Source organism: Rheinheimera maricola, assembly GCF_016918075.2.
In the GTDB taxonomy this organism is placed as follows: Bacteria; Pseudomonadota; Gammaproteobacteria; order Enterobacterales; family Alteromonadaceae; genus Alishewanella; species Alishewanella maricola_A.
This window is the reverse complement of record NZ_JAERPS020000004.1, coordinates 1-115,343: the sequence shown is the minus strand read 5'-3', so window position 1 is coordinate 115,343 and position 115,343 is coordinate 1. Positions and strand designations below refer to the sequence as shown.

The 115,343-nt window shown below is 48.5% G+C and carries 107 protein-coding genes (1 of these 107 running past the window's edge); 57 read left to right on the top strand and 50 right to left on the bottom strand.

Annotated features, from left to right (window positions below):
• The 3 genes from I4W93_RS11855 to I4W93_RS11845 all read right to left on the bottom strand — a co-directional run.
• On the bottom strand, window positions 1-967 hold the 5' portion of the coding sequence (locus I4W93_RS11855) for a serine hydrolase domain-containing protein (RefSeq protein ID WP_224673404.1). It extends 284 nt beyond the left edge of the window; 967 of the gene's 1,251 nt are visible here — the first part of the coding sequence; it begins with the start codon at window positions 965-967; its stop codon lies beyond the left edge, outside the window.
• Between the two features lie 47 nt (window positions 968-1,014).
• The gene (locus I4W93_RS11850) at window positions 1,015-1,845 is read right to left on the bottom strand and encodes a DNA ligase (protein WP_205311577.1); all 831 of its coding nucleotides are present in this window, start codon (window positions 1,843-1,845) and stop codon (window positions 1,015-1,017) included.
• Window positions 1,846-1,918: 73 nt separating this feature from the next.
• Window positions 1,919-3,385 carry a serine hydrolase domain-containing protein gene (locus tag I4W93_RS11845; protein ID WP_205311578.1) on the bottom strand — a complete coding sequence of 489 codons (1,467 nt, stop codon included), beginning with the start codon at window positions 3,383-3,385 and terminating at the stop codon, window positions 1,919-1,921.
• A 245-nt stretch (window positions 3,386-3,630) separates the two neighbouring features.
• On the opposite strand from I4W93_RS11845, the gene I4W93_RS11840 reads away from it, so the two are divergent.
• On the top strand, window positions 3,631-5,751 hold the full coding sequence (locus I4W93_RS11840) for a winged helix-turn-helix domain-containing protein (RefSeq protein WP_205311579.1): 2,121 nt from the start codon (window positions 3,631-3,633) through the stop codon (window positions 5,749-5,751).
• 135 nt (window positions 5,752-5,886) lie between these two features.
• Here I4W93_RS11840 and mtgA read toward each other — a convergent pair whose 3' ends face one another.
• The gene (mtgA, locus tag I4W93_RS11835; protein WP_205311580.1) at window positions 5,887-6,576 is read right to left on the bottom strand and encodes a monofunctional biosynthetic peptidoglycan transglycosylase; all 690 of its coding nucleotides are present in this window, start codon (window positions 6,574-6,576) and stop codon (window positions 5,887-5,889) included.
• Between the two features lie 178 nt (window positions 6,577-6,754).
• Here mtgA and I4W93_RS11830 point away from each other — a divergent pair, with 178 nt between their 5' ends.
• Window positions 6,755-7,678: a peptidylprolyl isomerase gene (locus tag I4W93_RS11830; protein ID WP_205311581.1), complete on the top strand. Its 924-nt coding sequence runs from the start codon at window positions 6,755-6,757 to the stop codon at window positions 7,676-7,678.
• Window positions 7,679-7,729: 51 nt separating this feature from the next.
• Here the strand turns inward: I4W93_RS11830 and I4W93_RS11825 are convergent, their stop codons facing one another.
• From I4W93_RS11825 to I4W93_RS11800, 6 genes are all read right to left on the bottom strand, one after another.
• Window positions 7,730-8,461, bottom strand: coding sequence for a hypothetical protein (locus I4W93_RS11825; RefSeq protein WP_205311582.1), 732 nt, complete (start codon window positions 8,459-8,461; stop codon window positions 7,730-7,732).
• 102 nt (window positions 8,462-8,563) lie between these two features.
• Complete coding sequence (locus tag I4W93_RS11820; protein ID WP_205311583.1) at window positions 8,564-9,214, bottom strand: hypothetical protein; 651 nt, start codon at window positions 9,212-9,214, stop codon at window positions 8,564-8,566.
• Window positions 9,215-9,366: 152 nt separating this feature from the next.
• A complete protein-coding gene (brnA, locus tag I4W93_RS11815) occupies window positions 9,367-9,624 on the bottom strand; it encodes a type II toxin-antitoxin system BrnA family antitoxin (RefSeq protein WP_205311584.1) in 258 nt (85 codons plus the stop codon).
• 102 nt (window positions 9,625-9,726) lie between these two features.
• Window positions 9,727-10,380: a thiopurine S-methyltransferase gene (gene tmpT / locus I4W93_RS11810; RefSeq protein ID WP_205311585.1), complete on the bottom strand. Its 654-nt coding sequence runs from the start codon at window positions 10,378-10,380 to the stop codon at window positions 9,727-9,729.
• Between the two features lie 30 nt (window positions 10,381-10,410).
• Window positions 10,411-12,627, bottom strand: coding sequence for an exonuclease domain-containing protein (locus tag I4W93_RS11805; protein WP_205311586.1), 2,217 nt, complete (start codon window positions 12,625-12,627; stop codon window positions 10,411-10,413).
• A gap of 17 nt (window positions 12,628-12,644) precedes the next feature.
• On the bottom strand, window positions 12,645-13,616 hold the full coding sequence (locus tag I4W93_RS11800) for a calcium/sodium antiporter (protein ID WP_205311587.1): 972 nt from the start codon (window positions 13,614-13,616) through the stop codon (window positions 12,645-12,647).
• Between the two features lie 136 nt (window positions 13,617-13,752).
• Between I4W93_RS11800 and I4W93_RS11795 the strand changes: the two genes are divergently transcribed.
• Window positions 13,753-13,935 carry a hypothetical protein gene (locus I4W93_RS11795; RefSeq protein ID WP_205311588.1) on the top strand — a complete coding sequence of 61 codons (183 nt, stop codon included), beginning with the start codon at window positions 13,753-13,755 and terminating at the stop codon, window positions 13,933-13,935.
• Here the strand turns inward: I4W93_RS11795 and I4W93_RS11790 are convergent.
• Window positions 13,932-14,753, bottom strand: coding sequence for a M90 family metallopeptidase (locus I4W93_RS11790; RefSeq protein ID WP_224673403.1), 822 nt, complete (start codon window positions 14,751-14,753; stop codon window positions 13,932-13,934). The two genes, I4W93_RS11795 and I4W93_RS11790, sit on opposite strands and share 4 nt — an antisense overlap.
• A gap of 163 nt (window positions 14,754-14,916) precedes the next feature.
• On the opposite strand from I4W93_RS11790, the gene I4W93_RS11785 reads away from it, so the two are divergent.
• A complete protein-coding gene (locus I4W93_RS11785) occupies window positions 14,917-15,378 on the top strand; it encodes a tellurite resistance TerB family protein (RefSeq protein ID WP_205311589.1) in 462 nt (153 codons plus the stop codon).
• 37 nt (window positions 15,379-15,415) lie between these two features.
• On the opposite strand, the gene I4W93_RS11780 is transcribed toward I4W93_RS11785, so the two are convergent.
• From I4W93_RS11780 to I4W93_RS11770, 3 genes are all read right to left on the bottom strand, one after another.
• Window positions 15,416-15,721: a hypothetical protein gene (locus I4W93_RS11780; protein ID WP_205311590.1), complete on the bottom strand. Its 306-nt coding sequence runs from the start codon at window positions 15,719-15,721 to the stop codon at window positions 15,416-15,418.
• Between the two features lie 183 nt (window positions 15,722-15,904).
• Entirely contained in the window at window positions 15,905-17,083 is a 1,179-nt protein-coding gene (locus I4W93_RS11775; protein ID WP_205311591.1) for an ABC transporter permease, read from the bottom strand.
• Window positions 17,080-18,009, bottom strand: a complete 930-nt coding sequence (locus I4W93_RS11770; protein ID WP_205311592.1) for an ABC transporter ATP-binding protein — start codon at window positions 18,007-18,009, stop codon at window positions 17,080-17,082. Before I4W93_RS11770 ends, I4W93_RS11775 begins: the two co-directional genes overlap by 4 nt.
• 183 nt (window positions 18,010-18,192) lie before the next feature.
• Here I4W93_RS11770 and I4W93_RS11765 point away from each other — a divergent pair, with 183 nt between their 5' ends.
• From I4W93_RS11765 to I4W93_RS11750, 4 genes are read left to right on the top strand one after another with little or no spacing between them, the layout of a single operon-like run.
• Entirely contained in the window at window positions 18,193-18,864 is a 672-nt protein-coding gene (locus I4W93_RS11765; RefSeq protein WP_224673402.1) for a methylamine utilization protein, read from the top strand.
• A 3-nt stretch (window positions 18,865-18,867) separates the two neighbouring features.
• Entirely contained in the window at window positions 18,868-21,201 is a 2,334-nt protein-coding gene (locus tag I4W93_RS11760; protein ID WP_205311593.1) for a bifunctional diguanylate cyclase/phosphodiesterase, read from the top strand.
• Between the two features lie 41 nt (window positions 21,202-21,242).
• On the top strand, window positions 21,243-22,031 hold the full coding sequence (locus I4W93_RS11755; RefSeq protein ID WP_224673401.1) for a DUF3034 family protein: 789 nt from the start codon (window positions 21,243-21,245) through the stop codon (window positions 22,029-22,031).
• The gene (locus I4W93_RS11750; protein ID WP_205311595.1) at window positions 22,031-22,459 is read left to right on the top strand and encodes a group I truncated hemoglobin; all 429 of its coding nucleotides are present in this window, start codon (window positions 22,031-22,033) and stop codon (window positions 22,457-22,459) included. The genes I4W93_RS11755 and I4W93_RS11750 overlap by 1 nt, the downstream gene beginning before the upstream one ends.
• 15 nt (window positions 22,460-22,474) lie before the next feature.
• Here I4W93_RS11750 and I4W93_RS11745 read toward each other — a convergent pair whose 3' ends face one another.
• A complete protein-coding gene (locus tag I4W93_RS11745; protein ID WP_205311596.1) occupies window positions 22,475-22,702 on the bottom strand; it encodes a DUF2798 domain-containing protein in 228 nt (75 codons plus the stop codon).
• Between the two features lie 138 nt (window positions 22,703-22,840).
• On the opposite strand from I4W93_RS11745, the gene I4W93_RS11740 reads away from it, so the two are divergent.
• Window positions 22,841-23,803 carry a D-2-hydroxyacid dehydrogenase gene (locus I4W93_RS11740; protein WP_205311597.1) on the top strand — a complete coding sequence of 321 codons (963 nt, stop codon included), beginning with the start codon at window positions 22,841-22,843 and terminating at the stop codon, window positions 23,801-23,803.
• Between the two features lie 40 nt (window positions 23,804-23,843).
• Complete coding sequence (locus I4W93_RS11735) at window positions 23,844-25,880, top strand: tetratricopeptide repeat protein (protein WP_205311598.1); 2,037 nt, start codon at window positions 23,844-23,846, stop codon at window positions 25,878-25,880.
• Here the strand turns inward: I4W93_RS11735 and I4W93_RS11730 are convergent, their stop codons facing one another.
• Window positions 25,881-26,714, bottom strand: coding sequence for an RluA family pseudouridine synthase (locus tag I4W93_RS11730; protein ID WP_205311599.1), 834 nt, complete (start codon window positions 26,712-26,714; stop codon window positions 25,881-25,883).
• Window positions 26,715-26,799: 85 nt separating this feature from the next.
• Here I4W93_RS11730 and I4W93_RS11725 point away from each other — a divergent pair, with 85 nt between their 5' ends.
• Both I4W93_RS11725 and I4W93_RS11720 read left to right on the top strand, forming a co-directional pair.
• Window positions 26,800-27,447 carry a choice-of-anchor H family protein gene (locus I4W93_RS11725; protein WP_205311600.1) on the top strand — a complete coding sequence of 216 codons (648 nt, stop codon included), beginning with the start codon at window positions 26,800-26,802 and terminating at the stop codon, window positions 27,445-27,447.
• Window positions 27,444-28,367 carry a transglutaminase domain-containing protein gene (locus I4W93_RS11720; RefSeq protein ID WP_205311601.1) on the top strand — a complete coding sequence of 308 codons (924 nt, stop codon included), beginning with the start codon at window positions 27,444-27,446 and terminating at the stop codon, window positions 28,365-28,367. The genes I4W93_RS11725 and I4W93_RS11720 overlap by 4 nt, the downstream gene beginning before the upstream one ends.
• Here the strand turns inward: I4W93_RS11720 and I4W93_RS11715 are convergent.
• Both I4W93_RS11715 and I4W93_RS11710 read right to left on the bottom strand, forming a co-directional pair.
• Window positions 28,359-29,414 carry a hypothetical protein gene (locus I4W93_RS11715; protein ID WP_205311602.1) on the bottom strand — a complete coding sequence of 352 codons (1,056 nt, stop codon included), beginning with the start codon at window positions 29,412-29,414 and terminating at the stop codon, window positions 28,359-28,361. The two genes, I4W93_RS11720 and I4W93_RS11715, sit on opposite strands and share 9 nt — an antisense overlap.
• A 108-nt stretch (window positions 29,415-29,522) precedes the next feature.
• Window positions 29,523-30,914 (bottom strand): PhoH family protein, encoded by a 1,392-nt coding sequence (locus tag I4W93_RS11710; RefSeq protein WP_205311603.1) that lies wholly within the window; start codon window positions 30,912-30,914, stop codon window positions 29,523-29,525.
• Window positions 30,915-31,155: 241 nt separating this feature from the next.
• On the opposite strand from I4W93_RS11710, the gene rapA reads away from it, so the two are divergent.
• From rapA to I4W93_RS11685, 5 genes are all read left to right on the top strand, one after another.
• Window positions 31,156-34,056 carry an RNA polymerase-associated protein RapA gene (gene rapA, locus I4W93_RS11705; protein ID WP_205311604.1) on the top strand — a complete coding sequence of 967 codons (2,901 nt, stop codon included), beginning with the start codon at window positions 31,156-31,158 and terminating at the stop codon, window positions 34,054-34,056.
• Entirely contained in the window at window positions 34,056-34,712 is a 657-nt protein-coding gene (locus tag I4W93_RS11700) for a pseudouridine synthase (protein WP_205311605.1), read from the top strand. Before rapA ends, I4W93_RS11700 begins: the two co-directional genes overlap by 1 nt.
• A 165-nt stretch (window positions 34,713-34,877) precedes the next feature.
• Entirely contained in the window at window positions 34,878-35,960 is a 1,083-nt protein-coding gene (locus tag I4W93_RS11695) for an OmpA family protein (protein WP_205311606.1), read from the top strand.
• A gap of 211 nt (window positions 35,961-36,171) precedes the next feature.
• Window positions 36,172-36,534 carry a hypothetical protein gene (locus I4W93_RS11690; protein ID WP_205311607.1) on the top strand — a complete coding sequence of 121 codons (363 nt, stop codon included), beginning with the start codon at window positions 36,172-36,174 and terminating at the stop codon, window positions 36,532-36,534.
• A 52-nt stretch (window positions 36,535-36,586) separates the two neighbouring features.
• Window positions 36,587-37,369 carry a DUF3530 family protein gene (locus tag I4W93_RS11685; RefSeq protein WP_205311608.1) on the top strand — a complete coding sequence of 261 codons (783 nt, stop codon included), beginning with the start codon at window positions 36,587-36,589 and terminating at the stop codon, window positions 37,367-37,369.
• On the opposite strand, the gene djlA is transcribed toward I4W93_RS11685, so the two are convergent.
• Window positions 37,364-38,170, bottom strand: a complete 807-nt coding sequence (gene djlA / locus I4W93_RS11680; RefSeq protein WP_205311609.1) for a co-chaperone DjlA — start codon at window positions 38,168-38,170, stop codon at window positions 37,364-37,366. The two genes, I4W93_RS11685 and djlA, sit on opposite strands and share 6 nt — an antisense overlap.
• A gap of 142 nt (window positions 38,171-38,312) precedes the next feature.
• Here djlA and I4W93_RS11675 point away from each other — a divergent pair, with 142 nt between their 5' ends.
• From I4W93_RS11675 to I4W93_RS11645, 7 genes are all read left to right on the top strand, one after another.
• A complete protein-coding gene (locus tag I4W93_RS11675; RefSeq protein WP_205311610.1) occupies window positions 38,313-40,574 on the top strand; it encodes an LPS-assembly protein LptD in 2,262 nt (753 codons plus the stop codon).
• A gap of 11 nt (window positions 40,575-40,585) precedes the next feature.
• Window positions 40,586-41,875, top strand: coding sequence for a peptidylprolyl isomerase SurA (gene surA / locus I4W93_RS11670; protein ID WP_205311611.1), 1,290 nt, complete (start codon window positions 40,586-40,588; stop codon window positions 41,873-41,875).
• Between the two features lie 4 nt (window positions 41,876-41,879).
• Window positions 41,880-42,878: a 4-hydroxythreonine-4-phosphate dehydrogenase PdxA gene (gene pdxA, locus I4W93_RS11665; protein WP_205311612.1), complete on the top strand. Its 999-nt coding sequence runs from the start codon at window positions 41,880-41,882 to the stop codon at window positions 42,876-42,878.
• Window positions 42,868-43,680, top strand: coding sequence for a 16S rRNA (adenine(1518)-N(6)/adenine(1519)-N(6))-dimethyltransferase RsmA (gene rsmA, locus I4W93_RS11660; protein WP_205311613.1), 813 nt, complete (start codon window positions 42,868-42,870; stop codon window positions 43,678-43,680). Before pdxA ends, rsmA begins: the two co-directional genes overlap by 11 nt.
• Complete coding sequence (gene apaG / locus I4W93_RS11655) at window positions 43,677-44,054, top strand: Co2+/Mg2+ efflux facilitator ApaG/CorD (protein WP_205311614.1); 378 nt, start codon at window positions 43,677-43,679, stop codon at window positions 44,052-44,054. The genes rsmA and apaG overlap by 4 nt, the downstream gene beginning before the upstream one ends.
• A complete protein-coding gene (locus I4W93_RS11650; RefSeq protein ID WP_205311615.1) occupies window positions 44,054-44,872 on the top strand; it encodes a symmetrical bis(5'-nucleosyl)-tetraphosphatase in 819 nt (272 codons plus the stop codon). The genes apaG and I4W93_RS11650 overlap by 1 nt, the downstream gene beginning before the upstream one ends.
• Before the next feature lie 71 nt (window positions 44,873-44,943).
• Window positions 44,944-46,956, top strand: a complete 2,013-nt coding sequence (locus I4W93_RS11645) for a HAMP domain-containing methyl-accepting chemotaxis protein (protein WP_205311616.1) — start codon at window positions 44,944-44,946, stop codon at window positions 46,954-46,956.
• Between the two features lie 56 nt (window positions 46,957-47,012).
• Here I4W93_RS11645 and I4W93_RS11640 read toward each other — a convergent pair whose 3' ends face one another.
• The 5 genes from I4W93_RS11640 to rplU form a co-directional block, all read right to left on the bottom strand.
• Entirely contained in the window at window positions 47,013-47,393 is a 381-nt protein-coding gene (locus tag I4W93_RS11640; protein WP_205311617.1) for a DUF3718 domain-containing protein, read from the bottom strand.
• A gap of 73 nt (window positions 47,394-47,466) precedes the next feature.
• Complete coding sequence (gene folA, locus I4W93_RS11635) at window positions 47,467-47,958, bottom strand: type 3 dihydrofolate reductase (protein ID WP_205311618.1); 492 nt, start codon at window positions 47,956-47,958, stop codon at window positions 47,467-47,469.
• 9 nt (window positions 47,959-47,967) lie between these two features.
• Entirely contained in the window at window positions 47,968-49,125 is a 1,158-nt protein-coding gene (gene cgtA / locus I4W93_RS11630; RefSeq protein WP_205311619.1) for an Obg family GTPase CgtA, read from the bottom strand.
• 164 nt (window positions 49,126-49,289) lie between these two features.
• Window positions 49,290-49,547: a 50S ribosomal protein L27 gene (gene rpmA, locus I4W93_RS11625; protein ID WP_008220951.1), complete on the bottom strand. Its 258-nt coding sequence runs from the start codon at window positions 49,545-49,547 to the stop codon at window positions 49,290-49,292.
• Window positions 49,548-49,562: 15 nt separating this feature from the next.
• Window positions 49,563-49,871 carry a 50S ribosomal protein L21 gene (rplU, locus tag I4W93_RS11620; protein ID WP_134052668.1) on the bottom strand — a complete coding sequence of 103 codons (309 nt, stop codon included), beginning with the start codon at window positions 49,869-49,871 and terminating at the stop codon, window positions 49,563-49,565.
• A gap of 211 nt (window positions 49,872-50,082) precedes the next feature.
• Here rplU and ispB point away from each other — a divergent pair, with 211 nt between their 5' ends.
• Window positions 50,083-51,054 carry an octaprenyl diphosphate synthase gene (gene ispB, locus I4W93_RS11615; protein ID WP_205311620.1) on the top strand — a complete coding sequence of 324 codons (972 nt, stop codon included), beginning with the start codon at window positions 50,083-50,085 and terminating at the stop codon, window positions 51,052-51,054.
• 59 nt (window positions 51,055-51,113) lie between these two features.
• Here ispB and mdh read toward each other — a convergent pair whose 3' ends face one another.
• Window positions 51,114-52,052 carry a malate dehydrogenase gene (gene mdh, locus I4W93_RS11610; RefSeq protein ID WP_205311621.1) on the bottom strand — a complete coding sequence of 313 codons (939 nt, stop codon included), beginning with the start codon at window positions 52,050-52,052 and terminating at the stop codon, window positions 51,114-51,116.
• A 187-nt stretch (window positions 52,053-52,239) separates the two neighbouring features.
• Between mdh and argR the strand changes: the two genes are divergently transcribed.
• Window positions 52,240-52,713 carry a transcriptional regulator ArgR gene (gene argR / locus I4W93_RS11605; RefSeq protein WP_205311622.1) on the top strand — a complete coding sequence of 158 codons (474 nt, stop codon included), beginning with the start codon at window positions 52,240-52,242 and terminating at the stop codon, window positions 52,711-52,713.
• On the opposite strand, the gene I4W93_RS11600 is transcribed toward argR, so the two are convergent.
• Entirely contained in the window at window positions 52,690-53,637 is a 948-nt protein-coding gene (locus tag I4W93_RS11600; protein ID WP_205311623.1) for a Dyp-type peroxidase, read from the bottom strand. The two genes, argR and I4W93_RS11600, sit on opposite strands and share 24 nt — an antisense overlap.
• Before the next feature lie 680 nt (window positions 53,638-54,317).
• Between I4W93_RS11600 and prsT the strand changes: the two genes are divergently transcribed.
• A complete protein-coding gene (prsT, locus tag I4W93_RS11595) occupies window positions 54,318-57,137 on the top strand; it encodes an XrtA/PEP-CTERM system TPR-repeat protein PrsT (RefSeq protein ID WP_205311624.1) in 2,820 nt (939 codons plus the stop codon).
• Here the strand turns inward: prsT and I4W93_RS11590 are convergent, their stop codons facing one another.
• Both I4W93_RS11590 and ilvC read right to left on the bottom strand, forming a co-directional pair.
• Window positions 57,138-57,569: a methylglyoxal synthase gene (locus tag I4W93_RS11590; RefSeq protein WP_205311625.1), complete on the bottom strand. Its 432-nt coding sequence runs from the start codon at window positions 57,567-57,569 to the stop codon at window positions 57,138-57,140.
• A gap of 157 nt (window positions 57,570-57,726) precedes the next feature.
• The gene (gene ilvC, locus I4W93_RS11585) at window positions 57,727-59,205 is read right to left on the bottom strand and encodes a ketol-acid reductoisomerase (protein ID WP_205311626.1); all 1,479 of its coding nucleotides are present in this window, start codon (window positions 59,203-59,205) and stop codon (window positions 57,727-57,729) included.
• A 162-nt stretch (window positions 59,206-59,367) separates the two neighbouring features.
• Here ilvC and ilvY point away from each other — a divergent pair, with 162 nt between their 5' ends.
• Window positions 59,368-60,264 (top strand): HTH-type transcriptional activator IlvY, encoded by an 897-nt coding sequence (gene ilvY, locus I4W93_RS11580; protein WP_205311627.1) that lies wholly within the window; start codon window positions 59,368-59,370, stop codon window positions 60,262-60,264.
• 5 nt (window positions 60,265-60,269) lie between these two features.
• Here ilvY and I4W93_RS11575 read toward each other — a convergent pair whose 3' ends face one another.
• The 8 genes from I4W93_RS11575 to zapE form a co-directional block, all read right to left on the bottom strand.
• Window positions 60,270-60,683, bottom strand: a complete 414-nt coding sequence (locus I4W93_RS11575) for a ClpXP protease specificity-enhancing factor (RefSeq protein ID WP_205311693.1) — start codon at window positions 60,681-60,683, stop codon at window positions 60,270-60,272.
• Window positions 60,684-60,688: 5 nt separating this feature from the next.
• Window positions 60,689-61,327, bottom strand: a complete 639-nt coding sequence (gene sspA, locus I4W93_RS11570) for a stringent starvation protein SspA (RefSeq protein ID WP_205311628.1) — start codon at window positions 61,325-61,327, stop codon at window positions 60,689-60,691.
• 75 nt (window positions 61,328-61,402) lie between these two features.
• Window positions 61,403-62,140: a cytochrome c1 gene (locus I4W93_RS11565; RefSeq protein WP_205311629.1), complete on the bottom strand. Its 738-nt coding sequence runs from the start codon at window positions 62,138-62,140 to the stop codon at window positions 61,403-61,405.
• On the bottom strand, window positions 62,140-63,414 hold the full coding sequence (locus I4W93_RS11560; RefSeq protein WP_205311630.1) for a cytochrome b: 1,275 nt from the start codon (window positions 63,412-63,414) through the stop codon (window positions 62,140-62,142). The genes I4W93_RS11565 and I4W93_RS11560 overlap by 1 nt, the downstream gene beginning before the upstream one ends.
• On the bottom strand, window positions 63,414-64,004 hold the full coding sequence (gene petA, locus I4W93_RS11555; protein WP_205311631.1) for a ubiquinol-cytochrome c reductase iron-sulfur subunit: 591 nt from the start codon (window positions 64,002-64,004) through the stop codon (window positions 63,414-63,416). Before petA ends, I4W93_RS11560 begins: the two co-directional genes overlap by 1 nt.
• A 257-nt stretch (window positions 64,005-64,261) precedes the next feature.
• Entirely contained in the window at window positions 64,262-64,654 is a 393-nt protein-coding gene (rpsI, locus tag I4W93_RS11550; RefSeq protein ID WP_068233894.1) for a 30S ribosomal protein S9, read from the bottom strand.
• A 12-nt stretch (window positions 64,655-64,666) separates the two neighbouring features.
• The gene (gene rplM, locus I4W93_RS11545) at window positions 64,667-65,095 is read right to left on the bottom strand and encodes a 50S ribosomal protein L13 (RefSeq protein ID WP_205311632.1); all 429 of its coding nucleotides are present in this window, start codon (window positions 65,093-65,095) and stop codon (window positions 64,667-64,669) included.
• Between the two features lie 203 nt (window positions 65,096-65,298).
• The gene (zapE, locus tag I4W93_RS11540) at window positions 65,299-66,390 is read right to left on the bottom strand and encodes a cell division protein ZapE (protein ID WP_205311633.1); all 1,092 of its coding nucleotides are present in this window, start codon (window positions 66,388-66,390) and stop codon (window positions 65,299-65,301) included.
• 125 nt (window positions 66,391-66,515) lie between these two features.
• Here zapE and I4W93_RS11535 point away from each other — a divergent pair, with 125 nt between their 5' ends.
• The 3 genes from I4W93_RS11535 to I4W93_RS11525 all read left to right on the top strand — a co-directional run bounded on the left by I4W93_RS11535 (window position 66,516) and on the right by I4W93_RS11525 (window position 69,582).
• A complete protein-coding gene (locus tag I4W93_RS11535) occupies window positions 66,516-66,965 on the top strand; it encodes a Z-ring associated ZapG family protein (RefSeq protein ID WP_205311634.1) in 450 nt (149 codons plus the stop codon).
• Window positions 66,966-67,053: 88 nt separating this feature from the next.
• Window positions 67,054-68,406, top strand: a complete 1,353-nt coding sequence (locus I4W93_RS11530) for a Do family serine endopeptidase (protein ID WP_205311635.1) — start codon at window positions 67,054-67,056, stop codon at window positions 68,404-68,406.
• A gap of 93 nt (window positions 68,407-68,499) precedes the next feature.
• Complete coding sequence (locus I4W93_RS11525; protein WP_224673399.1) at window positions 68,500-69,582, top strand: trypsin-like peptidase domain-containing protein; 1,083 nt, start codon at window positions 68,500-68,502, stop codon at window positions 69,580-69,582.
• Between the two features lie 11 nt (window positions 69,583-69,593).
• Here I4W93_RS11525 and murA read toward each other — a convergent pair whose 3' ends face one another.
• Genes murA through I4W93_RS11490 form a run of 7 tightly spaced genes read right to left on the bottom strand, consistent with a single transcriptional unit; the run spans window position 69,594 to window position 74,118 of the window.
• Window positions 69,594-70,853: a UDP-N-acetylglucosamine 1-carboxyvinyltransferase gene (gene murA / locus I4W93_RS11520; RefSeq protein ID WP_205311637.1), complete on the bottom strand. Its 1,260-nt coding sequence runs from the start codon at window positions 70,851-70,853 to the stop codon at window positions 69,594-69,596.
• Window positions 70,854-70,859: 6 nt separating this feature from the next.
• Complete coding sequence (locus I4W93_RS11515; protein WP_205311638.1) at window positions 70,860-71,117, bottom strand: BolA family protein; 258 nt, start codon at window positions 71,115-71,117, stop codon at window positions 70,860-70,862.
• A gap of 3 nt (window positions 71,118-71,120) precedes the next feature.
• A complete protein-coding gene (locus tag I4W93_RS11510; protein ID WP_205311639.1) occupies window positions 71,121-71,420 on the bottom strand; it encodes an STAS domain-containing protein in 300 nt (99 codons plus the stop codon).
• A complete protein-coding gene (locus I4W93_RS11505; protein WP_205311640.1) occupies window positions 71,417-72,079 on the bottom strand; it encodes an MlaC/ttg2D family ABC transporter substrate-binding protein in 663 nt (220 codons plus the stop codon). Before I4W93_RS11505 ends, I4W93_RS11510 begins: the two co-directional genes overlap by 4 nt.
• A 2-nt stretch (window positions 72,080-72,081) precedes the next feature.
• Window positions 72,082-72,546, bottom strand: coding sequence for an outer membrane lipid asymmetry maintenance protein MlaD (gene mlaD, locus I4W93_RS11500; RefSeq protein ID WP_205311641.1), 465 nt, complete (start codon window positions 72,544-72,546; stop codon window positions 72,082-72,084).
• A 1-nt stretch (window position 72,547) separates the two neighbouring features.
• Window positions 72,548-73,330 (bottom strand): lipid asymmetry maintenance ABC transporter permease subunit MlaE, encoded by a 783-nt coding sequence (gene mlaE / locus I4W93_RS11495; RefSeq protein ID WP_205311642.1) that lies wholly within the window; start codon window positions 73,328-73,330, stop codon window positions 72,548-72,550.
• Complete coding sequence (locus I4W93_RS11490) at window positions 73,327-74,118, bottom strand: ATP-binding cassette domain-containing protein (RefSeq protein ID WP_439653225.1); 792 nt, start codon at window positions 74,116-74,118, stop codon at window positions 73,327-73,329. Before I4W93_RS11490 ends, mlaE begins: the two co-directional genes overlap by 4 nt.
• A 268-nt stretch (window positions 74,119-74,386) precedes the next feature.
• Here I4W93_RS11490 and I4W93_RS11485 point away from each other — a divergent pair, with 268 nt between their 5' ends.
• Genes I4W93_RS11485 through I4W93_RS11435 form a run of 11 tightly spaced genes read left to right on the top strand, consistent with a single transcriptional unit; the run spans window position 74,387 to window position 82,108 of the window.
• Window positions 74,387-75,361, top strand: a complete 975-nt coding sequence (locus tag I4W93_RS11485; RefSeq protein ID WP_205311644.1) for a calcium/sodium antiporter — start codon at window positions 74,387-74,389, stop codon at window positions 75,359-75,361.
• Window positions 75,362-75,371: 10 nt separating this feature from the next.
• Window positions 75,372-76,343, top strand: a complete 972-nt coding sequence (locus I4W93_RS11480; protein WP_205311645.1) for a KpsF/GutQ family sugar-phosphate isomerase — start codon at window positions 75,372-75,374, stop codon at window positions 76,341-76,343.
• A gap of 1 nt (window position 76,344) precedes the next feature.
• Window positions 76,345-76,899: a 3-deoxy-manno-octulosonate-8-phosphatase KdsC gene (kdsC, locus tag I4W93_RS11475; RefSeq protein WP_205311646.1), complete on the top strand. Its 555-nt coding sequence runs from the start codon at window positions 76,345-76,347 to the stop codon at window positions 76,897-76,899.
• On the top strand, window positions 76,896-77,450 hold the full coding sequence (lptC, locus tag I4W93_RS11470; RefSeq protein WP_205311647.1) for an LPS export ABC transporter periplasmic protein LptC: 555 nt from the start codon (window positions 76,896-76,898) through the stop codon (window positions 77,448-77,450). The genes kdsC and lptC overlap by 4 nt, the downstream gene beginning before the upstream one ends.
• Complete coding sequence (gene lptA, locus I4W93_RS11465; RefSeq protein WP_205311648.1) at window positions 77,440-77,931, top strand: lipopolysaccharide transport periplasmic protein LptA; 492 nt, start codon at window positions 77,440-77,442, stop codon at window positions 77,929-77,931. Before lptC ends, lptA begins: the two co-directional genes overlap by 11 nt.
• The gene (lptB, locus tag I4W93_RS11460) at window positions 77,928-78,650 is read left to right on the top strand and encodes an LPS export ABC transporter ATP-binding protein (RefSeq protein ID WP_205311649.1); all 723 of its coding nucleotides are present in this window, start codon (window positions 77,928-77,930) and stop codon (window positions 78,648-78,650) included. The genes lptA and lptB overlap by 4 nt, the downstream gene beginning before the upstream one ends.
• Window positions 78,651-78,698: 48 nt before the next feature.
• Window positions 78,699-80,183, top strand: a complete 1,485-nt coding sequence (locus tag I4W93_RS11455) for an RNA polymerase factor sigma-54 (RefSeq protein WP_205311650.1) — start codon at window positions 78,699-78,701, stop codon at window positions 80,181-80,183.
• A gap of 25 nt (window positions 80,184-80,208) precedes the next feature.
• Window positions 80,209-80,496: a ribosome hibernation promoting factor gene (gene hpf, locus I4W93_RS11450; RefSeq protein WP_205311651.1), complete on the top strand. Its 288-nt coding sequence runs from the start codon at window positions 80,209-80,211 to the stop codon at window positions 80,494-80,496.
• A gap of 6 nt (window positions 80,497-80,502) precedes the next feature.
• The gene (gene ptsN / locus I4W93_RS11445) at window positions 80,503-80,976 is read left to right on the top strand and encodes a PTS IIA-like nitrogen regulatory protein PtsN (RefSeq protein WP_205311652.1); all 474 of its coding nucleotides are present in this window, start codon (window positions 80,503-80,505) and stop codon (window positions 80,974-80,976) included.
• Window positions 80,973-81,833, top strand: coding sequence for an RNase adapter RapZ (rapZ, locus tag I4W93_RS11440; protein WP_205311653.1), 861 nt, complete (start codon window positions 80,973-80,975; stop codon window positions 81,831-81,833). The genes ptsN and rapZ overlap by 4 nt, the downstream gene beginning before the upstream one ends.
• Before the next feature lie 5 nt (window positions 81,834-81,838).
• Window positions 81,839-82,108 (top strand): HPr family phosphocarrier protein, encoded by a 270-nt coding sequence (locus I4W93_RS11435; protein ID WP_205311654.1) that lies wholly within the window; start codon window positions 81,839-81,841, stop codon window positions 82,106-82,108.
• 16 nt (window positions 82,109-82,124) lie between these two features.
• Here the strand turns inward: I4W93_RS11435 and I4W93_RS11430 are convergent, their stop codons facing one another.
• The 6 genes from I4W93_RS11430 to I4W93_RS11405 are packed head-to-tail and all read right to left on the bottom strand — an operon-like array spanning window position 82,125 to window position 87,967.
• Window positions 82,125-82,493: a Na+/H+ antiporter subunit G gene (locus I4W93_RS11430; RefSeq protein WP_205311655.1), complete on the bottom strand. Its 369-nt coding sequence runs from the start codon at window positions 82,491-82,493 to the stop codon at window positions 82,125-82,127.
• Between the two features lie 9 nt (window positions 82,494-82,502).
• Window positions 82,503-82,772: a K+/H+ antiporter subunit F gene (locus tag I4W93_RS11425; RefSeq protein WP_027669960.1), complete on the bottom strand. Its 270-nt coding sequence runs from the start codon at window positions 82,770-82,772 to the stop codon at window positions 82,503-82,505.
• Window positions 82,766-83,302: a Na+/H+ antiporter subunit E gene (locus tag I4W93_RS11420; protein ID WP_205311656.1), complete on the bottom strand. Its 537-nt coding sequence runs from the start codon at window positions 83,300-83,302 to the stop codon at window positions 82,766-82,768. Before I4W93_RS11420 ends, I4W93_RS11425 begins: the two co-directional genes overlap by 7 nt.
• Window positions 83,299-84,819: a monovalent cation/H+ antiporter subunit D gene (locus I4W93_RS11415; RefSeq protein ID WP_205311657.1), complete on the bottom strand. Its 1,521-nt coding sequence runs from the start codon at window positions 84,817-84,819 to the stop codon at window positions 83,299-83,301. Before I4W93_RS11415 ends, I4W93_RS11420 begins: the two co-directional genes overlap by 4 nt.
• Complete coding sequence (locus I4W93_RS11410) at window positions 84,819-85,172, bottom strand: Na+/H+ antiporter subunit C (protein WP_205311658.1); 354 nt, start codon at window positions 85,170-85,172, stop codon at window positions 84,819-84,821. Before I4W93_RS11410 ends, I4W93_RS11415 begins: the two co-directional genes overlap by 1 nt.
• Window positions 85,172-87,967 carry a monovalent cation/H+ antiporter subunit A gene (locus I4W93_RS11405; protein WP_205311659.1) on the bottom strand — a complete coding sequence of 932 codons (2,796 nt, stop codon included), beginning with the start codon at window positions 87,965-87,967 and terminating at the stop codon, window positions 85,172-85,174. The genes I4W93_RS11410 and I4W93_RS11405 overlap by 1 nt, the downstream gene beginning before the upstream one ends.
• Window positions 87,968-88,308: 341 nt before the next feature.
• Here I4W93_RS11405 and I4W93_RS11400 point away from each other — a divergent pair, with 341 nt between their 5' ends.
• From I4W93_RS11400 to I4W93_RS11345, 12 genes are all read left to right on the top strand, one after another.
• Window positions 88,309-89,694, top strand: a complete 1,386-nt coding sequence (locus I4W93_RS11400; RefSeq protein ID WP_205311660.1) for a class II fumarate hydratase — start codon at window positions 88,309-88,311, stop codon at window positions 89,692-89,694.
• Window positions 89,695-89,967: 273 nt separating this feature from the next.
• Entirely contained in the window at window positions 89,968-91,947 is a 1,980-nt protein-coding gene (locus tag I4W93_RS11395; protein ID WP_205311661.1) for a pectate lyase family protein, read from the top strand.
• Window positions 91,948-92,076: 129 nt separating this feature from the next.
• Window positions 92,077-93,171, top strand: coding sequence for a YjgN family protein (locus I4W93_RS11390; protein WP_205311662.1), 1,095 nt, complete (start codon window positions 92,077-92,079; stop codon window positions 93,169-93,171).
• Window positions 93,171-94,214 carry a M48 family metallopeptidase gene (locus tag I4W93_RS11385; RefSeq protein ID WP_205311663.1) on the top strand — a complete coding sequence of 348 codons (1,044 nt, stop codon included), beginning with the start codon at window positions 93,171-93,173 and terminating at the stop codon, window positions 94,212-94,214. The genes I4W93_RS11390 and I4W93_RS11385 overlap by 1 nt, the downstream gene beginning before the upstream one ends.
• Before the next feature lie 76 nt (window positions 94,215-94,290).
• On the top strand, window positions 94,291-95,940 hold the full coding sequence (locus tag I4W93_RS11380; RefSeq protein ID WP_205311664.1) for an amidohydrolase: 1,650 nt from the start codon (window positions 94,291-94,293) through the stop codon (window positions 95,938-95,940).
• Window positions 95,937-96,680: a TrmH family RNA methyltransferase gene (locus I4W93_RS11375; protein ID WP_205311665.1), complete on the top strand. Its 744-nt coding sequence runs from the start codon at window positions 95,937-95,939 to the stop codon at window positions 96,678-96,680. Before I4W93_RS11380 ends, I4W93_RS11375 begins: the two co-directional genes overlap by 4 nt.
• A gap of 410 nt (window positions 96,681-97,090) precedes the next feature.
• Window positions 97,091-97,975 carry a cysteine synthase CysM gene (gene cysM, locus I4W93_RS11370; protein ID WP_205311666.1) on the top strand — a complete coding sequence of 295 codons (885 nt, stop codon included), beginning with the start codon at window positions 97,091-97,093 and terminating at the stop codon, window positions 97,973-97,975.
• A 126-nt stretch (window positions 97,976-98,101) separates the two neighbouring features.
• Window positions 98,102-99,397: a porin gene (locus I4W93_RS11365; RefSeq protein WP_205311667.1), complete on the top strand. Its 1,296-nt coding sequence runs from the start codon at window positions 98,102-98,104 to the stop codon at window positions 99,395-99,397.
• Window positions 99,398-99,436: 39 nt separating this feature from the next.
• Window positions 99,437-101,065, top strand: a complete 1,629-nt coding sequence (locus I4W93_RS11360; protein ID WP_205311668.1) for a BCCT family transporter — start codon at window positions 99,437-99,439, stop codon at window positions 101,063-101,065.
• A gap of 37 nt (window positions 101,066-101,102) precedes the next feature.
• Entirely contained in the window at window positions 101,103-102,998 is a 1,896-nt protein-coding gene (locus I4W93_RS11355) for a DUF294 nucleotidyltransferase-like domain-containing protein (RefSeq protein WP_205311669.1), read from the top strand.
• A gap of 2 nt (window positions 102,999-103,000) precedes the next feature.
• Window positions 103,001-103,753 (top strand): 3'-5' exonuclease, encoded by a 753-nt coding sequence (locus I4W93_RS11350; RefSeq protein ID WP_205311670.1) that lies wholly within the window; start codon window positions 103,001-103,003, stop codon window positions 103,751-103,753.
• Window positions 103,754-103,815: 62 nt separating this feature from the next.
• Window positions 103,816-104,313: a DUF4442 domain-containing protein gene (locus tag I4W93_RS11345; RefSeq protein ID WP_205311671.1), complete on the top strand. Its 498-nt coding sequence runs from the start codon at window positions 103,816-103,818 to the stop codon at window positions 104,311-104,313.
• Between the two features lie 6 nt (window positions 104,314-104,319).
• Here the strand turns inward: I4W93_RS11345 and I4W93_RS11340 are convergent, their stop codons facing one another.
• Window positions 104,320-105,120, bottom strand: coding sequence for a potassium channel family protein (locus I4W93_RS11340; protein ID WP_205311672.1), 801 nt, complete (start codon window positions 105,118-105,120; stop codon window positions 104,320-104,322).
• 87 nt (window positions 105,121-105,207) lie between these two features.
• Here I4W93_RS11340 and I4W93_RS11335 point away from each other — a divergent pair, with 87 nt between their 5' ends.
• The 3 genes from I4W93_RS11335 to I4W93_RS11325 all read left to right on the top strand — a co-directional run.
• Window positions 105,208-106,098 (top strand): DMT family transporter, encoded by an 891-nt coding sequence (locus I4W93_RS11335; protein ID WP_205311673.1) that lies wholly within the window; start codon window positions 105,208-105,210, stop codon window positions 106,096-106,098.
• 123 nt (window positions 106,099-106,221) lie between these two features.
• Window positions 106,222-107,058, top strand: a complete 837-nt coding sequence (locus I4W93_RS11330) for a sulfotransferase family protein (protein ID WP_205311674.1) — start codon at window positions 106,222-106,224, stop codon at window positions 107,056-107,058.
• A gap of 12 nt (window positions 107,059-107,070) precedes the next feature.
• The coding region (locus tag I4W93_RS11325) for an Ig-like domain-containing protein (protein WP_224673398.1) at window positions 107,071-115,343 on the top strand (8,273 nt) is incomplete at its 3' end.

Sequence of the window (115,343 nt, the reverse complement as noted above, 5' to 3'; positions counted from 1 at the left end):
TAATCACGCCGTCATTTAGCCAAAACAAACCTAATCGGGCATAGTCGCGCAAGGTAGCCGACAAACCGCTACCACCTATTTCCAGCCCATCGGGAGATTGCAGCCACCAGTTGGCATCGGCCTGCATACCCAGCTTCGACCAGATTTTCTCAGACAAATACTGCGCCACCGGCTTGCCAGTCGCAGCCTGCACCAGCGCGCCTACCAGCTGGGTTTCACCGGTACTGTAATTCCATACTGTGCCCGGCTTAGCTGCACGCGGTAATGCCGCCATTAAGTCTAAAATCGCGCCCGGCTGCTGGCTTAACTGGGCTTCCAGCATGCGCCGCCGGTCTGACGCCGGATCGGTATAGGTTTCATTCCAGGCTACGCCTGAGCTCATTTGCAGCAGGTGTTTAACCGTAACGCCATCGTACGCCGTGCCGTTAAAGCGCGGCAAGTACTGCACAATTGGGTCATCAATACTGCGGATAAAGCCATCCTGAATGGCAGCGCCAATTAAGGTGGCGGTAATGGATTTAACCACCGACATCGACATCCAGCGCGTATCACGGTCATTCCCCAGCAGGTACTTTTCAAATAAAATTTCACCGTTGTGGATAATCAGCAAGCCGCTGACACGGTTCATCGATAGCACATCGAACAAATCATACGTTTTGCCATCAACACTATAGGAAAAATCCTGCAGCGGCTGGTCGCTAAACGGCAAAGTGCTTACTGCCCCACCACGCGCTACGGTGCGGGTAGGGAAGAGCCGGTCGATATTGCGAAAAGTATTAACCTGAATATCAGGGTACAGCTTGCCGTCGTAAATCTGGCGCACCGAGCCGATAGGCTCATGCATATGGCGATAGGCTAATGGCGTCACAGCATCTGCTGAGCGCGTTTTTTCTGCGGCAGTAGCAAAGCTGCTTAGGCTAAGCAATATGGCGAGGGTAGCCATGGTGCTAGGTTGTATGAAGTACATTGGGTACCTATCCTTTTTTAGTGGTGACATCTTAAACGCACTACTCATTATAGCGCTTGTCGCAGCCGCACAAACCGCGCGAAACGCGGCAAGCCATGTTTAGTCAGGCCGTTATAGCGGTAGGTAATTACGCTACCAATTGGCGGTGGTGTCTGGCGTAGTGCATCGGTTAAGCCGCTGCCAATGGCAAAGATTTTACCGTCAGCGGTTTTAACAATTAACGCGCCCACCATACCTTGATATTTTCCCTTGCCCGGCCGGTAGCCGATCACCTGCGCTTCAGTGTCTTGATAGCTCTTCAGTTTTAGTAAATCGTTGCTTCTACCAGTTTTATATAGCGCGTCCTGATGATGCAGCATTAAGCCTTCAGCGCCGGCCTGCTCCAGCTCGCTAAGTTTAGCCGCCAGGGCCGCTTGATCGGCGATACGGAACTGCGGTACCAACATCAAATAGCGGCTGTTTTGCTGTGCAACAAGGCGCTGCAGTGCATTGATGCGTTCGGTAAAACTGCCCTTGGCCTGCGGTAATTCGAACAGGTAATAGCGGATCTGCTGCCATTCACTGTCAACCGGCTGCTGTTTACTGACAATGCTTAAGGTTTCGGCAAACTTATTACGGCCCAGCCACAGTTCACCATCTAACGGCTGTGGCGGAAAATCAGCCACAAACCAGGCCGGCGCGGCAATCACATTACCACCGCGCGAAATTAACTGTTTACCATCCCAGTAAGCCCGCACGCCGTCGAGTTTTTCACTGACCCAATACTGCTGCACATCAACAGTGTCGTTATACACTTGCGCCAGTAACAGCTCAGGTTTGCTGGCAGCCGTAAGCTGGCAGCAGACCACCAGCAGTAACACAATTAACGTTTTAGTCATCAATTAGCATCTTTTTATTTAAAATAAAAAGTGTAGTAACAAAGCCGGTTTAGGCAAGTTAGTGGTTTGACCGTCACAAACGGCCCAGTAGGGTTTCTGCCATCGCTACAACAGGTTCACTGGCAAAGTCCCGATTAGCTAAAACTATAAGGGTATAACCCTTATCTAAATAAATCCGCATGGCGGAACTGACACCGATAAAATCACCACTGTGGCCCACTACACGGCCATGGCTATTAGTCTGCACCGAAAAGCCATAACCATACCAGGCTGAGTTTAATTCCGGCTTGGCGCTGTACGCTGCCTCGGTTAAGGCCTTGGGCAGCAACTGGTATTGGGTTAACGCAGTGGCAAACTGGTATAAATCGTTAATGGTGGAATAACCACCACCGGCAGGGCTGCCTTTAATGGCGTGCATAAACCAGTTGGTTTGCATTGACTGTAATTGTTGCGAGTAGAAATAACCCATCGCCATATTGGGCGTAACGCCATCAATATCAAAGTTGCCACTGTTCGGCATGCCGGCTTTAGCATAGATATGCTGCTGCACATAATCGTCATAACTTTTACCCGATACAGCCTCTACCACCATACCCAGTAGCAACATACCTTCATTGCTATAGCTAAACCGGCTGCCTGGTGGCGAGTTGAGCGGTAAGTGTTTCAGGAACGGACGGTGATCATTTAAGTTTCTTAATTTATTCTGCGACATATCCGGGTAGCTTGGCCAACCCAGTCCGGCAGTATGCGTCAGCAGTTGCGCTATGGTGATGTTGTCAAAGTCACCAGCGGCGAACAGTTCGCGGTCGAGGTACTTTATTAATTTGTCTTCCAGCGCCAGCTTTTTCTCTGCGACCAACTGTAATACGCTGACCGCAGTAAACATTTTATTCATTGAAGCTAAATTGAATTTGGTGTCAGTATTGTTTTTCACCTGGTAGCGCAAGTTGGCCATGCCTTTTGCCGTTTGATACAACACGCCCTGCTGATCTGCCAACAGCACAGTGCCGGAAAACAGCCCGCGCCCGGCCAGCCGGTCAATATAGCCAGCTAACTCACTCACCACTTGCTGTTGACTTAGCCTGGCTAAGGCTTTATCTGCAGCACCTGTGCGGTAATTAAGGCTAATCGTGCTGACTTTGAACGGCGCTTCTGCGCTAAAACCCAACCTTAGCGTGTAATCAAGTTCAGTATTGTGCGAGCGCAGTTTGGCCTCATAATAGCGTTGTTCCGGCGTCATTGGCTGCAACGACAGCAAGGTAAAAGCGCCATGAAATCGCTTTTCCGCACTAAGATAACCGATATAACGTTCGCGACCGTCGCCGCCAAAGCTCTGCAACACGTCGCTATGCAGTTGGCTGTCAACAAAATGGCTTACCGCGTGCGGCTCATTACTTAGCAGCATAGCGATTGCGGCGTCCATGCCGGCTTGATACTGTGCCACTTTGCCCTCAGCGCTGTTATCAGTGCCGCCAACAGTATTGGCGTAGGTTGCTGCTGTGGCAAAGCCCAGCGCTAAGATTAGAAAAAGTTTCAACATATCAAACAGGTGTATAAATTTTAACTGTGAACGTATCATAATAAACAGGCACCCCGGCTCAGTTGATTGGCAATTGCTTCAGACGGCAATTTAGGTGGCAATATCAACAGCGGCAGCGTTTACTGCCGGCACAGTGAAATAACCGCCGCCAGTGTTTTGCAATTAGCTTGCTTTGGCGATAAACAAAGCCTGCTTTTTTTGTTCGGAAAGTGTTAATTAAAATTAAAACAAGGAATATCATTAACTTGGAAGTTTTTGAAACAGCAGACGTCAGAGATAAAAACACCGCAGAAGCCGCTCTGCTGGCCAGGTTTAGCTTAAATGAGTACCTTATTTCGCCGGCAAGCGGGGAAGTATTGCTACCGGACGGTACTGTACTGACCTTAGAACCTAAAGTAATGCAGGTGCTGTTGGTATTAACAGAAACAGCAGGTAACGTAATAAGCGCAGAGCAGTTATTTGCCCGGGTATGGCCTAAATCTATCTACAGCCCGGTTTCTGTCAGGCGCTCAATCAACCAGTTGCGTAAGGTATTTAACGATACCAACAAGGTATTAATTAGCACCCATCCTAAACGTGGCTATGCACTGCATGCCGCTATAGCGCTGACAAATGGCAAGCAACCAGCGGCGCCGACTGGCACTGTGCTATCAATTGGCGCTGCGCCTCAACGACGCGCAGGCAGGCGTAACTATATCGCCGCCATTGCTATGGTTGTGGTTTGCGCATTAGTACTGCTGCATAACGTCCAACAGGCAGCTGTAAAGTGGCAGGTTTCAGAGCTGCAGCCTGTTACCGCGACAGCAGCGCAAGAGTCTTTTAGTATCTTTACGCCCGACAGCCAGGCTGTGATATACGTAAAGCAAACTGCTGACGCACAGCATATGCAATACAGCGAGTTGTGGTTAACGTCGCTGGACAGAACACAAAACCAATTGCTGTATCGCAGTAACAGCCGCATTGATTTCTTTGCCTGGCTGCCAACCAGTGCCGACCACCCCGCCAGTTTAAGGCTACTAGTTGCCTCGCAGCAGGCAGATACAGTGCGCTTTGTTAGCTTAACGCTGTCTGATGATTACCAGCTACAAGCTCGCAGCGAGCATTTTGCTTTGCCGGACACCGAGGTTGTCAGCCCGTTTTTCAGTGTGGGAACAAGGGTGTTTTTTTTAGCGCAGCAGCAGGGCAACCAGAAACTGTACCAGGCCAATTTAGCCAGCGGCCAGCTAGATTTGCTGTTATCGCCCAATCATCAGTTTTCGCCGTATCGTATCGCTGCCTCAGCGGATGAGGACGCTATTACTGTACTGGGTTTTGATCAGCAACAGCGCTCGCAAATTAAGCTGCTGTCAACGACGACGGCAGAGATCAGTGATGTTAAAACGCTGGATGCTAACTGGTACTTTATCGCCTACAACAAAGCGTTTGGCGGCTATTTACTTAGCGATGGTAAGGGCTTGTTCGCGTTAGACGAGCAACAGCAACTGACTAAACTTCACTTTGAAAACTATGCTTTTTTACACTATCCGGCGTTATCGCCAACTGGCCGTCAGCTTAGTTACACTCAGGCGAAAATTAACGGCAATATCTTCAGCCTCGACTTAACCGGCCAGCAGATTAGCCAACTTAGCCACTCTACTATGCACGACTGGCAAGGCAGTTTCTCTGCTGACAACCGCCAGTTAGCCTACGTGTCGAATAAACACGGCCATAGCCAGGTGTTTGTGCTGGATCTCGCCACAAACACCGAGCGGCTGGTGTACGACAACCAAGACCAGCAGTTGGCATTATCGCAACCTGTTTGGTCGGCTGACACTATGCAGTTGGCCTTTGCCAGAAATCAGCGTTTGGTTATTGTTGATCTGGCCGCTGCGACACCGCAGGTGCAACATTTTGATCAGGTAATTGGCGTGCCAACACAATGGCTCGATGGCGGCGATAGTTTACTTATCAGGCAGGCATCGCAACCGCTTAGTCGCTGGTTTACCTTTGCTGTTGCCAGCGCAAAACAACAGCACATTACCGCCAGTAACTGGCCGCAGGTGCTGCACGAAAACCAGCGCTTTGAAATAGGCTTGCAGCAAATACAAGACGCCGACACTAACCCTGTCTTTGTCACAGACAAGCAATACCGTATTGCACAGCACTTTGCTAAAAATGACGGCATCTATTTGCTGTTGCGCCAGCCTGCACCAGCACAGGACAATACCGAAGTATGGTTTTTTGCCTATGCCAGCCAGAGCGCTGAGAAAATATCCGCTATCCGCGTGCCTGATCAAGATATCTCGGATATCAGCCAACAGCAGCTGCTGTATAGCTCATTTAGCGTTGAAAAAGATATTCATACTTTAAAATTAACTAAGCTATAGAAATCCGGCCACAGCCAGAGCAACAGTTAATCTAGCATGTGCCAGCATCTAAGCAGTTGCCGCTCAACGTTACCGAGGCGCGAAGCATAATTTGCTTCTGCCGCAGGGTAACGGCATTATTCTTCGGGGTATTTGTTAATTGAGCACAGGCCGCAAATAGTCCGGGCCAAGTTGCCGCATTTGCCGTTCAACCCAAACGACACGCTGCTGCAGATAGGGGGTTAAATCGCGCGGGTTGCGTTTACGCGGGCTGGGCAATAACACGGCAAGGCGCGCAGCCTCGTTCTGGCTCAGGCGACTGGCTGGCTTGTTGAAATAGTGCTGACTGGCCGCTTCTACGCCATAAATGCCTTTGCCAAATTCGGCGATATTTACATACACTTCTAAAATGCGCTTTTTACCCCAAATCGCTTCCAGGCTTAGTGCCAATGTAGCTTCCAGGCCCTTACGCACCAAGCTGCGGCCTGGCCATAGCAGCAGGTTTTTCGCGGTTTGCTGGGTAATAGTGCTGGCACCACGCAGGCCGTCGCCATCGTCAAATTTCTGCAGTGCTTTGCTGATCTCAGCAAAATCGACACCGACATGCTGAGGAAATCGTTGATCTTCAGACGCCACCAGCGCAAGTGGCACATGGGATGGCAGGGTATCAATACTTACCCAGCTTTGGTTTACCGGATAGGGGCTTTGCAGCATATAAGCCGATGTTGGCGGTGGTATAAAACGTAACGTCAGTAACAGCGCCAATAACATCAACAGCACGACCAGCACAAAGCGCCACAACACATGCCATGTCCAACCCAAAAAACTGCGCTCATGCTGTGACATCTATCCTCTCTTGACCGGTTTTATAAGCTGATACCAAATTATAGGCTATGGAATATGAACAAAAGTTGGCGCTGTGCCTGCACTGCCCGTCTTAGGCACATTAGGGCAAACATGTCGCAGTAGCCGCCAGGGCTGTTGTCTGTTAGCTTATTTAAAAAATAGTAACAGGAACACGCCGATGCTAAAAAAACAGCAGCTCTTTTCTTTATTGGCCAGCGCTATCCTTGCTTCTGCCAGTAGCAGTGCAATAGCCAGCAACCCTGCAGCCCCCAAAGTGACTGTGGCCGACTGGCTGGCACAAAGTAGCGCTGCCGATTGGCGCGAGCTTGACGCCGACAACACCTTATATCTGCAACTGCCAACTGGCCGGGTAGTTATCGAATTAGCCAACGATTTTGCACCGAAGCATATCAGCAATATTAAAGCACTGGTACGCGAAGGCTTTTACCAGAACATACCTATAGTGCGGGTGCAGGATAACTATGTCGTACAATGGAATGAACCCGACGGCGCTGCGCCAAAACCGCTAAAGCACGCCAGTCGCAGCCTGGCGGCAGAATTTACTGTTCAGCTGCCAGCTAATTTTGCCTTTACGCCTTTAGCTGACCGCGATGGCTACGCACCACAAACCGGCCATGTTAACGGCTTTGCCATGGCGATAGACCCAAATACCAACCACGGTTGGTTAACCCACTGTTACGGCGCCGTGGGTATCGGCCGGGGTAACGACGCTAACAGCGGCTCCGGCACAGCAATGTATGTGGTAACTGGTCATGCGCCACGGCATCTGGACCGCAATATTACTTTGGTAGGCACTGTGCGCCAGGGCATGGAGCTATTGTCGAGCCTGCCCAGAGGACAAGGCGCTATGGGTTTTTATGCTTCAGCCGATCAGTACACGGTTATCCAAGACATTGCCCTTGCTGCCGACCTGCCACCAGCACAGCGCACAGCGTTGCAAGTGCTGCGCACCGACACAGCAACCTTTGCAGGCGTGGTAGAGGCCCAGCGTAACCGCGGCGGCGATTGGTACCAACAGCCGGCCGGTTATATTGAAGTGTGTAATGTCAGAGTGCCGGTGAGAGAAACGCCGGTGCAATAGCCGCCGATCTGATGGCGCTATGGGACATTAGCAGTGATAAAACTCAATGTCTTACCAGCAATTACAAACTCTGAGATCTCTTATATGATTTTTTGCCTGAAGCGTGGCAATTTCAAACAATAAATCTTTCTCTTTTTCTATGTGATTTCGTGTCAGATTCTCAAATTTTGTACTATGCAAAACATTTGAATGCCGCATTCCGACTGTCTTGACACTACCAATTTCTTTATTGGTCGTTAAGTCATAAATAATAGTCTTGCCACTGGAAAACAGGTAAGTCATGTGCTCAGTGCCAAGATTAGAGATTTTTGATAAGCCATATCCTTTCACGTTCTGCGTCACTGAAAAAGTGTTTCCAGATCTACTGTCATTTGCATAACTTTGATACTCAGGGATAAAAACAACCAATAGCGCAAAGCCCTGATTCTTTGCATCAATTAAAAGAGTATCTGGCTTTTGAATACCTTTTAATACCTTTTCTAATTTTAATTTATCAACGTTAGCCAAATTCTGGAATGTAAATTTTGAGTCTTTGCTACTTCTAATTATTTCATCTTGGATTTTTTGATCGAAGTTCCACTCTGAAACATCAATACTTTTCGCATCATTATTAAAAATGGTAGTCCCCGTCATGACTAAATCAAACGAATCACCCATTAGCGAAATATAAGCAAGCTTACTGCCAGGTTGATATTGCGCCATCCGCTCTGATGGAGACATTGCACAACCGAACAGAGTTAAGGTAAAAACACAAATTAAAATACTATTTACAATGCTTGCCATCGGATTCCACTTTCCTGTTTTTGACAAAAATACGTGCGCCAGCTTCAAACTATTGAATAACTACCCAAACAACTATCGAAAAACGCCATGCTCAGCAATAGCTCAGGGCTCAAAGTCCTGCGTTTCCAGATACAGTTGTTGTACCTTTATGCCTTGTTGCTGTATCGCACCAAGCACCTGCTCTGGTGTGCTTTGATGAAACTGCAGAACTTGTGGCAACGCAGACACCTTGAGAATATGATCATAGCCCGGCGCGGTACCAATCTGATGCAGCAAAAACATCTGGCCATGGTGGCTAAATGCGGTATAGCTGCCGTTGTCAGCTGGCTTGTTTACATCTGGCAGTTGGCGTTGGTATAGCTGGCGGTTAAATGTCACGGCAATGCCGCTTAACCAGCGCTCGCCGCCACGTTCAAAATGGCCCTGGTAAATATCAGCATTGACGGTAAATGTAGTGGCGTTAATCATCCGGCGCAAATCAAAATCGGCCGGTAACAACGTCAGCAACCTGTTCTGCTGCAGCTGTGCCAGCACCGCTTGCTGAATGTCGGCTGCTAGCGTCACTTCATACACCAATTGATAGTCGTGTGGCGGCCGGTACAGCGGTAAATGTGATACCAACAGGCTGTCATTGGCAGCAAAAAGTACCATACCGTGGCTACCGGTATAATCATGCTGGTGCGGCGTTTGCGCCGACAGCCGTAACGGCAGGCAAGCCAGCAATAGCGACAATAGTGACAATAAAATTTTCAAAGTGACATCCGCCCAACGGTAACTGAAGCTGGCAGCTATGCTAAATCAGGCCAGCCGGCTTATCCAGCGTAAGTTGCAGTGTGACCAGGCTGGCATCCGAATAAAAGATCAATTTCACTGACCCTATTAATTGCCAGCTCGACAAACCCCAATCAGCGGTTTGTCCGCTGTAATGCCTTGCTTGCCGCAATGTCTTCCAGCCGTTCTGCTAGCCACACTTTAATGATGGATTGCTGGGTAACGCCTACCCGACTCGCTTCTTTATCAAGCGATTCAATCATCCATTCCGGAAAATCTACATTGACCCGACGTTGCGCTTGATTTGGCCGCTGAATAGTCGACAGATCAAGATAGTCAATAATATCAACCGCTTCATCGTCAAACTTTTGGTCAAACATTTCAGCTTTCATAAATTTCAATCTCCGCGTTACGAGACCGCCTGACTGAGATAATCCTGATAATCTCACCCCGCTATCTATGGAGTCAGTGAGGTTGATATTTCAGCTCTGAATTTAATTTTGATCTGATTCTATTGGCCTCAACAGCCAGCCTATCTCAGTAGCCTGACACTTGCGTTTTAGCCCACCCGGTACGTCAAGCTTTTCCAGGCAGTTAAGGCTATAAACCTTGCTGTAGAGTTTATGCATCTCAGCGCTATCAACAGAAAACGGCGGGCCTGGTAGCTGCGTTTGATCATACTCAAAGCAAATGACCAGTTGTGGCGCAGCCTGGCTGATGCTTATAAGGTGCCGTGCATAGTGCTGTCGCATAGCATCCGGCAAGGCTACCAGCGCGGCGCGGTCATAGATGGCGGCCACCGGGCCGAGGGTGTTTTGCGACAACTGAAAAATATCGCCGACAAACACCTGCAGCTGTTCCGCACGATAATGCAGCAAGTTACCCGTGCTACTAACGCCAGGTGTTAACCCCAGCTCAGCAAACAGTTCTTGCACAGCCATTTCGCTTAACTCGGCGCCAACGACCGAATACCCCTGCTCCAGTAGCCAGTGTATATCCAGGCTTTTACCGCACAGTGGCAGAAAAACGGTGGCGCCAGGTGCGAGTGCCAGCTGGTTAAACCAACTTATCAGCAACGGGTTGGCCGCTGCCTGATGAAACGCTATCTCTCTTTTTTGCCATTTTTCCTGCCAGAATTCCGGGTTCACACGCCTTCCTTTTATTTTGTCGCTAACGGCCTACAACAGTTGCCGCTTGGCATTAATCAGCTTTAATAACTCCACCGTGGCGGTGGCGTCTGCCAGCGCGCGGTGGTGGTTGGTAAGTTTGATATCCAACTCTGCACACAGCTTGCCCAGGCTGTAAGATGCCAGCCCGGGATAGTAGCGGCGCATGTTTACAACCGTGCACAGCTGCGGCATATCAAAGGGGATTTCACAACGGGCGAATTCGCTGCGGATAAAACCGTAGTCGAACTTAGCATTATGCGCTACAAACACTGCGCCTTGTAAAAACTCGCTTAGCTGTGTCGCGATATCAGCAAACTTGGGCGCCCCCTCTACCATGGCGTTGCTGATACCGGTTAAGCGGCTGATAAAAGACGGAATAGGCCGCTCAGGGTTGATCAGGCTGTTAAAGCTATCCAGCACTTCTCCACCTTGCACCTTAACTGCGCCGATTTCGGTAACGCGATCAGTACCCGCTTTGCCGCCGGTGGTTTCCACATCCAGCACTACGTATAAACGATTCGGATCGACTATCCACTGCAGTTTTTCAATGCGCGCGGTAAAACCGGCGTTTTGCAGCGCTAACAACCGTGCTAATTGATGGCGCTGTATTTTATCGCCGGGTGCCTTTACTTCAATAAATTGCAGTTGCTGATCTTTAATTAACAACAGATCCGGATAGCCGCTGCTGTGGCGGGCGAAATCTTGCGCCATGGCACGCAGTATTGGCGCTAAGGCACTGTTACTGCCAGCTTTGGGGGCGTGCTGCAACAGCGGTAACAGCTGCTGGGCTAAATCGCTGTGCCAGTAAAACAGGCTGTTGGCCTTGCCGTAATGCGCGGTTAAAGCAGCCAGCATTATGCCGCTGGCGTTTGGCGCGGCCAGTTGCACTAGCTTTTGTTCTATTTCACTTTCAAACTGCTGATAAAAGCCACCAGCGGCTAAGTTACGTGGCCGGCGCTCAAACGGGTTATGCAGCCCGCTAGCCGGGTGTTCAAACAGCTCATGCCAAAACCACAGGCCAAATAACGCCAGCCAGAGGTTATTTTCGCCATGAAACACCGTATAACCCTGAGCAGCATAATGCGCCATTAGGCCCTGCTCGGCTTTGCCCAGATGCAGCTCGTCGATACCTACCAGCGGCGCATCGTGCAGTAATTGCGTAAGCTGCGATTTTTTACGCCCACCAGCGGTTTCAGCAAATTTACGCCGGTAAAAATCTTCAGCAAACAGCCATTCTTCGTCGCAGCCGGGGTCATCTAACAACTGCTGTAAATATTGCCGGCACAGTTGCTCGTCGCCTGCTTGGGCGTAAAGCCTGGCTAAGCGTTCACTGGCCGGAAAGCCATTACTGTGCTGATAAAAGGCGATGGCAAAATCATTATGTTGGTATTGTTCGGCCAGCTTACCAAGGCTGTAACAGCGCTCGCTGCGTTTAAGCAATAAAGCGTTGTCATCCGGCAGCGGCCACTGTGCCACCACACCAAGCCATTGGCTTAGCAACTGTCCGGCGTTATCCGGCTGCTTTTTCAGTTGTTTGCCAAGCTCAATAATCGCCGGTTTGGCTTGGGCCAGCTTATACGCCAGTTGCGCCTGCTGGGCATGCGTAAAGCGCGGGCTAAATTGCTGTTTAAATTGGCCGGTTTGGCGAATGCCTAAATCACGCAGGGTAAACAGCGATAAATTGGCCTCAATGCGGCCAAAATAAAGGAAATAAATATAGTTAAGCGCATCCTGGCGTTGTAACACCACATAGCGCTGCGGTAATTTGCGAATAAGCGCCAGCCAGTTAACCGGCAGCTTTAAGGCGGCGCCGAGTAACTGCGGTTTGGTTTGGCTTTTTTTAGCACCATGCGACGCGGGTAATTCAAGCTGTGCCATCTGCAACAGCTGCCACAGCGTGTCTTTGGTTAATCGCAGCCAAAAATCGGCTAAGTCGGGCGCGGTTAACGGCGCAATAAAACCGGCGCTGGTTAACTCGTCTAGTAGCGGCCCGGGCGGGCCGATTTCGCTGTAATCAAGTTCGGTGTCAGCAAATACGCTGCCTTTACGGTTTAGCATGCGCACCAGCAATTGCTGTGCACTGTGGCTAAGGCCGTTAAAATCACTAATAAAGGCAGCACTGTCGGCAGTTAACACCGCCTGATAATGCTGGGTAATAAACTGCAGCAGCTCGTTAAAGTGCTGCAGGTAATAACCAGGGTCGAGGTCTTTACGCGGCTCGCTCATTAGCTGGCGGTTATACCTTACGCAATAACGGTGCTAACCAGATAACCGGTATAGCCGAAAAACACGGCCAGCAATAAACCGCCCTCTACCCGATTGATACGGCCCTGTTTTTTGTAGCCATAGCCCATGGCAAATACCGCTGCAGTCAGCACAGCCATTAGCGTCCAGTCACGCGTTAGCACCACGGCATCAACCGCCATCGGCTCTATCGCTGCAGCAATACCCACTACCGCTAAGGTGTTAAACAGGTTAGAGCCGATAATGTTACCCAGTGCGATGTCATGCTCGCCTTTTTTAATGGCGATTAACGACGAGGCCAACTCCGGCAACGACGTGCCGATAGCCACCACGGTTAAACCAATCACTAAATCGCTGACGCCTAAGCCCTGAGCAATAAACACCGCGCCGTATACCAGCATACGTGAGGCGATGATTAGCAGCACCAGCCCCACCACTAACCAGATAATGGCTTGTTTTAACGTCATTTTTGGCTGTCCGGCCAGGTCTTCATCAATTTCAGCGGCCAACGCATCTTGCGGGTTACGCATGCCCTGCCAAACCGACCAGGCCATAATGGCAAAAAACACCCCCAGCAAACACCAGGCATCCATCCGGCTAAGCTGATGATCAAACATTTGCCAGCCGGCAAACAAGGTTACCAGCATTAAAATAGGCAGCTCTTTGCGCAGCACCTGCGAGTGCACTGCAATAGGGCTAAGCAATGCTACCAAACCTAAAATAAGCGCAATATTGGTAATGTTTGAGCCATAGGCATTACCCAGCGCCAGCGCCGGGTTACCATCGCTGGCGGCCATGGCCGACACCACCATTTCCGGTGCCGAGGTACCAAAACCAACAATTATCATACCAATTAATAACGGTGGCATACCGGCGTAACGTGCGGTAGCAGCGGCACCGTCGACAAAGCGATCAGCACTCCATACCAAAAGTGCCAAACCGGCGATTAATGCAACAACAGCCAATAACATGGGAGGGGTCTCTCAGGTTGTTTGAATTACGTCTAGCATAGCATGCGGCTATTTAGCGACGAAGTGCTGGCCGTGGCTTTTTGAAACTAAAGTTGAAACCGGTTAAGCTGGCCGCTGAGTAAAAACGGAGCCCGCTATGACCACCTTAATTACCATTTTAGCCCTGCTGTTTGCCGCCTTATTTATTCTGGTAACCTTGGCAGAAAAATTCGGTAGCCGCGACAGCGAAAAAACCGCCAAACTAAGCCAGTACATTATGCCATTGGTAGCAGCACTGATCGCCGCTCAACTGATTAAGTATGTGTTTTTCTCTGATTAAGCCCAACTTAGCGGGTTTAGCCGGTAAAAACGGCTGAGCTGCTGATACAGCTGCGGGTGCAAGTTGGCGAGTTGCTCAGGTTGTTCAAAAAACACCTCGCTGATAACAGCAAAAAACTCGGCCGGGTTAGTTGCGCCGTAGTGATCAAACAAGCTGCTTTGGCCACTTTGTGCCTGCAGCTGCAAACGGCGGAATTCCTCTGCCATTATGCCGGACCACTGTTGATAGTCGCTGCTGCGTTCCAGCAACGGCGCACCGTTGGCAACACCTTTTTCCTGATCCAACTGATGCGCAAATTCGTGGATCACCACATTGCGGCCATCAGCAGGGTTAGCCGCACCGTCCAGCGTGTCGGCCCAGCTTAAAATAACCTTGCCCAGGCCCCACGATTCCCCCGACAGCACCCGGCGCCGCTCGTGCATTACACCGGCTGTATCGGCCTGGCTGCCGCTGACAATAAACGCCGCCGGGTACAGCAAAATTTGCTGCAGTTTCGGGTAGTAATAATCCGGTCGGTTTAACAGCAGCAAACACGCCTGAGCCGCTATGGTAACGCGCATTTCATCGGTTACCGTTAAGCCATCGCAGCCGATAAACTGTTTTTCGGCGACAAATACCTGAATATGTTTTTTTAGCTGCAGTTGCAAATCGGCCGGTAACACGCGGAAATACGGCAACCGGCGTTTTAAGATATCGCGCCACGCTGCCGGGAAGGCTTTCGCCATGATCTGCCGGCGCTTATAACGTTGTCGGATTGGCATAAACAGCACCAGCGCAATGATCGCTGCGCCCAATAACAGGGTAATAAAGATAGCCAAGCTTCACCTCGGGCGTTTAGCGCAGTATGCTGCCAACAGTATGGTTTGAACTTAATGCGGTGTCGGCGGGCGTTTTTCAAGCGCTGAAGCCGTGGCCGCGCTTTACCACAGAACTTTGTGCCGGCAACAACCTCTAACGGCGGTAATCAATAAAGGATGTGCAATGTTTCAGTTATTTAAAACACTTCTGGATAAAGTAAACGACGGTTTAGCCCCCGCCGCGGCCGGCCAAAACCGCTTTGGCCTGAACGACGCCGAGCTGGCCTGTGTGTCGCTGATGCTGATGGTGGCACATGCCGACTTTGCCAGCAGCGATGCGGAACTAGCACTGGCTCAGCAGTATGTTAAACGGGAATTTTCGTTGACTGACGCTGACGCCAAAGCGGTCGTTACACTGGCAGAGCACCAGGCCAAAGAGGCAATATCATTACATGAATTTACCACGCAGTTAAAGCAGCTGAGCTACGACGCCAGATTGGCGCTATTAGACAGTTTATGGCAACAAGCCTATGCCGATGGCGTATTGGATCCGCACGAAGAGGCGATGCTGCGCAAAATTGCTGATTTACTGTTTATCCGCCACAGCGATTATATTCAGGCCAAACTAGCCGTATGCGGTGCCTGAACGTTTACTCACCGAACTAAGAACCGGCTTGCAGCCATTAATCTTCGCGTTTATGCAGCACTTCGCCTTCTATGGTTTGCTGGCCAGAACTATGTTGGCTGTGCTGTCCCTGAGCCGCCTGCTGTCCTTGTTGCCAGGCTTTAACTTTGGCGCGATGACGAAACAAAAGAATTGGGATTAAAATCCAGCTTAGTAACAACATAAACACCAGCACGGCCATACCGATAAACAGCATTAAACCCAGCAGCAACCACGCCAGAATACGCTGTAGTGGCCCACCACTGCGGCCACGGGCAAACGTCTGTTGCCACTGCTGGCCTTGCTGCTTAAACGAAAAAAACATAGTTACCTCAATACCAGCCGGCTCAACACAAGCGGCTGCAAAAAGACCTTTCGGCCAGAAAACCCTCTGCCAGGCACTACTATTCGCTGGCAATAGTAGTGCGCTGACAACAATAGCGTATTAGTCTGGGCGCTATGTTAGAAGTTCAACCCCTGTGCCGCGAAGCCAGCCCGGCATAGAGCCTTAATCCGCTTTATTGCTTAACGCCCAGCGCACAATTTCAGCCCAGCCTGGCTCTTTGCCATACATTTGCATGCCGCGTAAAAATACGCGACCCGCTACCCGGCGCATCCACCATACGGCACCAAGCAACAATAGCAACGACAACAGCGGTTGCCACCAGGCTACCTCTACCATAGCCATTTTTACCGGCATGGCGGCAAAGGAAGTCAGGGGCAAAAAGCTCAGCAGGGTCATGCCCCAGCCCGCCGGGCTGTCTATGACCAGATAGGTAAATACCATAGGTAGCCAGGTGATCATCATCACCGCACTTTTACCACTATTGTTCGGGTCGTCTATTGAGGCGGCAATTGCGCCCATAAAACTGGCGCAAAGCACTACGCCAAGCAAGGCAAACGGGATTAGCCAAAGCACTACACCGATATCAAGCCAACTTAAGTCCAGTCGATTTTTGGCAAACAGGCTGACTACGGCAAAGCTAAGCAGCATTACCAAACCGGACGTCAGCATGGCTTTAAGTGCGCTAAAACTGTGTCCCAGCACCTTACCGTCCATCCACTGCTGTGGCGTTAAAATGGCATACAGCTGCTCCGTTACCCGCTGCTGCTTTTCGCCGGTAATGCTCATTAGTACCTGACCAAAAGCAGTGGACAAGCCGATAAACAACAAAATAAGTGCACCCAACGCGATCATCTTTTCCGGTCGTTCGCTGCCTTTATAGCTTTGATCAAGATAGTGCAAATCAATACTAACCGGCTGCTCCAGCTGTGCCAGTTGCTCAGCATTTAAGCCCATTTTTTGTGCCGCAACGGCTCGATAATGTTGCTGCAACAATTGCTCGAGTTGAGCCAACCACTTTTTGCCGGTGAGGGTATTAATACGGATGTTGCCATCTTGCTCGGTTAGCACGGCATGCCACGAATCGTCGGTTTGCATTTGCGCCAGTTGCGCGTCAAGGCTAATACTCGGGCGCTGGAACTGAAATTGTTCAGTATTTTCAATACTAAAGCCAACTGGCACCGCGATACGATACTGCTGTCGGCTTTCGTCAGTAAAAAAGCTCCATAGCGCTACCGCTGCCATAATTGCCAGCATCAGCAGGTATGATACCAACTGTTGCTTCCATTTAAAGAAACGTAAAAACTCCCATTTCGCCACAATTAGGCTCTGCCGAGAAATCATACTGCCCCCCCGGGTTGATGTTTGGCCATTGCTGCCAGATAAAGTTGATGTAAATCGGCAGTTTGCATTTCAACTTGCGTCAGCTCTGCTAACTGTAATAGTTGCTGCAAACATAGCGCCACCGTGACAGTATCAGCCAGGGTCAGCAACCAGTAATGCCCGCTTAACGCCTCTGCACTGGCAATGCCGCTGAGCTGCTGCAGTTGCTCCATGCTAACCGCGGCAGCAAAGCCCACTTTCATCTGCCGCTGGCTTTGGCCCTGCGCCCGAATATGCTCCAACGTGCCGGCAAGCACCACCTGACCATGCGCCATAAGCAGCATATGATCGGCTAATTTTTCTACCATGGCCATTTGGTGCGCACTTAAAATGACAGTCATGCCACGAGCTTTGAGTTGCCGTAAAAATTCGACTACTTTTTCCTGATTAATCGGGTCCAAGCCGGAGAACGGCTCATCCAGAATAACCAGCGCAGGCTGATGCAACACCGCAGCAATTAATTGTACTTTTTGCTGATTGCCCTTAGATAATTGTTTCAGCTCGTCGTGGCGGCGTTCTGTCAGCTCAAACACCTGCAACCAGCCATCCATTTCTGTTAGCGCTTGTGCTTTAGTTAAACCGTGTAATTGCGCCAGATACAGCAGATTTTTTTCAATACTTTTATCCGGATACAGGCCTCTGTCTTCGGGCAAATAACCTAACAGCCGGCGCGGCACATGATCGTAATGCTGATCTTGATAGCTGATCATAATACTGCCACTGTCGGGCCGGGTCATGCCAACCAACATGCGGATAATAGAAGATTTGCCGGCACCATTAGGCCCCAGTAAAGCAAAGATCTCGCCGCTATTAATTTGAAAACTAACTTGTTTTACTGCCTGTACCGAAGCGTAGGCTTTATTGATTGCGGTAACAATTAACTGCATTCTAGCTTCCTGCTTATTAACGTGCTGCTAGCTTAGCACTGCTAAATAGTGTAAAGCCAACAGCAAAGTGTGAGTAAATATGTAAAAACGGCGTGCGGTATCTATCCCTATTTTGTCGCATTCCGTCTCATCGTTACCTCGATAGCACCAGATAAGATTTGAGCCTGTGCCAGCTTATTGCTATTGTTAATAAAATTTATTTGCGCGATACCGGATATGGCACATTTTGGCGCTTCGGCGTTGTTCGCAACGATAATACTCGGTTGCAGTAGCTCTGGGGCATACAGCAACACCTTTAGCGCCCTGATTACTGACCAGCAAAACCGGCCACTGACAGATGCTGTGGTAGAACTTATCTCGCATAAACCACTATCCGACACGGCTCAGCCTGTTGCCAGCGTGGCGCAGCAAGGTTTGATGTTTACCCCATTCGTCACTGCAGTAACACGTGGCAGCCTGGTTGATTTTCCTAACAAAGATAAAACCCGCCATCATGTGTACTCGTTTTCTGCGGCGAAAAGTTTCGAAATTCAGTTGTACTCCGGCAAGCCCGAGCAACCCATCTTGTTTGACCAGGTGGGCATAGTGGCGTTGGGCTGCAATATTCATGACTATATGCAAGCCTATATTTATGTTGGTGAAAGCCAGTTGCTCGCGGTAACCGGCAGTAATGGCCTGGCCGAATTCAATCAGCTACCCGCCGGTGATTACCAGTTAAAAGTCTGGCACCCCTGGCAATTGCAGGCTTTTGTCGAGCAAACCCTGGCGTTGGGCAGCATTACCCAGCTGCAGTTTCAGTTACCGGTGGCTGACAATGTAAAGCCCAGCGCGCCTAAACGCGGTTTTGGTAGCTAATGCATGGGGTTTAAATCGCTGCGCAGTAAACTGATTGCCATTTTCGTACTGGTATTAAGCTTGCTAGCACTGGCTACAGGGCTTGCTACGCTAAGCACGATGAAGCGCGATAGCGAAGCACAGGCCACCGAAATTCTTAACGTTGCGACTAAAGTGTTACGCCAGGCGCTGGATATTCGGGCCGAACAGCTTAGTGACAGCGTGCGTATCTTAGCCGCCGATTTTGGCTTTCGCCGCGCTGTAGCTACCGCTGAACAAGAAACAATAGAGTCGGTGTTGCAAAACCATGGTAGTCGTATTAATGCCAGCCTGATGTTACTGCTGTCACCGCAAGGCCAGTTGCTGGCCAGCTCAGACATAGCCATCAGCATGTCTGACATTACCCCGCTGTTTAAACAAACCGTAAGTGGTAGCAACACTACCGTTGCGGACATTATCATCCTGAACGGTCAACCCTACCAGCTGGTGTTAGCACCGGTAAAGGCACCAGCACTTATTGCCTGGGTAGGAATGGGGTTTCCGCTGGATGCGCCACTGGCACAGGAAATTAAAAGCATTACCGGTTTAGATATCAGTTTCGTCACCAAAGAAACCAACAGCATACAACTAAAAAGCTCGACATTGGACCCGGCGTATCAGCAACTGTTGCCCGAGTCACTGCCACTGTTATTGCAACAAGCCAATACGCCGCTTAGCAACACAGAGCAAGACTACATTTCTGTCGCGCTACCGCTGGATAAACTACAGCAGCTTTGGGCCGTACAACACTTACCCAATCAACGCTGGCTGAGCAGCTATCAGCAATTTCGTCAGCAGTTGCTGCTCATTTTTGGCGCTGCATTGTCACTCGCTTTATTAGTAGCGTTTATTTTTGCCCGCAGTATAACCCGGCCACTTGATGCATTAAGCTTGTTCGCTCGCCGTATCGGCCAGGGCTTTGATGACGCACCACCGGCCGGTGGCAACGATGAAATTGGTTTGCTGGGAACAACGTTGCACACCATGCAAATAAACATTCGCCAACGTGAACAGCAACTGCTGTACAACGCTGAGCACGATTTTTTAACCGGCCTATACAACCGCGCGGCAGTAGATCGGTTGTTACCCGATATACTGGCGCAACATGCCGGTAGTTTATTGCAAATTAATATCCAAAAATTTAAGCATTTAAATGATGTGTTGGGCTTTAACAATGCAGATCAACTGTTAGTTCAACTGGTAAAACGGCTGCAAACAGTGTTACCGCAACCTCTGCTATTGGCCAGACTGGGTGGCGATGAGTTTTTACTGGTATATGACAGCTTGCTGACAATTGCTCAGGTGCAGGGCAAGCTGGCGCTACTTAGCGAACATTATCAACTAGATAACTCTGTCATTAATATAAAATTTCGCGCTGGGGTCTATCATTTTTTTCAGAGCCAGCAAACGGTAAATGACGCGCTGCGCCGCACCGATATAGCACTGGATCATGCGTTAAGTACGGCAACGCATATTGCCATGTACCTGCAAGGTCAGGACGAAAGCCACCAACGCGATTTAACCTTGATACGTGACTTGCCCGACGCACTGCAAAACGGGCAATTTTATGTGGTATATCAACCTAAAGTCGACATCAGCAAGCGCCAGTGCCACAGTGCTGAAGCGTTGATACGCTGGCAGCATCCACAACTGGGTTTTATTCCGCCGGACCAGTTTATTGCATTGGCAGAACATGCAGGCAATATAGGCCTGATCACGGAGTGGATGTTACAACAAGTACTGTGCCAAACTGCACTATGGTGGCAACAGGGAATGCAGGTGCAGATTGCAGTTAACCTGTCAGTGCACGACCTACTCAACCCGGCTCTGACCGACAATATTTGCAGTTTATTAAACCAGTACCAACTGCCTGCCGCCGCACTAGCACTAGAGGTTACAGAAAGCGCCATTATGCAGGATGCCGATACCGTGGTGCGTCAGCTCAGTCAGTTGCGCGCCCTGGGTATTAACCTGGCAATAGATGACTTTGGTACTGGTCAGTCATCACTGGCTTATTTAAAACAGTTGCCCGTGCATGAAGTAAAAATTGACCGCGCCTTTATTAAAGATATCGAAAACAATGCCAATGATGCATTAATCGTAGCCGCTACGACTCAACTTGCACATAGCCTGGGGTTTAGTGTCACAGCCGAAGGCTTGGAAAACCGGGCTGGCCTGCCAAAATTGCTGCATTGTGGTTGCGACAAGGTGCAGGGTTACTACTTTGCTAAACCCCTGCAAGCTGATAATTTTAGCCAGTGGCTGTTGCAGTTTAGCACCGACAACCAAAGCTGGTTTACTGCGGAGAGCATAGCATGATTCTACGGCTGATTTTACTCCTGGGCTGCCTGCTGACTAGTATGGCTAGCCTCGCTGGTAGCAAAATCATTGCCACTGGCGGAGCCTCTACAATTGAAGGTAGCGCAGGTGGCGGCATAGTGCCCTGGGCCGTTATCAACGGCTACGGCAGCAGCGGCGAGTGGGCCGCAACCGCCTTTGCTACCCAGGTCGGCGTAGATGATTTTACGCTAAACGTGTTAGGCGCAAGTATCAGCTATGACAACAACTGGGAATGGTCGCTGGCCAGACAGACATTTAAACTCGACAACCTGGGCGGCGAGTTGCGCCAGGATATCTTTGGACTGAAATACCACATCGCCGGCGAGCTGTTGTACACAGCGTTACCACAATTTAGTCTGGGACTGCAGTATAAAAAGCACCGTGATTTTGCGCTGCCATCGGCGGTAGGCGCGCGCGACGACACCGGGCTAGATCTGTATTTGGCTGCAAGTAAAATGTTGTTTGATCAAGTCGCCGGCCGAAATGTGCTGCTAAATGCAACGTTACGTGCCACCAAAGCCAATCAAACCGGCTTACTCGGCTTTGGCAATGCCGACAATAACGATTATCAACTGGTATTTGAAGGCTCGGCAGTGTTGTTATTGAATTACAACCTGGCACTGGGCGTTGAATTTAAACAAAAACCAAACCAGTTGGCGTTTGCCAACGAACAACACTGGCGCGATATTTTTGCCGCCTGGTTTATAAATAAACAGCTGTCGCTGGTTGCCGGGTATGCCGACCTTGGCAGCATTGCCGGCTTTAATAGTCAACAGGGCTATTACGTGTCAATAGAAGGAGCATGGTAATGCAACTTACCACCCTATTTGCTACTGCATTATTCTTCTTAGCCTTGTTAAGCGGCTGCAGTCAGCGCCCTGAAAGCAGTTTATACCAACAATTAGGTGGTGAGGACGGCATTGCCAGCATAACCGACGGCTTATTGCGTGAAATAGAGCAAGACCAGCGTATTGTGCATCACTTTGCCGATACCGACATCGAGCGTTTTCGTAAGTTGCTGGCCGAGCAACTGTGTGAGTTGAGCGGTGGCCCCTGTCGCTATAGCGGTGGCACAATGCAGCAAAGCCATACCGGGTTTAATATCAGCCTGGCAGATTACGATGCCTTGGTTGACGGCCTGATCAAGGTGATGCAGCAGCAAAAAATTAGTATCAGCGCACAGAACCAGCTGCTGGCGCTGCTGGCGCCGATGTACAAAGACATTAGTTATCGCTGACAGCTGAAATAACCACTACTGTTGCCGGGTAAGTAGCATGCTTAACTTACGGCTCAGCGGTGCAAAAATAAATACCAGTGGAAAGGCACAGGCATGCGCATACAGATAGGCGTTTATCCAGGCTATAAAAAAAGTGTCGAACCAGCCCAGATTAATAAACGTTAGAATGCCGGACATTAAAAACGCCATAAAGCCAGACATAATAAAGGCAAAAATAATTGGCTGAAAACGCGCTGCAAACATAAAACAACTCTCCAAAACCAGACAATACGGCGGCCTTACCACCCAGTTGTGCGACTTTAGCATAGTTATTGCCAACCACCATTTACGTCGCGTCCAAGCGCTGGTATAACGCGGCGTTGAGTTACTATAGGGACAAATATGTACAACATGGTTTTTCTTGATGCGGCCTCAATGGGTGATGCTGACTTAACCCCGCTAAGCGCTGCCAATGTGCGACTAACGTGTTACGATCACAGCGATAGCAACCAGATTGCAGCGCGCTTGCAAGACGCCGATATTGCTATCGTTAATAAAGTACCGCTCAGCGGAGCCGTACTGGCAAAGCTGGCAAAATTAAAACTCATTTGTGTCGCGGCCACAGGAGTAAATAATGTTGATCTGCCTGCCGCACAACAACATGGCATCACCGTGTGCAATGTCCGCGGTTATGCCAATACGGCCGTACCACAACATGTATTTGCCCTGCTATTGCAGCTAAGCAACAAGGTACAGCAATATCACCAATCTGTGCTGGCTGGTGGCTGGAGCCAAAGCCAGCATTTTTGTCTGTTAGATTATCCGGTAACGGAACTGGCCGGCAAAACCATGCTGATTGTTGGATATGGCGCCTTAGGGCAAGCAACCGCCCGTATAGCCGAAGCTTTTGGCATGCGACTGCTTATTTCTGAGCACCCCAATTCGACGCATTGTCGGCCAGGACGGACACCCTTTAGCACAGCATTGCCACTGGCCGATGTTATTTCATTACACTGCCCACTAACAGCAGACACCGAACGGCTTTTTAACCGCGCCGTATTCGCCCAAATGAAACCCGGTGCATTGCTAATTAATACCGCCCGCGGCGGCCTGGTTGATGAAGCCGCTTTACTACAAGCGCTGAACACTGGCCATCTTGGCGGGGCGGCTCTTGATGTTGTCACACAAGAGCCACCGAGTAAAAACGACCCGTTGCTTAATGCCAATTTAGCCCAGTTAATTATTACACCGCATATGGCCTGGGGCAGTGCTGAGGCGCGCCAGCGCATGGTGTTGCAGTTGGCCGAAAACGTGATAGCGTTCCTTCGGGGGCAGCCGCAAAATCAGCTCTGGCCGACATCATAATTAGCCGTTACACTGCAAAAAAATATTAACGTCCTTACTTATGCGTTTAACAGTAATATTGTTTACCCTAACTTTGGTGGCTTTAGGTGCCCAGGCACAAACGCTGGCAGAGCGGCTGGCACAAGCCAACAACGAGGCGGAGAATGTTAGCAACCACTTACTGTCGCTACCACCAGGCTCGCTAAACAGTGATGACTATTTAGTACTGGCAGAGGCACAACTGCGCTTGCGGCAAAAAGAAGCGGCAATGGACTCGGCCACCAAAGCATTAGAGCGCGCGACAGAGCCCAATGCACAAGCCTTTGCCTATCTTACAAAAGCCCAGATATACGGTATCTTGTACCGCGACACGGCTATTGCCATTACGCAATTGCAACGGGCAGAGCAATTGCTACAGCACCGTGAAGACAAGCTTAGTTTGGCATTGTATAGCGACGTGCTACAAAACTTTGCTCAGGCATACAACCAGTTGGGAAATATTCCGCAGGCGATACCTTATGCTGAGCGCAGCCTGGCATTAGCCATCAAACAACAGCATCCGGCAGCAGAACTCAAAGCCAGAATTACGCTGGGCCGGTTGACGTTACAAAATAATGCTTACGGCCAGGCTTATCAGCACCTCAATAAGGCGCTTGCGCTGGCCAGCCGTTTGAAAGATGACGATGCACTGGCTTCTATACACCTGCGGCTGGGAATGGCATATCGTAAAATTGAAGATCACCCGCAGGCACTAGTGCACTTGCTGCAAGCTAAACAACGCTATCAACAACTACAACGGCCCTCAAGTTACACCTACACCCTGATCTACATTGGCGAAACCTACCTGGAGGATGCCAGCACGGCTACTCAGGCAGAAAGTTATCTGACTGAGGCACTGCAATTAGCGTATCAGCAGTCTGATTCACTGCGGGTTGGCATTGCTACTTTGGGACTCGGCCGGTTAGCCGTACTGCAACAACACTACGATCTGGCAGTGCAGCATTTTAACCATGCCCAACAGCTGTTTCGCCAACAAAATGTGCAAACCTATTTGCAGGAAGCCAGCCTGGCATTGGCAGAGTTACAACTTCAACGCCAACAATATGGCGCTGCAGATAACCTGATGCAGCAATTATCGCCACAGATGTCTGAGTCGGCGGTGTACCTGCAGTTACGATTTTATGAATTGGCCGCCAACTTATATGCCCGCCAGCAGAACTGGCCACTGGCCTATGAAGCCTGGCAACAAGCCAGCCAGTTGCGTTTGACACAGCTTGCCGAGCAAAATAGCTTTCAGTTAGATATTATCAACCAAGGCCTGCAGCAGTCAGCAGCTGCCAGTGAGTGGCAAGCGGAGCTGGTACAGCAACAACAGCAACTAAAACAACAACAACGTGACATTAATCTGTTACTGGGCGCGCTGGCTTTGCTGTTGGTGGCGTTGTTACTCAGCATTATCTGGTTACGCCGGCCTAAAGTGCAGCACATTGTACCAACATTAGCACTTAGCGCCGACTGGAGTAGTTTTTGTCAGCGCATACATCAAGCCAGCAATCACAATATCAGCCTATTGGCATTCACCCCCACAAACGGCCAGCCATTAAAACGCCGCTATGGCGAACAGCATCTGCAACAGGCGCTGCAAAGCGTGTTGCAACAGCTAGATACCACCGTGCTCTATAGCCATTGCATAGATAATGATGTGCTATGGCTAGCCATTCATGCCGATAGCGTTAATGTGAGTGAGTTGCAACAAACCCTGGCCCAGCAGTTGTACCAACAGCACCAGAGCGCATTACCCGAGCAGAAACTGTTAAGTTTATATTTACCCTTAGCACAGCTACTCGCCAAACCCTGGCACAGCAGCGAGCTGAACGCACTGCGAGAAGCGCTATGGTTGAGCTGGGCGCTGTGTGAATCGCAGCCGGCACCAGACAATCTTTGGTTGGCAGCACTTTACAGCAACCAGACTAGAGCTTGTGAGTGGCGCAGCGCCATGGTACGACAAGATTTGCTCAATGCTATTCGTTTGGGTAGCGTTCAATTGCATTGCAATAATCATCTGCTAGCCGCTATGCTGGCAGACACGCTGCAGTAACTAGCGTATCAGTTGTAGCTCAGACGGCAGAACAAATTGCACCGCCTTCCCGCTGCTGGGGCAATTAAACGCCAGTCGAACCGCTTGCAACGCCAGTCCGGTGCTGTCTTTATTATGTTGACCATATTGCGGATCACCCATTACCGGATGGCCCGCCGCAGCAAAATGACGGCGGATCTGATGCTTGCGACCACTGATCAGTTTGATATCCAACCAGCTTTGCACCAGGTCTGCGTCAAATCGCTGCAAGGTAAACTGGGTTAGGCAGGCTTTATTATCCAGCGGCATAGTCAATTCGCCCTGTTGCAACAAACTGTCGGCTAACTGCCCCTTTACCCGCACTAAATAATGCTTTTCAATGCGCTGAGCAGCAATCAACTTACTAAACGCAGCGGCCATAGCCTTGGTGTGCGCAATCAGCATTAAACCGCTGGCTTCCCTGTCTAGCCGGTGTAATAAAAACACCTGCCGTTTGGCAGCAAAATGCTGCTCTGCAGCACGCAGCAACGACAGATGATCGCCCCACTCGTTACCTTGCGACAGCATACCGGCGGGTTTAAACCATACACTGTACTTCTGCTGATCACTGACTAATATTGCAGCATCACAACTGCGGCTGAGCAAATCATCATCATAATGCAACATTAATTGCTGGCCTGGCTGCAAGGTGGTTTGCGCCCGGCGCAAGCGCTTTTGCGGCTTGCCGCTTTGTAACACAGCACCTTTACTCATGGCGTCTTTTAATCGGCCTTTGGACAACTCCGGCACCCTTTCACTAAGCAAATCAATGGCATTGATGCTGTTTTGTGCCGTTAGAGTACGTACCAATTTCATTGATTTACACATCCTTTACGTTGAAGTTCAGCCAAAATTCATCCGGCCAGCCTGTAATAGTACCAAAGCAACCGGAGATACCGTTATGAAAAATATCAGCTTAACCCTATTAACTGCAGTAGCATTTTTGTTGCCGCCCCTCGGCCATGCTAGTCAGGGACATACTAGCACTATTGAGAAACGCAGCGATCAGCGCCTGGCATTAAAAAGCAGTAAAGCCGCCAATGTCACCACGCAGAGCTACCAAAGCCATGTCTGGTTTCATAGCATTGAGCTGTTTCTCAGTGGCGATCTTAATGACAACGGCTATTACCATCGCTTGGAAATAGAACTTGATGCCGATACCTCATTGCCGTATCAACAGGTCTTTGCCGAATTTAGTTTATGGCCCGGTTACGGCGCTGAACGTGTGTATTACACCAGCAGCGTGTTTGAACTGTATGGCCAAAGTGCCGATGATTGGCTGGCGATAGACACCGTGTTGGAACATCAGTTTGCTGCGGATGATTATTTGCTGACCGTGCGCTTGTTTGATGCTGCCAGCGGTTATTTGCTGGCTGAAATTTCCGGTTTCGACGATAGCAGCCTGGATTATATCCCGCTGGAAGATTACAGCCGCGACAGCTATATCAGAGGCAGCGTTGAAGTGTCTGCCGGCAGCACTGGTATCTTGCTGTTTAGCGCATTATGCTTATTGCTATGGCAACGCCGATACGTAAGCAACATTAAATGAAAACATTACTGCTGTGTACTTTGCTGCTGGCGATATCTTGGCCGGCAGCGGCCTATAAGCTGAAACTGCAACACCATGAGCAACATACTCAGTTTCACTACCACTTCAGTTTTGCTAATCAGCCACAGCAATTGTCTTTTAGTATTACCAACGCCGAGCTAACCGATGATTTTCGTCAGTTTCGCCGATTTCAAACCTCGTTGCTGCAACAATATCTGTGGCGTGATTTAAAAGCGCATGTTGCCCGCTATCCTGGCGCACGGATCCAACGTCAGGCGCCGCACAACAGCCTGAGTTACCGGTTACAATTGCGTGACCCGGCACTGTTGCAACAACTGCAGCAGGAATTACAAAGCCTTATTGCCGAGCGCACCCAACACTATTTGCAACAGGAATATTACTACCAACAAACCATGCCATTGGGTGAGCAAATTATCATTCCCGACCATGTTAGATTTATGCAGGACAGCTTACAGGGGCTGTTACCCGTTGCAGAGGCACTGCATAGCACCCTGCAAAATATACCACGCCGGGACTCGGTGCATTACATAGCCGCCTGGTTGCAACAAATACCCTATCAGGATTTATCTGACAGACAGCACTCAGCTGGCACTAGCTATAGCCCTCCGCTAAGTATGTTGCGGCAAAACCGTGGCGATTGTGACAGTAAAGCAGTGCTGCTTGCCGCGCTGGTAAGAATGTTGCTGCCAGACGTGAAAATGGCGTTTATTTACTTACCCGGCCACGCCATGCTGGCAATGCAATTACCTGTTGATGCCGGAGATGACAGCGTAAGTATAGAAAGCCAACGCTACCTGCTACTGGATCCTACAGGACCGGCACAGCTTGCACCCGGGCAAATCAGCCCGGAATTGAAAATATATACGCTAAATAACCAGTTTGGTTACCGCTTATTCTGATTTATCCTCTGGTTTGTCGTTCAGCTGATGCACTTGGTCAAAAATATCTGACCAGCCTTCGGGTATATGCCTCACCCCACGCGACTGGCCAACGGCTAAACGTTCAATGTGGATAAGCAAACGGGATATCGGTGATAAAGTACGTGCTTTATAGCGATAACGCATCGCCAGTAGCAAGGCGGCCAGCAGCACAAAATAGCTAACCCAATGCCACACGAACGTGGCTAACCCCGCGGCAAAGACGGTCGTTTTCGGTTCAATTATGGCTAACGACCAAGGCACCGTCGCTAAGCGTTGGATATGTAACAGATGTTCGTCAATACTTTGCGGTGGTTGTGCCTTACTGCTACCAATTACGCTACCAGACTGATCCAATAGCATAAAATCCAGCTGCGGGTAATTGTTGTAAAGGGGGGTCAGTATGCTGTCGATTTGTAGCAGGTAAACAAAGCAGCCCAGCGCCTTGCTTTCATAGCTCAATGGCAACATTAACGCGGCGTACCGGCTACTAAAACGTGGTATGAACATCTGCTCAGTTTCAAATTTTAGTGTCTGTACGCTGCCTTTTTGCCATTGAAGTAAATCGTCCACCATACTGTCAGACCATTTTGCTGCGCCATTGTAAGCAAAGCCTTGTTTAGATAAATAATAACTAGCCTCTATCAACGGCTGCGCATCGGCTTGCAATTCGTAGTATGGCTGCAACCGCAACAACATCTGCCATTCGGGTTGCTCTGCGCTAACAGAATGGACGCTGGTGTCTGCTGTCTGCAATGACAACAGTGTTAGGCTATCGCTGGTTTCTGCCACTGGCAAACTCAGTTTTAACAGCGCGGCCCGGCGCATTGACTCAGCAAATGCCAACAAAGGTATCATCTGGCTATCAAATTGGCGGCTAGCGCTATCAAGCTGATTCTTGCTGTATACCACCTGGTTATCGACACTACGCAGGTAATGTATTAACGCACCAATACTCGCCAATACAATAATTAGCATCCAGCCCAGTGAAGTACCACGTTTATATTCATTATAAATTGGGTTTTTCATGCAACTCCCTTTGCACGTCCGAAGGGACTTAAGATAAGTAACAACCTAAGCAGCCTAGTAAAACAACATAAATAATCAACTACGCTGTTTAGGTATTGTTGATTTTACTTACAAATTGGCCTCGGCAAAAGACGCCAGCCTGCTACGAACTACACCATTTAGGTTGATGGTGGTGCTGCCTTCAAAGTTTTTAAAACGCTCTACAATATAGGTCAAGCCAGATGTCACGGCCGTTAAATAATTACTATCTATTTGCGACAAGTTACCTGAGCATATCAGCTTTGTACCTTCGCCGCAGCGGGTAATAATAGTTTTCAACTGGGCAGCACTTAAATTTTGGCACTCATCCAAAATGACAATTGCATTTTGAATACTGCGCCCGCGCATAAAATTAACTGATTTAAATTGAATATTCGCCTTCTCCATAATGTAATTCACACTAGCATGCGGATGCTCATCGGTTTTATGTAACACTTCAAGCGAGTCGGTGATTGCCGCCAACCAGGGCGCCATTTTCTCTTCTTCGGTTCCGGGCAAAAAGCCTATAGATTCAGCAATTTCTGGTGTATTTCGGGTAACAATAACTTTGTCATAAACGCCTTTTTCTATTACCAGCTCTAGTGCTGCCGCCAGTGCAATTAAGGTTTTACCACAGCCCGCTGGCCCGGTTAAGATCACCAGATCCATCGTCGGGTCCAGCAAGGCTTGCATCGCCATGGCCTGATAAATGTTTTTCGGATGAATGCCCCAGGCATGACGGTGCATTAATCGCTCATAGCCAAAGTCAATAATGCGGATTTCTTTGTCAGAAATTGCAGTGACTTTGCCGGCAAAGCCTTCTACTTCATCGATTAGATATTCATTGATATAGGCATTGGGTAATACGCTGCGATTAACATAATGAAAGGTTTCACGGCCTTCGTTTTCGCTACGGCACTCGCCGACCTGGCTCCAGAAATCTCCGGGAAATTTATAATAGCCTTTGTAGAGGAAACGCACGTCATCAATTAATTGGTCGGTACGATAATCTTCTACCAGTTTTAAACCTGCCCCTTTGGCTTTGAGCCGCATATTAATGTCTTTGGTAACCAGTATTACTTTAGTCGGACTCTTTTCCCGCTGTAAATACAGTGCAGTGTTAATAATTAAATGGTCGTTTTCACCGCCGGGCAAGCCGGGGATTTCATCGGTAATGTGGTGATCATTAACAATAAACAAATGGCCGCCATTTTTTTGCTCACCAGAGCGTGGCATCGCAACCCCCTGCAGCATTTGGTCCGGTGAGGCATCCTTTAATACATCTTCCAGTGCACGAATGGCAACTCTGGCGTCCCGGCTTACATCTTTATTGCGATCTTTAATATGATCAAGCTCTTCCAGTACCGTCATCGGTATTACAACGTCGTGTTCTTGAAAGTTCAGGAAGGCAAAAGGTTCGTGTAGCAGGATGTTGGTGTCGAGAACGTAGATTTTCTTTTCTTTACTTTTTCTTCGCGCCATACGGCTCTCCTCTTCGCCTGGCCCAGGCCTGATTCCTGCGCCGTAAACTAAGCATAGTGCAACTGCTATACTTTGCCCGCGCATTAATCAACATTTGGCTGCAGCACTGGCATAACAACAGTGCCTCCGGCAGATGGCAAAATGATGACAAACCGCTGTGGCAGATTTAACGCGAATTCCGGATGCAGCAAGACCGGATTCCTAGTACCATAGCGCCCCGAATTTAGCTGAAGGGCACAAGATGACGTTTGCACTGGGACAACGCTGGATAAGTGATACAGAATCCGATTTAGGGCTAGGCACCATAGTGGCGCTGGAAGGCCGCCATTTAACACTTTTGTTTCCCGCCAGTGGTGAAACCCGCTTGTACGCTCAAGCTGAAGCTCCGCTAACCCGGGTGCAATTTAATGTGGGCGATGAAATTGCCAGCGCTGACGGCTTTAAACTACTCATCAGCGCCATTAAACAACAACATGATAATTTAGTGTATTGCGGCAGCCGGCTAGACGATGGCAGCTATATTGAGCTACGCGAAACCTTTCTTGACCACTTTATCAGTTTTAACCAGCCGCAAGACCGCCTGTTTGCCGGCCAGATTGATCGCTTTGACTGGTTTACCCTGCGTTACCACGCCTGGCAACACTTACATCGGCAGCAACAAAACCCCCTACGGGGCTTAAGTGGCGCCCGTGTCAGTTTAATTCCGCATCAGTTGCATATTGCTAACGAAGTGGCGCAGCGCCATGCCCCACGCGTGCTGCTGGCTGACGAGGTGGGCTTAGGCAAAACCATCGAAGCCGGTTTAATTATTCATCAACAACTCATCAGCGGCCTCGCCAGCAGAGTATTGATCGTGGTACCAGATTCGTTGCAGCATCAGTGGCTGGTAGAAATGCTCCGCCGGTTTAACCTGCATTTTTCGGTATTTGATCAGGAACGTTGTGAGCAGTCTTTGCTGGATGACGCAAACCCATTTGACACTGAACAGTTGGTACTGTGCAGCCTGTCCTTTTTGAAAAACCAGCCGCGCTGGCATCAGCTGGCCTGCGACAGCCAGTGGGATTTACTGGTGGTAGATGAGGCCCACCATTTGCAATGGAGTGAACAAGCACCCAGCGAAGAGTACCAGCGCATCCATGCCCTGGCTGCCAATACTGCGGGTTTAATTTTGCTGACCGCCACCCCAGACCAACTCGGCCATGAAAGTCATTTTGCCCGCTTAAAACTGCTCGACCCGGCACGTTTTCATAGCTACGCGGCGTTTTTGCAAGAAGAAAAAAGCTATCAGCACATTGCCGCCATCGCCAGGCCATTGCTGCAAGCAGAACCCCTAACTACAGAGCAAACCAACGCTTTGCGCCACGCGCTACATGAAGTAGATATTAGTAGCGAGATAAGTGCACTGAACGACGATACGGTAGCGCAGACTCAGGCGCGACAGCAACTGCTATCACAATTGTTAGACAGGCACGGTACCGGACGCATTTTATTTCGCAACAGTCGCGTAAGCGTTAAGGGCTTCCCAAAACGACTAACCAATATGCTGCCGCTGCCATTGCCAGAGCAATACCAGAATGCGCTTAAAGTGCATTTTAGCCTGAACCCGGCCCTGACAGAAGCCGAACGTATAACGGCTAACTTATTCCCGGAGCAGGTGTTTCAGCAGCTGGACGCACAAAGCAATTGGTGGCAATTTGATCCCCGCGTCGAGCAACTTATAGCACTACTGAAACAGCACAAGCATGCCAAATTTTTATTGATTTGTGCCAGCGCACAAACCGCTATTGCGCTTGAGGAAGCTGTGCGGCTGCGCGAGGGTATTCGTGCCGCCGTGTTCCATGAAGGCATGAGCATATTGGAACGCGATAAAGCGGCAGCCTACTTTGCCCAAGAAGAATACAGTGCCCAGCTACTGCTATGTTCAGAAATTGGCAGTGAGGGCCGCAATTTCCAGTTTGCCCACCATCTGGTGCTATTTGACCTGCCGCTAAACCCGGATTTGTTGGAGCAACGTATTGGCCGACTAGATCGAATTGGCCAGCGTACCGACATTCAGCTGCATTTGCCCCACTTTGCCAACCAAGCGCAGCAGATGTTGCTCAACTGGTACCAACAAGGGCTCGACGCCCTGGAACAAACCTGTCAAACAGGACGTAGCGTGTTTGAGCAATTTGCCCCGCGCCTGCTGCCCTTGCTGGCTAGCCCGCAGCCAGACGAGAAAGCACTGAGCCAGTTAATTAGCGACACCCGCACGCTTAACCAGCAGTTAAAACAGCAACTGGAACAAGGCCGTGACCAACTGTTGGAAATAAACTCCGGCGGTGGCAAAGCGGCGCAACAGCTGGCTGCACAACTGGCCGCACAGGACAGTGACACTGCCTTGCCGATGCTGATGTTTAAAGCCTGGGATATGCTGGGCATAGACCAGGAAGATCGCAACGACACCAGCATTATCCTCAAGCCCTCTGAGCAGATGTTGGGAAGCTATCCCTGGCTTGGCGATGAAGGAGTCACAGTGACTTTCGACCGCGCAAGTGCACTGGCAGAAGAAGACATCCAGTTATTAAGCTGGGATCATCCAATGGTGCGCGGCACGCTGGATATTTTAACTACCGAGCACCACGGCAGCAGTTCGGTCGCTATTCTGGCGAATAAAGCCTTGCCAGTGGGTAGTTATCTGCTGGAATTTAATTTTATTGTGGAGGCCAGTGCACCTCAAGCGTTGCAGATACACCGGTATTTGCCGGCGACACCCCTGCGCTTATTACTCGATAAAAGCGGTAACAACTTATCAGCAAAGGTCAGTTTTGAGCAGCTAAATAAGCAATTAAAGCCGATTGGCCGACAGACAGGCAGTAAACTGGCCGGGGCGCTACAAACGCTTATCCACCCACTAATTGCCAACGCAACCGCATTGGCAGAGCAACAACTTACTGATCTGACAACACATGCCCAACTGCACGCAGCAAAGACATTAAGCGAACAACAGCAGCGGCTAAATGCGCTACGCCAGTTGAACCCGTCAGTACGTCAGGAAGAAATCGACACGCTACAGCAGCAACAGCAGCAACTTGTTGAATATATAAGTAAAGCCAGGTTAAAACTCGATGCTATTCGCTTAATTGTTGTCAGTCACGACTGATGACTTTGCTGCATTACGCACCGCCCACGTCACCGTATCTGGATATTCTTTATCAGGACAATGCGCTGGTCGTGTTTAATAAACCCAGTGGGCTGCTAACCGTGCCGGGCAAAGCGCCAGAACACAAAGACAGCCTGGAGTACCGCGCCAGGTTAGTGTGGCCAGGCATACGTGTGGTACACCGGCTGGATATGGCGACCTCTGGCATTGTGATAATGGCCTTAACAGCAGACAGCCAACGAGAGTTGAATCGGCAGTTTCAACAGCGCTTGACCGAAAAGCACTACATCGCCTGTGTTGCAGGCTTGGTTGAGGCAGATATTGGTAGTATTGATTTACCCTTGATTTGCGACTGGCCAAACCGCCCCAAACAAAAGGTATGTTATCAATATGGTAAAGCATCGCTGACACACTATCAGGTACTGAGTCGTGACGGTAAAAACAGCAGACTTAAGTTAACCCCTATAACAGGCAGGTCGCACCAACTTCGGGTGCACTTACAGTGGTTGGGGCATGCTATTTTAGGTGATAAGTTTTATGCCGATACTGCCAATATGGCTCTGGCGCATCGCTTACAACTTCATGCAGAAAAATTAGTAATTATTCACCCGGAAACCGGAGATTCTTTGCAGTTTGTTGTACAATCGCCATTTTAATAAGTAACATAGCAAAATTTATTAACCCGAGGTTCATATATCTGCGATATGCTGCACAGATAAAATTGTTCCCACAAAAAAATGTACTACTTTTTACATAGCGCATGTTAGGAATCAAAAGAATAATTTGATTGTTAAATGTCAGTTTAGTCTAAGGAGATATGGATGAAACTTAATAAAACGTTTTTAGCTGTTGCTGTTGCTATGCCTATGTTTAGTGGTGTAGCAGTAGCTGACACTGTAACCGCAGCTGATATGAAAGAGCGCGTTTTTGGTTCTTTATTTGTCGAATATTATATGCCTGATCACGACAAAAGAACCTCGCCAGCTTGGAATTATATGGATAATGACTGGGGTTATGGCCTTGAACTCGGTTACTACCTGACAGAAACCTGGGCATTACGTGCTGAATACGCCAAACTGGATCTGCAGTCACGGTTAGATGGCTCTGACGCCAGCGGCAACCGTATTGGTATTGATGCTATGTATCATTTAACAAGAAATCCGGCGATTTATATATTAGGCGGTTTAAAACGTTTTGATGCAGTTCAGAATAGTACTGCTCTGAATATTGGTGTGGGTTACAAGCATTTCTTCAATGAAAATTTCGGTTTGTTTGCTGAAGCAAGTCGTTATCAGGGTATCGATGAGAGCTATGCTGATGCAGGCTTTAAACTGGGCATGACTTACGTGTTCGGTACAGCTGCCGCTAAAGCCGCACCAACTCCGGCCCCAGCTCCTGCCCCGATAGTTGCGGCCCCAGTGAAAGCTGATGCCGATGCCGATGGCGTAGTCGACTCTGCAGATAAATGTGCCAATACACCGGCAAATCACCAGGTAGATGCTCAGGGCTGTACTGTTTTTGTAGAAAAAATGGCAGCGGTAGGTGATGTTGATATTGAAGTACGCTTCCCATTCGATTCAGCAGTAGTTCCTGCAGATCAGCGTGCAGATGTAGAGGGTTTAGGCGCATTTATGCAGCGCTTCCCTGAATCAACTGTGTTGATTGAAGGTCATGCGTCTAATGTTGGTAATCCTGATTACAACATGAAGTTATCACAGCGTCGTGCCAACACTGTGGCTGATATGCTAACCAATAACTTCAACGTCGACCCATCACGCATTACGGCAGTAGGTTACGGCGTAACACGGCCACGAGTTGAAGGTCGCACTGCTGCAGCTAATGCCGCTAACCAGCGTATTGAAGCTAAAGTTACAGCAAAAATTAAAGAACCTGTACTGCGTTAATAGTTAAATCTTGCAAAAAGCCGCTGTAAATCAGCGGCTTTTTTATTTGTTATTAACAACTTTGCAAAAGCGCTTCGCTGTCAGCAAAAAGCTGTGCTAGCATACGGCGGAAGTTGGCTCAGACAAACCGTACTACAACGAGCCATTAATTTACTGTTAGCATGTAGCGACACGGATATCTAGGGCTGTCTGACAGGAGGTAATTTACAGAATGAAGCGCTATTTGCCTGTCGCCCTGCTTATAAGTAGCACGTTTTACAGCATCTGTGTGTATTCACTGCAGCATGAGAACATTAATGTCACCCTGGCTGAGACTGTCACCCTGACTGAGAATGCCCACGTATGCAATTCTGAAACAGAAACCCAGCGCTTGGCCGATAATGATCAATTACGCGAGATGGCAAAAGCACTGGTAGAATTTAAACCCACTAAGTATTGCTTTATACTTCCTGCCACCGCCACCGTGCAATTGCTGGAACGTCACACCTCTTATATTAAGTTTGATTACAAATCTCAGATCTTGTTTACCTTTGGCCAATATGTGCAAGCCGAGGCAATAGCCCAAACCCGCTAAAGTGTTGCCGTCTGCTGCCGATAGCAGTTAACACCTGAAGGAAGGAATCGGCATGCCAGCATATTTTTCGCTATTGTTCGCTTGTAGTTTTTTTTGCCTGAGCATTGCGCCGGCTTTCGCTATGCAAATGACTACAGAGCAGACGCTGACTTCCGATCTTAATCATCGGATACCGCAAGAGGAACAGCGCGAGCTAACCGTTGATGGCCAACCTTTTTTACTGCTCAGGCGCGATAGGATGACGAGCTTCAATAAGGGTACCGCCATTTTAGTACCTGATTGGGCAGAGCATGCAGCCAGCCCAAAACATATAGACAACTTGCGGCAAAAACTAGCAGATTTTGGCTGGAATACCTTCGCACTGATGCCACCGGCAACGGAGTTCAGCCAAGCAGATGCACAGACATTAGAACAATACGGCAGCGCCCTCAAAGCCAGAATGCAGGCTACTCTGCAATTAGCGCAGCAAAACAGCGGTGTAGTTATCGTTATTGCACAAGGCGCCAGCGCTGCCACCCTCAACGCGCTATATGCGGCAGAGCAACTTCCAGAGCCCGCAGCTCTGATCATACTTGGCGCTTACCTACCGGAACCAGCGCTCAACCGCGAATTTGCCAATGCCCTAGCATCTCATCAAGTACCTACGCTGGATATCAGCCATCCACAGGATAATCGCCATGTTACCCAACAACTGAAGCTGCGCCGGCAATTGGTAGAAAAACAACTAAAAGCAGTGTACCGCCAGCGCTTGATTGTTGGTTCCGGTTATAACAGTGAAATTCAGCAGTGGGTATTTCAAGAAATCTATGGCTGGTTAATTTCTGTAGGCTTATAGCTTGGCGCGACTACGATGCTGCTTGATTAACTCATACGCGGCCTGAATATCCTGGGTTCTGCGTTTTGCCATATCAAGCATTTCGGCCGGCACACCCTGTGCCATCAGTTTGTCTGGATGATGTTTTGCCATCAGCTTACGATATGTCTTTTTCAATAAAGCATCTGATGTAGTGGCGTTGAGCTCCAGCACATTATAAGCATCTGCCAAATTATTCTTACCGTTGGCCGAGGCTTTACGACCAGAAAAACGGCGATGTGCATTATGCACCTGAATAAGTGCGTCCAGTTGGCCACTACTGAAATTTAGCTGCGCAGCAACCTGCTGCAATAGCGAGTATTGCTCTGCTGACATAGTGTCTTGAGTGCTGGCAATATTAATCTGAATTTCCAGGAACAGGTGTAATACATCTTTACGCCGCCGGTATGCCTGATAAAAGCTACTCAGTTGTTGCTGAAGTGGGAAACTTACCACCTTGCCATCACGAAATGCAGCCTGTGCCTCCTTTTGCTGTGCTGCGGTCAAGCCCAATTGCGTCATATACTCCGAGGCTCGGTTAATATGCGCTGTCGTTACAGTGCCAGTGGCTTTAGCAATATGACCCATAGTGGCAAAGGTGGTGTAGCGAAACAATGCTTGTTCATCTTGCTGATCAGAGAATAAGCCATTAAACCCCCCATTGCGCTCAAATTGCGCTCTAAACGTTCGATCAAACCAGTGACCTAGCAATATACCTAGGATTAATCCGGGCAATTTCAGTAATGCAAGTCCGAACAAAGCACCGAGCACTTTTCCCCACACACCTAAACTCCTCTGTATTATCCGGCGCTGATAAGCCTGGCTGCACTATATCGGATTAGCAGGATTTCTAAAATTGATTTATCATAGCAAGTCATCTCGAACACTTAGTATGTATAAACTTAGGTAAGGCAAGAGTAGCTGCATGAAGCATGGGTTTGCTGTATTTTTTTTCGTTCCGGTTTTTTTTGCAAGCTTTGCCAGCCATGCTCAAACAGCGCCGCCTGCAGTATGCTATCAGCCATTGCTGGTGCCTACCGCGTTTGCCGGGTTAAACCCACTTGACCCAACGATACGCATTAATTCTGACAACGTCGAACTCATCGACAATCAAATGGCCAATTTCTCTGGTAATGTTGAAATCAGCTACCGTGATACTTTACTACTCGCTCCTAACGCCAATTTCAGTAGCAGCCAGCAAAGCATGTCTGCTGACGGCGGCATAACGTACTTTAACAACTCGATACAGGTAAGCGGCTCACAGTTTACCGCCAACCTTAGTCAAGATAGCGCCCAACTGGACGATGCCGATTACCGGTTCATGTCACAAGCCGGGCGTGGTTTCGCTAAGCAGTTAACAGCGTCAGAGCAAAGACTGACATTGGATCAAGCGTTATTTACTACCTGCCCCTTACAAGATGATAGCTGGGCATTACACGCCAGAGAAATCCGTATTGAGGAAGACGAAGGCTGGGGTGAAGCCCGGCATGCTGTGTTCCGCATCAAAAATATACCGGTGTTCTATTTGCCGTACTTAACGTTCCCAGTGAACGAACAAAGACGTACTGGCTTGTTACTACCTAAAGTTGGCAGCTCGCAGAAACTCGGTCTGGAGTTGCAGCAGCCCTACTATATTAACCTGGCTGAAAACTATGATCTGACGCTAACGCCACGTTATATGAGTAAAAGAGGCACTCAGCTTAAATCTGAAGCGCGCTATCTAACCTCACAAGATCAGGGGCTTCTGCAACTGGAATACCTTAACTCAGATAATGACAAAGCAAGCGACTTTGGCAGCCGCCATTTGGCACATTTAAGCCACACTAGCGACTTTACCCCTGAAATTAGAGGCTATATCGACTTTACCGACGTGAGTGACGATGCCTATTTGTCTGAGTTGGGGTCTGATTACAATAATCAGAGCGATACCCAGTTACTACGTTACGCAGCCTTGAGTTATTACGGCAGTCAGGTGCATTCACACCTGAGGTTGCAGGGTTTCGAAATACTAGGCAATTTTGATTCGGCTTATAGTGCACTGCCGGAGCTGAGTCTGAAATCTGCTGTGCCATACTCTGTGGTACCCGGCGTAAATCTGGGTTGGCAGGCACAATATGCTCATTTTACAAATAACAATGCACTAATAAGTGATGCCGATAGGCTGCATATTGAACCGATGTTGGAAGTCCCTTTTATTACGCCTGCGCTAGAGATAACCGCTCAAGCCAGCCTGATGTATACCTATTATCAGCAAAACACCAACGACAGCGATGCCGATGTTACCTCTAGCGTTAGCCGGACAGTGCCCAAGCTACGGTTATATTCGCGGTTAAACCTAGAACGGGAATATGACTGGTTTGGCGAACCAGCACTGCATACCTTTGAGCCACAAATCCAGTATTTATATATCCCTTACCGCGATCAGAGTTCTATTGGCCTATATGATTCGGCCCGTTTACAAGATGACTTTCACGGCTTATTCCGCGAAAATCGTTATTCCGGCTTAGATAGAATAAACGAAGCGAATCAGCTAACTGTAGGCTGGACCACGCGCTTTTATGACAATGTCGATAACGAGTTATTCCGTTTTAGTCTGGGGCAGATTTTTTTTCTATCAGATCCCAATCCACAACGTGTTGAATTGGATGATTTAAGCTCGTCTGAATCTATGCTTGCCGCAGAACTGATTTGGCACTGGTATCGGAAATGGTATTTTAGTTCGGCAGTACAATATGATATCGACAACGATCATCTAATCAAAAGTAATGCCTCACTCGACTACCGTGCCAGTGACAAAAGCCTGTTTCAATTGAACCATAGATACAGCCGTGCAGTCTCAGGACAGGAGATTCAACAGTTAGGCATGCTTGGTACCTTACCTGTCAGCGATAACTGGCAGTTAGTTGCCAGTTACTACCGCGATCTAACGAATCATCGTATGATAGATGCGAGTTTCGGTTTGCAGTATGAATCATGCTGCTGGGCAGTACGATTAGTAGCCCAACGCCAGATCCAAACTGACTTGGAGCTACCTGTTGATACTTATAATCAGGCTGGGCGCTTAGACAGCAGCCTCGGTCTGCAGTTTGTGCTAAAAGGATTTGGTGATTCAGCCGGCTTTAGCGTCACCGATATGTTGTCGAATGGCATTTTCAGCTACCGGCGACCATATTTATTAACTAATTGATGTAGGAATTTATGAAGTTATCACGACTTATCAGTACCGCTCTGTGTTGCTGCCTTAGCCTTAGCAGCATTGCTGCTGAACAAGAAATAGACCGGGTAGCCGTTATTGTTGATAACAGCGTCGTACTTGAAAGCGATATCGAAGACATTGTAAAGCGGGTGAAACGCAATGCTGCTGCTGCAGGACAAACTTTGCCCTCTGATACCGCACTGCGCACCCAAGCAACTGAACGGCTGATCCTAACTAACTTGCAGCTGCAGATGGCACAACGGATGGGATTGCAAATAAGCGATGCACAATTGGATGACACTATTCGCAACATTGCTCAAGGTGAAAACTTGTCATTGGAGGCGTTTCGCCAACAAGTGATCACAGAAGAAGGTGACTACCAGCGTTTCCGTGAACGCGTACGCGAAGAAATGATCACCGGAGAAGTAGTAAGAGCCAACGTGCAACGGCGGGTTTATATTAGCCCACAAGAAGTTGAAAGCGTGATGAAGTTGATGGATGAGCAAGGCGCTAGCAACGAACAATACAATTTAGGCCAAATTTTAATAGCTATCCCCAACCAAGCTTCCAATGATGACATCACAGAGGCAAAGAGCAGAGCTGATAAGGTACTTCAACTATTACGCGAAGGCAGTGATTTTAAACGTATTGCTATTGCGTCGTCCTCAGGCAGCAATGCGCTAGAAGGCGGTGATTTAGGCTGGATGAATATCAATGAAATGCCAACGCTATTCTCTGAAGCTATCCGCGGTCGCAAGAAAACCGACATTATCGGGCCGTTGCGCTCGGGAGCAGGCTTTCATATTCTGACAATTTTTGACATCCGCGGCGAAAACGTCGCTGAAATTAATGAAGTTAAGTCACGTCATATTTTAATTAAGCCTTCTATTATTTTAAGTGAAGACAGAGCCCGTACCATGCTGACAGATTTCGTTAGCAAACTTCGTTCGGGTGAAGCCGATTTTGCTCAGCTAGCTAAACAACACTCGGAAGATCCTGGCTCAAAATTAAACGGTGGAGAGCTAGGTTGGAGTGAACCAGATGTCTTTGTGCCAGCTTTTCGCGATACATTAAACCGTTTACAGGTTAATGAAATTAGCGAGCCATTTCGCACTGAACACGGCTGGCATATTGCACAGGTAATAGACAAGCGCACAGTTGACGCTACGGCGGACAAAAAGCGCCAACAAGTATACCGAATGATTTTCAACCGTCGTTTTAATGAGGAATCGACTAATTTCTTACGTGAGCTGCGGTCCGACGCGCACATCGAAGTTCGGTCCGAGGGATAGCGGTATGAGCATAAGGCTTGGCGTAACGCCAGGGGAACCTGCAGGCATAGGGCCAGATTTAGTCGTAGCCATGGCCCAGCAAGAGTGGCCGGTTGAACTGGTCGTCTGTGCTAATGGCGCGTTATTATCAGAACGTGCTGAAGCATTAGGCAAGCCACTTGAATTACTGCCTTATGACCCACTTAAACCAGCCAGACCGCAAAAAGCCGGCAGTTTAACATTGGTAGATTTCCCATTGGCTGAACCGGTTGTTGCAGGACAGCTTAATGCCGCGAATGGACACTATGTTATTGATACATTGAAGTTTGTTGGCGAACAATGCATTAATGGTAATTTCGCGGCAATTGTTACAGGCCCGGTGCATAAAGGGATTATTAACCAAGCAGGTATCCCGTTTAGCGGTCATACCGAGTTTTTTGCTCTGCAATCAAATACGCCTTACGTGGTTATGATGCTAGCAACTGAAGGCTTACGTGTTGCATTGGCAACAACACATATTCCACTGGCTTATGTGGCAAAAGCGATTACCCGCGAACGGCTGTTAAAAGTCTTGACCATCTTACATGAAGATTTACAGCAGAAGTTTGGCATTGCTCAGCCTTCTATTTATGTTTGTGGTCTTAATCCACATGCCGGTGAAGATGGCCATTTGGGTCGTGAAGAACTGGATGTCATCATTCCGGCTCTAAACGAGCTTCGAGCCCAAGGCATGAACCTTACAGGCCCACTTCCTGCCGACACACTATTTCAAAGTAAGTATTTGGATCAAGCCGATGCGGTTTTAGCCATGTATCATGACCAGGGGCTGCCGGTATTAAAACATATGGGTTTTGGTCGCTCAGTTAATATTAGCCTCGGCTTGCCGCTGATTAGAACGTCTGTCGACCACGGCACGGCTTTAGATCTGGCCGCAACAGGCAAAGCCGATGCTGGTAGCTTATTTCACGCTATTAATCAGGCTATTTCACTCGCTAATAAGGCAAATGGGCTTCATGACAGATAATGTACATATGGGCCATAGAGCTCGCAAACGTTTTGGTCAAAACTTCTTACATGATCCGCAAGTAATAGGCCGAATTGTCAAAGCTATTGCACCAAAACCAAACGATGTGCTGGTTGAAATTGGCCCGGGATTAGGCGCCCTCACTGAACCCGTTGCTGAGGCTGCTGGCCACCTTACCGTTGTCGAACTTGACAGAGATTTAGCTGAACGTTTGCAGTTACATCCGACCTTGGCAAGCAAGCTGACTGTGCATCAGGCGGATGCCATGAAATTTGATTTCACCAGCTTGGTTAGCCAGGGCAAGAAATTAAAAATTTTTGGCAATCTACCTTACAATATTTCTACGCCTTTGCTATTTCATTTATTTCAATATGCTGACGTAATTGAAAACATGCACTTTATGCTACAAAAAGAAGTGGTACAGCGTATGACAGCGAGCCATGGCTCTAAAGCATTTGGCCGATTAAGTGTAATGACACAATACTACTGCGACGCAATGCCAGTAGTAGAAGTTGGCCCGGGCGCATTCAAACCAGCGCCTAAAGTTGACTCAGCGGTAGTAAGACTGTTACCAAAACCCGTTGCCGAGCGCGCTGCAGTAACAGCGGAAACCTTGAACCGAGTGTGTTTGGAAGCCTTTAACCAGAGGCGAAAAACCATTAGAAACTGTTTTAGTAACTTCGCTACCGCCGAACAACTGGAATTATTAGGCTTAAACCCCGGCCTAAGACCTGAGCAACTATCGGTGGCTGATTTTGTGCACGTGGCGCAATGGCTGGAACAACAGGAGCCAGCGCAATGACATCACATTACAACGTGCCTGTTGAGGTTGAAACGTATTACATCGCAGCTCAATCTGATCCGGGAGCTGATAGATATGTTTTTGCTTACACTATTACGATTCGTAATCTTTGTAGCGAAACAGTGCAGTTACTCAGTCGCTACTGGCTAATTACCGATGCCAACGGCAAACAAACTGAAGTCTCTGGCGACGGCGTGGTAGGCGAGCAACCCAATTTGACGCCTGGTAGCACCTATCGCTACACCAGTGGTGCGGTGCTGGAAACCCCGGTAGGTACCATGCAAGGCCATTATGAAATGACCACCAAGCAGCAACAGCGGTTTCACGCAGCCATACCGCTGTTCCGTCTGGCTATGCCTAATATTCTCAATTAATGTCAACCTATATCATCGGTGATTTGCAGGGATGCTATGAGCCACTGCAGCGCTTGTTGCAACGAATTTCCTTTAACCCACAACAAGACAAATTGTGGTTTTGTGGCGATTTAATCGCACGCGGCCCGCAGTCACTCGAGTGTCTCCAATTCGTAAAAGACCTCGGCCCTTCGGCAACAACGGTATTAGGCAATCATGACCTGCACTTTATTGCCTGTCATTATGGTATCAGTCAGCACAAGCCACAGGACAAACTCCAAGCGTTATTTGACAGCAACCAACGAGCAGAACTGGTGCATTGGTTATGCCAGCAGCCGCTATTGCAGGTGTCTACTGACCAACGTTTTATGATGGTTCATGCCGGGCTGGCACCAGAATGGCAATTGAGCGATGTAGTGAAAGCCAGTGCAGAGGTGCAGCACGTGCTGCGCGATGACCCGCTGAGTTTACTTCAGGCCATGTATGGCAATAAGCCAGAGCGATATTGTGATGCAACCACAGCAGAGCAACGTTGGCGCTTTACTATCAATAGTCTTACTCGTATGCGCTTTTGTCGGCCAGACGGTTCTTTAGAGTTAAAAGAAAAAGGCCATCCACGCAATCAAACTACACTGGTGCCCTGGTATGAGTTCTGGCGCACAAAACCACACCCTGAGCTATTTTTTGGTCACTGGGCAGCGTTAAACGGGTATAGTCCAATCGCCAACATTCATGCCCTGGATACCGGCTGTGTGTGGGGCAACGCGCTAAGCGCTTATTGTATTGAAACACAACAGCGTTATAGTGTATCGGCACTACCACCGCCTGGTTTTATTTAATACAACTAGGCCGGCAAGTTTGTTAAACTGGGCAGCTTGATTCAGGCGTATTGGAAAAAATGGGAGTCATTATGAAGTTAACCGTAGCGTTACGGGTGATGGGTGGGTTTGGCGTTATTTCGCTACTGCTTCTCATCATTGGTGCCACCGCTTATATAAGTCTGAACAATATCAGCACGTCTACCGCTGAAGTTAACACTGTCTCGATCCCTGCATTAGAAAACAGTGCCCAGATGCAAAGCAATTTTGTTGTGATGAGCAAGCTGAGCCTGCAAGCATTTAATGCGGATACATTAAACGACATTGCTAGTCTGAGAAAACAATTTAACACAGAACAACAACGCTACCTGCAGGCGGCTGAAAAGCTAGTCGTCGCTGTGCAAAGTAATGTCACATTAAAAGACGCAGCCTCAAAAGCAGAGCTGGCGTACAATAATTTTACACCGGTCACAACACAACTGTTTGAACAGTTAGAAACCAATCTGCGCTTACGCGATAGTATTGATAGTAAACTTGCAGATTTAGAGATGCATGCCGATGATACAGCGTCATTGATCCTTGATTTTACCGATGTAAGAGATGTACAACGGCGTTTCCCGCGCTCTTATCAGGCTGCCTCCAGTATTGAGACCGGCATTAATACCCTTGTCAGCAATGTCGTTGATTTAAACCGCACGCTATCTGATACCACCGCTACCACCATTAGCAATGAAATTGCTTTTCGCTTAAAAGAGCTGAACGAGCAATATGCGACGATACAGCAAGAAACCGCGGGACAGGTCAATATAGTCAGTGACTTGGCAGACAAAGTTAGCGAAATTAACGTCTTACTGGAAGGAACTGCAGGCATTCCGGCAATTAAGAGCTTGCGTTTGCAAAGTTCAGCAGAAGCGAGTCGCTTACTGGCATCAGCTGAAGAACAAACCCAGAGTGCCATGACAGTACTAGCAGGCTTATTAAACCAGGCCAGCAGCGCAGCGGAAACCATACAGCAAGAATCCGCCAGTGGCGTGTCGAATGCCATTACCGCTATCTTTGTTGTTGTCGTCGGGTCAATATTATTAGCTATAGGTATTTCTGTTTACACTGTGGGCAGCATTACTAAACCATTGGCGAAGGTTAACGCTATTCTTGGCGTAGTGGCCTCTGGTGACCTAACGCAAAAGCTTGACGATAAAGCACAGGACGAATTTGGCGAGTTGGCACGCAACTGCAATAAAGTGATTGCCAATTTGCAGCAGCTGATACAAGGCATTATTTCCCGCTCAACGCAATTGGCCGCAGCATCTGAGCAAACATCCGCTATCACGGTGCAAACAACACAAGCTATTCGGGAACAAAAGTCTCAGGTAACCCAAGCAGCAACCGCCACTACAGAAATGAGCAGTACATCCCAAGGCGTGTTACAAAGTTCTAATGATGCATTAGCAGAAATTAAAAATGCAGATAGTGAAGCTGAACGTGTTAAAGGTATTTCGCTGGAAAACAAAGACATTATTTTACAGTTGTCCCACGAAGTTGAGCAGGCATCTGTAGTTATTAATAAGTTGCATAAAGATAGTGCATCAATAGGCAGTATACTGGATGTAATTCGCGGCATTGCTGAGCAAACTAATTTGCTGGCATTAAACGCAGCTATCGAGGCAGCGCGAGCTGGCGAACAAGGGCGTGGTTTTGCCGTAGTAGCCGATGAGGTGCGTTCTTTGGCCAGCAAAACACAGGCTTCTACCCAAGAAATACAAGCGATGATTCAAGTGCTGCAAACTGGCGCTCATGCGGCGGTAGAAGCAATGAACAAAGGTAAGAAACAAGCGGAAAACTGTGTGGCAAAAACCGAAGTTGCGACTAAAGCACTGGATTCGATTACACACGCTGTTCACTTGGCACATGATATGAGCGAGCAAATTTCTGACGCCGCAAAAGAACAGAATCAGGTATCACATGAGATTAGCAAACTGCTTGAGTCGATAGTGTCTATTGCCGAAGAAACCGCATCGGGTGCAGAACAAACCTCAGAATCCAGTCACGAAGTTGCCAGGTTAGCAGAGGAACTGCGCGTCTCGGTAGAGCAGTTCAAAGTATAACCCGATAAACAAACATAAAAAAACCGCCTTTTGGCGGTTTTTTTATGTAATGCAATTTAATCTCCGCCGCCCGCGCGATCTTTTAACACCGCTAACAACGGTGATGCCGCAAAACCATTGCTCTCTGCCCAAGCAATATCACCAGAATCTGAAATTGCAGAACCGGGTAGCTGCTTGGCAATAAACTCTCCGACATCGGCGGCATTACTTTTAAATGCGTGCCGCAATAAACTTTCGCCATTGCAGACCACGCCATCATATATATTTCGTAAGCGTAAACGGTAGTCACTCAATACTTTACGTAGCCGGTTTTTGTCATCAGCCGCTACATAATCACACATAGAAGCAGCTAATTGATCATCGGCTATGGCAACAGGCGACGCTAACAGCGACAAAGTTACTGCAGCAGCACAAAACAACGTTGGCAATAATCTCATTTACTACTCCTCACTAAATATGACTTAAATCATCTTAACAAGATGTCGGGGCAGGTGCAATTACTCGCTTAGTTTAGTCTTGACGTTGTAACGTCAAAAACCGACAGCTATGCGCATTAAGTACATCAGCACTATGTTCAGACTCTGCAACAACACGCCAGCTTGCTTCAGCCTGATAATCGGGGAAATAAGTATCGCCACTGGTTTCCAGCGCAATCTTTGTAAGATACAAGCGTTGCGCCAATGGTAGACACTGCGTATAAATTTCAGCTCCGCCTATGATCATTACTTCAGGGTGCAGCTGCAACAAATCTAAAGCCTGCTGCAAACCATTAACCCACTCAGCACCGCAAGCGTCTATTGGTTTGCTGCGGCTTATTACTACATTGCGACGCCCGGGCAAAGTCCTACCGATGGATTCAAACGTTTTGCGGCCCATTACTACCGGCTTACCCAGCGTAACTTGCTTAAAATGCTTTAAATCTGCCGGCAAATGCCACGGCATGGCATTATCTTTACCTATGACTCTATTAGCAGCCATTGCTGCCACCATAGAAATAATCATTAATGTACCTTAACGCTGATAAATCACTTCAACATCATAATCATCATCATTGAAGTCGTCGTCATCGTCGTCTTCATCTATCACTTGCTGCGTATCGACAGGGCTGTCATCCCACTTAAAGTTTACCGGATCAGTAGCTTGTTCTGCTGGTTCGTCGGCCGGCAACAATTCAATATAATTAAGGATATCAGCTGCAAGGCGCTCAGTATTAGTGCGGCTGGCTGCTGCAATTTTACACACAGGGCCATCCCATTCCAGTGCAGCAGTGACTTGGGCAATGACCTCGTCCAGTTCATCATCCATAACCAGATCGAGTTTGTTAAATACCAACCAGCGCGGTTTACTAGCCAGCTTCTTACTGTACTTTGCCAACTCTTGCACTATCGTAACAGCGTTTTCTGCTGGGTCTGAACCATCTGCTGGCAATACGTCAATCACGTGTAGCAGTAAGCGGCAACGCTCTAAATGCTTTAAAAACTGAATACCTAAGCCGGCGCCATCAGCGGCACCTTCAATCAAACCTGGAATGTCAGCTATTACAAAAGAACGGTGCGATTCAACCCGAACCACACCCAAATTTGGTACCAGTGTAGTGAAAGGGTAATCAGCTACTTTTGGCCTGGCAGCAGATACTGCACGGATCAAAGTAGATTTACCTGCATTGGGCAGGCCTAACAAACCGACATCGGCTAGCAACAGCAGTTCGAGTCGTAAATTGCGAATTTCACCGGGAGTACCATTGGTCTTCTTTCGTGGAGCACGGTTAGTACTGGTAGCAAAGCGGGCGTTACCCAAGCCGTGCCAGCCCCCCTTGGCAATGCGTAATCGTTGACCGGCACGGGTTAAATCGCCCAGTGATTCATCAGTATCAACATCAACAGCACGTGTGCCAACTGGAACACGTAACTCCAGATCCTTGCCACGTTTACCCGTGCAGTTAACACTTCCGCCTTTTTCACCATGCTCGGCTCGGTGGAATTTTTCGAATTGATAGTCTACCAGTGTATTCAGGTTTTCATCGGCAACCAGGTAGACATCGCCACCATCACCGCCGTCGCCGCCATTAGGGCCACCCTTTGATATAAACTTTTCACGTAAAAAACTGATAATGCCGTTGCCACCATTGCCTGCTTCTACTCGGATTATCGCTTCATCTACAAACTTCATCGGGTGCGTCCTGATTAATCAGCTTTATACCAGCTAAAATACACTGGAAATAAGTATAACTTAGGTAATTGAAAGGTGTCGGAAAATTACTCATTAACGACTGCGCCGCACCTTATTTAATAAAAAACCCCGCACCAGGCGGGGTTTGTCTGAAGTTGTGCAGCTTATTCGCTGACGATGCTCACAAACTTGCGATTGTGCTCACCTTTCACTTCAAATTTCACTTTACCTTCAGTTAAAGCGAATAAAGTGTGATCTTTACCGATACCAACGTTAGTGCCGGCGTGGAATTTAGTACCACGCTGACGCACGATGATGCTACCAGCCAAAACTGATTCGCCACCGAAGCGTTTAACACCTAAGCGTTTAGCTTCTGAATCGCGACCGTTACGAGTGCTACCTACACCTTTCTTACTTGCCATGTGTCGATACTCCTGTTACGCGCTGATGCTGGTAATTTTCACTTCAGTGAACCACTGGCGGTGGCCCATCTGTTTGCGTGAATGCTTACGACGACGGAACTTAACGATTTTAATTTTATCGCCACGGCCATGAGTGACCACTTCCGCTACTACTTTACCACCTTCAACTAAAGGTGCACCGATAGAGATGTCTTCGCCATTAGCGACCATCAACGGTGTAAATTCGATTGTTGCGCCGGTTTCTAAATCTAGTTTTTCTAGACGTAGAGTTTGACCTTCCGTCACACGGTGCTGTTTGCCACCACTTTGGAAAACCGCGTACATAGTTAACTCCGTACAAAGCACGCCATCGCTTTGGTTAAGGGGCGTGTTAATTCAATTCACAGGGCGCGAATTGTACGCAATTTCCCCTACCCCCGCAAGTAGTAATATAAAAAAGATCACAGTTGCTCTAAAAGGATCCAGTTTTGCTTTGGGACTACCCGAGCCTTAGTGTAGAATTAGCAGCATTCTATGGTTTAAGCAGTTGTTTTTCATGACGCTCGAACAAATCCAGCAGTTGTCGTATGTCGATATGGCTGAAGTCAATAAGCATATATTCGCACAACTCAACTCTGATGTTGCTCTGATTAATCAGCTTGGCATCTATATCGTAAATAGTGGTGGCAAGCGATTAAGACCTTTATTGGCAGTATTGTCAGCAAGAGCTCTGGGATACCAGGGTTCGGCACACATTACTGTAGCCGCTATTATTGAATTTATTCATACTTCAACATTGTTACACGATGACGTGGTTGATGAATCAACCCTTCGTCGCGGTAAACAAACAGCCAATGCCGTGTTTGGTAATCAAGCCAGCGTATTGGTCGGCGATTTTTTGTACAGTCGCTCATTTCAAATGATGGTGTCACTTAACGATATGCGCATTATGCATATCCTGGCTGATGCAACCAACATCATTGCGGAAGGCGAGGTGTTACAGCTAATGAATGTGAATGACCCAGATACTTCTGAACAAAGTTATCTGCAGGTTATTTACTGTAAAACTGCAAAATTGTTTGAAGCGGCAACTCAGCTAGCAGCCATTATCACGGCTCAACCTGAAGCTGTGGTGAACAGCATGAAGCTATATGGCATGCACCTTGGCACGGCTTTTCAATTAATCGATGACGTGTTGGACTATCAAGCCGATGCAAATGAGCTTGGCAAAAATATTGGTGACGACCTGGCAGAAGGTAAGCCAACCCTACCATTAATCTATGCACTGAAGCATGGCACGGCGGAGCAACAAGCATTGATCCGTGAGGCTATAGAAGAAGGCAATGGCATGGCACAGCTCGACGCTATTATGGCAACTTTGCATGAAACCAATGCTTTTGGCTATACCCGTCAACTGGCAGAAGCGGAAGCCGAAAAAGCACGACAGGCTTTGACCCCCCTGCCGGACTCAGATTATAAGCAAGCTTTGTTGGCTTTGGCTGATATTGCAGTGTCACGCACGCACTAGCCTTCATTTTCAACAATTAAAAAAGGCGCTAAAGCGCCTTTTTTAATTTGCAGAATAACTTAGTTATTCTTGACAAACTCTTCACCTAAAGTGATATCAGCTTGCAAGGTACCCAGCATATCTGCCATTGCTTTGTGCTCGTAGGCACTTAAAGTACCGATTGGCAGCAGCTTTTCTACGCCGTTTTTACCTAGCACTACAGGTTGTGCAAAGAAACGAGCGTGTTCACCGTCACCTTCAACGTAGGCATATTCTGTAACCGCGTCGCCCTGCAGGCCTTTTATCAACGAAATACAAAACCGTGCGGCCGCCTGGCCCATTGATAACGTTGCAGATCCGCCACCGGCTTTCGCTTCAACCACTTCAGTACCGGCATTCTGGATGCGATGTGTTAATGCTGCCACTTCTTCGTCAGTAAAGCTTACGCCGGCAACCTGAGACAGTAATGGCAGGATAGTGGTACCACTGTGGCCGCCAATAACCGGTACATTTACTTCAGTTGGGTTTTTACCTTTTAACTCACCAACAAAAGTTTCAGCGCGAATGACATCCAGCGTAGTTACACCAAACAAACGACGCGGATCGTAAGTGCCGGCTTTCTTAAACACGTCTGCAGCAATAGCTACCGTGGTGTTGACTGGGTTAGTGATCACACCTACTAATGCTTTAGGGCACTGCTGCACAATAGCTTCAGCTAAGGTTTTTACCACACCGGCATTGATATTAAATAAATCTGAACGGTCCATACCTGGCTTTCGCGGCATGCCTGCCGGGATCATGACGATATCAGCACCAGCCAATGCGGTATGCAAATCTTCTTTACCATAACCCGTTACTTTTACTGCGGTAGGGATATGGCTTAAGTCGACCGCCACGCCAGGTGTTACCGGCGCTAAATCATACAACGCTAAATCTGTGCCAGCTGGTAAATCTAATTTAAGCAATAACGACAATGCTTGGCCAATACCACCGGCGGCACCTAATACGGCAACTTTCATGATTATCTCCCTTGAGAACGCTTGAGTGAAAAACGCGCCAACAATACTGAAACCGCGTTGAAAATACAAATAACTTAAGCCTAAAGTCTAAGCATTCTAGCCAATTTTAGTGTAATTTACTCTACAAAGTGTTCCGGACAACGAACTTTGCTAATATAGCGGCATTAATAAGAGGTAAAAGCGTTGTATGACTAAACAGGCGAAACAAGAAGCCCTGATCCAGGCATTTAAAGCAATATTGAAAACCGAAAGCTTTGGTTCTCAGGGCGAAATTGTCGACGCATTAAAAAACGACGGCTTTGACAATATTAGCCAATCAAAAGTCTCGCGCATGTTAAGCAAATATGGTGCAGTACGCACCCGCAACGCTAAACAGGAAATGGTTTATACCCTGCCGCCTGAACTCGGTGTGCCAACCACTAAAAGCCCATTGCGGCAATTGGTGCTGGATATCGAACACAATGATGTAATGATAATTATCCGCACCAGTCCGGGCGCTGCGCAACTTATTGCCCGTCTGTTAGATTCAGTTGGTAAAGCAGAGGGTGTGTTGGGCACTATTGCCGGGGATGACACCATCTTTATTGCTCCGAAAAGCATAAAAAATATTGATTCAACGCTGAAAAAAGTGACCGAGCTATTCGAAGGGAAGCTGGCTTGACACGCGTTTGACTGCTAATTCCAAAAAGCTGATTGAGGGTACAAAAAAGGCAGCACTGAACTCAATGGTGCTGTAGTTTAGCAACTGGTCATAGCTAGCGTTATCTGCCATCAAGCCGAACCTGCGCAGCAATTGCTGTAGCAAAACATCTGGATCAGCTGAGTAAGTTAACTGCATTTCGCCATGAACACTGCCACGGGTAAATGGCATGTGTTGCAGCAAAATGTTCTGGCTAACACCAGTTGCAGATTGCAACAAAGCAAAGTGACTATCTGCTAATTGTCGGTCTGCGGCAACAGGCTGGCCTGAGACTTTATCCATACCCATAATATCTTCCTGCTCTGTCAGGCTAAGTAGCTGCCATGTGTTTAGCAATAAATTCACACACTGCAGATACAAATAGCTACCGGCAGCAAATACAGGTTGGTGTGTATGATTTATCAATGCTGCATCACGTTTTGCTTTACCTCGCGGATTAGCAGGCATATCTATAAAACCAGTTAAGCTGCGACCATCCAGATAACGAAATCCCTGAATGTGTTCTTGCAGTTCTGCATAGCCTCCGAGCAATTGTTTGACTTGTTGGCATGCGATAAAATTGACATCGCGCCGATCTGACCGCAGCTGAATAAATATGTCAATTGGCACAGGGGCAAGGTCTATGTCTTCTGCTTGCGTGTCTGGAAACGGCGCAAGACCAAGTGGCATAGCATCAGGGTATAACGTAGCCCAATAGTTACTCCCAACAGCAACCACACTAGTTAATAATGCTTCTGAAAAATGACCAGCAAGACGGTCAATTACCTGCGGCAAGCGAGCAAGCTTGTAACGCAGTATGCTTTCACTGCCTTCCACAGCATTGAATAAAAGATAATCGCTGTGCAAATTTGCCTCGGTACAAATACCTAATTGTTCTCTGGCCATACTATTCCTTTTATTAGACATCACATTACAGCAGCAATCTGGCCGGTTGCTTTGTGAGACATATCTCACAAAAGAGTAAGTTTAAACGCTATTTAGTCTACAGAATACAAAAACAAATAATTCATAACTTATTGATATCTATATTTAATGCTAACAAAACGCCTGTTTTACAATTATATTACACTCAGTCTATTAAAAAAAAGCCATGCCGCAAATCCACAAAACGGCGCATACTTTGTTCGTAGACGGATAGACCAGCTAACAGGATGTTGGCCAAAGTACAGGATGTAACACTCAGCTAGGATAGCATAGAGCGGTCTGCAGGACATGCTAAGGAATGGCACAGAGTTTTCATATTCTTCACAGGCGATGAGAACACTAGGGAAGTTACAGGATCTCTCAGGATGAGAGCGCGTTGTCAGGAAGATAGCGCAAAAGGATTGCAGGATCGAGCGGGAGGCTTGCTGGACACTCCGGGATGGAGCCAGGGATGAAATGCTACGGACAGTATCGACAGGACGACGACACAGGACCTCAGGTGGCCGCGCAGTTTGCGGCCTACCTTCTTTTATTGCTTCCGCTTCTTTCTTTGTCTCTTTTTTGCAAAACTTATAGTGATTGTTGGCTAAATAAAGACATACTAAACATTATCTACTTAACTGCAATGAGACGCTCTGCTGATGTTAAAACCAATTTATAACGGCTTTTTTGCTGCAATTTGGTTCGCCTGTGTTTATGTGGCACCCGCCGCCATAGCCTCGGTCTCAGCCGAACACGACTACGAACAAGCATTACAAGCATTCCAACGGCAAGAACAGCAAGCCGCCTATATCCATCTTAAAAATGTATTGCAACAAACACCCGACCACATTCCCGCCAAAGTGTTAATGGGTAAAGTCCTGCTTGAAAAAGGCTATTTTGAAGAAGCAACAACAGAGTTTGAAGAAGCACTATATAAAGGTGCCGATATCGAGCTAATGCTAACAGAGTTAGCAAACAGCTACTTATTTGCCGGAAAATATCAACAAGTACTGAAGCTAGGCGAGCAGTACAAGCTGTCAAACAATAGCCTTTTTGAATGGCATCTGCTCGCAGCCGCCGCCAGCCTGAATTTGGATAATATCGACAATGCCAGGGCTCATTTTATCAGCGCCAGCGCGCTGCAGCCAGATTCAATACGCTTACTAAATAGCCAAGTAGCGTTATTACTCAAAGAAAAGCGGCTTAAAGATGCTGAGCTATTACTTGACCGTGCGTTGTCAATTCAGAGTGACAATCCACAATCTTTACAGCTGCAAGGCGAATTGCTGCAGTTACAGGGACAGCTGCTAAAAGCTCAAGACTATTTTGAAAAAGCGGTGCTGCTTAGCCCGCAAGATCCGGTGCTGCGCCGCGCACTACTGCGTAACTATGTCAGTCAGTATAAAACGGAACAAGCTGAGCAAACTTTACAACAAATTTTGCTGCAAAGTCCGGGCGACCCATATGCCTTGCTGCTGGCTGCCTGGTTATCATCTTTGAAAGAAAACCATCAGCAAAGCGAACAACACACCGAATTGCTTAGTGCCAAACTTTGGCAGTTATCCAAAGCACAGATAGAAAGCCAGCCATCTCTACTTTTTTCCAGGGCTTTACTTTCCTATGTTGCACAAAATTATGAAAAAGCACGCGGTGATCTCGTTTCTTATAATCAGCTGGTGCCCGCCGATCTGAATGCCGTTTCCATACTTATCGATGTATACATTAGACAAGGCGATAACTCCCTGGCAATTCAGTTAGCTGAACGCCATCTGGAACAACTAAACACTGCACCAGAGCTAGCCAAACGACTTGTTACGTTATATATCAATTCAAACCGCGCTTACAAAGCAGAACAACTCATTACCTCTTTACGCCTACAATTTCCGGCAAATGTAGATTTTGCCATTCTTCATGCAGCAGTATTAAAACAAATGGATCAAGCTGACAAGGCACGCGCAGTTATTGCGCAAGAGGTGCTGCAGCATAGCGATAACATGCTGTTGCGAATTAATCAGGCCCTGCTGGCATTAGACAACAACAACTATACACAGGCCCTTCAGCTTGCTGACCAGCTATTGGCCGCCGAGCCCAACAATACAGGCTATCTCAATTTCAAAGCAGCGACTCTGATAAAAAGTGGCAAAGCTGAACAGGCCTACGCGGTTGTTCAAAACGTCCTGAAACAACAACCCGATCATATTGCCGCCCAGTTTAATCTTGCTCGGTTGGAAATTGACCGACAAAATTATGCTCAGGCAATTTCGCTATTAAAGCCATTGGCCAGTCGACATAAACAACATAAAGCTACTGCAACCTTATTAGCTTTGGCCTACTTCAGAGCAGAGCAATATAATGATGCTGAAGTGGTACTGCAGAATACCCTTGCATCAGGTTCCTATGCGCCAGCTACCGAATTGCTGTTTGACCTGTATTTTACCACACAGCGTTACGAACCGGCTCTTGCCTTAGTTGAGCAAGGATTAAAAAGTGCTTTTATGGATGAAATACTACTATGGAAAAAGGCCCGGCTACTTTTACTGTTAAACCAGCCAGAAAAAGTTAATAACGTCCTGCCTTTATTATCAGATTTGGTCGACACAGACCCAGAAAAATTGTTAAAACTAGCACTAATGCAACGTGAAATTAATGACTTACCCGCATCTGGTCTGTCACTGCAAGAAGCAATAACACTAGCCCCCTCTACTCTATTGTTACAACTGGAACTGGCAAACCACTACTTGATTACAGCCGATATCAACGCTGCAGATGTTTTACTTAAAAAAATGGCAGTAAGTTACCCCAAGAACGCCAATGTTACGATGCTACGCGGGGATCTTGCGCTGGCAGAGCAAAATGAATCCAGCGCACTAGCTTTGTACCAACAAGCATTAAAGCAAGATCCGCAGTTCCGCTTAGCCTGGGTCAAACTCTATCAGATTGCTAAAGCGGGGAAAGATGGCCATGCGTTTGATACGCTAGCACTACAAGCACTAAAACAAACTGCAGACAATCACTGGCTAAGAAGGCTGCTCGCTGAACACTATGTCAACGCTGCCAAGCCTACAGAAGCTATTGAACAGTATCAATTGTTACTTGACGCCAACCAATACACCAACGATGCAGCTGTATACAACAATTTGGCAAACCTGCATCTAGCTAGTGATATAGATGTGGCTTTAGAACATGCCGAGAAAGCGCTGCAGCTTGCACCCAAACAAGCCTTTACTTTAGACACCTACGGTTGGGTGCTTGCAAAAAAAGGCCAATATCAACAAGCGGTAGCCACTTTGCGCCAGGCGAACGCACTAAATGCGACCAATCCGTCAATTCAGTTTCATATTGCCTACACCTTGGTCAAATTACAGCGTCCGGCAGAAGCTAACACCATGTTAGGGCAGTTATTGGCCAATTTTGCTGAGTTTCCAGAGCGTGTAGCAGCAGAACAACTGCTTGCTGAACTCAGTAAAGCAGCTATCTGATTAGGTGCGGTCAAAACGTGTCGTATGCAAGGAAAAGTCTGGCACGTCCCGCTGATAATTTTGTTGATATAAACTGGAGTGGATAATAAAATCTGCGGTTGCCTGATTACAAGCAACGGGTATATTCCAAACCACCGCTAAGCGAATTAACGCCTTCACATCTGGATCGTGTGGCTGCGATGATAATGGGTCCCAAAAAAACACCAACCAATCAATTTTTTGTTCTGCGATCAATGCGCCAATTTGCTGATCTCCACCTAGTGGGCCGCTAGCCAAACACATTACATCTTGCTGCAGAGCATCAGACACCAGTTTTCCAGTCGTACCCGTTGCGACCAGCTGCTTATCGGCAAAAAAGGCTTTGTGTGCACTTACCCAACTAAGTAGCGCCTTCTTCTTGCCATCGTGTGCGACCAAAGCAATTGTCTTCATTGTGCTGAACTCCCAATTGACCCATGCCAGATTAACCCAAAAAAAAAGCCCTGCATAGCAGGGCAAAACAACCAAGGTCCACGTATAACATCGTTATTGGTCAGGAACACTACTGCTTTTGGCCGGTAGTGCACCTATAACCACATAATTCTTTGGGTTACTGCTCTGATGCAATTCGCTTCATTGCTGTCATATAACCGCGTAATTTTTTACCCACTGTTTCGACCGGATGCTGGCGTATAGCATCGTTAACTGCGATTAATTCTAAATTATCTACACCAGCACTACCGCTACAGCCCTTGCCTAAGTATTCACTCGATAATCCGTTAATCATATCTTTCAATAGCGGCACTGCAGCGTGGGAAAATAAGTAGTTGCCGTATTCCGCGGTATCTGAAATCACCACGTTCATTTCATATAAACGTTTGCGCGCTATCGTATTAGCGATCAAAGGTGTTTCGTGCAACGACTCATAGTAAGCCGATTCTGCCACTATGCCAGCATCTACCATGGTTTCGAATGCCAGCTCTACACCTGCCTTCACCATAGCGACTAACAACAAACCACGATCGAAATAGTCCTGCTCTGATATTTTCTCTCCCGATACCGGCGCCTGTTCAAAGCCACTGCAGCGCGTTTGCTCACGCCACGTAAGCAGGTTCTTGTCATCGTTCGCCCAGTCGGCCATCATGGTACGGGAAAACTCGCCGCTGATAATATCGTCCATATGCTTTTCAAACAAAGGCCGCAAGGTTTGTTTTAACTGCTGTGCCAAATCAAACGCTTTAATCTTCGCTGGGTTGCTTAAACGATCCATCATGTTGGTAATACCACCATGCTTTAACGCTTCGGTAACCGTTTCCCAACCATACTGTATTAACTTGGCGGCATAACCAGCCTCTATACCATCAGCAACCATTTTGTCGAATGCCAAAATAGCACCCGTTTGTAACATACCGCACAGGATAGTTTGCTCACCCATCAGGTCAGATTTAACTTCTGCCACAAAAGACGACTGCAGCACACCCGCCCTATCTCCCCCCGTTGCCGAAGCATACGCTTTGGCAATGTCTAAGCCTTGTCCTTTGGGATCATTTTCCGGGTGAACCGCAATCAACGTCGGCACCCCAAATCCTCTTTTATATTCTTCCCGCACTTCTGTACCGGGGCATTTTGGCGCCACCATAACGACAGTGATATCCGGTCGAATTTGTTTACCTTCTTCAACAATATTAAATCCGTGCGAATAACCTAAAGTAGCACCTTGCTTCATTAACGGCATAACTGCGTCAACTACGCTGCTATGTTGCTTATCCGGTGTAAGATTCAGAACTAAATCTGCCGACGGGATCAACTCTTCATAAGTACCAACCGTAAAACCGTTACTGCTGGCCTTTACGAATGAAGCGCGCTTTTCGGCAATTGCTTCCGCTCGCAAGGCATAACTGATATTCAATCCTGAGTCACGCATGTTCAGGCCCTGGTTTAAGCCCTGAGCTCCACAACCAACAATAACGATGTTCCAACCTTTAAGCAGCTCACATCCGTCGGTGAACTCAGATCTGTCCATAAAACGACACTGAGCTAACTGCGCCAACTGCTGACGTAAATTCAGCGTATTAAAATAATTTTTCATGATACTTCTCTAAATTCGTTTTAACCGCTCTAACCTATTGGTGAGCATAAGCAGGGTTAGTTGCCTGCTTTAATGCGCTAATAGTAGCGACTGTTTTTAATTGCGTGAAGTGATATATTTAGAAGTCTGTATTTCACTATATGAAACAATATTGGATAGACTATGGATATTCGCAGTGCGCAGCTGTTTCAACATTTGGCAAGTAGCTTAAATTTTAGTAAGACCAGCGAACAAATGTACGTCAGTCCGCCAACGCTAACTCGTGTCATCCAGCGGCTGGAACTTGAGCTAGGCACCGAGCTATTCTTTCGCGATAAGCGTTCGGTAAAGCTAACCACCGCAGGGCAGCGCTTCGCTCGCTTTGTCCGCAACTGGTTGGATGAGTGGCATCAATTGCAAGTTGATCTGCAGCTAGCCAGTGCCGAGCTAACTGGCGAGATCAGGCTGTTCTGTACTGTTACAGCCAGCTATAGCCATTTGCCAGCAATTTTAGACCGCTTTCGTCTTATGTGTCCCAAAGCTGACATAAAGCTGAGCACAGGAGATGCGGCTTCAGCCATAGAAAAAGTCAGATTAGGCGAAGCTGATATCGCCTTGGCGGCTCACCCCGCTCAGCTGCCAGCAAATCTGGCGTTTCGCAGTATTGCCAGCCTGCCAGTGATGCTGATAGCGCCGACCATTCCCTGTAAAGTTAACGATATACTGCAGCAGGTGCCATTACCTTGGCACAAAGTACCTCTAATAATGCCCGAGCACGGCCCGGCCCGTAGCCGTTTTGACCGTTGGCTGGCAGAAATGGCGATCTCGCCATATGTTGTGGCTAAAGTAGATGGTCATGAAGCCATGGTATCGATGGTAGCACTGGGAACAGGAGTCGCACTGGTGGCTGATGCGGTGGTGGTAAATAGCCCAGTGAAAGATCGGGTGCGGATAATAGAGCTGGATTATCGTTTTGAGCCATTTGATCTTGGTATTTGTATGCTAAACAAGCGGCTACATGAGCCGCTTATTCAAGCATTCTGGCAAGTTGCAACGGCAAAACCAGATATCAATCGTTAACGGTGTTATTTTACGATCTTTAAATGTGATGCTTTTTTAGGCTTTGACGGTTCTGGCTCTGGTGTATCATCTTCGAGACTATCGCTGAAGATTTCAGCTTCGTCTTCTTCCTCTTCCAGGGTAAACACCGTGCCGGCGCCATTTTCACGCGCGTAAATAGCTAATACAGCGCCTACCGGGATATGCAATGAAAAAGGCTTGCCGCCAAATCGCGCATTGAAAGTGACAGCATCGTTTCCTAGTTGCAGATTACCGACAGCAGAAGGTGCAGTATTAAGCACAATCTGACCATTTTGTACAAACTGGGTCGGTACCTTAACTGCAGCAAAACTGGCATCCACCACCAAGTAAGGCGTGCAGTTGTTATCTACAATCCATTCGTAAAACGCTCGCAATAAATACGGGCGATTTGCCGTCATCTTCATCAGAACTTCATTCCTCTGCGGATCTCACGCTCCACATCGCTTAATGAAGCTTGAAATGCATCACGTTCAAAAATACGCGTCATATAGTTTTTCAGCTCTTTACTGCCAGCACCTAACAATTCAATACCAAGCAAAGGTAAGCGCCACAGTAAAGCTGCCATATAACAATCGACCAGACCAAATTCTTCGCTCATAAAAAATGGCGCTTCGTTAAACAACGGTGCGATAGACAGCAAGCCCTCTTTCAATTCCTGCCGAGCTGTTGCTGCATTATCATCGCCATTTAATATAGCTGTCGCCAGTCGGTACCAATCTTTTTCGATGCGATACATCATCAAACGAGCCTGACCACGTGCTACCGGATATACCGGCATCAGTGGTGGATGAGGAAAGCGCTCGTCCAAATATTCCATAATAATATTGGCTTGATACAACGCCAGTTCACGATCAAGCAAAGTTGGCAGGCTACCATACGGGTTTACCTCGTACAGATCCTCCGGCAAATTATCTTGTGCGACCTGAAGAATATCGACAGTTACGCCTTTTTCAGCCAGTACAATACGTACCTGATGGCTGAACATGTCATCAGCTGCTGAGAACAATGTCATCACAGGGCGTTTATTGGCAGTGATCGCCATGTCTTCCTCCGGTAAAATAAAAAACGGCAAAGGGGCGCAAAGGCCCCTGTAAACATATCTAGTTGAAATAACTAGTTAATGTACATCTTTCCAATATTCTTTTTTCAGCAAATAAGCCAGTACAAAGAAAATTAGCAGGAACACCATAACCTTGGTACCAAGCTCACGTGATTCCAGTTTGGTTGGCTCACCAACATATTCCAGGTAGTTTACCAGATCTGCGACTGCACGATCATATTCTTCTGTGCTCAGCTCACCGGTACCATCGGTTTTTATACCGACATACACCTGTTTAGACTCACCATCTACCAAACGAGTTTCATATGCCTTATAAGGCTTGCCCTGCAATTCTTGTAGAACATGAGGCATACCTACCATCGGAAACACATCGTTGTTCACACCAAACGGACGAGCCGGATCGGCATAGAAGCTGCGCAAATAGGTATACAGCCAATCAGGGCCGCGAACCCGCGCAACGTTAGTTAAGTCCGGAGGTGTAGCCCCAAACCACTTTTCGCCATCTTTGGCAGCCATAGTGTTGGTGATATGGTCGCCAACTTTCTCGCCAGTAAACATCAGGTTTTCCATGCCGATATCTTCTGGAATAGCTAAGTCGCGAAAGGTACGAGAATAGCGCTGGTACTGCATTTGGTGACAACCAAGGCAGTAGTTCTGAAACAACTTAGCACCTTGTTGTAATGACGCATTGTCTGTCAGATCAATGGGTGCTTTATCCAGCGGTATAGTTGAGCCTGCTGCCATCGCCCATGACGATGCAACCAATGCAACTACTGAAAATAAGTTCTTCATCATCAGGTTAACCTTACTGGTAATGGTTTTGTTTTTTCATTCTTGCTGTAGAACCACAACAAAATAAAGAAGCCAAAATATGTGAACGAGAAGATTTGCGCCAATAAGGTATAGATACCCTCAGCTGGCAACACACCCAACACACCCAACGCCACAAAACTTACACAGAAGTTAATCAGGTTGGCCGTGTGCAAACCACTGCGATAACGGACAGAACGCACAGAACCGCGGTCAATCCATGGCAGCAGTGCCAACGCAACAATAGCCAGAAACATAAAAACTGCACCAAATAGTTGATCAGGTACTGCACGTAAAATGGCATAGAATGGCGTGAAGTACCAAACAGGCGCAATATGGTCAGGTGTTTTCAGTGGGTTAGCTGCTTCAAAGTTTGGCGGCTCGAGGAAGTAACCACCACCTTCTGGCAGAAAGAAAATGACCCAGGCAAAAATCAGCAGGAAGCCAGCGACGCCAACTAAGTCTTTTACCGTGTAGTAAGGATGAAACGGGATTGCATCAACAATCACTTTCTTACCACCGCGAGTGAAGTATTGATGAAACGTAAACTTTTTATCTGCTTCAGTTAACTCAACACTGCCATCATTATCTTTCTTAATGTCGATGCCATCAGGGTTGTTTGAACCCACTTCGTGCAACGCCATAATGTGCAGAAACACTAAAATAACCAGCACTAGTGGCAGTGCAATTACGTGCAGTGCAAAGAACCGGTTTAAGGTCGCACCGGAGATAACATAATCACCGCGTATCCACAGTGTTAAATCTTCACCTATACCCGGAATAACACCGAAGATAGAGATAATTACCTGAGCGCCCCAGAATGACATCTGGCCCCAAGGTAACAGGTAACCCATAAAGGCTTCAGCCATCAGCACCAGGAAAATTAGCATACCGAAAATCCACAATAGCTCACGTGGTTTCTGGTAAGAGCCATACATCATGCCGCGCAGCATATGTAAGTAAACCACGACAAAGAAAGCAGACGCACCGGTAGAATGCATGTAGCGCAACAGCCAACCGTAGTCGACATCGCGCATGATATATTCTACAGAAGCAAAAGCACCTTCAGCAGACGGTTCATAGTTCATCGTTAACCAGATACCCGTTAGGATTTGGTTAACCAATACCAACATGGCTAGCGAGCCAAAAAAATACCAAAAGTTAAAGTTTTTTGGCGCCGGATACTGCACCACATGGAGATTCATTTTCTCCATAAAGGGTAAGCGGTATTCAATCCAGCTCATTAAATTCTTAAACATTAGACAGTCCCCTCATCTTCACCAATCACAATGGTATTGTCGTCGATAAACATATAAGGAGGGACCTGCAAGTTTGACGGCGCAGGCACGCTTTGAAATACCCGGCCGGCCATATCAAACTTGGAACCATGACATGGGCAGAAGAAGCCAGATGAGACTCCTTCTACTTGTGCAGCAAAATCATTGGCAATATAAGTAGGCGAGCAACCCAAGTGAGTACAAATACCTACTGCTACGAAAATTTCCGGCTTCTTAGAGCGGTGACGATTTTGTGCATATGCGGGTTGTTGTTCTACTTCAGACGCGGGGTCACGCAGTTTATCTTCGTGTGTTGCCAGCTCGTCTAGCATGGCCTGTGGCCGTTTCACTATCCAAACCGGCTTACCCCGCCACTCTACCCGGATTAACTGCCCGGGTTCAAGCTTGCTGATATCCGCACTGACCGCTGCCCCAGCCTGTTTTGCCTTTTCACTCGGCATCCAGGACGCGACAAAAGGCACAGCAGCACCGATAGCTCCCACGCCCCCTACAACTGAGGTTGCAATGGTAAGGAAGCGGCGGCGACCATGATCTACAGGCGCATTGCTCATCCACTCTTCTCCACGTTAACGCTTAAACAGAATTTAAGCGGCTGAATTTCAGCAATTATTATAAATTAAAAAATAACGTCGATCATAATGAAAAGCCCTGCTTTACACAAGGATTAAGGCAGGCTGGATCAGTATTATCTTAGTACTTTGTGTTATACGCTTCGTTTGCCTAGCCAGATTGCTAGCACCAAGCGCGGAAAATACAGGCAAAAAAAACCCGGCAACAGGTGCCGGGTTTGATGTACTTGATAAAACGATTAACGTTTTGAGTACTGTGGACGTTTACGTGCTTTACGCAGACCCACTTTCTTACGTTCAACCTGACGTGCATCGCGTGTTACAAAGCCTGCTTTACGCAGCGCTGGACGCAGTGACTCGTCAAACTCCATCAGTGCACGGGTAATACCGTGACGGATAGCACCGGCCTGGCCGCTGATACCACCACCTTTAACAGTGATGTACAGGTCGAATTTCTCAACCATACCAACCAGCTCTAATGGTTGCTTAACAATCATACAAGCTGTTTCACGACCGAAGTATTCAGTTAACGCACGCTGATTAACAACGATGTTACCTGAACCGGCTTTGATGAAAACGCGGGCCGTTGAGCTTTTACGACGACCAGTTCCGTAATATTGATTCTGTGCCATGTTATGCTCCGATTAAATATCTAATACTTGCGGTTGCTGAGCAGCATGCTGATGCTCGGCGCCGGCGTAAACTTTCAACTTACGGAACATAGCGCGGCCCAGTGGACCTTTTGGTAACATGCCTTTAATAGCAAGTTCCAGAACCATTTCTGGTTTCTTCGCGATCAATTTCTCAAAGCTGATTTCCTTAATGCCGCCAGGGAAGCCAGTGTGAGAATAATACATTTTGTTCTGTGCTTTGTTGCCAGTAACTGCCACTTTTTCCGCGTTTACCACGATGATGTAATCACCGGTATCAACGTGTGGAGTATATTCTGGCTTATGCTTGCCACGTAAACGGGCAGCGATTTCTGTTGCAATACGTCCCAGCGTTTTACCAGTCGCATCAACAACATACCAGTCGCGAGTTACGCTTTCTGGCTTAGCAGTAAAAGTTTTCATTTATCTATCCAAAAATAACTTAGTTACACCTGACACAGCGCAGGGCTGATGCAGCTTGTGTCGTTAGCGTACCCCTTCGAGTACAAAAACCACCGGGCTAACGGCAGTATTAGGCTGTAACGTAGGCCGGGCGCGGATTATATATTAACCAATTGCAAAAATCAGCATTCTTAAGCGATTTTTCTTACTTAAGTAGAAAATTTTTAAGGTAAGTGGGCTTTAGCCAAATAATCATGAGATTGCATTTCCTGCAGCCGGCTAATACAGCGTTTAAACTCAAAACTAAGAATACCATCGCTATACAACTGTTCCAGCTGGGTTTCAGCAGAAATAATTAGCTTTACACTCCGGTCATAAAATTCATCAACCAAGGCAATAAAACGCCGTGCAACATCGTCATTCTGCCGCCCCATAGCTTTCACCCCAGACAGCAATACTGTGTGATAACATCGACTTAACTCCATGTAGTCATATTGACTGCGCGCTGTTTCACATAGTTCTTTAAAGCCAAACCACACCACACCATCAGCCTCATATCGCGCGTGCAACTTACGATTGGCAACCTCTATATGAATGTCTTGCTGGCGAGGCTCAGTTGACAACGCATTAAAATATTGCAGCAGATTAATTTCAGCGGCCGTGTCTAACGGTGCGTGATAGATTTCCGCTTTTTCCAAAGTGCGCAGGCGGTAATCAATACCGCTGTCGACATTTATAATCTGGGTGTGTTGCTTTATCAGCGCAATTGCCGGTAAAAAGCGGGCTCGTTGCAACCCATTACGATACAAGCCATCTGGCTCAATGTTGGAGGTTGCCACTAAAGTTATGCCACGAGCAAACAGAGCGTGCATCAGCGTGCCCAGGATCATTGCATCGGTAATGTCTGAGACAAAGAACTCGTCAAAGCACAGAATATCAACTTCCCGCTTAAATTTGTCGGCCACTTTGTCCAAGGGATCGCTAACACCCTTAAGCTGCTTTAACTCTTCATGCACACGATGCATAAAGCGGTGGAAGTGAATGCGCATTTTACGTGTTGTCGGTAAGCACTCGTAAAAGGTGTCCACCAAATAGGTTTTTCCCCGTCCAACCCCACCCCAAAAGTACAAACCCATAACCGGCTGGCTTAAAACCGGCCTGCCAATGAACTTACGCCACCAGCTGACGTTAACTGATTTGGTTGATACCAAGTCGTCATATAACCGCTGTAGCTGAGCAACAGCAAATTCTTGAGCAGCATCATACTGAAAATCAGTACGCGCTAAGTCCTGTTGATATTTTTGCACTGGTGTCATTGGAATAATACTTGAAAGCGCCAGCAGCTGGCCTTAAATATGAGACACAATTGTAACATGCCTTACCACCTTACATAAGAACTTAGGTTACACTTATCGCTTAATTTACCCCCGTAGGAGTTGTTATGGAATATATGTATGCTGCCGCATGGCTTGGTGCCGGTTTAGTCATTGGCGCTGTACTTGCGCGCGCCCTGACATTAAGACAGTTTAATCAGCACAAGCTCCAGCTAGAACTGGAAGAAAGCCAGCAACAACTGGCAAAATATCGTCAGGATGTTTCCAGTCATCTGGAAACCACTAATCAATTAATGAGCCAACTGCAAGACAACTACTCCCGTATTGCCCGGCATATTGCTGATTCAAAAATGCAGCTGGTAGAACGACCTACCGAGTCGACAAAACAAGACCTGAACTACCTGTCAGGTGATACTGCAGCTTATATCAGACAATCGTTAAATCAGATTGATGAAAAGCGCCGGGTCTATTCTACTGCCGAGCAACAGCCGAAAGATTACTCTGGTCAGTCAAGCGGCCTTATCAAAGAACAGCATATCGCTAAAACAACGGAATAATTTGTTACATAAACTCAGAGTAATAGCTGAACTTTTTTTATTACGACATGTTCTTAGTCGCATATTTTAAAGAGGAGACTATCACGCTATGAATAAGAAATTGTCATTAGTTGGCGCTGCAGTCGCTGCCAGTTTGATGTTGACAGCTGCTGCACCGGCCGAGGCCCGGATACCGTTTTTCTCCAATCAGCAAGAAATGCCAACGCTAGCACCCATGCTGGAACAGGCCACCCCAGCCGTTGTGCACATTTCTGTTGAGGGTAGCCGTGAGGTGCGTCAGCGACTGCCGGAGGCTTTCCGTTATTTCTTCGGCCAACGCGGACCAAATGAATACCGTGAAGAACGCCCATTCAAGGGACTTGGATCGGGAGTAGTAATTGACGCAAGCAAAGGTTATATCGTTACTAATAACCACGTAATTCAGGATGCCAACGATATTGAAGTGCGGCTAAAAGACGGCCGCACATTTAAAGCCAAAAAGCTTGGCGCCGATCCGGAAAGCGATATTGCATTGCTGCAAATAGAAGCAAAAAATCTGGTACAAATTCCACTAGCCAATTCCGACAAAATTCGGGTTGGTGATTTTGCTATTGCCATCGGCAACCCCTTTGGGCTTGAACAAACCGTCACCTCAGGCATTATCAGTGCGCTGGGCCGTGGTGGCCTGGGTATTGAAGGTTTGGAGGATTTTATTCAAACCGACGCCGCAATTAACAGCGGCAATTCTGGTGGCGCACTGGTTAACTTGCGCGGTGAACTTATTGGTATTAACACTGCTATTTTGGGGCCTAACGGCGGCAATATCGGCATAGGCTTCGCCATTCCGGCCAACATGATGAAGAACCTGGTCGATCAAATTGTCGAACATGGCGAGATCCGCCGTGGCAGCCTGGGGATCAGAGGCCAGGATGTAAACTCTGAGCTCACCGAAGCGATGAACCTGAAAGTCAGCCGAGGTGCTTTTGTCAACGAGGTACTGCCAGATAGTGCGGCTGCCGCTGCAGGCTTAAAATCGGGTGATGTGATTGTCAGCATGAATGGCAATAAAATTAGCTCCTTCATTGAGCTGCGCGCCAAGGTTGCTACGCTTGGCGCCGGACGTGAAGCGACACTGGGTATACTGCGCGATGGTAGTGAGCGTACTGTAACGGTAACGCTGCGGCAATCATCCAGTGCTCAGGTGGCTGCAAATCAGATACATCCTATGCTCGACGGCGCTGAATTATCTAATAATGATGGCGGTGGTGTGAAAATTGAAACCGTTGCCAGCAACTCCGCAGCTGCCCAGATTGGCTTATTGCCAGATGATGTGATCGTTGGAGTCAATCGCCAGCGCATCGCCAATCTGGCAGAATTGCGCACCGTACTGGAAAAGCGCAGCGGTGTAGCCGCTATCAACATTCAACGCGGCAATACTAATTTGTATGTGTTAATCCGCTGATAGCAAAGGTTTAAGCAGTAGCTATTCGCTACTGCTTAAACCATATTAATGCTATGCTTGCGCTATTATTACCCGGCAATTAACGTAGATCCCGTGGCTAAATTTATCTTGTTTCTGCTTAAAAGCATTGCCTATGGCCTGGCTTTAGCGTTTTTGCTTATTTTAGTGGTGCCTTCATTCAACTCAATCACAGTGCCATGGTTCGCTGACACTGCGCAAAAAGAACAAGATCAGCCCATCAGTTATGCCCGGGCAGTGCGAAAAGCAGCTCCTGCTGTGGTCAATGTGTATACCCGCAGTACCTTGGTAGACCCACGTTCATTGCGCCCAAGAACTATCGAACGTCAGGAGCTAGGTTCCGGAGTGTTAATGAGCGCCCAAGGGTATATTCTGACGAATTATCATGTGGTGTACGGCGCGGATTACATCGAAGTTGCGCTGCAGGATGGTCGTTGGTTGGAAGCCGTACTTATTGGTCAGGACGAACTCACTGATTTAGCGGTATTGTATGTTCAAGCAGAAAATCTACCGGTCATACCGCAAGATCCCGCGTTAGAACCACAAGTCGGCGATCTGGTATTAGCTATTGGTAATCCGCTAAACCTGGGGCAAACGATTACGCAAGGCATTATCAGCGCCAACGGCAATACCGGCTTGAGCTCTCGGGGTTATATCGACTTTATGCGCATGGATGCTGCGATAAACCGCGGTAACTCGGGAGGTGCACTGGTCAATAGCAATGGCACCCTGGTCGGCATCAATGCAGCAGCATTTCAAATGGAAAATCAGGATATTCAGGGAATTTTCTTCGCTATCCCCTATCGGCTAGCTTTAAACGTAATGCAAAAACTGATTAAGCATGGTCGTGTTACACGCAGCCATCTGGGAGTTGCTGGCGACGCTGTGGTGAATGCTGCAGGCGATCGGCTTATTTCTTCTGGTCAAACTCTATACGGTTTTAGTATTACAGCCGTAAATGCCGGCGGACCAGCAGCGGAAGCAGGGATACAAGTGGGTGATATCATACTAGAAATTGACAACAGACGCTTTGATAGCGTGCAACAAGCGCTGAATATGATTGCAGAAACAACACCCAACACTGAAGTATCACTTACTATTGATCGCAACAATCAGCGCATGAAACTAACGGCAGTAACGAAAGAATTTCAACGATAAAAAAACGCGGCTTATGCCGCGTTAACTCGTTGAATATTGGCTCCTAAGCCTTTGAGCTTATCTTCAATATGCTCATAGCCACGATCAATATGATAAATGCGGTCGACAACTGTAGTGCCATGAGCCACCAGGCCGGCAATAACTAAGCTGGCTGAGGCGCGTAAATCTGTTGCCATCACCTGAGCAGCCATCAATTTTTCCGTATGCTGGCAAACAGCTGTATTACCTTCAAGACTGATTTTCGCTCCCATGCGCTGTAACTCTGGCACGTGCATAAACCGGTTTTCAAAAATAGTCTCTGTTACCATACCAACGCCTTCAGCAACCACATTAAGTACCGTAAACTGAGCTTGCATATCGGTGGGAAAACCGGGGTGCGGAACTGTTTTAACATTTACGGCTTTCAGGCTGCGTCCACGCATATCTGCACGAACCCAGTCGACACCAACAGTGATATCGGCCCCTGCTTCGCGCAATTTATTTAACACTACCTCTAACTCAGCAGGATCAGCATTACGGCAGGTTACATCACCACCACTTACCACGGCGGCTACTAAAAAAGTACCCGTCTCTATGCGATCTGGCAGCACTTTATGTGCACCACCGTGCAACGCTTTAACACCTTCAATAACGATAGAGTCGGTGCCTGCGCCGGTTATTTTGGCTCCCATCGTATTTAGGTAGACAGCCAAATCAACCACCTCTGGCTCACGCGCTGCATTATCAATAATTGTCGTACCATCTGCCAAAACCGCAGCCATCATCAGGTTCTCGGTACCGGTGACGCTGATCATATCCATGATAATGTGCGCACCTTTTAACCGACCCGCGGTGGCTTTAATGTAGCCGTTCTCAACTACAATATTGGCGCCCATTTTACGCAAACCATCAATATGCAAATTGACCGGTCGCGCACCGATAGCGCAACCACCAGGTAGTGATACTTCAGCCTGGCCGAACCGGCTTAATAATGGCCCAAGAGCAAGAATCGACGCACGCATTGTTTTAACCAACTCGTATGGCGCAAACTGATTTGATACCTTGCCGGCATCAACTTGCACCACATTGTCCGCAAAACTGACCTCAGCTCCAAATAATTGCAATAGTTTAACGGACGTTTCGATATCCTTTAACTTAGGCACATTGCTGATGGTTGTTGGTTTTTCTGACAGTAAGCTGGCAAAAAGGATGGGTAAAGCGGCATTTTTTGCGCCGGAGATGAGCACGTCGCCGGCCAAAACCTGGCCACCTGTAACTAGAAATTGCTGCATATTTGATTACATCGGAGAGTTAAGAAGTTTTTCTCTACGCCACTGCTGTGGGGTAAAGGTCTTAATGCTAACGGCATGGATTGAGCCATCGGCAATTGCGGCCATTAACGGCGCATATACCATTTGTTGCTGTTTCACCCGACTTACGGCGTCAAAGCAATCGCCTACAGCAAGAACCGCATAATGCGACCCTTCCGCTGTCACTTTAACTTCAGCTAACTGCAATTGCTCGGTCAGCAACTGTTCAATTTGTTTTATTTCCAATTTTTAACCTTCATCCATCACAGGCAACAAAGGCCTGACAGCACTAACATCGGCCAATGATAACAGTTGCTGCGGCACATTACACAGTTTTACTGTAACACCCTTTTGTTGTGCCACTGCCAATTGTTTGATCACCCAAGCCAGTCCAGCCGTGTCAATGGCGCTTAAGCCAGACAAGTCGAACCGTAGGGTGCCACTGGCGTCATTTAACAGGGTAAATGGTGAATACTGCATTAACGTATCACGGTTAAGTGTACCGGTAAAATGCAAACTGCCGTCTTGTTTAACAATCCGCAGTGTCACTTTTCTTCCGCCCGTGTTATTGGCGCTTTAGCTTTTTCTTCCAGTAATAAGGTAACACTGTTTAAGCCTTGTTGCCGGATCAGATTGCTAAGTTCAGCCCTTTTGCTGTCAAGCAGCGAGATACCCTCAGCCACCATATCAAACACCAGCCAGTTTTCAGTATCGCGACCGCGGCGTAACTTGAAATCAATATTAATATCGGGCTTACCCGGGTCAATTACACGCGTCTTTACCGTGATAATTTTTTGCTCGGCAATAGCCATTGGTGACGGTTCTATCATCACTTTCTGGTCGCGGTATTGTGTAAATACGCCAGCATAGGTAGCTATCATATAACCTTGAAAAGCATCAACAAACGCCAGCAAATCTTCTTTTGGCGTGTTACGCAAATCAGCACTGTTACCAATCACCCGCAACGCGGCATAACGGCTATCAATATAGGGGACTAGTTCTTCGTTAACGATATCGCGCAATACTTCTGGATTAGCCGCTATTTTTCCCTGATCTCGGGCAATACGGCTAAAAGTGTTATCGGCCAACACCTCCATCATTTTATAAGGGTCACTGTAGCTCGTCGTCTCAGCTGCAGTAGCGGCAGCATTAACCGACCACGCAAAAGCGGCGAACACTACTGCTAGGACAAATGCATATATTTTCATTGTTAGTTCCCACGATTGAATAAGAATTGGCCAATCAGCTCTTCCAGAACCAATGCCGACTTGGTGTCTTCGATGTAGTCACCATTTGCCAGGATTTCAACCGTCTCATCAACAAAGCCTGGCTGTAAACCTAAATATTGCTCCCCCAGCAAACCGGACGTCAGTATTGCTAAACTGCTAGTTTCGGGGAAATTACTGTAATCGCTGTTAATATCCAATGTTACCACCGGCGTGTAATAGGTTGTATCTAGTGCTATTGAGGATACGCGGCCCACGACCACGCCACCGACTTTTACTGGAGAGCGCACTTTCAGGCCGCCGATATTGTCAAACTTGGCATGCAGTTGATAGCTTTCACTACTACCACCCATGCCGCTATTCGCCACTTTGAGCGACAGCATTAAAAACGCTGCTACCGCCAACACAATAAAGCCGCCGACTAAAATTTCAATTTTCCGCGTGGTCATGTTATCCACCAAACATTAATGCAGTTAATATAAAGTCAAACCCCAGCACAGCCAAAGACGCGGTGACCACAGTTTGGGTTGTTGCGCGGCTAATCCCTTCTGAGGTTGGCACCGCGTCATAGCCTTTATGTAAGGCAATCCAAGTCACAATAAGCGCGAACACCATGCTTTTTATCACGCCGTTAATAACATCTTCATACAAGTCAACATTGGCTTGCATCGCTGACCAATATCCGCCGCCATCGACACCTAGCCAGTCAACACCTACCAAATGGCCACCAAGAATACCCACAGCGGTAAAAATCATGGCCAGCAACGGTAAACTGATTACGCCCGCCCAAAACCGCGGTGCGATGATACGCCGCAGCGGGTCAACCGCCATCATTTCCATACTGGACAATTGCTCTGTTGCTTTCATCAGGCCAATTTCCGCTGTCAGTGCACTGCCTGCCCTACCAGCAAATAGCAAGGCCGCAACAACCGGGCCTAATTCTCTTAACAAACTTAGTGCGACCAAGGGCCCTAACATCTGCTCAGCACCAAACTTCACTAGCACGGTATAACCCTGCAATGCCAGCACCATGCCGATAAACAAGCCTGATACCAAAATAATCAACAGTGACAACACGCCAATTACGTACAACTGTTTAATCAGTAATGGCAGCCCCTTACGCAGATTAGGGACGCCAACGACTGCGCCGAATAACATAATTCCGGCTCGGCCAAAGCCAGTAATACTATTAATTGTTGCTGCACCCAACTGCTGTAACTTTTCGGCAATCACCGGTTTAACTCCATAAGTTCCTGCTCGTAAGGCGCAGCTTTGAAATGAAAAGGTACCGCACCATCTGCTTCGCCCAGCAGAAATTGCTGTACTAACCCCGATGGGTCTTTACGCAATTGTTCAGGCGTGCCGTGCCCTATTACTGATTGCTCTGCCACTATATAAACATAGTCTGCAATACTCATCACTTCAGTTACGTCATGTGATACCACTACGGATGTCAAACCAAGCGCATTATTCAACGACTTTATTAACCGAACTATTACCCCCATAGAGATGGGATCCTGGCCGGCAAATGGTTCGTCATACATTATAAGTTCGGGGTCCAGAGCAATAGCACGGGCAAGTGCCGCCCTGCGTGCCATTCCACCAGACAGCTCTGCAGGCATCAAATCTCTGGCACCACGCAAGCCAACAGCCTCCAGCTTCATCAGCACTACCAATCTGATCAAGTCTTCAGATAAACGTGTATGTTCACGAATTGGAAAAGCGACGTTATCAAACACCGACATTTCACTAAACAGAGCACCACTTTGGAACAGCATGCTCATTTTTTTTCGCGCCTGATATAATTGCGCTCTGCTCAAGGTTGGAATGTTCTGGCCATCAAACAAAATTTTGCCGCTGTCGGGCTTTAATTGCCCGCCAATTAAGCGCAACAATGTTGTTTTACCAATTCCACTTGGCCCCATAATAGCGGTGACTTTGCCCCGGGCAAACTGCATATTAAGGTCACGATAAATCGTGCGCTCACCACGTTTAAACGTCAGGTGTTGAATATCAATTATAGTGTCAGTCAAAATACCTAATCTCCACCCGGCGTTACCAGCCAGCAAAAGCTGGCTTGCAATATACATACATTCCTGTATGTTTACAATTATCAACTGAAACAAGTTGTATTATTGTAAACATGTTAAGCTCTAAAGTCGTTACAAAAAATCGTAACAAACTGTGCTAAAAATAGATCTGTTGTGCCATTAGCAGCTTTTTTTGCAATTCTGGTCAATAAACTGGAAAATATCCGACACATCGCTTGATACAGCAGGAAACTTAACCTTGTCACCTTTGTTACTCGCTATAATTTTTGTCATTGTAGGCTTGGTGCTGCTGCTTTGGAGTGCTGACCGATTTGTGTTTGGTGCGTCTTCTCTCGCCCGCTCTGCTGGCATATCGCCAATGGTTATCGGTCTTACCATAGTGGCAATGGGTTCTTCCGCGCCAGAAATGCTAGTCTCCGCTAACGCAGCATGGCACGGGCGTCTCGATACATCCGTCGGTAATGCCTTGGGCTCAAATATCACCAATATCCTGCTTGTTATAGGTGCAGCCGCCCTACTCAAACCCATCGCAGTATCGTCATTAACATTAAAACGCGAATATCCATTGGTGTTGTTTTGTACTTTACTCGGTTACTACTTTATCGCCGATAACAACTTAACCCGGCCTGAAGGCATCGCACTACTGCTAACCTTTAGTGCATTCTTAGTCCTGATGGTTTATCTGGGTCAGCATGCAGATAAAGACGACCCATTGATTACCGAAATGACAGCTGAAACACCGGAATATGCCCCACTGCCAAAAGCGTTGTCCTGGCTGATTATCGGTTTAATTTTGCTTTTAGCCAGCTCTCAGCTACTGGTGCATGGCGCCGTTACTATTGCCAAGTATGCCGGATTAAGTGATCTGGTTATTGGTCTTACTATTATTGCTATCGGTACCAGCTTACCGGAATTAGCAGCAAGTATTATAGGCATTCTTAAAGGCGAAGATGATCTGGCGATAGGCAACATTATTGGCTCAAATATCTTTAATATCCTTGCAGTAATGGGCCTAGGCGCAGTGATTCATCCGGCCGTACTTGATCCGATGGCCGGTAGCCGTGATAGCTATGTCATGATAGGCGCTACACTTTTGATGCTGCTGATGTCTTTTCGCCTGAATAAAGTTCGTCGTATTAATCGTCTTGAAGGACTGCTTTTACTGAGTGGCTTTGTCGGCTACCAATATCTATTGTTTACTTCACTGGCATAAAGGAATTGCGATGACGACTATAGACTTTCGAATCAGAGCGGCCGAAGTGCTACGGATAGAGGCCTCTGCTGTGGCCCAGCTGCAACAATACCTTGATACCGATTTCAATTTAGCCTGTCAGTTAATGTTTGACAGCAAGGGTAAAACGATAGTGTCGGGTATGGGTAAGTCTGGTCATATCGGTAGCAAAATTGCCGCCACACTTGCGTCAACCGGCACACCGGCGTTCTTTGTTCACCCCGGCGAAGCCAGTCATGGTGATTTAGGTATGTTGTCTAAAGACGATGTGTTAATTGCTATTTCCAACTCGGGTGAAACGGCTGAAGTGCTAACCATTATTCCGGTGGTAAAACGCCTGGGAATAAAGCTGATCGCCATGACAGGCAACCCGCAGTCTACACTTGCAAAGCTTGCTGACGCTCATTTATGCGTTAAAGTAGAACAAGAAGCTTGCCCATTGGGACTTGCACCTACCGCAAGTACCACGGCTACACTAGCTATGGGTGATGCACTTGCTGTAGCACTGCTTGATGCCAGAGGTTTTTCAGCCGATGACTTTGCCTTATCTCATCCTGGCGGCAGCCTCGGCCGTAAGCTTTTGTTGCGTCTGGAAGATATTATGCACACCGGCGCGCAGGTACCCAAAGTACCTCAAAACGCCAGTATAAAAGACGCACTATTAGAAATATCAAATAAAGGCTTGGGTATGACCGCTGTCGTCGATGACAATGGCAAAATGGCCGGCATTTTCACCGATGGCGATCTGCGTCGTATCCTTGATCAGCGCTACGATATCCATACCAATCGCATTGCAGACGTCATGATTCGGAGCTGCACTACAGCACATGCAAAAATGCTGGCTGCCGAAGCATTACAAATTATGCAAAGCAAAAAAATAAACGGTCTTATTGTGCTGGATGAGCAAAATGTCCCGGTTGGTGCAATGAATATGCACGACCTGCTACGGGCCGGAGTAATGTAATATGACATTATTTACCGATTTATATCAATCCGTTAGCGACGACGTACTCTCCGCAGCAGCGAATATCAAACTAGTGATATTTGATGTTGATGGTGTATTTTCTGATGGCCGTATTTATCTGGGTAATAACTCTGAAGAACTGAAAGCTTTCCATACCCGTGATGGATACGGCGTAAAGGCTTTACGACAAGCCGGCGTTGAAGTTGCGGTTATTACTGGCCGCACCTCTGCTATAGTGCAGCAACGCATGCAATCACTGACCATCCCCTACATTTATCAGGGACAAGAAAATAAATTGGCCGCATTCGGCGAATTACAACAAAAGCTGCAACTTACCCCGAGTCAAATTGCCTATATGGGTGATGACTTGCCAGATTGGGCGGTTATGCAACACTGCGGTTTGTCTGTCGCAGTTAAAGATGCACATCCCTATTTACGCCGCTATGCAGCGCTTTGTACCAGCTTACCTGGTGGCTTCGGTGCAGTGCGGGAGTTGTGTGATTTGATTTTGATAAGCCAAGGCGCATTTGGCTCCTTTGACGGAAGTAGCTCATGAGAAAAGTTCTGCCTATGCTGGTATTGATACTAACTAGCATTGCCGCCTACCTATGGTTTGAGCCGGATGATAGCAATAGCATGCTTCGTACCGATCAGGAGCTCATGCCGGACTATGTGGCTACAGACGTAACCCGCACCTTATTCAATGCAGAAGGTTATCGGGCAGACAGTGTAGCCGCAGCCCAGCTCGAGCACTTTGAGCAGCTCGGATTTACTCAATTTGATCAACCGGTGTATACCCTGTTTAACGCCGAACATAAGCCCAGTTGGCAAGCCAGTAGCCGCAGCGCTATTTGGTTTCCACAAGACAGAGTTATCCTGGAGCAAGATGTGGTCATTGAAAGCTTGCTACAAAGCGAGTTGGTCAGGCGCATTGAAACCAGTACATTGGAAATGCTGTTCCCGGATAACCGCTTGCAAAACAACCAGCCCGTCTATATTCAAGGTGATGGCTTTTTTATCGAGGGGATAGGTCTGCGGGCAGATTTAACCGAAAAAACTCTGCAATTAATACAACACAATAAAACGGTATATCGTAATGAAGGTTAAACTTGGCTCCATAATAACATTGTTACTGCTCAGTTTGGCTGCAAAAGCAGAAAAGCCAGACTATTCTCAGCAAATTCAAATAGACGCGGATAACTTGGTTTCGGTCGAAGAAAACATTCTGACCTATAAAAATAATGTTGTCGTCACTCAGGGTTCAATTCAGTTGAAAGCAGATCAATTGGAAATTAATGCAACGGCAGGAAAAGGTAACGAAGTATATATTGCCTCGGGCAAACCCGTGACTTACTCCCAACTCATGGCTGATGGTAAGCCGGTAACCGCCCAAGCCAATGAAATGCGCTATGAACCATCAAGCCGCACACTCACACTCACTGGCGATGCCGAACTAAGCAAAAGCGACAGCGTAGTAAAAGCATCAGTCATCAAGTATAACCTTGAAAAACAAGATATTAGTGCAGAAAGTGATGAGTCAAAACGTGTGACAACCATCATTATGCCTGAGGAAAAAAGTAACCCATGAAGTTAGTTGCGTCTCATCTGGCAAAAAGTTACAAAGGCAGGCAGGTAGTAAAGGATGTCAGCCTTGAGGTAAGTGCAGGACAGATAGTGGGCCTACTTGGACCAAATGGTGCTGGCAAAACCACGACATTTTATATGATCGTAGGCTTGGTGCCTTCAGACAAAGGTCAGATCACCTTAGGAGACCAGGACATCACCTTCGACCCCATACATGCGCGTGCGCGCCAGGGTATCAGCTACTTGCCACAGGAAAGCTCGATATTTCGCAAACTGACAGTATATGAAAATTTGCTGGCAATCTTACAAACCCGCAAAGAATTAAGCAGAAGCAAGCGAGAAGAAATCGCCGATGAACTGCTGGAAGAGTTTCATATAGGGCATATTAAACATAGCCTTGGCATGAGTTTGTCTGGTGGCGAGCGCCGCCGGGTAGAAATTGCCCGCGCCTTGGCTGCGAACCCAGCCTTTATTCTGCTGGATGAACCTTTTGCTGGTGTCGATCCGATATCGGTATTGGATATTAAAAAAATTATCCAGCATTTATGTCAGCGCGGTATTGGTGTGTTGATCACGGATCATAACGTACGTGAAACACTCGATGTTTGTGAAATTGCGTATATCGTCAGCCATGGCGAGCTAATCGCTTCTGGCCCTCCACAACAGGTTTTGGCTGATCAGAAGGTTCGCGATGTATACCTGGGTGAGCAATTCAGGCTATAGTTAGCAAAAACAATGACAGTGCAGCATTCAGGAGAACGGTAGACGTAAATGAAACCCTCTTTGCAACTTCGCTTAGGACAGCAGCTAACCATGACGCCGCAGTTGCAGCAGGCTATACGCCTGTTACAGTTGTCGACGATTGAATTGCAACAAGAAATTCAGGAGGCACTGGACGCCAACCCGTTATTGGAAGCCGAGGAGGACTTTGACAACACTCAGCAGGAAGCTATCCCTCAAACTGACAAAGCCGATGATCCGGATGACAATGACAATTACAGTGCGGATGAACAGTATGAAGCTTCTGAGCCAGATACCAGCGAGGCAATGTCCGAACAGAATATCCAGGAAGACTTGCCATTAGACAACAACTGGGATGACTTAGTTAGTGCGGCACCGGTCAGTGCAGGCAACAGTGCTGATGAAGATTATGTTTATCAAGGCGAAACCAGCGAGACACTGCAAGACTATTTACGCTGGCAAATGCAACTCACCCCCCTTTCCGATACCGACCGCACCATCGCTGAAATTATCATTGAAGCGATAGACGACAATGGCCTACTGACAATTAGCTGCAATGAAATTTTAGAGTCGCTTGGCATGGACGATGTCGAAGCCGATGAAGTCGAAGCAGTCATTAAGCGCATTCAATTATTTGATCCTGTTGGCGTTGCTGCGCGCTCAGTGCAGGAATGCTTACTGGTCCAATTAAGACAATTTGACCCTGCCACACCTTATTTAAGCGAAGCACAAAAACTTATTCGCGATCATACTGAATTTTTAGCCAATCGGGACTTTCGTTCTTTGATGCGTGTGACTAAACTCAAAGAGGATGAGTTAAAAGAGGTCATGCAGTTAATACACAGCCTCAATCCAAGACCAGGCGCTGATGTTATTCGTACTGAGCAACAATACGTAATACCGGATGTCAGTGTGATGAAAGTGAAAGGGCGTTGGCAGGTCGAGCTTAACCCAGATGCAATGCCAAAAATCAGAATAAATCAGCAGTATGCGGCTATGTCTAAAACAGCCAAAAGCAGCTCAGATACACAATTTATTCGCTCTCATTTACAAGAAGCTAAATGGTTTTTAAAGAGCCTGGAGAGTCGGAACGAAACTTTACTCAAAGTCGCCAACTGCATTGTACAGCAGCAGCAAGCGTTTTTTGAACACGGTGAAGAAGCCATGAAACCCATGGTGCTAAACGACGTTGCTGAGATGGTTGGCATGCATGAATCGACCATTTCCCGCGTAACAACCCAAAAGTATATGCATACACCACGAGGTATTTTTGAACTTAAGTTTTTCTTCTCAAGTCATGTTAGTACAGAGAGCGGTGGTGAATGTTCTTCCACTGCTATTCGTGCCTTTATTAAAAAATTAGTGGCGGCGGAAAATCCGGCCAAACCGCTGAGTGATAGCAAGATGGCCGACATTTTACTTGAACAAGGGATAAACGTAGCACGGCGCACCATTGCCAAGTACCGTGAATCGTTGTTTATTCCGCCGTCAAATCAACGCAAGACCTTGATGTAAGTAAGCCAAAAGAAGGAATATGTCTATGCAAATCAATCTAACTGGTCGCCATGTTGAAATTACAACTGCCTTAAAAGAATACGTAGACAGCAAGTTTGCTAAACTGGAACGCCATTTTGATCATATAAACAATGTACATGTGATCTTAAACGTGGAAAAATTAAAGCAGATTGCTGAAGCCAAGCTACATCTCAATGGTGGCGAAGTATTTGCCCTGTCTGAAGATGAAAATATGTATGCGGCTATTGACCAGTTAATCGACAAGCTTGATCGGCAGGTGATTAAGCACAAAGAGAAAATAGCCCGACACTAAGTAATTATGATGAACCTAACTTCAATGCTTGCCGAGAACTGCACTAAAAGTGCAGTTCTTTTTAATAGTAAAAAACGCATCCTGGAATATATTGCCGAATTGGCACATCAACAGCTGCCCGATATTGCCGAATACAGTATTCTTGAGGCATTAATGACGCGGGAGAAGTTGGGTTCCACCGGTATTGGCGGTGGTATCGCAATCCCTCACGGCAAACTTAAAAGTGTCACTTCACCAATACTGGTGTTCGTCGTTAGCAAAGAAAGCATCCCTTTTGATGCCATAGACAATCAGCCGGTCGATATATTCTGCGCTATTATGATCCCCGAAGACCAATGCCAAGCCCATTTAAGCACCCTGGCAGGTATTGCCAAGTTGCTAAGCCAGAAAGAATTAACAAAGAAAATTCGCCACGCCGAAACAAATCAACAGCTGTATCAGTTGTTAACTGAATACAGTAATGCGGATGCCGTAAAATGAAACTACTGGTGGTCAGCGGGCGGTCCGGCTCGGGAAAGTCAGTTGCGCTCAGGGTGATGGAAGACTTGGGTTACTACTGTGTCGACAATATCCCGGTTAACCTGTTACCAACACTGGCAACCACAGTAATGGGGCAGTATGAGCGCGTTGCAGTTAGCATTGATGTGCGTAATTTGCCGAAAGATCCCGATGAATTAACAGAGATACTGTCTTATCTTCCGCGCAAACTGGATCTAACTATTTTGTATTTAGATGCAGACCACACCAGCTTAATTAAACGTTTTAGCGAAACCCGACGCTTACATCCATTATCACATCAAGCCATGTCACTGGATGAAGCTATATCGGAAGAGCAGCAGCTACTCGACCCCATTTCCAGCCGGGCTGATTTATACATCGACACAACAGAGCTAAACGTGCACCAATTGGCGGAACAGCTACGTGAACGCATTCTCGGCCAGAAAAGCGGTCGGCTGGTCATTCTGTTTGAGTCCTTTGGTTTTAAGTATGGCATTCCGAAAGATGCCGACTTTGTATTTGACGCCCGCTTTTTACCCAACCCACACTGGGAGCCCGATCTGAAACCATTAACCGGATTAGAGCAGCCGGTAAAAGATTACCTGGCATCGCAACCTGTCGTGGCCAAATATATTTGGCAAATAAACAGCTTTATTAGTACCTGGTTACCGCAACTTGAGCGCAATAATCGAAGCTATCTAACCATAGCGGTTGGCTGTACCGGTGGCCAGCACCGGTCGGTGTATATTGCAGAATGTCTGGCTGAGAGCTATCGCAGCTTAAGGGATGATGTGCAGGTTCGACACCGGGAATTAGTGCGCCATCATAATAAGGCTTGAATCACATGAAGTGCAGTGAAGCTGTAACTATCGTTAATCAACTGGGTTTGCACGCCAGGGCCGCAACAAAGTTGGCGCAACTTTGCCAACAGTTTACGGCCAAAATAGAATTAGTGCAGGAAGATAAAACGGCTGACGCCAGTAGCGTATTAGCCTTGTTGATGCTGGCTAGCAGCAAAGGTAAAACGCTGCAGGTGTGCACCGAAGGTGATGACGCTGAGCAGGCACTCAGCGCCGTGGTAGACCTAATTAGCAACGGTTTCGATGAAACCTGACGTCTTACCTGACACCTTAGGGTAACGGCTTCCTGTCATGCTGTTTAGTTTGTGCCGGTTCAATATTATCCAACCCCTGCGTCCGGCTTACCGCTTTTAACTTATGATGTAACGCTGTTTTAATTAACATATGCGCGCTGATCGGCGCCGTTATCAGTAAGAAAATGGTAATCAATAATTCATGAACACTAACCTCTCCTGTCAGGCTAAAAAAGAAAATAGAGCCTAACAAAATCCCGCCCATGCCTAATGTTGTCGCTTTCGTTGGACCATGTAGCCGCATAAAGAAATCTGGCATCCTGGTTAAACCAATTGATCCAATCAGCACAAAGCTACCGCCCAGCAACAGAAAAAACGCTACTGCCCATTCCATCCAATGTTGCATTAGCCTCTCCTACTCAATGATGTCGCCGCGTAATAAAAATTTACATACGGCTACGGTGCTGACAAAGCCCAGCATGGCAATGAGGAGCGCCGCTTCAAAATACAGCGGAGATCCCATCAACAAACCATACAAAATTATCAACGCTATGCTGTTAATGTACATAGTATCCAGCGCCAGTATACGATCGGGTAAACTTGGGCCACGCAACAAGCGCCACAAATTCAGCAACAATGCGATGCTAATCATAGCGAACACCAGCATAATCACCTTATCTAGCATTGAAATATCTCCTTCAGTGGTGCTTCATAGCGCTGCTTTATCGACGCTATTAGTTCCGCTTCATCAGTCATATTAAGCACATGGATTAACAGCCAGCGCTGTGGCATTGGCTGTCCTGCCGGGATCAGCTCAGCACTAGGGTAAATTTCGGCGCTAACGGTGCCCGGTGTCATTGAAACCGTACTGGCCAAAATAGTAATCGGCAACTCATGTTGCAGATCCAGCGGTACACGGATAAAAGCAGGGTTTAAGCGTCGTTTAGGCCCTAATATCAATACTGCAACTTCAGCGTTTGCGGTAACAATATCGGCAAACACGCGTAAGATGTAACGTAACGCCAGCAGCGGCTTTTCGATTAACGGCTGCGGATCACGAAACCGCAACGTTAACAACGGAATGACCACGGCCAGCAACGCGCCAAAAAACAAGTGCACAGCTTCAATGCTTTGATTCAACAGCAGCCAAACCACAAATAGCAGCATGCTGCGATAGGGCGTGGGCAACCAGCGAAACTTAGGCGTAAATCTCATGGCGATACTTCCTTAAGTGGCTGTCCAAGGATGCTGTGCACTGCGGTACTGGTATCATAAAGCTGAGCGGCCGCTTGCTGCGACAACTCTGTCAGCGGTCCGGCAAACAGCGCCAATAAAGGGCTGGCTAATAATAACCAACAAACAGCAAACACCTGCAATGGGTGGGCTTTACCGCCGTCTGAATCATTACCACTGATGCGCCAGAACAAAGTACTGCCAGCTCGGGATAAGGCAATAATCACCATTAAGCTACTAAGTAGCACCAAGCCCCAAATCACTATGCGCTGGCCAGGTTCAATCACCGCCTGCAATAACATTAGTTTACCAACAAAACCAGAAAACGGCGGCAAGCCAGCTACAGTCAATGCGCCTAGCATAAACATAAACCCCAGCAATACCGGTTGTGTAACACGCCGACCCGAAACCAGCCTGTCGCCTGCTTTACCACGTTGATTGGCAATTAAATCAGCTATTAAAAATAATGCAGCCGTAACCAGGGTAGAGTGCACGGTATAATAAACTGCCGCAGCTGCTGACAACTCGGTCTGTAGCGCAACCAGGCTGACCAGGGTGCCCACTGACACCAGTACCAAATTAGCCACCAACTTACGAAAATCATGGCTGGCCATCACCCCGACAGCCCCTAAAGCTATTGTCGCTAAACCTGCTGGCAACAGCCAATCACCGGCAATGTCACTAAGCTCTCCAGCATGAGCACCAAAGATGGTGGTGTATACCCGCAGCAAGGCATAAACGCCTATTTTGGTCATAACTGCAAATAGTGCTGCAACGGGTGCAGAAGCAGACGAATAAGTAGCCGGCAGCCAGAATTGCAGCGGTAAAATAGCCGCCTTTAATGCAAACACTATCATTAGCATCAGGCCACCAGACTTCACCAGCATAAGATCTTCTGCTGGCAAAACAGCAACTTTTTGCGCCATATCGGCAATATTTAACGTACCTAGGGTACCGTATAACACGGCCAGCGAAATTAAGAAAATTGCCGAACCGGTTAGGTTTAGCACCACATAGTGCACTGCGGCACGAGTTTTGTTCTTACCACCGGCATGGATCAGTAGCGCATATGAGGCGATTAGCAGAACTTCAAAAAACACAAATAAGTTAAACAAATCGCCGGTCAAAAAGGCGCCGTTAATACCCATAATTTGAAACTGGAACAACGGATGGAAAAAAGAGCCTTTTTCGTCTTCACCGGCACTGCCATAACAAATGGCGCCCAATGCTAAAAACGATGTTAAACAAACCAGGACCACTGACAAGGTATCAGCCACCAGGATTATCCCAAATGGCGCCTGCCAATTACCTATCGCATAATGCACCATGCCATTGGCTTGCACTTGAAACAACAGTGTCAGCACCAAAACCAGTTGCAACACACTGGAGATCATACTTACCCAGCGCCGGCGCATTGGTGAGTAATGTACCGGCGGCAACATAATAATTAGAGCAGTAAGCATCGGTAGCACAATTGGCGCCGTAATTAAGTGCCACATTAACGACTCTCCTTCTTCATACCAGCAGCATTGGGTAACTTGCCATCCACATGGTCGTTACCTAAGTCAGCTCTTGCCCGTATGGCCAGGATGACTAAAAAAGCGGTCATAGCAAAGCCGATAACAATGGCAGTTAACACCAGAGCCTGCGGCAACGGATCAGCGTAGTGCTCTGCACTACCCAGCACGGCAGCGCCACGAAGCGTCAAACGGCCAGAAGAGAAAATAAACAGGTTTACTGCATACGACAACATGGTTAGCCCCAACATTACCGGGAATGTGCGGCCACGCAGCATTAAAAAGATGCCGCATGCAGATAGAAAACCAATACAACAGGCGAATAAGGTTTCCATTAGATTGTTTCCTTGTGCACTGGTCTGTGTGCGGTTGTCATTTTACCCAAGCTAGCCAGAATCAACAGTGTCGAGCCAACAACCGTCACATAAACGCCTAAGTCAAATGCAATGGCGCTAGCCAACTCCAGTTTGCCCAATAGAGGCACATCAAAATAATCAAACCATGATGTGAGGAAGGGCCGGTTGAATAACCAACTCGCCGCGCCGGTAAATAATGCAATGAGCAATCCTACCGCGACCACTCGCTGATACTCCACATTCATCCTTGCTTTTACCCAGTCAACCCCTTGGGCTATGTACTGCAAAATAATGGCTACCGCGGTAACTAAACCAGCAATAAAACCACCGCCTGGCAAGTTATGACCACGGAAGAAAATGTAAATCGATACCATCACCGCAAGTGGCAACAGACTTTGTGAAACGGTAGACAATAGCAATGAATGCCGCTCAGTTGCCCAGGGGCGGCCATCGCCGTCACTGCTAGGTTTAAATAGCGGAATACGGGTTAATAACTTAAAGATACCCAGCGAGGCAATGCCCAACACCGTAATCTCACCTAAGGTATCAAAGCCACGGAAGTCGACCAGGATCACATTAACCACATTGGTTCCACCACCACCGGTTTTGGCGTTGGCGATAAAAAAATCAGAAATTGTATTAAATGGCCGTGTCATTAAGGCATAACTGAGGCTGCCGACAATAACGCCAACCATGCTTGCAACGCTTAGATCTCGTACCACTCTGGACGATTCTGATTGCTTAGGTGTTTTATGTGGTAAAAAGAACAGCGCCAGCATCAACAGGATGATGGTCACTACCTCAACAGACAGCTGAGTTAACGCCAGGTCTGGTGCTGAAAAACGTGTGAACGCTATAGACACCATTAACCCCACCACCGAAATCATTAGCAGGGCCACTACCCGCTTACGGTGCCACACTACAGTAGCAAAAGCAGCAATTAACAGCATAATAGCGCCGGTTGCATTTACTGCATCTATTGGTAGCTCTGCTCGGCCACCCCAAAGGGTAACCAGGTTTAGCAGCGGTAACCCCGCTAATATCACAAAGGTTAACAGTAGCAATGTCATATAACGCTGCAGCGATCCGCTATCCAGCCACTGGTACAGCTTGTCGCAGCGGGCGGCAAAGTGCTTAACGCCACGTTCAAAGCTATTTAATGCGTCAAGCTCTGGCAAAGTATTCTGAAAATCGAACAGATGTTTACGGTTAACATAAATGAGAGTACCGCCCAGCAACGCCAGGAAACTCATCATCAACGGTAAATTAAACCCATGCCAGATAGACAAGCTGTAGGCCGGCACATCACCGGCCAGCACCGCCATGGAGGCAGCCTGCAATAAATCACCTATCAGGTAGCTCGGAAAAATCCCTACCAAAATACATAACGCCACCAACACTTCAACGGGCACCCGCATATAGCGCGGCGGCTCATGCGGCGTTTTTGTCAGCCCTTTGGGCTGGCCATTAAAAAACACATCGTGAATAAAGCGCATCGAATACGCCACTGAAAATACAGCAGCTATGGTGGCCAAGACCGGGATTACCCAGGACAGCGATCCAAGTAAATGTTGGTGCAACGTCTCAGCAAAAAACATCTCTTTTGACAGAAAGCCATTTAGCAAAGGCACGCCAGCCATCGCTGCTGCCGCCACCATAGCCAATGTCGCGGTGATCGGCATAAATTGCCATAAGCCATTTAATTTGCGCATATCACGCGAGCCAGACTCATGGTCAATAATACCGGCGGCCATAAACAAAGACGCTTTAAACGTAGCGTGGTTGATTATATGAAACAGCCCGGCCACGGCAGCTAAATCGGTGCCCATGCCAAATAGCAAAGTAATAAGGCCTAAATGGCTAATGGTCGAATACGCCAATAAACCTTTCAAATCATGCTTAAACAGTGCCAAATAAGCACCAATCAGCAAGGTTGCTAAACCGGTAATACTAACCAGAATAAACCACAACTCCGTCCCTGATAGGGCAGGATAAAACCGCGCCAGTAAAAAAATGCCGGCCTTGACCATAGTTGCCGAATGTAAGTAAGCACTTACCGGCGTGGGTGCCGCCATGGCATTGGGTAGCCAGAAGTGAAATGGAAATTGTGCCGATTTGGTAAAGCAGCCTAGCAGAAACAGCACCAACATAACCGGATACCAGGCATGTTGCTGAATAAGCTCAGTACTGGCCAGTACCAGCTCCAGGTCGTAGCTACCAACTACCTCACCTATTAATAAAAAGGCTGCCAACAACGCCAGACCACCGGCACCGGTTACGGTAAGTGCCATACGGGCGCCACGGCGGGCTTCAGCTTTGTGCCACCAAAAACTAATTAACAAGAACGAACTAATACTAGTCAGCTCCCAAAACAGCCACAACTGTAATAAATTGCCCGACAACACTATGCCCAGCATTGCGGTCATAAATAGCATCAGGTAAGCATAAAAACGTGGCATAGAGTCACGTTCAGACAAGTAATACCGGGCATACAGAATAATTAACAAACCAATACCCAGTATAAGCAAGCCAAACATAAAGGCCAGACCATCGAGTATTATGGTGATGTTTAAACCCAGCAGCGGGATCCACTCGAGGAAAAACCTAACACTCTTGCCAGCCAGCACCGTCTCGGCATGGTAAAGCATCAACATTAAGGCAAAAGCCGGCGGTAAAGCGGTTACCAACGCACAGGCGCTACGGCTCCATTTTGCGCTTAGCAGCGGTACCAAAGCGCCGAATAGCGGCAGAAGTAATATCCACAAAAGTGTCATAGCTGTCGCATGTCCTTTTCAGAGTTAACCAAACCGAATTTCCAGCCTGCCCCAATTAATACTAAGATTAAGTTATTGATATAAAAAGGCAGTTGCCTAACTATAGAAGACAGAATGCCTTTGCAACATCGGTGGGGCTGAAAAACTAAATTATCGCTGATACTGGCCTTATTTATACCGACCTCTGACTGAAAAGTCTATTTATACCATAGCCCTGCACTCAATCAGCCGTGCGTTTTAATGCTATTTAAACATCGCTTTAATGCAATGCTACACTGGTTATATACAAACGAAGCCATCACATCTAACCACAGCCCAAACCATTACATTGAGGCATTGCTATGAAAACCCGCACCGAACACGACAGTATGGGACCATTACAGGTGCCAGCTACGGCACTTTATCAGGCGCAAACTCAACGCGCAGTGCAAAATTTTGCCATCGGCGGCTTACAATTACCGCTGAGTTTTATCCAAGCATTACTCCAAATTAAGCACGCCGCAGCCTCAGCTAATCTGCAACTTGGCTTGCTAGATGCTAAGCGTGCAGAGGCCATAATGGCAGCAGCCGAAGCTCAGTTAGCGAATACCGATATGCAACACTATCCGCTAGACGTATTCCAAACCGGATCGGCCACCAGCAGCAATATGAATGTAAACGAAGTGCTGGCGACGTTAGCCAGCCGCCAATTGGCGCTAGACGTTCACCCAAATGATCATGTTAATCTGGGACAAAGCAGCAATGATACTATCCCCAGCGCCATTCATCTGAGTGCTGCCACGGCTATATTTCAGCACTTGCTGCCAGCTGTACAACACTTGCAAACGGCAATGGTCAGTAAAAGCCAGCAAATTGGCCATATTGTAAAAACCGGTCGCACGCACTTGATGGATGCTATGCCCGTGAGTTTTAGCCAGATCTTAGCTGGTTGGCAGTCGCAACTGGCCAACGCCGAGCAGCAAATACAGCAACAAACCACATCACTGCTACAACTGGCTCAAGGTGGTACAGCCGTTGGCACCGGCATTAATGCCGATCCGCGTTTTGCCAGCGAGTTTTGCCATCACCTTAGCCGTATTACAGGCCTTAGGCTGTCGCCCGCCAAAAACTTTTTTAGTGCCATAGGCTCACAGGACAGTGCAGTAGCCACCTCCGGTGCACTAAAAACGCTGGCTGTGTGTTTGATGAAAATAAGTAACGACCTGCGCTGGATGAATTCAGGCCCGCTCGCCGGTTTGGCTGAAATAGCGCTGCCGGCACTGCAACCTGGCTCATCAATTATGCCAGGGAAAGTTAACCCGGTAATCCCCGAAGCCGTCGCCATGGCATGTGCCCAAGTTATCGGTAATGACAGTAGTATCACCATCGCCGGCCAGTCAGGGAACTTTGAGTTAAATGTTATGCTGCCACTTATTGCCTACAACCTGCTGCAAAGCATTTCACTACTGAGCAACAGCTGTACTGCCTTGGCAGAACAGGCTATTGCTGGTTTTACCGTGCAGGAAGACAATATCAGCAAGACACTGGCGTTGAACCCAATATTGGTTACTGCCTTAAATCCGTTGATCGGTTATACCAAAGCAGCCGCTATTGCTAAGCAAGCTTTTAGCGAAAAACGACCGGTGCTGGACGTTGCGCTAGAGCACACCAGCTTCAGTCGCAGTGAACTTGAACAGTTACTGGACCCGGCTCGCTTATGTCAAGGCGGCAATATCAGTTCAGCATAAGACACCAGCATCAAGCACACTTTGGTTCAAATACGAACATTCTGCTGAAAAACCAGTGCATTTTAACAACATAACTTGCTGCTACATCACGCAGTCAGTCATAACTAGGCTGGCAGCAAGCAAACTTTGCCGCAGTGCGCAGAAAAAATGCCACCGGTAGACAAAAATAAAACTCTTCGCTGCACTATAAAAATAACTATTTAAAATCAACAGGGTGTCTTGTCTGGTTCAGCAGTATATCCGGCGGCGCCCCTAGCAAAGGGTAGCTACAACATGTTTAATAAAACTCTTCTTGCAGTATTAATCGGCAGCAGTTTATTGCTCGGTTGCAACAACAGCGACAACGAGCCCGTACTCGAGCCCGATACCGGTACTGAAACTCCAGCGCCTGAACCCGATACCAGCGTAATAAACCTGACCGACCTGGACACTGTATACGGCTATGCCAGTGAAAACGGCGGCACCACTGGCGGCAGTGGTGAAAACAAGGTTGAAGTGACCGTCTGTACCGGCGAAGAAATGATCAGCGCCATTAAGAATAAAGACCCTTCCCGGCCACTCACCATCTGGGTTAACGGTAGCATTACGCTGCAAAATGCCAAAGATACACGCATCGACATTAAAGATGTGTCTGACATTTCCATTGTTGGCCTGGGTACCCAGGGCGAAATGGCCGGTATCGGTTTTAATATCGTGCGCTCCAACAACATTATTATCCGCAACCTGCGTATCCATCATGTCCGGGCCAATCAGGGCGCCCCTGGTGATGGCATTAGTATGGAAGGGCCGGTACGCAATATCTGGATAGATCACAACGAAATTTATAACAGCCTGACGGTAGACGACCCCTCGCTAAGCGAAGATCAGGTAAAAGACTATTATGACGGCCTGGTTGATGCCAAAGGTGATGCGCAGTTTATTACTATCTCATTTAATAAATTCCACCACAGCTGGAAAACCTCGCTGGTGGGCTCGTCCGACAGCGATAACTTTGACCGCACGCTAACCTACCACCATAACCACTGGTATAACGTTAATTCACGCTTGCCGCTATTTCGCTTTGGCAAAGGCCATATCTACAATAATTTTTATGACGGTGCCTTAGAAAGCGGCATTAACAGCCGTATGGGCGCCGTTATCCGCATTGAACAAAACCACTTTGCTGACATGAAAAACCCAGTAATGTCGCTTTACAGCCAAGAGGTTGGCTTTTGGCAGCTGATAGATAATATTTTCGAAAATATCAGCTGGCAGGAAAGCCCGGCCGATGGTGTTATTGCTGGCGAAACCGCAGCATCAACCGGCGAACTGAGCCCACCCTATGATTACAGCGCCAGCCTGTTACCCGTGCACAATGTTAAAGCCACGGTGCTGGCGTACGCCGGTGTCGGCAAAATTGATACCCCGCCCAGCCCCGGTTTGTGTGCAGCGCCGCCTCCACCAGAGCCAGAGCCAGTTGATCCAGAACCGGTGCCAATCGACCCGGTTGAGCCACCGGTTAGCGTAAACTGGGGCAGCTATGATGCCAGCCTGCAGCCGTTTGCTGCCAACGCCATAACCTTGCCAGATGGTAGCCAGGCCGCATTTTTACCTCAACAAAGCGGCGGCACAGATGAGCCCAACCTGTTTAGCGCCAATGGCGATGGCACAGTAACCTTTGACAGCACCGCAAGCGGCGCCGACCGCAGCCGGGCCAAGCTGGACAATGTCGCTGCCGCTGACGGCGTTTACCCGAAGTTTTTCACCCTGCTAATGGGCATTAAAGGCAATGCCGGCGGCAACCGGGTACTGGAAACCGAAATTGCGCTGGGCGATAGTGCTGCAGCCGCTGCGACCAGCCGCTTGAAAATAGTGTTTCGCAACGATGGTAATAACTCCGGCGTGCAATTGGAAAATGCCAATAACGGATCCTCTGTTACCGCAGGTAAAGGCAACGAGCCAAACCCACTGGATATGAGTCAGTTCCGGGTTTACCACTTTACTGTCGCCTTAACCTCACCGACTACCGGTAATGTAGCGCTATATGTCGCCGGTAATAATACGCCGCTACTGCAATTGGACGGCGTTACCATGCGCCCGGCCAGCAACAACACTGACAATTACCTGCAAATTGGTGATGCCGGTGGCAGTAGCTATCTCGGTGATATCGACTGGGTATTATGGACTGATGCCGGCGCTTATACGCCGGATATGTTGCAAGGTTTGTTGCCGGCAGGAATAGGTGATATCAGCGGCTATGAAGCACAACCCTGAGTTATCATCATCACTGGCATTGAATATTCAATGCCAGTCTTTGTTAAATATTCATTGCCATTATCCCCATACTTACCGCTATAATCCTGTTTTTGTTTTACACCGAAACAACAACAAGGAAGCAGTACTATGGAAAATAGCGTTAATCACGAAGCGGCTGCGCAACCTGCAGCCCGCACTAGCAAAGTAGCCTTTGGTGGCAAGGCCGGTGAGTTTTTTGGCATCTGGATTGTCAACCTGCTACTTAGCATCGTCACTCTGGGCATATACAGTGCCTGGGCTAAGGTGCGTACAAACCAGTATTTCTATGGTCACACCCGGGTGGATAACCAGCCGTTTCGTTATTTGGCTACGCCGATACAAATTTTAAAGGGCCGTATTATTGCGGTGATTATTTTTGCGCTGTTTTTTGTATTGTCTTCTTTATCACCCATGCTAACGCTAGTATTGGCGCTGGCATTTTTGTTTGTCTCGCCCTGGCTTATTGTACAAAGCCTGAAGTTTAATCTGCGTATGACCAGCTACCGCAATGTGCGGTTTGCCTTTCATGGCGAGTACAAGGGTGCTTTCAAATATTTTGTGCTATTGCCCGTACTGTCAATTTTTACGCTGTATTTAGCTATGCCTTGGGCGCTGAAAAAAATGGACCAGTATCTGTGCAGCAATATCAGCTTTGGTGGCAAAAAACTGCACGTTAGCACCGATACCAGCACTTACTATATTGCGGCACTGGTCGCCATGGCGGCGATATTTGGCTTAATGATGGTGTTTGGCATATTAACCGCCGTTGTCGCCGTTATTGCTGCATTCTCAGGTGAGGCCGCAGAAAGCGCAGAGGGACGCGGCATTTTTGCGCTCTTGCTCTCTGGCGGTGTATTCGTAGTGTACTTTGTCGGCTTTGCGCTTAGCGGCGCGGTGTATCAGAGCATGATCCGCAACCACCTGTTTGAACGCACTGAACTGCCGGGCATAGCGAAATTTAAATCTGAGATGAAAGTAATGCCATACATGTGGTTAATTTTAAGTAACTTACTGGCAATCATTCTGACATTAGGTTTGGCTTATCCATGGACAAAAATCCGCAAAGCCGCCTATATGGCGTCAGTGACTACCGTCGCAGTATACCCGCAAATAGATTCGTTGGTAGATCAAGCGCAAAACGACAGTAATGCCTTTGGTGAGGAAGCCGCAGGTTTGTTTGATGTCGACGTGTCACTCGCCTGATGCAAAGTACCAATGCTATTAGCGGCCAGTTTCAGCACAGCGGCAGCAGCACCCTGTATGCCGCCAGTGCCACGCTGGATGCTGGCGGATACTTATCCGTGCGCTGCCAACAAACCAATGACATGCTGGCGCAAGCTGGCACTGAAGACTATCGCTTTGGAGTAGTTATTCCCGGGCTGCCAGTAGAGCTGCGACTGCGCGATGGCGCGGTATTTGTGCCAGACGACAACGCCTTTCGCTGGCCACAGCTGTCTGGGCGCGCCAACTTAGCCGCCCGGCTGGAAAGCCACAAGCTGTCTATTGTTGCGGCGATTGTGTTATCGCCACTATTACTGTGGTGGATCATTGTCGATTTAATGCCAATGCTGGCCAGTGCTGCCGTGCCGCTGGTGCCCGACAAAGTAAAACAGCAGATGGGCGAGCAAACCTTTTATAGCTTGCAGCAAACGGTACTCAGCCCCACCGAGCTACCACAACCAGAGCAAGCTATGGTGCGCTACCACTGGCAAATGGCGCTGCAACAATTACATCTGCAGCAACAACACTATCAGTTGCACCTGTTTAAGTCGGAGTTCTTTGGTGCCAACGCTTTTGCTTTGCCCGATGGCACTGTGGTGATTACCGATGATTTGGTATTGCTGCTTAAACACAACCCGGACGCTATCCTGGCGGTGTTATTGCACGAAATCGGTCATGTTGAAGGCCAGCACAGCGTGCGCTTGGTGGCTCAATCGTTGGGCGCAACCCTGGTTATTGGTATTATGTTTGGTAACCCGGAAGGCGTAGCCGATTTGCTACTGGGTTCTGGCTCAGTGCTGTTGCAAAATGCGTTTTCTCGCGATATGGAGCGTGAGGCCGATCAATTTGCCATTGCGCAGTTAACCGTTTTAGGTAAGACCCCCAGCGCCTTTGCCGATGCCATGTCGGCGTTGCTGGCACAGCATAGCGAGGAGTCGGCAGAATCCTCCACGCTGTTAAAATACCTCAGCACCCACCCCGATACCCGCGAGCGTATACAACAGGCTACACAACCCAGCCAATAGTGTTCCCGGCGCCAGATTCCTCTGGCGCCGTTTTATTGTTATAGTTTGTGGTAAAACCAAACAGGGACAACACCTTATGTTTAAACTTGCCAGCTTAGCCTGCGCGTTATTCAGCGCTGGCATCAGTGCCGCACCGGTTGTACTTAGCGATGTTAAAGGCTATGGCTTTGACAACCAGCGCCAATTACAACAATTTAGTGTACTCGTGTTTGATGACGAAAGCGGCAAGGTGCTCTCACGTGGTGATGCAGCAGTTGCTGCGCAATATCCTGCGGCGAAACGGCTCAGTGCCAATGGTAAAACCCTGTTACCCGGCTTAATTGATGGCCACGGCCATGTACTAGGTTTAGGCCAGAATCTGGCGCAGGCAGAACTGCGCGGCAGCAGCAGCGAGCAAGATGCGGTAGCGCGGGTAGCCGCCTTTGCTGCGGCCAACAAAGATGCACCGTGGATCATAGGCCGCGGCTGGAACCAGGTGCTGTGGCCGACGAATCAGTTTCCCACCTCCGCCTTGCTGGACGAAGCCATTAACGACAAACCAGTGTATTTAGAGCGGGTAGACGCGCACGCCGGTTGGGCAAACAGCAAAGCACTGGCCCTGGCCGGTATTACTAAAGACAGTATCGACCCGCCCGGTGGCGAAATAGTGCGTGACAGCAAAGGCAACCCGACCGGGGTGTTAATTGACAATGCCATGCTATTGGTGGAGCAACATATTCCATCACCAGATGCCGCCGCCAAGGCACGGGCGTTAAACGCGGCGTTTGCACACTTGTTGGCGCTGGGCATTACCAGCGTGCACGAGGCCGGCGTTGATACCGATACATTAAGGCTGTATCAGCAATTGGCGGCAGAGCAAAAGCTACCAATGCGTATTTACCCGATGTTGTCGGCACGCGACCCCCAGCTGCCACAGTGGCTAAACGCCGGCATTGTCGATGATCCGACAGATTATCTGGATATCCGCTCGGTAAAAATATACGGCGATGGCGCCCTGGGTAGCCGTGGCGCCGCCTTAATAGAGCCCTACAGCGACCAACCGTCGCAAAAAGGCTTATTGGTGACCCAGCCAGATCAGTTAACGCAGATTATGCAGCTGACCATCAATGCCGGTTTTCAAACCAATGTGCATGCCATCGGCGATTTAGCTAACCGACTGGTGCTGGATCGCTTCGAGCAATTAGTGCCAGAAGATAAGCGTGAGGCAAGCCGCCACCGGGTAGAACATGCGCAAATTGTCTCACCCAAAGACATTCCGCGCTTTGCCAAACTGCATGTATTGCCGGCGATGCAGGCGGTGCATGCCACCTCAGATAAAAATATGGCCGGTGACCGCTTAGGTGTCGCCCGCCTGCGTGGTGCCTATGCCTGGCGCAGCTTTATTGACCAGGGCAGCATTATCGTTGGTGGCTCAGATTTTCCGGTCGAACTGGCCAACGCCTTTCACGGCATTCATGCCTCAGTCACCCGGCAAAGCCAGGATAACCAACCGGTTGGCGGCTGGTTGCCAGAGCAAAAACTCAGCTTAACCGAAGCATTACGCTCGTTTACCGTTGACGCTGCCTATGGCGCCTTTCAGGAAAACAGCATGGGCACGCTGGCGCCCGGCAGCTGGGCTGACTTTATTCTGGTCGACCGCGACATCTATAACATACCTGCCGAGCAGCTGTGGCGGGTAGACGTTGAGCAAACCTACGTTAATGGTAAGCAGGTGTTTGCTAAATGATCAGTCAAAAGTGGAGCAAGCTGATCCGCTCCTTGCAGCAAAAAAAATACCGCAAAGCCGAACAGCTGTTTTTTGTTGAAGGCGAAAAAGCCGTATTAGAACTACTGGCCTCCGGCTGGCAGGTCGAGGCGGTGTTTGGCACCGAATCGTTTTTACAACGCTACTCGCAGCAATTAAAAACAGCGGCGCTGGTGCAACAATGCAGCGCCGATGAGCTGGTAAAAGTCGGTACTTTTGCCAGTAACGACGCCGCACTGGCGGTGGTAAAAATGCCGCCACAGAGCGATTTTGTGCCGCACAGCCACGGTTTTGTGCTGGTGCTGGACCAAATTAACGACCCGGGTAACCTGGGTACCATTATCCGCATTGCCGACTGGTACGGCATTAAGCATATTGTCTGCTCACCGGACACCGCCGATTGCTACAACCCCAAGGTTATCGCCGCCGCTAAAGGCTCGTTTTTACGCGTGCAGCTGCATTACCAACCGCTACAGCCGCTGCTGGCACAAGCCGCGCTGCCGGTGTACGGCGCTTATCTGGGTGGCGAGTCGGTGCATCAGCTGCGACTTAGCCAACCGGGTGGTTTTATCGTGCTTGGCAATGAAGCCAATGGTATCAGCGCAGAGTTAGAAAGCGTAATAAGCCGTAAAATCACCATCCCCGCCTTTGGCGAGGCGGAATCACTCAATGTTGGCATCGCTGCCGCGGTAATTTGCGATAATTTGCTAAGGCTTAGTTAGTAGTATCAACGGTGAAAATACTAGCAGTAGTTGCGGACTGGATTTATTAGAAGGCAAAACCCCTGCTTTCATCGCGCGTTTATCCCTTCTATCTTGTTTTTACATCCTGCTAAACTAATCAGCATTTGTCGCTAAATAAACAACATCTTTGCTATCAGTTATAAGGCAGCCTGCGGCTGCCTATAAGTTGGCTTAAACTCCTTTTCTATCACTGTCAGTGTTCTTGCAATAAAACGTTCAACAGCTGGCGGCGGAATAAAATCCGTTTTATGCTCCGGGTTAAATGCGCAGTTAAAACTCACTTTGACGTTGCATCTGCTATTGGCGACGCCGTGCTTAAGCATTAACAGCTAAGCGGCTTTGCGCTACACTGTCGCCAGTTTATATATTGCTAATTTAAGGTACTGCCCATGAGCTTTCCCAGCATTGAACATCTTGTCGGCCAAACCCGCTTGGTAAAGCTGCAACGTATGGCGGCGCATACCAAGAGTACTGTGTTATTAAAACTGGAAGGCGATAATCCGGCCGGTTCGGTAAAAGATCGGCCGGCGCTGAATATGATAGTGCAGGCCGAACGGCGCGGCAGCATAAAGCCCGGCGATCGCATTATTGAAGCCACCAGCGGCAATACCGGCATAGCACTGGCCATGGCGGCGGCGATTAAAGGCTACGCCATGACGCTGATTATGCCAGATAACGCTACCGAAGAGCGTAAAAGCAGCATGCGCGCTTATGGCGCCGAGCTTATTCTGGTGACCAAAGAGCAAGGCATGGAAGGCGCTCGCGATCTGGCGCTGCAAATGCAGGCCGATGGCAAAGGCATAGTGCTGGACCAGTTTAACAATACAGATAACCCGGCTGCGCATTATGCCAGCACCGGCCCGGAGATTTGGCAGCAAAGCCAGCAGCAAATTACGCACTTTGTCTCCAGTATGGGCACCACTGGCACCATTATGGGTGTGTCGCGTTATCTTAAACAGCAAAACCCGGCTATTCAGATTATTGGCCTGCAACCGGCCGAAGGCGCCAGCATTCCGGGTATTCGGCGCTGGCCCGAGGCGTATTTACCGGGCTTTTTTGATAAAAGCCGCGTCGATCAGATCATTGATATTAGCCAGGATGATGCCCTAACCGCCATGCGCCGCTTAGCGCGTGAAGAAGGTATCTTTGCCGGCGTCAGCTCCGGCGGCGCCGTGCACGCTGCGATACAACTGGCACAGCAATATGATAACGCCGTCATAGTGGCGATTATTTGCGACCGTGGTGACCGCTATTTATCCTCCGGTATTTTCTAGCCTATACCGTTTTTCGTCTTGCCCCGGCCAACGTCCTGTTGGCCGCTTAATTTGGCCTAAGCGCCAGATTGCGCTATCCTTTAAAGCCCTTCTGCTTTAAATCTGATACAAAATTAAGGATTTACTATGTCTTCACTTCGCAGTATCAGTCTGATTGCTGCCATCGGGCTATGCCATTTTTCTGCCCTTGCCAATGAACCCGACGATATAAAACAGCAACTGGCGGCATTAAAGGCACAAATTGCTGCGCTGGAACAACGGCTGGCCGAACAGGAAGCTGCTGACAAAAAAGCCGCCGCGATAGTGGCGCAACAATTAGCGCAACAACAGGCCGCAGCTGATGACAGCAAAAAACCACAAGACGGCATTAAGCTTGGTGGCGCTATCCGTACCAACTACAGCCACACCTCGTACAGCGACGGCAATAAAAACCGCGGCGGCGATTTTGCTTTTGATATTTTCCGGCTGAATTTAAACGGTAGCATCGGTGATGTGCTGCTAAACGCCGAGATCCGCTTTTTCGATTATATGACCGCCGTTAAATATGCTTACGTAGGCTATCAGCTGAACGAAGACTGGCAGGTGCAAGCCGGTATTACCCAGGTACCCTTTGGTAACTGGCCCTATAATTCGCATAACTATTTTTTTAGCACTAACTATTACCTTGGGCTGGAAGATGATCATGACCTGGGCCTGTTGTTTAAACGCCGATTGGCTGACAACTGGCAGCTGGATTTAGGCTTTTTTAAAAATGATGAACTCGGTGGCGTCGATGGCTATGTCAGCAGCCGCGCTGATCGCTATTCTTATGACATCGTCGGTTTTCGCCAGAGCGATGACGGCATCTATGACGACCCGGCGCAACCTCTGGGCGAGTACAACACCTTCGCCGGCCGTTTTGCTTATCAATTTGAACACAGCAACGACTTTAGCACTGAACTGGGCGTATCCGCGCTGGCCGGTGGCCTGCATAATGGCCGCAACCGGGCCGGCAGTTACAATGCCTGGGCACTGCACTTAAACAGCCATTATCAGCGCTGGAACCTGCAACTGCAGCACGGTGAATATCAGTACAACATCGACGATGTTGACCGCATGGCGGTAGGTGCCTACGCCTTCTACGACAGCATTGCCGCCCAAGCCAAAACCAGCACTATTAACCTGGCCTACAGCCTGCCCATTGAATGGGGGCCGGTTACCGGGTTGCAGTTCTATAACAACTACGGTTTAGTGTACGACAAGTCTGACAACAGCCGCGATACCATGATGAACGTAACCGGCTTTTCGGTCGCCGCCGGTGGCTTATTTACCTATTTTGATCTGGTACATGCCAGAAATCAGCCCTTTGTCGGTGGCAGTGCAGCTGGTGACAGCAGCGAAACCGAGCGTCGTTTTAACATTAATATCGGCTACTACTTTTAACCGCTGCTGCGGCTTTGCAGATAAAACAAGGACAACAGCATGACAGATTATAAAGATCCGATGATCCCGGATGGCAAAGTTAACCCGATAGACACCGATTACCAGGTAGGCCAGGATAATATCCTGGTAAAAGTGGGCCCCTTTGGCCTGGATATACATAACAGAGTGTTTTTAATCTCCGCGCTGGTGGTGGTGCTGTTTGTGGTGCTAACCATCAGCTTTCAGCAACAGGCCGAGCCGGTGTTCAGCAGCATGCGCGGCTGGCTTACCAGCAAGCTGGATTGGTTTTTTATTTCCGCCGCCAATATTTTTGTGCTGCTGTGCTTAGGCTTAATAGTGTCGCCGCTGGGCAAGGTACGCCTGGGCGGCACCGAAGCCAAACCTGATTTTGGCTACGCTGGTTGGTTTTCGATGCTGTTTGCTGCCGGTATGGGCATAGGCCTGATGTTTTACGGTGTATCTGAGCCGTTATCACACTTTAGCAGTGCTTATGGCGGCGTTAACGTTACTGACGGTGTGCGTACCGACTGGGCGCCGCTGGCCGGTGCTGCCGGCGATGCCTTAGCGGCAGAACGCTTAGGCATGGCGGCCACTATTTACCACTGGGCGCTGCACCCCTGGGCCATTTACGCTATTTTGGCGCTTGGCCTGGCGCTGTTTTCCTTTAATAAAGGCTTACCGCTGACCATCCGCTCGGTGTTTTACCCGCTGCTGGGCGAGCGAATCTGGGGCTGGCCGGGCCATATTATTGATATTCTGGCGGTATTTGCCACGCTGTTTGGTTTAGCCACCTCGTTGGGGCTGGGCGCATCGCAAGCCGCTGCCGGCTTGCATTATCTGTTCGACTGGCCGCAGGGCAGCACCATGCAAATTCTGCTGGTTATCGGCATTACTGCCATAGCCCTGGTATCGGTATTAGCAGGGCTGGAAGCCGGGGTAAAACGCCTGTCCGAAATTAATATGCTGCTGGCGGCATTATTGCTGCTGTTTGTCATTATTGTCGGGCCAACGCTGGCCATCGCTACCGGCTTTGTTGCTAACCTGGCGGCTTATCTGCAGCATTTACCGGCGCTGGCCAACCCGCTTGGCCGCGAAGATGTTAATTTCTCGCAGGGCTGGACCGCCTTTTACTGGGCCTGGTGGATCAGCTGGTCGCCTTTTGTCGGCATGTTTATCGCCAGGGTATCGCGCGGCCGTACAGTACGCGAATTTCTGATCTCGGTATTGCTGATCCCCTCGCTGGCCTGCGTATTATGGATGACAGTATTTGGCGGCACTGCCATCAGCCAGGTGGTGCAACAAGGCTATGAAGCCGCAGCCGGCGCTGAACTGCCGCTGCAACTGTTTGCCATGTTAGACGTATTGCCGCTGGCGCAAATCAGCTCCTTTATTGCCATTATTCTGGTGGTGGTGTTTTTTGTTACCTCGTCCGACTCCGGCTCACTGGTAATAGATACCATTGCCGCCGGCGGCAAGGTTAATGCGCCAACGCCACAGCGGGTATTTTGGTGCACCTTTGAAGGTCTGGTGGCCATAGCGCTTATTTTAGGCGGTGGCCTGGTGGCGCTGCAGGCGATGGCGGTATCTACCGGCTTTCCGTTTACACTGGTGCTGTTGGCATCTTGTGTGGCGGTGGTAAAAGGCCTGATGTCGGAACCCAGAGCATGAGCGCTGTGAAATTAGATCATCTTGGGAAGAGAGCAGCTTGGAAATAGAGCAAATTGAAATTCTGCAATTTCTGCAGCGGCATTCACCGTTTCAGGAGTTGCCGCCAGAGCAGCTGCTGCAGTTAGCGCAGAGTATTAATGTCGGCTACTTTCAGGCCGGCAGTGAAATACTGCGCTTTAACGAGCCGCTGCAGGCGCTGCATCTTATCCGCAGTGGCGCGGTAGAAACCTTTCGCCGTAACGGTGACTTATATAACCGTTTAAGCGAAGGCGGTATTTTTGGTGAGCAGGGCCTGCTGCGTGGCGGCAAGGTACGTTTTCCGGCCAGCGCACTGGAAGATACCCTAATCTACTTTATTCCCGACCAGGTATTTCAACAGCTGTTTGACAGCAATGAGTTTTTCGCTGATTACGTAGAGGTAGGCGATACCGAGCGGCGCAAATCTACCAAGGCAGCTAAACAAGCCGAAGCCGATTTACTTAGCGCAAAAATCAGCACCCTGCTGCAACGCGATCCGGTGTGCCTGACCAGTAGCGCCAATGTCTGGCAGGCAGCACAAACCATGACCGAGCACAGTGTGTCCTGTTTGCTTATTTTGCATGATAGCAGTGCTGAGCAAACGACTGTGCAAGGTGCTGAACCCGGTGCAGAACCAGGTACTTTGGCCGGCATCATTACCGATAGGGATATCCGCTCACGTTTAGTGGCGCCCGGGCTGAAGTCAGAAACCAGCGTGCGCGACATTATGACGACCAAATTGGTCACCATTGACCAACAGCAGTATCTGTTCGAAGCCATGATGCTGATGCTGCGTCACAATGTGCACCATCTGCCGGTATTAAAACAGGCCAAGCCGGTGGGCGTGCTGGCGTTGTCGGATATTATCCGCTACGAATCGCAAAACAGCCTGTATGTGGTAAGCAGTATTTTCCGCCAGCACTCGGTGGCCGAACTCAGTGCGCTGGGTAAAGATGTTAAAGCCTGCTTTGTGCGGATGGTAAATGAAGACGCCAACTCACAGATGATTGGCAGCGCCATGGCCGCCATTGGCCGCAGCTTTAAACAACGGCTGTTAGAGCTGGCAGAGCAGCAACTTGGCCCGCCGCCGGTGCCCTATTGCTTTTTAGCGCTGGGCTCAATGGCCCGCGACGAGCAGCTTATTGTTACCGATCAGGACAATGCGCTGATACTGCACAACAGCTTTGACCCGGCAAAGCACGATGCTTATTTTCAGCAACTGGCAGCCTTTGTCTGCGATGGCCTGGCAGCCTGCGGTTACCCCTATTGCAGCGGCAATATTATGGCCACCAACCCACAGTGGCGCCAACCGCTGCGGGTATGGCAACAGTACTTTACTGACTGGATAGCAAAGCCCGATGCCGAACGTTTGCTGCACGCCAATATCTTTTTCGATTTAGACGCCGTCTGGGGTGAAAGCCGCTGGGCCGATGAATTAAACCAGCTAAGCGCCAGCACAGCAAAAACCCGGCCGCAGTTTCTCGCCTGCATGACACGCAATGCGCTGCAGCGCACGCCGCCGCTGGGCTTTTTTAAAGACTTTGTCATGGAAAACGATGGCCGGCAAAACAACAGCCTGAATATTAAACGCCGCGGCACGGCACCGATGGCCGATCTTATTCGCGTGCATGCGCTGGCCATTGGCTCGATAGCAACCAACTCATTTGAACGGCTGCGCGATATTATCGCCGCTAAAGCACTGCCAAACGGCCGAGGGGAAGATTTGCGTGACGCCTATGAGGTGATCGCCATGACACGCATTCGCCAACAGGCACTGGCATTGCAGGCCGGCGAAACTCCCGACAACAACCTGGTGCCGGAGCGGCTATCTGAATTTGAGCGCAAGCACTTAAAAGAGGCCTTTTCGGTGCTGAGCAATGCGCAAAAATTCCTTAAATTTCATATGCGGGCCTAAGCGTGCTGTATTTAGGCCCCTCGGCTTTAAAACAACCTGCCGGCCAACAGCAAGGCCCGGCCATCAGCGACTGGCAGCAGTACTATCAACAGCAGGCCAAACTCAGCCAGCATCCGCTGCTACAGCAGTTTTATCAGGCCGGCATGGTAGCCGCCGACACGCCAATCAGTAAGGTACCTTTACTGGCGTTGGATATTGAAACCACCGGGCTTAACCCGGCTAACAGCGGCATTGTCAGTATTGGCTTGCTACCAATGGATCTCAGGCAAATTTACGCTTCAAAAGCACAGCAATGGCTGCTAAAACCGCGCTTTAGCTTAAGCGATGAGTCGGTGACGCTGCATCGTATTACCCATTCAGATATTGCACAGGCGCCAGATCTCAGCAGCGTGTTACCGCAGTTACTTCAGCTGATGGCTGGCAAAGTGGTGATAGTGCATTACCGCGGCATTGAAAGGCCATTTTTGCATGCCGCCCTCAGCGCCCGGTTAGGCCAAGGCATTTATTTCCCGGTTATTGATACAATGGCACTGGAAGCCCGACTGCACCGGCGTAAACCGTTAAGCCTGTGGCAGCAACTGCGTGGCAAACAACCGCTGTCGATCCGCCTGGCCGACAGCCGTTTGCGTTATGGCTTGCCGCCCTACCGGCCTCATCATGCCGTAACCGATGCACTGGCCTGTGCCGAGTTATTTCGCGCCCAGTTAGCAGCGCGTTTCAGCCCCGACACCCCGGTGAGCCAGTTGTGGTGTTAGACGCTTGCTTTTGTCGTAGTCAGTTGGCATAGTGCGCAAAAGCCACAACAGGTCAGACCACAATGAGCAATATAAAACCGAATAAACTACAACGCATCGTTACCAAATGCTATCAACTACCAAAATCGCTGCAGGCCTTTGCCTTAAGCGCGGTATTTGGCCGGGTAATTAAGTTTGCTGGCACCGCCGGGGTAGAAGTGTTAGAGCTAAAAGGCGCCCGCTCAGTGCTGCGGCTGAAAAACCGCAAAAAAGCCCAGAACCATATCGGTTCGGTGCATGCGGCAGCGACCGGTTTGCTGGCCGAATCTGCCACCGGCTTTTTAGTTGGCATTCACCTGCCCGACAGCAAACTGCCACTACTGAAACAAATGCAGATTGACTATATCAAGCGCTCCAGCGGTGACTTAACCGCCATCGCCAGCCTTACAGATGAGCAAATAGCTGCCATGCACAACGAAGATAAAGGCGAAGTCACCGTTGCCGTCGTCATCACCGACAGTGTCAATATTGAACCGGTAAACGCGAAAATGACCTGGGCCTGGATACCGAAAAAGCGCTAGCACAAACTAGTCTTTATCACGTTCGAGGATTTTTGGCAGTTTTCGGTGCCGCTCTTTAGCGGTATTAATGGCATCACTAAAAGCCGAAGCCAGAATGCCGGTAGGCACGGCAATAATACACACACCGGTAATCGCGGTAATACCGGCTAAAAAACGCCCCAGCGCGGTAACGGGGTAAACATCACCATAGCCAACCGTCGTTAGTGTTGCGATAGCCCACCATGCACTGCGTAAAATTGAGCCAAAAGCGTCTGGTTGATGCGGGCCTTCCACCAGATAAAGCAAAGTAGACGAGATTAGTAACAGCAAACCGGCAAAGATGGCGCTAACCAGAAGCTCATAACCTCTACTGCGCACCGCTACAAAAATACATTCCATAGCCATAGAAAACCGGCCCAGCTTGGCAAGTTGTAACACCCTAAGTAGCAATAACAATCGCAGCAAAATACCACCATTGCCCAAATAAACTGAAAAAGCCACCATTACGGCAATCAAATCGGCAATCGCCACCCAGGATAACATATAGCGCCAACGGCTACGCACTTTTTCATTCTCAATACAGGTCCAAATCCGGGCGCAGTACTCAAGCAGGAAAATAGTACCAAATATCAGCTCGGATAAACGAAACCAAGACTCATTGCCCTGGTATATAGTCTGCTCGGTTTGCAGCACTGCTGTAACAATACCAATAATAATCACCAAGGTGATCAGGGCGTTAAGCGGCGTAAGCCCCTCGCGCGGATTCAGTACCGGGTCAAGTTGCTGCGCCAACTTGCGCCGCCAGCTATGCTGAGTGGTTGTTTCCATAGGTAATTAAGGCACCCTGATTTATTATCTGGCATAAGCCTGATGCTGTTTTTATAATACGCTACCCTGATTTTATGAGCGAATGCTTTGTCATACGAATATCTGGCGCTGGCTGCTGCCACCTGTTGGGCCGTTGGCAGCCTGATGTCAGCCACCGCTTCTACTCATTTAGGTGCCTTTGCCTTTACCCGTTGGCGCATGTTGTGTGCGGCGGTGATGTTGTGGCTAATTGCCGCAGTGAGCGATGGCTGGGTAACACTGGCCATAGACAGCCTGGGTTTGCTGGTACTGTCGGGCGTTATCGGCATTTTTATTGGCGATACCGCGCTGTTCGCTGCTATGAACCGGCTGGGCCCACGCCGCGCCGGCGTGTTGTTTGCTACCCATGCACTGTTTTCTGTAGTGCTGGCGTATTTCTTCCTTGGCGAAACCCAGTGGGGCTGGACACTTATCGGCAGCAGCCTGCTGGTTAGCGGCGTAATGACAGCGATATTTTTTGGCAAACGTAAAACCGAACTGCACGCCTGGGAGGCCAACCAAAGCCAGCTGAGATCCGGCGTTGCGCTCGGCCTGCTGGCTGCACTGTGTCAGGCCGTGGCCACCTTAATGCTAAAACCATTGATGGAAACGGACATCGATGCCGTCTCTGCTAGCGCCGTGCGCATGAGCACGGCTTTTGTGCTGCACCAACTGATTTTTATGCTCGGTTTTAAAGTCGCCCGCGCATATCTGCCAATGACCAAAAAAGTGTTTTTGCTGGTGTTAGCCAATGCAGCGCTGTCGATGGTGCTGGGTATGACATTAATACTACAGGCATTGCGTCACGGCGATGCCGGTATGGTGGCGGTGTTATCCTCTGTTAGCCCGGTATTAGTACTGCCGCTACTCTGGCTGGTATATAAGCGCAGCCCGGCTTGGGGTGCCTGGCTGGGTGCTGTTCTAACGGTACTGGGAACAGTACTGATTTTGCTAAAGTAAGTACTATTAAATGCTACTTTACTGTTAACTAACTAACATCTGAACAGAAACTGAACATATAACTTGCGGTTAGTCAGTTCTTGGCACAAACTTGTTTCCAAATACACAAAAGCGTCCCCCATTATGCCCCAGAAGTTCCACTTTATCTCCGGCCTGCCGCGTTCAGGTTCTACTTTACTTGCTGGCATTTTAAGACAAAACCCACGCTTTCATGCTGCGATGAGTAGCCCAGTGGCAGGTTTGGTTAATGGTGCATTGGAGCAAATGGGCGCCGCCAGCGAGTCTTACTCATTTTTTGATGAAACTAAACGTAAGACAATTTGCCGGGCCTTGTTCGATGCCTACTACGCCGATAACACACAAGCTGCCATTTTCGACACCAATCGACAGTGGACAGCCAGGTTGCACCAGCTTGTAGAGTTGTTTGATGACTTTAAAGTTATTTGCTGTGTGCGTAACCCTGCCTGGATTATGGACAGCTTTGAAGTTATTTACCGCAAAAACCCCTTTGACTACAGCCGCATGTTTAATGCATCCAATCGGCAAACGGTATACAGCCGTTGTGACGCGCTAATTAACGGCGCGGGCGCAGTAGGTTCGGCCTGGACAGCGCTAAAAGAAGCTTACTACGGCGAATATTCTGACCGGCTGCTGCTTATTGATTACGATATTTTAACGCGTCACCCGGCACGCACTATGGAATTACTGTATCAATTTCTTGGCGAAACACCGTTTAAACATAATTTTGACCAGGTAGATTACGAAGAAAGCGAGTTTGACCAAAAGCTCGGTGTTAAAGGCTTGCACTCAGTCAGAAAAAAAGTGCAGTTCAAATCACGCCGTAGCATTTTGCCACCGGATTTGTTCGCTAAGTATCAGGATATGGATTTCTGGCAAGACACAACAGGTACCGCCGCCCACATTATTGCTGCAACTAAAACATCTGTCAGCGCAGAGTAAAGGAACGTCATCATGCAAAGAAATATTCTTACCGCCTTATCCGGCCTGTTGCTGCCACTGGCGGGATATACCATGCCGGCTGCCAGCAGCAATACTTATCAGCGCAGCTACCTGGCAGCGACCCGACAAGCAGCAGCTACCGATCTTGTACTGCCTGGCAATACGCACAAAAACAAGGCTAATCCCGCTGCCAATACTGCAGAGGATCAGCTTCAGCTGGTGCAGGCAAACCCGATTAAAGAACTGGTTATCATAGATGCGGCCGTGCCGGATAAAGCTACGTTTTATCGCGGCGTGAAACCGGGTGTAGATATTGTTGAAATAGCATCGTCTGCCGCGGGGCTGGCTCAGTTAAATGCTATCCTGGCGAATTATAACAACCTTGCAGCGCTACATATTGTGTCCCACGCCCAGGCCGGTAGTTTACAGCTAGGTAATTCGACAATTACCGCAGAGACGCTCAAAGCAGAAGTTGAAACCTTGGCTGCCTTGAATGGCGCAGTGCGCGAAGGCGGCGATTTACTGTTGTACGGTTGCGATTTGGCATCTAACGAAGCCGGTGAGGAATTGCTGGATATTGTGCAGCGCAATACGCATCTGGATGTGGCTGCATCAAACGATTTAACCGGAAACCTGGAGCTGGGCGCCGATTGGAATTTAGAAATCCAACGCGGCAATATTGAAGCGGAATTGGCGTTTTCGGAAAAGGCACTGAAGGATTTTTCGGGGGTGCTGGCGACCTATAACTTGTTCAGTTTTACCTATCACTGGACCGGTGCCAGGGTCGCAGGCCATTGCCCAGACAACTCCCCCCTTCAAGATTACGATTACACATCGTTAACCAGTGGTAGTTATATTGTCTGCGGATTCATGGGTAATAACGGCTACAACGGTACAAGTGTAAACATATCCAACTATTACGGAGCTGGTTCAGTCAATGCTTTTCTTTATCCAACCGGAGCTGCAACCTTCAAGCAAACCGATACGGGCACCAATCATATTGAAGTCAGGCGATCGAGTGGTACTTTCCAGCTGAACAGCGTGGTTGCAGCGGAGTCATTTGGAGGCGCTTATACCTTTAGCAACGTGAAAGTGATTGGTTATGTTTCGGGTGGCGGTACAGTAGAGTCCACCGCCATAACCAGTGATTCTGCAGCTGTAAATACCTTTACCTTTTCGGGTGGCAGCATGTCCGCGTTTGCGGGGGTTAACCTCACTAAATTCCGCTTGGCATTTGTGAATCAGGGCGGCTCGCATATTGGCTATCTGACCTTGCAAAGTTTTGATGCCACTCAGGACGCCACTCCCCCAACCGTATCCTCCATCAACCGTGTCACTGGTGCGCAGACGAATGCAACCAGTGTTAATTACACGGTGACCTTTAGCGAAGACGTGACCGGTGTTAATGCTTCCGACTTTACGCTGACCGCAACCGGCACTGCCTCTGGCACTATTGCCAGCGTTACTCCGGTCAGTGCTAGCACCTATACTGTTACAGTCAACAGCGTCAGCGGCAACGGCACGCTGCGGTTAGATTTGAACAATGCGGGTACTGGTATTGCGGACTCTGCCGGAAATGCGATTACCACCGGTTTTACCAGTGGCCAGATTTATACGATCGACCAGGTTGCGCCAGCAACACCTTCTACGCCCAATCTGACCGCTGCTTCGGATTCAGGTTTGTCGTCAACTGATGATATTACCAATGACACCACTCCAGCTTTTTTAGGAACAACTGAGGCGAGTGCAACGGTGACTGTAATTTCATCGCTCTCTGGAACCTTGGGCACTACAACGGCTAACGGCGCGGGCAACTGGCTTTTTACCGCAGGCGCCACAGCACCCGGTACGCATACTATTACGGCTACTGCTACGGATGCCGCCGGTAATGTAAGTGCGGCATCGTCCGGACTAGTTATCACAATTGATACCACCGCGCCCACCGCCTCCATTGTGGTTGCTGATACTGCACTGAGCATAGGTGAAACCTCGCTGGTGACTATCACCTTTAATGAAGCGGTGACGGGTTTTACCAATGCAGACCTGGGCATAGCCAATGGCACGCTAAGTGCTGTTAGTAGCTCGGATGGCGGCATTACCTGGACGGCAACATTGACACCAACAGGCAGCACTGCCGATACAACCAACGTCATAACGTTGGATAACACCGGCGTAGCTGATGCGGCAGGCAATGCCGGCACTGGTACCACCGACTCTAATAACTATGCGATAGATACCGTGCGCCCAACCGTTTCTATTGTGGTCGCTGATACTGCACTGAGGATTGGTGAGACCTCGCTGGTAACTTTCACATTTAGTGAAGCGGTTACTGGCTTTACTATCGCTGATATAACAGTCGCCAACGGTGCGCTGAGCGGCCTGTCGAGTGCCGATGGCGGCATTACCTGGACCGCTACCTTAACACCCACGGCCAGTGTTACCGATACTTCTAATATCATAACCTTGGACAACACCGGAGTGTCAGATGTAGCGGGTAACACCGGAACGGGCACTACAAATTCCAACAATTATGCAATTGATACAGTTCGGCCTACTGCAACCATTGTAGTTGCAGACACCAACTTGTCAGCGGGCGAAACGTCACTAGTAACAATCACGTTTAGTGAGACAGCCACCGGGTTTTCCAATGCCGATTTAACCATTGCGAATGGAACCCTAAGTGCGGTGAGTTCCTCGGATGGTGGCATTACCTGGACAGCGACATTAACGCCAGCCGTCAGCACCACCGATGCGAGCAATGTGATCACTCTGGATAATACCGGTGTCGCTGATACAGCGGGGAATGCAGGAACTGGTACTACCGAATCCAACAATTACGCCATCGATACCGCGGATCCTACTGTAACTTCCGTTACCGTTCCGGCAAACGCGACTTACATTAGCGGGCAAAACCTTGATTTTACGATTAACTTTAGTGAAAACATTACGGTAAACACTGGCGGTGGTACACCGCAATTGGCCATTACCGTGGGCGCGACAACCCGACAGGCTATCTATATTAGTGGTAGCGGTACCTCGGCGATACTGTTCCGCTATACCGTGCTAGCTGGAGATAGCGACACGGATGGTATTAGCATTGGTACCCTGGCTGCCAATGGCGGCACCTTACGAGATGCCGTAAATAATGATGCCACGCTAACCTTAAATAGCATAGGAGCAACCACCGGCGTGTTGGTTGATGCCGCAGCACCTACTGTGGCTTCCGTTACCGTTCCGGCAAACGCGACTTACATTAGCGGGCAAAACCTTGATTTTACGATTAACTTTAGTGAAAACATTACGGTAAACACTGGCGGTGGTACACCGCAATTGGCCATTACTGTCGGCGCGACGACTCGGCAGGCCACCTATATTAGCGGTAGCGGTACCTCGGCGATACTGTTCCGCTATACCGTGCTAGCTGGAGATAACGACACTGATGGTATTAGCATTGGTACCCTGGTTGCCAATGGCGGCACCTTACGAGATGCCGTAAATAATGATGCCACGCTAACCTTAAATAGCGTAGGAGCAACCACAGGCGTGCTGGTTGATGCCTCAGCACCTACTGTGGCTTCCGTTACCGTTCCGGCAAACGCGACTTACATTAGCGGGCAAAACCTGGATTTTACGATTAACTTTAATGAAAACGTTACGGTAAACACTGGCGGTGGTACACCGCAATTGGCCATTACCGTGGGCGCGACAACTCGCCAGGCAAACTACACCAGCGGCAGCGGCACCTCGGCATTACTGTTTCGCTACACCGTACAAGCCGGAGATAACGACACAGATGGCATTAGCATTGGCTCCTTGTCTGCCAATGGCGGCACTTTAAGAGATACAGGCAACAACGACGCTGCACTAACCTTAAATGGTGTAGGTGCAACCACCAGCGTGCTGGTTGATGCGGTAGCGCCTGATGCGCCTTCAACACCGGATCTGGATGCAGCCTCTGATACGGGTGCCTCTAGCAGCGACAATATTACCTTCGACACAACACCAACCTTTGTTGGTGTTGCAGAGGCCAATAGCACCGTCACCGTAATATCTTCGATTAGTGGCACTTTGGGTAATACTGTGGCCGATGGCTCAGGTAATTGGTCATTTACAGGCGCCGGCTTGGCGGCAGGCGACCACAGCATTACTGCGCAAGCTGCTGATGCTGCAGGTAATACATCGGCGGCGTCTGCTGCGCTTAGTATTACTATCGACACCACTATACCGGCTTTAAATTTTGTCAGTTTTGATCAAAACACGATAACTAACGCAAATCAGACAGCTCTGAGCGCGACGCTTAACGGTGCTGAAATTAGCACTACAGCCAGCTACAGTGTAAGCAGCAGTGGCGGCGGAACAGCCGTAACGGCCTCTAACCTAGCGATTACTGATGCGGCGCAACAATTTACCGGCATAGATGTGTCAGGCTTGGCTGATGGTTCGCTTGAACTTAGTTTTACATTGACAGACACCGCCGGCAATAGCCGTAATTACACGACTTATCTAAGCAAAGATTTGGCAGCGCCGGTAAATAATGTGCCGGCATCGGTTAGTGTCAGCACAGTAGAAACACTGGCATTTGTTGGCGCAAACCTGGTCAGCGTAACTGAAACAAGCGAACTGACCACCATTATTAGTGCTGCCAGCGGCGAATTTTACGTCGATGAAAATGCTGCAGCCTGCATGACTATTGACGGCAACAACAGCAATTCGGTATCCATTTTCGGCTTCGCGTCGAATGTGAATGATGTGTTGGCTACGCTGGTCTACACACCGGCGGCAGCCGGCAACTACGACATCACGGTTGTATCAACCGATATCTATGACAATGTCGATACCGATATCATTGCCCTGACAGTTACCGCTACAACCTTACTGGCAACATCAGCGCTAGACATCGGCCTGGATGCCACCATAGACACCGACTTTGATACCGACAAAAACGACGGTGATGGTTTAAGCCTGCGTGAAGCGCTGCATTATGCGCGCAGCGGCGATACCATTACCTTTGACTTTGACAGCGCAACTGCTGGCAAGCAGGGTGGCACTATTACCTTAAATGGCGCGGTGCTGGAACTGGCTCACAGTGGCGTCACGATTAATGGCGATGTAAACGATGACGGCGCGGCAGATGTGACCCTATCAGGCAGCAACAACAGTGGCTTGTTATCGATAAATGCCAGTGTTACCGACATTGCCATTCAGGCAATGACACTAACAGGTGGCTCTGCAGCATCTGGCGGCGCGATTTTAATGGCTGCTGACAGTAGTTTAACGCTGCAGGATTCTCAGATCAGCGACAATAACGCAGTATCTGGCGGTGCCTTTTATGTCAGCCAGGGTTCAAGCCTGACGATAATTAACTCAGCGCTTAGCGGCAATAATACCGATTCTCACGGCGGGGCCATTTTCCTGACAGGCAATGGCACTTCGCTTAATCTGATTAGCAGCACGCTAAACGCTAACTTCACATCAGGTGCCGGTGCAATGGGCGGCGCTATTTATGCTGAGCTTGGCGCAACGTTAACCAGCGTAAACAGTACTCTGAGTGGCAATAGCACACGAGCAGATATTAGTGCAGGTGGCGCGGTGCGCCTTAGTGATGCAACCGGCAATTTTTATAACAGCACCATAGTGGGTAATGCTGCAGGAGGCACCACCGGAGGTGTTTCGGCCAATAGCACAGTGAATTTTATTAATACTGTGGTGGCAGGCAACATGGCAGGCATCAATGCATTGCCAGGAGCTAATGGCTCGCCACTGGCAACCGACGGCACGCTAGCCGACACCAGTGGGCCTGTTGCCAGCGCCACCAACAGCTACTTTAGTAGTTTTGTTGATATTGTCATTGACACCAACAGCCTGAACGACCAGGGCACTGACAATCTGCTGCTAGGCGATTTGGCTCTAAACGCAGCCGGTAAAGTACTCACGCACCGGCCATTGACAGGCAGCGCCTTAGTTGGCGCAGGTAGCAACGCTAACCTACCGCTTGATACTTACGACCTGGATAACGACAGCAATACAGCCGAGGCGCTACCGGTAGATGCCAATGGCAGTGCCCGTGTCAGCGGCACTGTTGATATCGGCGCCGTAGAAGGTAACGCGACACCGGTGCTGAGTAATGTTGATGGTGGTTTTAACTATGTTGAAGGTGACGTTGGCGTGCCAATAGACAGCAATGCCACGGTAAGCGATGCCGATTTAGACGCACTTAATGGCGGCGCCGGAAATTATAGTGGCGCTCAGCTGATTCTGGTACGCCAAGGGGGCGCGATAAGCACCGACGTCTTTGGCTTTAACGATGGTAATGGTATCAGTTTGGTGAGTAACGCACTGCTGAAAAACGGTCAAGCTATTGCCTACATTAACAACAGCATTGCAGGCCAAGTGAGTCTGGACCTCACCGATTTACAAGGCGAAACCCCCACCAGTGCCGATGCTAATGCGATATTGCAACAACTTACCTTTAGCTCCAGCAGCAATGAACCCGGCAGTGAAGCCAGCATCAGTATTACCTTTACTGATAACGAGGGGGCCAGCGCCAATGCTACTGCCATACTTACCATAACTGACGTTAACGACCCGCCGGTATTTACTGTAACGGCGTTAAACCCAACGTATACCGAGAACGGTGCAGCGGTAGAGGTATTCTCTAACGCCTCCGGCAATGCGGTAGAGTCCAGCCAGGAAATTGAAGTATTTTATCTAAGCATTACCAACGTCGTTGATGCTGAAAATGAAATTCTTACCATCTATGGCGAGAGCTTACCAATGGTAACGCGGCAAGATATTAGCTCGGCAAGGCCCCTGCCTCCGCTGGAGCGGCGTGCGGCAACAGCCGGCCAACCGCTATTCTTTGATGTAGCACTTACGGGCACTACCGCCACTATCACTATCCTAGCTGCCGATATCGATCCGGTTAACATGCCGGCTGTTATTAACAGTATTACCTATCAAAATATCAGTGAAAACCCAGGTACCGCTGACAGAGTACTTACCTTAATCCGTGCAGTGGACAGCGGCGGTTCCAACAACGGCGGTTCAAACAGTGGCGTGGTGAACATCGCATCCACTATCACCGTTAACGCAGTTAATGATGCACCTGCCATTAGCGGCAGCCCGACCACTGTCGTGGCACAAGATAGCAACTATATCTTTGTACCCACCGCCAGTGATGTAGATACCGGCGATACCCTAACGTTTAGTATTGCCAACCAGCCTACATGGTCTAATTTCGATGTTACCACCGGTGCCTTAACCGGCACGCCAGGCAATGCAGATGTCGGCATTACCACAGATATCGTTATTTCAGTGTCGGATGGCAGTTTAACTGCCACCCTGCCGGCATTTAGCCTAAGCGTGACCAACATTAATGATGCGCCTACTATTAGCGGCAACCCGGCAACCACCGTTACGCAGGACTCGGCTTATAGCTTTGTACCCGCAGCAGCAGATGCGGATGTCGGTACTACGTTAACCTTTAGCATTATCAACCAGCCTGCATGGTCTAATTTCGACGTTGCCACCGGCGCCCTAACCGGTACGCCAGGCAATGCTAATGTAGGCATAACAACGGGAGTGGTGATTAGTGTATCTGATGGCGAGTTATCAGCGACATTACCCGCCTTCAACCTAACGGTAACCAACGTAAATGACGCACCGACCATAAGCGGCACGCCAGCTACGCGCGTTACGCAAGATGCGCTTTACAGCTTTATTCCAACCGCTGAGGATATTGATGGTGACAACCTAACCTTTAGCATTAGCAATAAGCCGGACTGGGCCGCATTTGATACCACAAACGGCGCCTTAACCGGCACACCAACTAATACACATGTTGGTGAAACGGCAAATATTGTTATTAGTGTCTCTGATGCTGATTTAACCGCCTCATTGCCGGCATTTAGTATCACCGTTGATAACACGAATGATGCACCAGTAATTAGTGGTGCACCGGCGACTACAGTGGCGCAAGATGCCGCTTACAACTTCACCCCAGCCGCATCTGATGCGGATAATGACAGCCTAACCTTTAGCATTACCAACAAACCAAGTTGGGTAAGCTTTGATACGGCAACCGGCAGCATGACAGGTACGCCATCAAATGCTGACGTGGGTACAACAGCGGCTATTGTTATCAGCGTATCAGACGGCGAGTTCAGTGCCGCACTGCCGGCGTTTAACCTGACCGTTACCAACGTCAACGATGCACCGGTTATTAGCGGCACCCCGGCCACCGCGGTACTTAAAGACACCGCCTACAGCTTTGTGCCTACGGCAAG

Bases quoted from the DNA above. Each gene is read 5' to 3' on its own strand.
- I4W93_RS11575 (WP_205311693.1), bottom strand. From the start codon at position 60,683: ATGACGGCAAATCGCCCGTATTTATTGCGAGCGTTTTACGAATGGATT.
- I4W93_RS11775 (WP_205311591.1), bottom strand. From the start codon at position 17,083: ATGATTTCTCGGCAGAGCCTAATTGTGGCGAAATGGGAGTTTTTACGT.
- I4W93_RS11430 (WP_205311655.1), bottom strand. From the start codon at position 82,493: ATGCAACATTGGATGGAATGGGCAGTAGCGTTTTTTCTGTTGCTGGGC.
- I4W93_RS11415 (WP_205311657.1), bottom strand. From the start codon at position 84,819: ATGTGGCACTTAATTACGGCGCCAATTGTGCTACCGATGCTTACTGCT.
- I4W93_RS11390 (WP_205311662.1), top strand. From the start codon at position 92,077: ATGGAAAATAGCGTTAATCACGAAGCGGCTGCGCAACCTGCAGCCCGC.
- I4W93_RS11785 (WP_205311589.1), top strand. From the start codon at position 14,917: ATGTTTCAGTTATTTAAAACACTTCTGGATAAAGTAAACGACGGTTTA.
- I4W93_RS11345 (WP_205311671.1), top strand. From the start codon at position 103,816: ATGAGCAATATAAAACCGAATAAACTACAACGCATCGTTACCAAATGC.
- I4W93_RS11825 (WP_205311582.1), bottom strand. From the start codon at position 8,461: ATGGCAAGCATTGTAAATAGTATTTTAATTTGTGTTTTTACCTTAACT.
- hpf (WP_205311651.1), top strand. From the start codon at position 80,209: ATGCAAATCAATCTAACTGGTCGCCATGTTGAAATTACAACTGCCTTA.
- I4W93_RS11685 (WP_205311608.1), top strand. From the start codon at position 36,587: ATGCCAGCATATTTTTCGCTATTGTTCGCTTGTAGTTTTTTTTGCCTG.
- I4W93_RS11800 (WP_205311587.1), bottom strand. From the start codon at position 13,616: ATGTTATTGGCTGTTGTTGCATTAATCGCCGGTTTGGCACTTTTGGTA.
- cysM (WP_205311666.1), top strand. From the start codon at position 97,091: ATGAGCTTTCCCAGCATTGAACATCTTGTCGGCCAAACCCGCTTGGTA.
- rpmA (WP_008220951.1), bottom strand. From the start codon at position 49,547: ATGGCAAGTAAGAAAGGTGTAGGTAGCACTCGTAACGGTCGCGATTCA.
- I4W93_RS11725 (WP_205311600.1), top strand. From the start codon at position 26,800: ATGAAAAATATCAGCTTAACCCTATTAACTGCAGTAGCATTTTTGTTG.
- murA (WP_205311637.1), bottom strand. From the start codon at position 70,853: ATGCAGCAATTTCTAGTTACAGGTGGCCAGGTTTTGGCCGGCGACGTG.
- I4W93_RS11710 (WP_205311603.1), bottom strand. From the start codon at position 30,914: ATGGCGCGAAGAAAAAGTAAAGAAAAGAAAATCTACGTTCTCGACACC.
- I4W93_RS11795 (WP_205311588.1), top strand. From the start codon at position 13,753: ATGACCACCTTAATTACCATTTTAGCCCTGCTGTTTGCCGCCTTATTT.
- I4W93_RS11715 (WP_205311602.1), bottom strand. From the start codon at position 29,414: ATGAAAAACCCAATTTATAATGAATATAAACGTGGTACTTCACTGGGC.
- apaG (WP_205311614.1), top strand. From the start codon at position 43,677: ATGACATCACATTACAACGTGCCTGTTGAGGTTGAAACGTATTACATC.
- mlaD (WP_205311641.1), bottom strand. From the start codon at position 72,546: ATGACCACGCGGAAAATTGAAATTTTAGTCGGCGGCTTTATTGTGTTG.
- I4W93_RS11645 (WP_205311616.1), top strand. From the start codon at position 44,944: ATGAAGTTAACCGTAGCGTTACGGGTGATGGGTGGGTTTGGCGTTATT.
- I4W93_RS11730 (WP_205311599.1), bottom strand. From the start codon at position 26,714: ATGAAATTGGTACGTACTCTAACGGCACAAAACAGCATCAATGCCATT.
- I4W93_RS11745 (WP_205311596.1), bottom strand. From the start codon at position 22,702: ATGTTTGCAGCGCGTTTTCAGCCAATTATTTTTGCCTTTATTATGTCT.
- rapA (WP_205311604.1), top strand. From the start codon at position 31,156: ATGACGTTTGCACTGGGACAACGCTGGATAAGTGATACAGAATCCGAT.
- I4W93_RS11755 (WP_224673401.1), top strand. From the start codon at position 21,243: ATGGCTAGCCTCGCTGGTAGCAAAATCATTGCCACTGGCGGAGCCTCT.
- ispB (WP_205311620.1), top strand. From the start codon at position 50,083: ATGACGCTCGAACAAATCCAGCAGTTGTCGTATGTCGATATGGCTGAA.
- I4W93_RS11380 (WP_205311664.1), top strand. From the start codon at position 94,291: ATGTTTAAACTTGCCAGCTTAGCCTGCGCGTTATTCAGCGCTGGCATC.
- ilvC (WP_205311626.1), bottom strand. From the start codon at position 59,205: ATGAAAAATTATTTTAATACGCTGAATTTACGTCAGCAGTTGGCGCAG.
- argR (WP_205311622.1), top strand. From the start codon at position 52,240: ATGACTAAACAGGCGAAACAAGAAGCCCTGATCCAGGCATTTAAAGCA.
- I4W93_RS11505 (WP_205311640.1), bottom strand. From the start codon at position 72,079: ATGAAAATATATGCATTTGTCCTAGCAGTAGTGTTCGCCGCTTTTGCG.
- I4W93_RS11650 (WP_205311615.1), top strand. From the start codon at position 44,054: ATGTCAACCTATATCATCGGTGATTTGCAGGGATGCTATGAGCCACTG.
- I4W93_RS11830 (WP_205311581.1), top strand. From the start codon at position 6,755: ATGCTAAAAAAACAGCAGCTCTTTTCTTTATTGGCCAGCGCTATCCTT.
- I4W93_RS11780 (WP_205311590.1), bottom strand. From the start codon at position 15,721: ATGTTTTTTTCGTTTAAGCAGCAAGGCCAGCAGTGGCAACAGACGTTT.
- lptC (WP_205311647.1), top strand. From the start codon at position 76,896: ATGAGAAAAGTTCTGCCTATGCTGGTATTGATACTAACTAGCATTGCC.
- folA (WP_205311618.1), bottom strand. From the start codon at position 47,958: ATGATTATTTCTATGGTGGCAGCAATGGCTGCTAATAGAGTCATAGGT.
- I4W93_RS11400 (WP_205311660.1), top strand. From the start codon at position 88,309: ATGAAAACCCGCACCGAACACGACAGTATGGGACCATTACAGGTGCCA.
- petA (WP_205311631.1), bottom strand. From the start codon at position 64,004: ATGAGCAATGCGCCTGTAGATCATGGTCGCCGCCGCTTCCTTACCATT.
- I4W93_RS11805 (WP_205311586.1), bottom strand. From the start codon at position 12,627: ATGAGCGAGCCGCGTAAAGACCTCGACCCTGGTTATTACCTGCAGCAC.
- zapE (WP_205311633.1), bottom strand. From the start codon at position 66,390: ATGACACCAGTGCAAAAATATCAACAGGACTTAGCGCGTACTGATTTT.
- ilvY (WP_205311627.1), top strand. From the start codon at position 59,368: ATGGATATTCGCAGTGCGCAGCTGTTTCAACATTTGGCAAGTAGCTTA.
- I4W93_RS11535 (WP_205311634.1), top strand. From the start codon at position 66,516: ATGGAATATATGTATGCTGCCGCATGGCTTGGTGCCGGTTTAGTCATT.
- I4W93_RS11760 (WP_205311593.1), top strand. From the start codon at position 18,868: ATGGGGTTTAAATCGCTGCGCAGTAAACTGATTGCCATTTTCGTACTG.
- mtgA (WP_205311580.1), bottom strand. From the start codon at position 6,576: ATGTCACAGCATGAGCGCAGTTTTTTGGGTTGGACATGGCATGTGTTG.
- I4W93_RS11720 (WP_205311601.1), top strand. From the start codon at position 27,444: ATGAAAACATTACTGCTGTGTACTTTGCTGCTGGCGATATCTTGGCCG.
- I4W93_RS11340 (WP_205311672.1), bottom strand. From the start codon at position 105,120: ATGGAAACAACCACTCAGCATAGCTGGCGGCGCAAGTTGGCGCAGCAA.
- I4W93_RS11700 (WP_205311605.1), top strand. From the start codon at position 34,056: ATGACTTTGCTGCATTACGCACCGCCCACGTCACCGTATCTGGATATT.
- kdsC (WP_205311646.1), top strand. From the start codon at position 76,345: ATGACATTATTTACCGATTTATATCAATCCGTTAGCGACGACGTACTC.
- I4W93_RS11410 (WP_205311658.1), bottom strand. From the start codon at position 85,172: ATGGAAACCTTATTCGCCTGTTGTATTGGTTTTCTATCTGCATGCGGC.
- I4W93_RS11845 (WP_205311578.1), bottom strand. From the start codon at position 3,385: ATGTTGAAACTTTTTCTAATCTTAGCGCTGGGCTTTGCCACAGCAGCA.
- I4W93_RS11405 (WP_205311659.1), bottom strand. From the start codon at position 87,967: ATGACACTTTTGTGGATATTACTTCTGCCGCTATTCGGCGCTTTGGTA.
- ptsN (WP_205311652.1), top strand. From the start codon at position 80,503: ATGATGAACCTAACTTCAATGCTTGCCGAGAACTGCACTAAAAGTGCA.
- I4W93_RS11750 (WP_205311595.1), top strand. From the start codon at position 22,031: ATGCAACTTACCACCCTATTTGCTACTGCATTATTCTTCTTAGCCTTG.
- I4W93_RS11850 (WP_205311577.1), bottom strand. From the start codon at position 1,845: ATGACTAAAACGTTAATTGTGTTACTGCTGGTGGTCTGCTGCCAGCTT.
- pdxA (WP_205311612.1), top strand. From the start codon at position 41,880: ATGAGCATAAGGCTTGGCGTAACGCCAGGGGAACCTGCAGGCATAGGG.
- rsmA (WP_205311613.1), top strand. From the start codon at position 42,868: ATGACAGATAATGTACATATGGGCCATAGAGCTCGCAAACGTTTTGGT.
- prsT (WP_205311624.1), top strand. From the start codon at position 54,318: ATGTTAAAACCAATTTATAACGGCTTTTTTGCTGCAATTTGGTTCGCC.
- cgtA (WP_205311619.1), bottom strand. From the start codon at position 49,125: ATGAAGTTTGTAGATGAAGCGATAATCCGAGTAGAAGCAGGCAATGGT.
- I4W93_RS11675 (WP_205311610.1), top strand. From the start codon at position 38,313: ATGAAGCATGGGTTTGCTGTATTTTTTTTCGTTCCGGTTTTTTTTGCA.
- I4W93_RS11590 (WP_205311625.1), bottom strand. From the start codon at position 57,569: ATGAAGACAATTGCTTTGGTCGCACACGATGGCAAGAAGAAGGCGCTA.
- I4W93_RS11565 (WP_205311629.1), bottom strand. From the start codon at position 62,140: ATGATGAAGAACTTATTTTCAGTAGTTGCATTGGTTGCATCGTCATGG.
- brnA (WP_205311584.1), bottom strand. From the start codon at position 9,624: ATGAAAGCTGAAATGTTTGACCAAAAGTTTGACGATGAAGCGGTTGAT.
- I4W93_RS11375 (WP_205311665.1), top strand. From the start codon at position 95,937: ATGATCAGTCAAAAGTGGAGCAAGCTGATCCGCTCCTTGCAGCAAAAA.
- I4W93_RS11560 (WP_205311630.1), bottom strand. From the start codon at position 63,414: ATGTTTAAGAATTTAATGAGCTGGATTGAATACCGCTTACCCTTTATG.
- I4W93_RS11360 (WP_205311668.1), top strand. From the start codon at position 99,437: ATGACAGATTATAAAGATCCGATGATCCCGGATGGCAAAGTTAACCCG.
- I4W93_RS11740 (WP_205311597.1), top strand. From the start codon at position 22,841: ATGTACAACATGGTTTTTCTTGATGCGGCCTCAATGGGTGATGCTGAC.
- rpsI (WP_068233894.1), bottom strand. From the start codon at position 64,654: ATGGCACAGAATCAATATTACGGAACTGGTCGTCGTAAAAGCTCAACG.
- I4W93_RS11455 (WP_205311650.1), top strand. From the start codon at position 78,699: ATGAAACCCTCTTTGCAACTTCGCTTAGGACAGCAGCTAACCATGACG.
- I4W93_RS11735 (WP_205311598.1), top strand. From the start codon at position 23,844: ATGCGTTTAACAGTAATATTGTTTACCCTAACTTTGGTGGCTTTAGGT.
- I4W93_RS11425 (WP_027669960.1), bottom strand. From the start codon at position 82,772: ATGCTAGATAAGGTGATTATGCTGGTGTTCGCTATGATTAGCATCGCA.
- lptA (WP_205311648.1), top strand. From the start codon at position 77,440: ATGAAGGTTAAACTTGGCTCCATAATAACATTGTTACTGCTCAGTTTG.
- I4W93_RS11695 (WP_205311606.1), top strand. From the start codon at position 34,878: ATGAAACTTAATAAAACGTTTTTAGCTGTTGCTGTTGCTATGCCTATG.
- I4W93_RS11330 (WP_205311674.1), top strand. From the start codon at position 106,222: ATGCCCCAGAAGTTCCACTTTATCTCCGGCCTGCCGCGTTCAGGTTCT.
- I4W93_RS11480 (WP_205311645.1), top strand. From the start codon at position 75,372: ATGACGACTATAGACTTTCGAATCAGAGCGGCCGAAGTGCTACGGATA.
- I4W93_RS11770 (WP_205311592.1), bottom strand. From the start codon at position 18,009: ATGCAGTTAATTGTTACCGCAATCAATAAAGCCTACGCTTCGGTACAG.
- I4W93_RS11365 (WP_205311667.1), top strand. From the start codon at position 98,102: ATGTCTTCACTTCGCAGTATCAGTCTGATTGCTGCCATCGGGCTATGC.
- I4W93_RS11385 (WP_205311663.1), top strand. From the start codon at position 93,171: ATGCAAAGTACCAATGCTATTAGCGGCCAGTTTCAGCACAGCGGCAGC.
- I4W93_RS11600 (WP_205311623.1), bottom strand. From the start codon at position 53,637: ATGGCCAGAGAACAATTAGGTATTTGTACCGAGGCAAATTTGCACAGC.
- surA (WP_205311611.1), top strand. From the start codon at position 40,586: ATGAAGTTATCACGACTTATCAGTACCGCTCTGTGTTGCTGCCTTAGC.
- I4W93_RS11690 (WP_205311607.1), top strand. From the start codon at position 36,172: ATGAAGCGCTATTTGCCTGTCGCCCTGCTTATAAGTAGCACGTTTTAC.
- mdh (WP_205311621.1), bottom strand. From the start codon at position 52,052: ATGAAAGTTGCCGTATTAGGTGCCGCCGGTGGTATTGGCCAAGCATTG.
- lptB (WP_205311649.1), top strand. From the start codon at position 77,928: ATGAAGTTAGTTGCGTCTCATCTGGCAAAAAGTTACAAAGGCAGGCAG.
- I4W93_RS11530 (WP_205311635.1), top strand. From the start codon at position 67,054: ATGAATAAGAAATTGTCATTAGTTGGCGCTGCAGTCGCTGCCAGTTTG.
- rplU (WP_134052668.1), bottom strand. From the start codon at position 49,871: ATGTACGCGGTTTTCCAAAGTGGTGGCAAACAGCACCGTGTGACGGAA.
- I4W93_RS11420 (WP_205311656.1), bottom strand. From the start codon at position 83,302: ATGAGATTTACGCCTAAGTTTCGCTGGTTGCCCACGCCCTATCGCAGC.
- rapZ (WP_205311653.1), top strand. From the start codon at position 80,973: ATGAAACTACTGGTGGTCAGCGGGCGGTCCGGCTCGGGAAAGTCAGTT.
- sspA (WP_205311628.1), bottom strand. From the start codon at position 61,327: ATGGCGATCACTGCCAATAAACGCCCTGTGATGACATTGTTCTCAGCA.
- rplM (WP_205311632.1), bottom strand. From the start codon at position 65,095: ATGAAAACTTTTACTGCTAAGCCAGAAAGCGTAACTCGCGACTGGTAT.
- I4W93_RS11395 (WP_205311661.1), top strand. From the start codon at position 89,968: ATGTTTAATAAAACTCTTCTTGCAGTATTAATCGGCAGCAGTTTATTG.
- I4W93_RS11435 (WP_205311654.1), top strand. From the start codon at position 81,839: ATGAAGTGCAGTGAAGCTGTAACTATCGTTAATCAACTGGGTTTGCAC.
- I4W93_RS11640 (WP_205311617.1), bottom strand. From the start codon at position 47,393: ATGAGATTATTGCCAACGTTGTTTTGTGCTGCTGCAGTAACTTTGTCG.